Here is a 95,989-nt window from a genome sequence, read left to right on the forward strand (position 1 = left end):
ATCCCGGGTTGGTCGGCGCACTGGATGGTCAGACGGCCGATGTCGCGCGGCATCGGCGGGGTCTCGACGCCGCCTGTCGGGGCGAGCGCGGCAAGCGGAGCATCGGCGAACGCCGGCTGTTCGGGCACCATCGGTGGGCGTACTCCTCGGTAGATATGTGTGAATCCCACGCTAACGGGTTTTGCGGCGCCCTCCGCACGCGCGGCGGGCCACCAGGGTCAGCCCGAGACCGCCCACAGCGCGACCGCGCTGGCCGCCGCCACGTTGAGGGAGTCGATGCCGTGGGCCATCGGGATGCTCACCACCGCGTCGGCGTGCGCGAGCGCCTCGGGGGTGAGGCCCTCTCCTTCGGCTCCGAGCACGAGGGCGAGCTTGGCCGGGCGCACGTCGGATCGGGCGTAGTCGCGAAGCGAGACCGCATCGTCGCTCAGGGCGAGCGCCGCGATCTCGAACCCGGCTTCGCGGAGGGTGGCGCCCAGCTCGGGCCACTCACCGGTGCGCGTCCACGGAACCTGCAGCACCGTGCCCATGCTCACGCGGATGGCTCGTCGGTAGAACGGGTCCGAGCATCGCGGCGTCACGAGTACCGCATCGGCGCCGATCGCCGCCACCGAACGGAAGATGGCGCCGACGTTGGTCGGGTCTGCCACGTTCTCGAGCACGACGACCAGCCGAGCGCCCGCCAGCAACTCTTCGACCGACAGCAGTGCGGGCCTGTTCATCGACGCGACGATGCCGCGGTGCAGAATGTAACCGGTCAGCTCGGCAAGCAGCTCACCCGGCCCCACGAACACCGGGGTCGTGGCTGCGTGCGGGCCGAGCGCGGTCAGCGCGTCGTCAGCCGAGCCCCCGAGAGCGAGCACCGAGCGGGGCGTGTGTCCCGCGCGTACGGCGCGCTCGAGAACGAGCGCCGATTCGGCGAGGTAGAGACCGTGTTCGCTGCCCTGCGCCTTCCGCAACGCGACATCCGTCTGGTGGGAGTAGTCGGTCAGTCGAGGGTCACTGAGTTCGGTGATCTCGACCAGGTTCGACGAGAAGCCCGTGCTCACGCCTCGTCGACCGACGTCGAGCTCACCAGGTCGGCACCCGCATGACCGAGTTCCGCAAGCGCAGCCGCGCTCGACCCCGCATCGACGCCCGCAACGAGGTCCGTCAGAATTCGCACCTTGCGGCCGTGTTCGATGGCGTCGAGGGCCGAGGCCCGCACGCAGTAGTCGGTCGCGATCCCCGCAACGTCGATCTCCGTCACTCCGTGCTCGTCGAGCAGCTCGTGCACCGTGCCGCCCTCCTCGGTCGTGCCCTCGTAGATGGAGTAGGCCGGCTCGCCCTGGCCCTTTCGAACGTGAAAGGTGATGGCGTCAGCGGTCAGCGCATCGTGGTACTCGGCCCCGGGGGTACCGGCGACGCAGTGCGCGGGCCACGTGGCCACGAAGTCGGGAGCCGCGTCCGTCGCGAAGTGCCCCCCGTTGTCGTTGTCGGGGTCGTGCCAGTCGCGAGAGGCGATCACGAAGTCATAGGCGTCTGGATGCTCGGAGAGCAGCCGCGAGATGCCCGCCGCCACGGCGCCACCCCCTTCGACGCCGAGCGCACCGCCCTCGGTGAAGTCGTTCTGCACGTCGATGATGAACAGGGCCTTGCTCACGATCAGCTCCTCGAATGGTCAGGCAGCAGGCTTCGACCGAGACCCGCTGGCGAACGAGACAATTCTACGTCTGGCCGCCCGGAGCGCCGCCGCTGGATGCGCCGTCGGCAGATAGGTCAGCGCCAGACGAGCCGCCACCAGATGGGTCACTCAATTGTTCGAGAGCGCGTTGCCACAGTTGTACACGCCGACCGTCAGCGCATCGAGCGCCTCCCTGCCCGAACCCAGCTGGCTGTTCAGCGCGAAGAACGCGAAGGTGAGAACGCTGCCGTCCGCGGCGTGGATGACCCCGGCGAGCGTGTTGGCGGAATCGATCGATCCCGTCTTCGCGAACACCCTGCCGTTCACGACAGAGTTCGCACCGGTGAACCGGTACGACAGCGTGCCGGTCTGATCGGCGATGGGCAGGCCGTCGAGCAGCACCCCCAGGCTGCCGTCGCGAGCGTTCACTCTGTCGAGAAGCGCGGTGATGAACTCGGCAGAGACAGCGTCGTCGTCGCTGAGACCCGATCCGTCGACGATCACCAAGCCTGCAGCATCGAGCCCGTACGCCTCCGAGAGCGCCGCCGGAATGGCGGCCTGCAGCGAGGTGAACGACGAACCGGCACCCCGCTTGATCGCGGTCAGTCGCGCGAGCATCTCGGCCTCGGTGTTGTCGGAACGCAGCACGGCCTCCTGCACCATCGTCGACACCGGGGCGGACTGCACCGCTCCGAGGGAGGCGGCCCCGGCAGGTGCAGCGCCCTCGCCGAGGCGAGCGCCGACTGCGACCGAACCGAGAGCCGCCTTGAAGGCCTGGCCGGCGCGGGCGACGGGGTCGTCGCTCCGCGGCGACGTGTCGGCCGAGGGGTTCGACCGGTCACCGTCGACCATCAGTGCGGTCACCTCGGCGGTGGAGCCCTCGGTCTGCTCCACGCGATCCCACGAGGGCTGCCAGGTGTCGCCGGTGAACAGCGAGGAGTCGAGAGTGATCGTCGAGATGGCGCTGCCCGCCGTTGCGGGGTCGGCTGCCCACGCCGCCTTCACCTGGTCCGCCAACTCCAGCATCGACGCACTGTCGTTGTAGATGTTCGAGGTGCCGCTGGCGAGGGTGACATCGCCCCCGCCGACCAGAACCACCTCACCGCCCTGTTCGCCCTTCAGCACGGTTGTCGTGACCCGGTAGTCCGGCCCGAGCACCGTGAGCGCAGCGGCGGAGGTGAGCACCTTCATCACGCTCGCGGTCCGTGAGAACGTGTCGCCGTCGCGGTCGAACAGGATGCTGCCGCTGGCGGCGTCGCGGATGGTGCCCTGGAACGTTCCGAGCCCGGCCGCCGAGGCGAGAGCGTCGACCGAGCACGTGCGCACGATCGTCGGCGCCGCCGCGGTTGTCGGTTGCGGGCGCCGCTGGGGCACCGGCACCGTGGAGGTCGCCCGGGGAGTCGGGGCGGTGGCGGAGGCAGCCACGACGGGCGTGGTCTCGTTCTGCGCGGCAGCGAAGGCTGCACCGCCGGCGAGGGAACCGCCGGCGAGGAGGGCGAACAACGCCCAGCCACCGTTGAGCCGCAGCCGGCGGTGCCGCGAGCGGCTGTTCTGCGGTGCGGAGTGGCCGGGCATCCGCACAATGTACCAGCCGCCACTCCGCACCAGCCGTCACTCGCTACCAGCCGTCACTCCACGAGCGGAGGGCGGCGCCGGCGCGACAGCGATCTCGGCCCACCCCACGACGGTGCGGGGCGGGTTCCGGGCCGCGGCTACTCGCCGGGGTAGCTGAGCCCGATCTGGCGGCGAACCTCATCGAGCACACCCATGATCGCAACACTCTCGCTGAGGGGAAGGATCGCACTTTCGCGCTCACCCGCCGCAACGACCCGCTCGAGCTCCCACGCCTGGTACTGCATGCCGCGACCGACCACCTCAGAGGCGTACTCCTCGAGCACACCTCCGTCTGAGCCGATGACACGGAACGACGTCGGTGCGTACCACGTGCGGTCGATCTCGACGCGGGCCTCCGTGCCGATCACCGTCGCGGTCACGGGCCCAGCGGCATCCAGCGCGGAGTGCAGCACGGCCTGCCGACCACCCTCGTGCTCGAAGATGATCGCCGTCTGGCGGTCGACGCCGGTCGCGATACGACTGGCACTCGCCATGACCCGGGTCGGCAGACCGAGCATGTCGACGGCGAACGAGACGGGGTAGATGCCGAGGTCGAGAAGCGCGCCGCCACCGAGTTCCGGCGCGTTGATACGGTGCGACGGATCGCTCGGCAGCAGCTGGTTGTGATCGGCGAGCACCGTGCGCACGTCGCCGAGCATTCCAGCGGCAATGAGCTCGCGGATGCGCACCATGTGCGGCAAGAACCGCGTCCACATGGCCTCGAGCACCACGACACCGGCTGCCGCGGCCGCGTCGGCGATGGCCCGGGCCTGCTTCTCGTTCACGGTGAACGACTTCTCGACGAGCACGTGCTTGCCGCCCTGAATCGCGAGGAGCGCATTCTCCTCGTGGAACGGATGCGGCGTGGCCACGTAGATCACGTCGACGTCAGGGTCGGCGGCCAGCTGCTCGTAGCTGCCGTGGGCGGTCGGGCCGCCGAAGCGCGCCGCGAAGGCGTCGGCCGACTCCTGGCTCCGCGAGCCGACCGCCACCAGCTCGAGGCCGTTCTCGACCAGATCCGAAGCGAATGAGGCGGCAATGCCGCCCGTTCCGAGAATTCCCCAGCGCAGCCCGTCGGTCATTGCGTACTCCTTCATCGTCGGTGACAGTACAGAAAGAAAAAGAAGGCCCGGTTTCCCGGGCCTTCTGTCATGGGGCCGCCTATCAGAATCGAACTGATGACCTATTCATTACGAGTGAATCGCTCTACCGACTGAGCTAAGGCGGCCTGGCCGATGGTAGCCACCGGCACAGCAAGCAATCTTATAGGAGTGTTTGCAGGTCGCGAAACGACCGCGTCAGCAGAGTCGACATCGATTGGGCCTCCGAGCTCTCCGCCCAGGTCGCCCACGCGTGCCGCATTGCGGCGATCGACACCAGGGCGATCAGCCGCGCGCGTTCGTGAAGAGCAGTTTGATCAGGGTTTTCGTTCCGAGCCGCGGTGGTCGCGGCATCCAGAGCCAGGCGCTCAGCGACGACCGAGGTGAGCTCGATCTCGAACTCGCGCAGGCTGGTAATTCGCTGCACGAGAAGATGCGGATAGTCCCGGATGACCAGCTTGCGCAGGTGGTGCATCTCGAAATCCTGGCTGACGGTGTCGGCGATCGACCGCATGATGTCGAGCAGCCCGTCGAGAAGAGGAGCGTTGGGCCCGGCGGAAATGAACGCCTCTACTTCGGCGGGCGGCAGGGTGAACGGCGATTCGCCGAGAACGGCCGCCTCTTTCGACGAGAAGTAGTTGAAGAACGTTCGCGGCGAGATGTCGGCGCGTCGACTGATCTCGTCGACGGTGACATTGTCGAGACCCTTGTCGCGGCTCAGCTCGAGCACAGCCGACTGGATGCTGCGGCTCGTCGCTATGCGTTTGCGCTCGCGGAGCCCCATTCCGGCAGCGACCGGGCCCGAGCGCGACGCTCCACCCGCTTCAGCAGAGGTGCTCCCGGCTATGCTCACACCATCAATTATTGCAGACCGCGCAAGAATTCGGGCTCTTCAGTCATTCTCTCCCTAATCTCACGTTGTGCACTTCGGGTCGGAACTCGGTGCGTCACCCGTGAGAAAGTACGTGTCGACGAGGTCGTGCACGCAGCTCGACGTGCCGTAGGCCGTGTGGCCCTCGCCTTCGTAGGTGATGAGCTGCGAGCCAGTGAGCTGCTTCGAGACCGCCACAGCGTCTTCGTAAGGAGTGGCCGGGTCGTCGGTCGTTCCGACGACGAGGATGGTCGGAGCACCGGCGTCGCTCACCGGGCCGGGCGTGCGGGTTGCCGGCACCGGCCAGTTCGCGCAGCCGATGTCTCCGTAAGTCCACCACGGGCCGAAGGTCGGGGCCGCTGCGATGAGCGCGTCGTTCTGCTTCTGGATCGTCGCCTCATCGGTCACGGCCGGGTAGTCGAGACAGTTGATCGCCGTGAAGGCCTCCGTCTGGTTGTTCTGGTAGGTGCCGTCGGAGTTGCGACCGTTGTAGGCATCCGCCAGCTGGAAGGCGAGCGTGGCATCGCCGGTCTTCACCTGCGCGATCATCTGCGAGAGGTACGACCAGCTGCTTTCGGTGTAGAGCGGGTAGAAGATCGCCGTGAGAAGACTTGCCGAGCCGAGCTTGCGGCCGTCGGAGGCGGTGATCGGGTTGCTGTCCACCGCTTTGAGGAGTGTCTGCACCTGCTTGGTCGCGTTCTCGACGGAGCCGGAGAAGGGGCAGTTCGAACCGCTGAGGCAGTTCGTGAGGTACGCCTTCAGCGCACCCTCGAAGCCCTTCGCCTGCCCGATGCTCGAGTCGAAACCGGTCGAGGTCGGGTCGACGACGCCGTCGATGGTCATGCGGCGCACCTTCTCGGGGAACAGCGTCGCGTACTCGCTGCCGATGAAGGTGCCGTAGGAGTACCCGAGATAGTTCAGGCCGGTGTCGCCGACGGCCGCGCGCAGCACGTCGAGGTCGCGCACCGTGCTCTCGGTGTCGATGTGGCCGAGCAGGGCTCCGGTCTTGGCCGCGCAGTCGTCGCCGAAACTCTTCGCGACGGCGGTGGCCCCGGCCAACCACTCGTCAGACCCGCGCTTGCCGGGAACGATGTCGTAGAGGTAGGCGTCCATCTGGGCGGGCGTGACGCAGTCGACAGCGGAGGACTGCCCGACACCACGAGGATCGAAGCCCACGATGTCGTACTGCTGCTGAACGGAAGGATCGACGGCGAAATCGACGCTGTCCTTCACGAAGTCGAGTGCGGAGACTCCGGGGCCTCCGGGGTTCACGAAGAGGGTGCCCTGGCGGGTGCCGCTCTTCGCCGGCTGCTTGATGAGCGCGAGGGAGATGGGCTCACCTGTCGGGTCGCTCCAGTCGAGCGGCACCTGTGCCTTGGTGCATTCGAACCCGCCGCCGCAGTCTGACCAGGCGAGGGTCTGGCCGTAGAACGGCTGCAGGTCGGCCTCCACCTGTTCGCCCGTCGGAGTCGACTGGCCGGCTGCCGCTCCCGTGGAGCCACCGTCGGTCGACGCGTTGGGGAACCACGTCGTGCAGCCGGAGAGGAGGAGCACGGCCGCAGCGGTCACCGCTGTGACAGCGGCGAAGCGCGAGCGGGAGCGCGACGAACGGATACGGCCAACCCGACCGGATCGGTGCGACGGTACAGGTTCGGTCACGGCAGGGCCTTTCGTGGTGCGGAACCGGGCAGTGCCACGGTGATGAGCATCGCCTCGAGGGCGAGAGCGGGTGCCACGTTCGCGGCTATGCGTCGGCGGGCGTCGGCGATCGCATCCATTACGGCCAGCGTGTCGGCCGGCTCGCCCGCTGCGGCGAGCGCGTCGAGTTTCGGTCGGATGGCGGCGTTGATCGGCTCGAGCCGAGCATCCAGTTGCAACAGCAGCACGTCGCGGTAGAGCGACAGCAGGTCGACGAGAATGCGGTCGATGCCGTCGCGGAGGCTGCGCGTCGAGCGCCGCTTCTGGTCTTCTTCGAGCGCCTTGACCTGCGAACGCAACCCTGCCGGCACGGCCTGGCCGGGTTCGACCCCAAGCGTGCGGAGGGTGCTCTCGCGCTCCTCGGCGTCTCTCTCCTCGGTGATCGCGGAGGCATCGTCTTTGGCGAGGTCGAGCAGGCGAGCGGCGGCCATGACGGCCTCGGGCACGCTCCGGATGCCGAGAGCCACCGCCAGCGTCTCGTCACGGCGCGCACGCGCCTCTGCATTGGTGGCCAGCCGGTGCGCCATGCCGATGTGGCTCTGCGCCTCCCTCGCGGCACGGTGCGCCGTCTCGGCGTCGACGCCGTCGCGCCGTTCGAGGAGTTCGGCGACATCGTTCGTGCTCGGAACCCGCAGCCGCACCGAACGCACCCGGGAGCGGATCGTCGGCAGGAGGTCGGCCTCACTCGGCGCGCAGAGAATCCACACGGTGCGCTCGGGCGGCTCCTCGAGCGCCTTGAGCAGCACGTTCGACGTGCGCTCGACCATGCGGTCGGCGTCTTCGATGATCATGACGCGGTAGCGCGACACGGAGGGCGAGAACTGCGAGCTCGAGACGAGCGCCCGCACCTCTTCTATCGAGATGATGACCCTGTCGGTGCTGAGTACGGCGAGATCGGGGTGGGTTCGGGCGGCGACCTGGCGGCAGTCGCGGCAGTGGCCGCATCCACCCTCCCGGCAGAGCAGTGCTGAGGCGAAGGCGTACGCCAGGTTCGAGCGGCCGGAACCGGGCGGGCCGGTGATGAGCCACGAGTGCGTCATGGCTCCCCCGACGTTGCCCGCGGCATCCCTGAAGACGTCGATCGCCTCGGGTTGCCCGGTCAGCTCCTGCCACACGCTCATGTCGTCAAACCTACCTGCCGCCACTGACAACGAGCGGGGCGAGACGTTCGCGGATCTGCGCAGAAATGACGTCGGGAGGGAGTGCCCCGTCGACGACGAGAAAGCGTTCGGAATCATCCGCTGCAATCGCCAGGAACGAGGCGCGAACACGGGTATGGAAGTCGCTCTTCTCCGCCTCCAGCCTGTCGAATCGTTTCTCCGCGCGGTCGAGCCGTTCGCGGGCGTGAGCTTCATCGAGATCGATCAGAATGGTCAGATCGGGCCGCAGACCTTCGGTGGCCCACTCGGAGAGCCTCCTGATCTCGCCGCCGTCGAGCACGCGACCGGCACCCTGATAGGCGACCGACGAGTCGATGTAGCGATCCTGGATGACCACCTCACCGCGCTCGAGCGCCGGGCGCACCTTGGTGGCGATGTGTTGGGCCCTGTCGGCGGCGTAGAGCAGCGCCTCGGCGCGATCGCTGATCTGACCCCGGCTGTGCAGCACGATCTCCCGCACCTCCAGGCCGAACTCGGTACCGCCCGGCTCGCGGGTGCGCACGATCGTGCGGCCCGATGCCGCCAACCAGTCGGCGAGCAGTGCCGCCTGCGTCGATTTGCCCGCGCCGTCGCCCCCTTCGATGGTCACGAACAGGCCACGGGGGGTAGCGCTCTCTGTCACTTCTTCGGAGCAGCCTTTCGAGCGGGCGCCTTTCGCGCGGTTCCCGCCGCCGCGCGCTTCGTCGTGGTGCGCGGCTTGGCCGGACCCTTGGCGCGCTTGTCGGCGAGCAGCTGCACGGCGCGGTCGTAGTCGATCTCCTCGATCGACTCGGCCTTCGGAATCGTGGCATTGGTCACGCCATCTGTCACGTAGGCGCCGAACCGGCCGTCTTTGATCTTGATCGCCTTGCCGCTCTCGGGGTCGGGCTCGTCGAACTCCTTCAAGGCACTGGATGCTCGCCGGGCACCGTATTTGGGCTGGGCGAAGAGCTCGATCGCGCCGGGCAGGTCGATCTCGAAGATGAGGTCTTCGTTGTCGAGCGAGCGGGTGTCGGTGCCCTTCTTGAGGTACGGGCCGAACTTGCCGTTCTGCGCGGTGATCGGCTCGGAGGTCTCGGGGTCGTCGCCCACGGTGCGCGGCAGAGCGAGCAGGCGGAGGGCCGTGTCGATGTCGATCGAGGCCAGGTCCATCGACTTGAAGAGCGAAGCGGTACGGGGCTTGACCGCCGCGGACTTCGCGGGCGCCTTCTTCGCGGCCGGCTTCTTGGCAGGGGCCTTCTTCGCGGTGGACTTCGCGCCAGTCGAGCCTGCGGAGCCGGATTCGGCCGGGGGCTCGACGAGCAGTGCCGCAGCCGCGAGAAGGGCAGCTGCCGCCTCGGCCTCCTGCTCGGCCGTGAGCTCTGGGTCGACCTCGGTCACGTAGGGGCCGAACCGGCCATCTTTCGCGACCACGTTCTTGCCGTTCTCGGGGTTCACCCCGATGACGCGGTCGACGACGACGGGGGCGTTGATGAGTTCTTCGGCCTTGCCGAGCGTCAACTCGTCGGGTGCGAGCTCCGGCGGGATGTTCACCCGGCGCGGAGTCTTCACCTCGCCGGTCGCGAGGTCGACCTCGTCGCCCTCCGACACTTCGAGATAGGGGCCGTACTTGCCGATGCGCAGCGTGATCTCGTCGGAGAGCGGGATCGAGTTGATCGCCTTGGCGTCGATGTCGCCGAGGTTGTCGATCACGTCTCGGAGGCCGCGGTGGCCGTCGTTGCCGAAGTAGAACCCGTTCAGCCAGTCGACGCGGTCTTCTTCGCCGCCCGCGATCTTGTCGAGGTCGGATTCCAGTTCGGCGGTGAACTCGTAGTTCACCAGCTCGGAGAAGAACTCCTCGAGCAGGCGGATGACCGAGAACGCGATCCAGTTGGGAACGAGGGCCTGGCCCCGGGGCGTCACGTAGCCGCGGTCGATGATGGTGGAGATGATCGACGCGTAGGTCGAGGGGCGACCGATGCCGAGCTCGTCGAGCGTCTTCACAAGGCTGGCCTCCGTGTAGCGCGGGGGTGGGCTGGTCTCGTGGCCGGCGGCCTCCACCTCGAGGGCGCGGAGGTTCTGGCCCTTCGTCAGCGGGGGGAGTTTGGCCTCTGTGGGCTCGTTGCTGGCGTTCCGCTCTTCGTCCTGGCTCTCCTCGTAGGCGAGCATGAAACCGCGGAAGGTGATGACGGTGCCGCTGGCCGAGAACTCGGCGACGGTGCTGTCGGTCAGCCCCTCGACGGCGGTCGGGCCGGCAATGATCGTGACGGATGCCGTGGAGCCCTTGGCATCTGCCATCTGCGAGGCGACGGTGCGCTTCCAGATGAGTTCGTAGAGACGGAAGTCGTTGCCACGGAGGGTCGATGAGAGCTGCGACGGGGTGCGGAAGGTCTCACCGGCGGGGCGGATCGCCTCGTGCGCCTCCTGGGCGTTCTTTCCCTTGCCCGAGTACAGCCGCGGCTTGTCGGGAACCGTCTCGGCACCGTACAGCGCCGTGGCCTGGGTGCGGGCGGCGTTCAGCGCCTGCTGCGAGAGCGACGGGGAGTCGGTTCGCATATAGGTGATGTAGCCGTTCTCGTAGAGCGACTGGGCGACGCTCATCGTCTGCCGCGCGGAGAACCGGAGCTTTCGCGCCGCCTCCTGCTGCAGCGTCGACGTCGTGAAGGGTGCGGCAGGGCGCCGGGTGTACGGCTTCGACTCGACATTCGAGACCTGGATGCCGACGGTCGGGTCTTTCAGAGCGGCTGCCAGCGACTGGGCCTGGGCCTCGCTCAACAGGCTGGCCTTGCTCTTCAGCTGGCCCGACTCGTCGAAGTCGCGGCCGGTGGCAATTCGTTCGCCGTTGACACGCACCAGCCGGGCGCCGAACGACTGCGCATCCGCACCGGCGGTCGCCGCGTCGGCGAGCGTTGCGTTCAGGTCCCAGTAGCTCGCGGCCGTGAACGCGAGGCGCTCGCGTTCACGCTCCACCACGAGACGGGTGGCGGCGGACTGCACACGGCCGGCCGAGAGACCCGGGCCGACCTTTCGCCAGAGCACCGGCGACACCTCATAGCCGTAGAGCCTGTCGAGGATGCGCCGCGTCTCCTGCGCATCGACCAGGGCCTCGTCGATGTCGCGGGTGTTGTCGCGAGCGTGCTCGATCGCCTCCTTGGTGATCTCGTGGAACACCATGCGGCGAACAGGAACTTTCGGCTTCAGCACTTCGAGCAGGTGCCACGCGATGGCCTCACCCTCGCGGTCTTCATCAGTTGCAAGGTAGAGCTCGTCGGCGTTCGCCAGGGCCTTCTTCAGTTCGGCGACCGTCTTCTTCTTCTCCGCGGAGACCACATAGTACGGAGCGAAGCCGTTCTCGACGTCGACAGAGAACTTGCCGAGGGAGCCCTTCTTCAATTCCGGCGGGAGATTCTTCGGCTCGACGAGGTCGCGGATGTGACCGACCGAGGCCTGCACCTCGTAGCCGTCGCCCAGGTACTGGGCGATGGACTTCACTTTGGTCGGTGACTCGACGATCACGAGTTTTCTCGGGCCTGACACGGGCGCTCCCTGAACACTGGAATATGGATTGCTGAACGCTGCTGAACCGGCTCGACTGAGCAGGAGCGGCGCGACCGACGGACGCACTGGCCCGTCAGGCACACCATACACACCATCCGATGGCGTTTACCTAATTCCGCCGTGGGCTTACGTCGCTGCGAGTAAGCCCTCCGCCTCTTGCGGCGCGGCGCATTCGGAGCAGGATGGAGGCTGTAACTCAATGGAGAGGAGTAGGCACTCGTGTCTGTCACCCAAATAGGAACCTATACAGCGAAGCTCGTCGACGGGCCGTTGGAGGGTAAGACCATCAGCACGGACTTCACGGCGGGAGGTGAGGCCCAGCCGAGGATCATGATCCCCACGGACACGCCCTCGAAGCAGTACCTCTATATCCGCGGTCGCGGAATCGAGTTCGGCGAGGGCAGCGACGCCGATCGCCGCCCTCGCGCCGTCGAATACCGCTTCGTGCAGGCCGTCTTCGAATAGCGGGCATCTCGTTTCACCGGGGCCGGGTCTGCAGTCACTGCGGGCCCGGCCCCGCTCGTGCCGCCACCGTCACGTCGACACCCAGAACGACCCGGTGCGCCTGCACGGAGACGATGGCATCGGCCACGTCGCAGTCGGCCAGCTCGACGCCGTTCCCCGCGGCGACCCGAGCTGCCGCCAGGCAGGGATAGCCGCCCAGGAATCCCGCGGCGACGTCTGCCCCGGCCAGCGCGGCCGCCTCGGCGGCGCCCTGGAGTTGGTGCCGCGCCGACAACGCCGTGACGAGAGTCATCAGCAGCGCCGCCATCATCAGCAGGGCGGCGATGACGGCGATCGCCAGCACCGATCCCGAGCCGGTGTCGTCACGGAACGGCCTCATCACGCGGGACAGTCGCACCCCCCGCGCCGTCATCGCCCGTCTCCCAGGGAGCAGGACCGGGCGCTGGCCTCCAGCCCTCCGGCGTCGAGACCGCCCAGCCGGATCGGCGCCGACACGGTCGCGCAGACCAGGTCGCCTTCACGCGCGGTCGAGAGGCGGTGGGTGCCGACAAGGCGGTTCACCAGTCCGTCGGCAGCTGAGGGGTCGCCGCGCGCGTTCGTTCGCGCGGCGACGGATGCGGCATCCGCGACCCGCAGGTGAAGGGCACCAGCCTGCAGGGACGAGATCGCCAGCACGAGCACGAGGAGAACGGCGGGGAGGCCGGCGGCGAATTCGGCTGTGACGGTTCCACGATCATCCTGCACCGCGCGGACGATCCGGATCCCGTGGCCGGCCATCAGACGCCTGCCGTCAGTGCTGTGCGGATGATCTGGGTGAGCAGGGCCTTCACTTCGTCGCCGTGGAGGATCGCAACGAGGAGCCCCGCGAAGCCGACGGCGGCCATCGTGGCGATGGCATACTCCGCTGTCGCCGATCCACGGTCGTCACGAAGAGCCACCTTGAGACGGCGCAGGGTGCCGGAGGCATCTCGGCGTGGGAGAGAGTGATGCAGGAGGTGGTCTTTCATCGGGTGTTTCCTTTGCTTCGGGGCGGATGGTGGCTGGCGGGTCTCGTCGCTGGGTCAATCGTGGAGCGGTTCGGGTGGGTGCCGACGAAGACAGCGGCGATCGGTGGAGTTCTGCTACCAGGAGGCGAATGTGGAGGAGATGACGGCAAGCAGCAGGGGTGCGACGCCGAGGAGCATGAAGGCGGGGAGTACGCAGAGCCCGAGCGGCAGCATCAGGCGGATCGAGAGTGCCGCCGCGACCTTCTGACCGGCTGCCTGGGCTTCGCGGCGAAGCTGGCGGCCCTCGCTTCGGAGAAGCTCGGCAGCCGGCACGCCCGCCCGGTGGGAGAGCTCGACGATCGCGTCGATGACGGTCATGCTGTCGGGTTCGCCGAGATCGAAGTCGAGCAGAGTGTTCTCGGTAAGGCGGCGAGCGCTCGCCAGGGACACTCCCCCGCCCATGGCCACCGCCATGAGTTCGACGCCGAGGCCGGTGGTGACGGCAGCGGGAGTCGCTGCACGGACGAGACGGCGGTTCCAGAGTCGCGCCAGAAGAAGGAGTGCTGAGCCCGCCACCAGGCAGGCGAACCCCGGCACGGTGGCCGAGAGAGTGTGCAGCGTGTCGAAGCCGAGAAGCGCGCCGAAGCCGAGCGCGACCACAGGCAGCGCCGTCATGAGCCGCGTCGTCGCAATGGGCGCCGCAAGTGCGACATCGACAGTTCGCTGGGTGTGGCCGATGTCGCGCAGCGACCCCGCCATGTCGCGGAGGCAGGGCGCGTTCGGTGCGCCGGATTCGTCCGCAACGTGCCAGGCTGCGGCCACGGCGCGCCAGGCCGAGGCCGTGCGGGCGTCGGCAGCGCGGCTCGCGACGGCTATTGCGGCATCGGCAGGCGCTCCGAGGCTGATGGCGCGCGCAATCGTCTCGACGATGTGGGCGTGACGACGGGCGGCAGCGCTGAGCCGCCCGCCACGCGCGACGCGTTCTCCCGACGGGAGGTAGCTCCACGCGCTCTGCGGGGCCACTCCCGCTTCGAGCAGCACAGCCAGCCGCTGAACGATTGCGGCCACGGCATCGACCTGCGCGCCTCCGCTCGGAGTTTGACGCGTCTGTTCACGCATGGCGCCCTCCGGTCGGTGAGGCCGCGGTTGTCGCGACGGCCCCGGGGGCGGTGGCGACGGTGGCGCCGATGGCGCCCGCGACGTGAGACGGAGGTGGATCGACTCGGAGGCCGTCCCGAGGAGGGCCGTTCCGCAAAGGTTCCACTTCAAGGCGGCCCCTAGTGTCGAGAGCGAGGGCGCCGAGCTCGGCGAGGTAACGCTGGGAGCCGCGGCGCTCGAGGTGGAGCACGAGGCCGATCGCGCTCACGGCCTGGCTGGCCAGGGCCTCGGGAGCGAGCCCGGCCAGAGCCCCGAGGGCCTCGAGGCGGGTGGGCACGTCGGCGAGCGAGTTCGCGTGGAGCGTGCCCGCGCCGCCGTCGTGGCCCGTGTTGAGGGCGGAGAGCAGTTCGCGGATCTCGGCTCCGCGGCACTCGCCGAGCACGAGGCGGTCGGGGCGCATCCGGAGGGCTTCGCGCAGCAGGCGGTCGAGAGTGATGCCCCCCGCCCCTTCGAGGTTCGGCTGGCGCGCTTCGAGAGAGACGAAGTGCGGATGATCCACCTGCAGTTCGGCGACGTCTTCGATGGCGACGAGGCGTTCGTCGGGAGCCGCGGAGGAGAGGAGCGCCGAGAGAAAAGTGGTCTTCCCGGAGCCGCCCGCGCCGGTGATCAAAAGATTCGAGCGTTCACAGACTGCGCGCTCCACGATGGCGCGCAGGTCGATTCGCAGGCGAGATGAGCTGGGCGGAGCGTCGCCGGGAGGTGTGAAAAACCCCGCTCGCGAGAGGTCGTCGAGGTGCAGGACGCCCGGCCGGGGAATGCGGAGGGAGATGAGCGTGCCGCGCGGAGAGACCGGCGGCAGCACGGCGTGCAGCCGCATCCCGTCGTTCAGGCGCACATCGACGCAGGGGGACGCTTCGTCGATGTGGCGGCCGCCGAGGGCGACGAGACGCACGGCCAGGTCCCGGAGTTCGGGTTCGCCCGGGCACGCCCAGGAGCGCTCGCGCACGAGGCCCGATCCGCGGTCGACCCAGAGCGCGTCTGCGCCGTTGACGAAGATGTCGGTGACGCCGGGCTCCCGCGCGAACCGTTCGAGCGGGCCCAGCCCGGTCGTGTTGCGGGATGGCGGTGCATCGGAGGCCGAGCGCGCCGAACTCGCACGCGCCAGGTAAGCACGCGCGGCGTCAGACGACGGCGCATCGTCGTATCCGCGCGTCGAGCTCGGGCGCGCCACGTACGGTAGCGCCGCCACGCGCCACGGCGCGGGCGAGGGTGGCGCCCCGACAGGCGGCGGCCCAAGCCGGGGAGGCGGCGTGGGCGAAGGCACCGCAGAGGGCGATGCGCCAGCCAACCGACGCCGGGAGGGCTGCAGCGGGGGCGGAGGCGCGGCGGAGGGCGGCGTGGCGGACGGCGACATGGCGGGGGGCGACGTGGCGGAGCGACGACGCAGGGAGGGCGGCGGAAGCGGAAGCGCGGGCGGAGGTGCCGCGCACGACGGCGCGTCGGCGAGACGACGCGGGTAGGGCGGCGGCGGCACAGGCGCCGCAGCACTCCGCCCCACGCCACTCCCCCGCCGCGGGGCGGCCACGTACCGTTCACTGATCGCTGTCATGCGGCGAGCCTAGGAACGCACGCAGAGCCCGCCGACGCCGGCGATCACATCTGTGGAGAGATTCCGCGATCCCCACGTGGGGAGGAGAAGATCGAGCAACAAATGGCGCGTTAAATGAAGGGGGCGGCACCTATTGGGGGAAAAGGTGCCGCCGTAGCAGCGCACGATTGGGGGGAATCGGGATTGCGCTGCATCCAAGCCATAATCGACTTGGTAGTGAAGAGTTTACCTGAGCGAAACATGCCCGCAAACCGTTTCAGACGATTCCCAGCATGAACTCGCGCGAAGCATCCGGGCCACCCGATTCGGGTCCAGAATCGAACAGAACCACGCACACGGCACGACGGAGCAAAGGAGCACCATGACCAACGGCATCGACAACCTGCTGCACGAAACGCGACGTTTCGAACCGACCGAGGAGTTCCGCGCGCAGGCGGTCGCCGGCCCCGAACTCTACGAACGGGCATCCGAAGACCGCCCCGCCTTCTGGGGCGAGCAGGCCCGCGAGCTGCTGCACTGGCACAAACCGTTCACCAAGACGCTCGACTGGTCGAACGCGCCGTTCGCGAGCTGGTTCGAAGACGGCCAGCTGAATGTCGCCTACAACTGCCTCGATCGCCACGTCGAGGAAGGCAACGGCGACCGCATTGCTCTCAATTGGGAGGGCGAGCCCGGCGACAGCCGAACGTTCACGTACGCCGAGCTCACCGCCGAGGTGAAGAAGGCGGCCAACGTGCTCGAGAAGCTGGGCATCGGCGAGGGCGACCGCGTGGCCATCTACCTCCCCATGGTTCCCGAGGCGGTCATCTCGATGCTGGCCGTCGCCCGCATCGGCGCCGTGCACTCCGTCGTCTTTGGCGGGTTCAGCGCCGAGAGCCTGCGCGCCCGCATCGACGACGCGGCCGCCCGCCTCGTCATCACCGCCGACGGTGGCTGGCGAAAGGGCAAGGTCTCCGCCCTGAAACCGGCGGTCGACGCTGCGCTGGCTCTGGATGGCGCCGTGACCGGCGCGGGCGGCACCGGCACGGGCGGCACCAGCACCACCAGTACCACCGGCACCAGCACCACCAGCACCGTCGAGCACGTGCTCGTCGTCAGACGCGGCAACAACGACGTCGACTGGCACGACGACCGCGACCTCTGGTGGCACGACGAGATGGCGACGGTCGACGCCGAGCACGAAGCGCAGCCGTTCCCCGCAGAGAATCCCCTGTTCATCCTCTACACCAGCGGAACCACCGGCAAGCCGAAAGGCATTCTGCACACGAGCGGCGGCTACCTCACCCAGGCCGCCTTCACCCACCGCAACGTCTTCGACCTGCACCCCGAGACCGATGTCTACTGGTCGACCGCCGACGTCGGCTGGATCACCGGCCACACCTACGTCGTCTACGGCCCGCTCGCGAACGGCGCCACGCAGGTGATCTACGAGGGCACGCCAGACGCTCCGCATGCGGGTCGGTGGTGGGAGATCATCCAGAAATACAAGGTGAGCATCCTCTACGCGGCGCCGACGGCCATCCGCACCTTCATGAAGCTGGGTCGCCAGATACCTGACGCCTTCGACCTGTCGAGCCTGCGCCTGTTGGGGTCGGTCGGCGAGCCGATCAACCCCGAGGCGTGGATCTGGTACCGCGACGTGATCGGCCGGGGCACGACCCCCGTCGTCGACACCTGGTGGCAGACCGAGACGGGCGCGATCATGGTGTCGGCCCTGCCCGGCGTCACGACGCTGAAGCCGGGGTCGGCGCAGGTCGCGCTGCCGGGTGTGAACATCGAGGTTCTGGATGACGCGGGCACCCCCGTGGGCAAGAACGCCGGAGGGCTGCTTGTCGTCTCCGAGCCGTGGCCCTCGATGCTGCGCGGAATCTGGGGTGACCCCGACCGCTTCGTCGAGACCTACTGGAGCACGTTCCCCGGCAAGTACTTCGCGGGCGACGGGGCACGGCTCGACCGGGACGGCGACATCTGGCTGCTCGGCCGGGTCGACGATGTGATGAACGTGTCGGGGCATCGCCTGTCGACCGCCGAGATCGAGTCGTCGCTGGTGTCGCATCCGCGGGTCGCAGAAGCCGCGGTGGTGGGCGCGGCCGACGAGACCACAGGCCAGGCGGTCGTGGCGTTCGTGATCGTGCGCGTCGACCAGGCGGGCGACCTGCGGGAGGAGGCCGACGCTCTCGCGGCCGAGCTCCGGAGCCACGTGTCGAACCAGATCGGCGCGATCGCGCGCCCGAAGCAGGTGTTCATCGTCGCGGAGCTGCCGAAGACCCGTTCAGGCAAGATCATGCGGCGGCTGCTGCGCGACCTGGCGGAGGGCCGCGAGATCGGCGACACGACGACGCTGGCCGACACGCAGGTGATGAACATCATCAGCACCAACATCCGCGCCTGACCCGCGCCGCCCGCTGCCCAGCGCGCTGTCACCGGTCGGCCCGCCGCCGCGGCCGGTGCGGCTGCCCGCTCACGGTGCGCGGCGTGGGCAGGCGGGGGCCGCCGCCGCGCGCGGGCGCGGGCGCTACGCGAACGCGACGATGAGCTCCACCTCGACGGGCGAGTCGAGCGGCAGCACCGCGACGCCGACCGCCGAGCGCGCGTGCACGCCCGCCTCGCCGAAGACGTCGACCAGGAACTCCGAGGCGCCGTTGATGACGCCCGGCTGCCCGGTGAAGCCCGGGTCGGAGGCCACGAAGCCCGTCACCTTCACGACGCGTGTGACCCGATCCAGCGACCCGAGCACGCTCTGCACCGCCGCCAGCGCGTTGATCGCCGACAGCTGCGCGAACTCCTTCGCCTCAGACGGTGACACGAGCCCCTCGCCCTCGCCGACCTTGCCGGTCGCGGGCAGCAGCCCGTCGACGAACGGCAGCTGGCCGGCGGTGAAGACCAAGTCGCCGTGGATGGTCGCCGGCACATAGGCGCCGGCCGGGGCAGAGACCGCCGGGATGCTGATCCCGAGTTCGGCCAGCCGCGCCGCCACAGCGCCGCCCGCCGCCACAGCGCCGCCGGCCCCCACAGCGCCGCCCGAGGCCGTGCTCATCGGGCGCCCGTCTCGTCTTGCCCGGGCGCGGCCGGCACGCCGGTGCCGTCGGGGCCGGATGCCGCACCCTCGTTCCACGAACCGTTCGCCGCAGCTGCCGAGGCCGCCGCCGCAGCCGGCTCCGAGCCCTGCAGCGGGCGCTTCAGGTACGCCACAATGCCGCCCTGCTCATTCGTCACGATCTGCACGAGCTCCCACCCGTCGGAGCCCCAGTTGTTCAGAATCGCCGCTGTGTTGTGGATCATCAGCGGGGTGGTCACGTACTCCCATGCGGTCACGGGCTCTCCTTAGGCTCTTTTTTCAGGTTGGTGCCTTAGGCTTCGGTCTATGTCTGCCCCAAAACGTAAGGTTAGCGGCGCGGTCGGAGCCATCCTTGGCCTTGTGGGCATGAGCGCAATCGCTGGCGTGCTCGTCACGGCCATGGTCACTCCGGCTCTCGCCGTCACCGGTCTTGCTGCCAACAACTCTATCGGCGTGTTCGAGAATCTCCCGAGCTACATCAAGCCGGATGCCCTCGCCCAGACCTCCAGTGTCTACGGCAAGAACGAAGACGGCTCGAACGTGCTGCTCGCCTCGTTCTACGAGCAGAACCGCCAGACGGTCGGCTGGAACGACATCTCGCAGTTCGCGAAAGACGCCCTGGTTTCGACAGAAGACCCGCGTTTCTACGTGCACGGAGGGGTCGACGTGCAGTCGACGTTCCGTGCGCTCGTCGGCAACGTCGTCTCCGGCGGCATCAGCTCCGGCGCCTCCACGATCTCGCAGCAGTACGTGAAGAACATCCTCGTCCAGCGCGCCGAGGCGATCGACGATCCGACGCAGGAGGCTGCGGCCTACGCAGAGGCCACCGCGCAGACGACCGACCGCAAGCTGAAGGAGGCCAAGCTCGCGATCGGGCTCGAGAAGGAGTACAGCAAAGACGACATCCTTCTCGGCTACATGAACATCGCGCTCTTCGGTGGGCGGGTGTACGGCATCCAGGCCGCGTCGGAGTACTACTTCGGCATCCCCGCCAGCCAGCTCTCGCTGCCCCAGGCCGCGAGCCTGATCGCGATCGTCAACGAGCCCGAGGCCCTCCGCATCGACCTCGACGAGGAGCACACCGCCGCGAACAAGGCTCGCCGCGACAAAGACGTTCTCGCCTCGATGCTGAAAGAGCACACGATCACGCAGGCGCAGTTCGACGAGGCCGTGGCCACCCCGGTCACTCCGAACATCACCGAACCGTCGACCGGTTGCCAGACGGCCGTTCACGGGGCCGGGTTCTTCTGCGACTACGTCAAGAAGATCATCGAGCAGGATCCGACCTTCGGCGACACGGCCGACGCGCGCGACAAGAACCTCGCGACCGGCGGGTACCAGATCTACACCACCCTCGACATGAAGCTGCAGACGCAGGCCGACGAGACGGTGAAGTACTACGCGCCCTACGACGCGTCGAACCTCGACCTCGGCGCCGTACTCGTCACCGTCGAACCCGGCACCGGCCGCGTGACCTCGATGGCGCAGAACAAGAACTTCAGCGAAGAGCCCGACGCCCCCGCCGACTCCACGAGCGTCAACTACTCGACCGACGCTGCCTACGGCGGATCGACCGGCTTCCAGGTCGGCTCGACCTACAAGCTGTTCACGCTCATCGCGTGGCTGCAGTCCGGTCGCTCGCTGGGTGACATCGTGAACGGGTCGAACGGCCAGTCGTACAACCTCGCCAACTTCAAGAACACCTGCGGCGGTGCCAGCGGCGGAACCTACAAGCCGGGCAACGACGCGGGTGAGGCCGGCGGTCGCGCCTCCGTTCTCAACCAGTTCGAAGAGTCCGTCAACAACGCCTTCATCACCATGCAGCAGTCGCTCGACCAGTGCGCGATCAGGGATGTCGCGACCTCCCTCGGAGTGCACCGCGCCAACGACGCCCCCCTCGACACCTACGTCGCTGCCGGTCTCGGAACGAACGAGATCGCCCCGCTGACCATGGCCGCCGCCTACGCCGGCGTCATCAACAAGGGCCTCTACTGCAGCCCCGTCGCCATCGACAGCATCACCGATGCCAACGGCGCCCCCGTTGCGGTGCCGCAGGCGAACTGCACCCAGGCCATCGACCCGGCGATCGCCCAGGCTGCCGCGTACGCCATGCAGGGCGTGATCCAGTCCGGCACAGCGACACCGGCCAACCCGAGCGACGGCACGCCTCATGCCGGCAAGACGGGCACCACCGACAACGAAGAGAGCATCTGGCTCGTCGGCGGCACCACGAAGCTCGTCACCGCTTCGTGGACCGGCAACGTCACCGGCCACGTCTCGATCCGGCACACCTCGATCTACGGCCCCGGCAGTGGCCCCGTCAACAGCGGGTACACCCGGCTCTACATGTGGCGGGACTTCTACAAGCAGACGGGCGACTCCTACGGCGGCGACTCGTTCCCCGTGCCGCCTCGCAACCTGAGCGCGGGCCAGTCGGTGAAGGTGCCCGACGTCACCGGCCTTTCGATCGACGCCGCCATCTCGAAGCTCGAGAACGCCGGGTTCGAAGCGAACGACGCCGGCGAGCAGGATTCGAACAGGACCGCCGGCCAGGTCTCGTCGACCGATCCCGCAGCCGGGACGAGCGCAACCAAGGGCGCCGACATCGACGTCTTCACAAGCAACGGCAAGCTGAAATCGCTGCCCGATGTGACGGGCAAGATACCCATCGACTCGGTCAACACGCTGAAGGGGCAGGGGTGGAACGTAACGCAGCAAGTGAGCCCCGACGCGGGCTGCAAGAAGAACAGTGTCGTCAGCCAGACACCCGAAACCGGTGATTACAACCAGTCCACGACGCCGGTCACCCTGGTGATATGCCAGTAAAGTCGTCGATGGCCGCCACCGCGGCCGTCGGCGCCGGCCTCGGCCTCGGCGCGCTCGCCTGGGGCACGCTGGTCGAGCGGAAGCTCTTCACCCTGCGACGCGTGACGGTTCCGATTCTGGCTCCGGATGCCCGTCCGATCCGGGTACTGCACATCTCCGACCTGCACATCGCGCCGTTCCAGCACCGCAAGCAGCGCTGGGTGCAGCGCCTCGCACGGCTGAAGCCCGACCTCATCGTGGACACGGGAGACAACCTCGGTCACCGTGACGCGTACGACTTCCTCCGTGACACCCTCGAGCCGTTCCGCGGCGTCCCCGGCGTCTATGTGAACGGGTCGAACGACTACTGGGCACCGTCGTTCCGCAACCCGCTCCGTTACTTCATGGGCCCGTCGAAGAACGCCGATGCCGCGGAGCGCCTCGACCTCGACCGCGAGCACGCGATCTTCGACTCCCTCGGCTGGGTCGACCTCGACAACAGAGCGTCGTCGTTCGACGTGAACGGAACCACCATCGAGTTCTTCGGAGTCGACGACCCGCACCGCAGCTACGACCGGCTCGAGCGCACCACCAGCGCGATCGACAGCCTGCGCGAGGGCGACGACGGTGAGCACGGTGACGACGGCGCCCGGGTCACACAGGGCTCGCGCACCGGCTCCGGCGCCCGCCGCACTGCGGCCGCAGCATCCCGGAGCACACTGAGCGTCGGTGTCGCCCACGCTCCGTACCAACGCATCCTGAACTCCTTCGTGACGCTCGGCGCCCAGCTGATCTTCGCCGGCCACACCCACGGCGGCCAGGTCTGCGTGCCGGGGTACGGCGCCCTCGTCACCAACTGCGACATCCCCCGCCGCCAGGTGAAGGGCCTCAGCACGTGGCGCCGCGGTGCGCGCACGGCGTTCCTGAACGTCTCGGCCGGGCTCGGCACCTCGATCTTCGCACCCGTGCGGTTTGCCTGCCTGCCCGAGGCGACCCTGCTGACGCTGGTTCCGGCGACCGAGGCCTGACAGCCTTCTCAGGCGCGGTCGCAGAGGGCCGAAAAGTCGGCTATTCTAGACAAGTTGTTCGAGCCGGTTCGCGCTGGCGAAGACCACGATCGGGGTATGGCGCAGCTTGGTAGCGCGCGTCGTTCGGGACGACGAGGTCGCAGGTTCAAATCCTGTTACCCCGACACAAAACACGAAGAGGGCCGGCACACGCTGGCCCTCTTCGTGTTTCAACCGGCCTCACCGGGAGGACAGCTGGCCGTCGCTCTCCTCCAGGTAGCAGCGCCCGCAGAGCGCCTCGTAGGTGACCTCGTCGCCGTCGATGGCCACCTGGTCGCCGTCGAAGACGAACCGGCCGTTGACGAGGCGGGGGTTGAAGATCGCCTTGCGACCGCACCGGCAGATGGTCTTCAGCTCTTCGAGGCTGTGCGCGACCTCGAGCAGTCGCCCGCTGCCCGGGAAGGCCGCGGTCAGGAAGTCGGTGCGGATTCCGTAGGCCAGCACCGGCACATCGTCGATCAGGGCGATGCGCAGGGCGTCGTCGACCTGCTCAGCTGTCAGGAACTGGGCCTCGTCGATCAGCAGGCAGCTCACGTCGCCCGCGCTCGCGCCGAACCCGTCACCGAGCAGGTCGCCTGTCTGGTCTGTGGATGCCCGCACAGCCTCCCGCTCGGTGAGGAAGACGTCGCGCAGGCCCTGGTCGGGGCCGACCAGGAAGTCGACGTCGCGCACCACTCCGAGCCGGGAGACGATCGAACGGTCACCCTTCGTGTCGGTGGAGGGTTTCGCGATCAGCACGCGGTGCCCGCGCTCCTCATAGTTGTAGGCGGCCTGCAGCAGCGCCGTGCTCTTGCCGCTGTTCATCGCCCCGTACCGAAAATAGAGTTTTGCCACCAGACAACCTTAGGTGCTCTCAGAACAGGGTCGGCGAGCCCGGCACTGCGTTCACCGGCGGGCGCGCAGGGCGGGGCGCTCGCCCGACAGGGGTGAAGAGCCGCTGGTCGTCCATCTGGGGCAGCAGGCCCAGCGCACTCGACGCCACCCCGCCGGTTGCCGGGTCTGCCACGCCCTGACGCAGCCCGTGCTTCGCGAGCAACGGCCGGATGCGCCGGCCGAGCCACGCGCGGTACTCCTTCGGTGCATACGACGACGACCCCGGGTACATCGCGCGATACGACTCGACCTGCTCTGGATGCTCGCGCTCCAGCCACTGCATGAACCACGGCTTGATCCCCGGCTTCAGGTAGAGAACCGAGTGCAGCACGCTCGTCGCGCCCGCCTCCTTCACCCGCGCCAGCGCGTCGTCGAGGTGAGTCGTGGTGTCGGTCAGGTACGGCAGGATCGGCATCAGGAACACGGAGCACTCGAGCCCGGCATCCCGCACGGCCCGAACCGTCGCGAGCCGCGCCTTCGCGGTCGGTGTGCCCGGCTCGACGCTCTGCTGCAGGTCGTCGTCGTAGATCGCGATCGACATGCCGATGTCGACCTTCACCCGCTTCGACGCCTCGACGAGCAGGGGCAGGTCACGGCGCAGCAGCGTGCCCTTCGTCAGGATCGAGAACGGCGTGCCCGAGTCGGCCAGCGCCTCGATGATGCCGGGCATCAGCGCATAACGCCCTTCGGCCCGCTGGTACGGATCGGTGTTCGTGCCGAGCGCGACCGGGTGGTGGGCCCACGACGGCTTGGCGAGCTCCTTCGCCAGAACCTCGGCCACGTTCACCTTCACCACGATCTGGCTGTCGAAGTCGAGCCCCGAATCGAGGTCGAGGTAGGTGTGCGTCGGCCGCGCGAAGCAGTAGACGCAGGCGTGACTGCACCCGCGGTAGGGGTTGATGGTGTAGCTGAACGGCATGGTGCTCTGGGTCGGTACGTGGTTCAGTGCGGACTTGGCCAGCACCTCGTGGAAGGTGATCCCTGCGAACTCCGGCGACTTCACCGACCGCACCAGGGAACTCAGCTGGGCGAGCCCGGGCAGCGCCGAGGTGCTCTCGGTGTCGAGTCGCTGCCCGTTCCATCTCATGTCGACATTCGAACATATCTCCGAACAGGATGCAAACAGACGGCGCTCAGGTTCTGACCGGGCAGGGGCCAGTAGCATATGAGCTTCGGAGCACTCCGGCCGGCGACGGCACGCAGAAGGGGAAGATGGACGAGAAGCCCAGGTTCTCCCGCCGCACCCTGCTGAAGGCCGCGGCGATCGCCGTTCCGGTCGCCGGCATCGCCATCGCCGTGCCGACGGCTCTCACCCGGCGGCCCGACGTCGCCATGTGGTGGACGAGCCTCAGCCAGAACGGCTCCAGCTCGCGCGCCAGCCTGAACGTGCGCATCCCCGCCGGGGTGCCGTCGGCGGCGGGCGCCTCCATCTTCGTGAATGCGGCGTCGTTCCCGGTCTATGCCGTGAAGTCGGTCACCGCGAACGACCCGTGGCGCCCGTTCTTCGCGAAAGACGCGCCCTTCCAGCTGCTGACCGCCGACCGCACGGCTGAGGAACGCACCGCGCTGGTGGTCGTCGACTTCGTGCGGATGAGTTCCGACGAGTCGGCCGGAACCGTGCGCGCAACGTGCAACGGTGCCGACGGGAACCTGCTGGCCGAAGCGTCGCTGAACCTCGCCCAGCCCCTCTTCACGAGGTTTTCGTAGCGTCTTCCGCGTGAACGGTCACCGTCACCGCACCGAGCGCGGGGAGCGACCCGGCGGCCTGGTCGATCGGGATGTCGAGCTGCTTGTCGAACCGCAGCCGCCGGATGCTCACGTCGATCGCCCGCACCGGGGCGGACAACTGTGCTCCGGTGGGCACAGCCGCGACGTCGACCAGCTCGACAGACGACACCGAACTGCCCGGCGGAAGCGACAGAACGTCGGCCTGCGACTCGGCGGCCAGAACGGTCACGCGACTGACCGTGATGTCGCTGATCGTGGGGGCGAAGCCCTGCACCCGGCCGGCCGTGCCGATGATGGCCGCCTTCGACGTCGTACCCGTTCGCGAGCCGGAACCGGCCCCGGAGTTCTCGCCCGTGCCAGACCCGGCATCGGTGTCGCGCGAGAGGGTGACATTGTTCACACTCACCCGCGAGAAGTTCGACTCTGCGCCGATGACCCAGGCCGCAGGGCCGGCGTAGCCGTCGAGGTAGATGTCGGCGAGCTCCCCCGCCGCGGGTTCTGCTGTGACGTACTTCGTCGAGCCGAACTGCAGCACGCCGGCGGGCCCGCCGGTGACCGACGCGGTGGTCGTGCGCGTGTTCGTGAAGTTCGACACATAGACCCGGCTGAGGCGTGAGCCGTCACCCGCCTGAAGGCGCACGGGGTTGATCCCGACATCCACCGTCACGTTCGAGATGTAGATGTCGGAGACGTTCCGATCCTCGGCGCTCAGCCCGTTCGTGTACGCGGTCGTGTTGCCGCCGGTGTTCTTGGCGAAGATCGAGAAGCAGTCGTCGCCCGTGCGACCGCGCACCGAGTCGATGTGGATGTCGCGGCAGCCCGGCCCGATGTCGATACCGTCCTGGTTGGTGGTCGTGGCATCCTGCGCCAGCTCGATGTCGCTCCAGTGCGCGCCCCGCACCCCATACTGCATCGCGGCCATCTTGTACATCGGCCCGAGCGTCACGCCGGAGACGGTCAGTCCGGTGACGTTCTGGAACAGGAGGCCCTGCCCGCGGCCCCCTGACTGGCTGAGCGGGTTGCCGTTGAAGCGGGCCAGGCCGGTTCCCACAATGCGAAGGTTCGAGTTGCCGGTGCCGCCCGCGATCTGGTCGGAGTTCCGCAGCATGTTGTCGTTCGCGCCGTCGACGAGCCTGATACCGGCATCGTTCAGGGTGAGCGTCGTGTCCGACGACATGATGATCGCCTCGTCGATGAAGTAGCGGCCGCTCAGCACCACTTCGCCCGATTCAGCCAGTGCCTTGTTGATGGCGGCGACATCGGTCGCGCCGGTCGTGTCGCCCGAGGGTGCAACGTGTCTCGTCATGGCTCGAGTCAATCACGCCGACGGGGCGGGCGGCTGAAGGGGAGCCTAAACGAAACCAAGCGCCCCCTGCGGTGAGGGGTGTCGACCGCAGAGAACGCTTGGTTCCTCGATTGTGCAGCTCGTCGAATTCCATCGCAGTTGGAAGCCGACGTGTGCTCCACGCTATGAGTTCGGAGTGCCCGCCGACCCGGATTGGTCAGAAGCCGAACTTTCTCCGACTTTCTTTCGGCGGGCCGAGACCAGCAGGATGACCACCACTGCGACGACAGCGAGCAGCACGATGCCGCCAGCCACGGCGAGGATCAGCCAACCCGCCAGCCCGTCCCCCGCACTCGTCGTCGCCGAGGGCGCCGCGCCGAGTGCCGTGGCACCCGGCCGCCCGCAGTCGGGCGCCGATGCGCTGCCGGCAGACGCCGCGGTACCCGCCGCGGGCGCGTACTCGAAGGTGAGGGAATTGCTCACCGGGTGTCCGTCGCTCGACACGATCTGCCAGCTCACGGTGTACGAACCCGGCCCGCCGAGCGCGACGGGCGCACTGACCGTGTGGCTCAGGATGCTCGTGCAGCCGGTCTCGAAGTGCGTCGTAGCGGCATCCGGCCCCGTCACCTCCACGATCGACGACGAGCCGTCGCCGGAGAGGTCGAGCACGAGGTCGTTGAACGTCAGGCTCACCTCTGCCGGAGGTGCGGTGACCGTCGCGCCCGCCGCCGGCGAACTGCTGACGAGGTAGTCGTGCGCCGAAGCGCTGCTGACCGGCAGCAGGGCGAGCAGCGCGGCGACCGCCAGAACTCCGGCCGCCGCTGCGACTCTACGCACGGGAGCCTCCACGCGGGCGCCGGGTCAGAGCGACGACGGCGACGACCAGCGCGATGGCTGCCAGTACGAGCGAGGCGATGGCGACCATGACCGGAACCGTGGTGTCTGCCGCCGCGACGACTCCGCTGCCCTGGGTCACGGCCGAACCGTCACCGCCCGATGCGGGGCCGGCCGAGACGCTGGCCCCGCCCGTCGAGGGTGTCGCAGCCCCGTCGGAGGGGGGTGCGTCGTCGATGTAGAGCACCGGCGCCGGGTTCTCGGGCTCTGCGCCCGAGGCGGCCGGGGCATCCGCCCAGTCGACGACCGATCCGTCGGAATACGTCTGGTGCGCCGGCAGCAGAATGTGGCCGGTGTCGGGGATGGGGCCGGCCGAAACGGAGAACAGCTGGAATTCACCCGGCGCGATGCCGGCAGAGGCGCCGCCGGTCGGCGCATCCGCCGTCCAGATTACCTTCGTCGGGGCCTCGGTGACCGTTCCGTCGTCGGTCGTGACCGGTGTGGCGAGCGTGCTCGACATGACCTCGACCGACCAGCCGGGAACGGGCTGGTACGAGACACTGCCGAACGGGGTGTCGGTCGGCAGATCGACTTCGAGCTTCACCGTGCTCGCGGTTGCGCTCTCTGTGGGCACCTTGAAGGTGAGGGTGGCATAGCTGCCGGCCGCCGCCTGGTCGGGGTTGACCCGAACGTGGGCGCTTGCGGCCAGCGGGGCGCCGAGAGCGAGTGCTGCTGCTAGCGCCGATACCGTTGCGGCGCGCGCCATCGTCTTCGTGTTCATCTGTGGAATCCTTCTCCGGGCATGTGCCCGGCGCATGTGTGTGGTGTCAGATCGGAGAACACACACATGCAGGCGGGCCGCGGTGCCGCAGCCTGCCCAGGAAGACGCCGAGATCACGCGGATGATCGGGCTCGGCCACGATGGTGCTGCGGTCGGGTCGGAGCACCGGACGGGGCTCGACGAACAGCGAACGCACCAGTCGGCGGAATCGGAGGCCGCCGAGGCGGACCAGCCCCCACAGCGCACTCTCGCCGCGGCGGAGGGCCACGATGGTGACGAGGGCGGCCACGAGGTGGGCGATCCACATGCTCGAGCAGAGCTGCGCTGCCGCAGCGGTGAGCAGGGCAGCGCCCGCATCGAAGCCGGTTCCGCCGGCCGAGGCCGCAGCCGACCCGGAGCCCGCGATGACCAGCACAGACCCGTGGTGACCCATGGTGCTCATCGTCAGCTCTCCCCCACCGGCCGGCGCCGCGCCGACGGTGAAGAGCGCGTGCAGCATGACCTGGCTGGCGACCACGGAGACAGCGAGCCGCACGAGCGACAGGGTTCGGCCGGCCAGGGCCGTGCAGACGAGCGCAGAGAAGGCCAGGGCCAGCGCCAGCCCCACACCGCCGGGGGCACCTCCACCGGCTGCGGCGTGCGACAGAGCCGCGGCGAAGACGGCGATGCACGCAGCGGTCAGCCCACGGAGGGCGCGAGCTGACCGGGTATTCACGCCTTCAGTCTATTTGCGGCCGCGACGGCGGCGAGCCGGAGCAGTCTCTGCTTCTTCGTCGACCGGACCTGCGCCGTAGTAGCCGTACTTCTCGTTGTGGTAGGAGTCGGGGCCCTTGTTCGGCAGCATCGTCAGAACCACACCGACGACCTTGCTGTCGATGCTGGTCAGCGAGTTGAGCGCCCGCGCCAGCTCGGTGCGCTTCACCTTGCCGGAACCGGCGACGACGATCGCGCCCGCCGTCATGCTGCTGATGATCGCACCGTCGGTGACGGGCAGCAGGGGCGGCGCGTCGATGATGACGTAGTCGACCTGATCGTTCAGGGCGCTCAACAGGTTCTGCATCGCGTCTGAACCGAGCAGCTCGCTCGGGTTCGGGGGCACTCGACCGGCCGGCAGCACGTAGAGCTCACGGTTGCCCCAGCGCTGTAGAACGTCGACCAGCGGCACGGAACCGATCAGCACATCGGTGAGACCGACGGCCCCTTCGAGCCCCATGTAGTCGGCCAGTTTGGGCTTCCTGAGGTCACCGTCGATGATGACGACCCGCACGCCCGTCTCGGCAAGCGCCAGAGAGAGGTTCGCTGCGGTCGTGCTCTTGCCCTCACCCGCGATCGACGAGGTGACGACGAAGCAGTGGTTGTCCGAGCCTGCGCTCACGAAGCGCAGGTTGGTGCGAAGCGCCCGGAAGGCCTCCGCACGCGGGTTGCGCGGGTCGCTGTGTACGAGAAGAGGATGCTTGTTCGACTCAGGGTCGAAGCTGATACCACCGAGCAGGGGCGCGTCGGTGACGCTCGAGACGTCGTGGGCGCCGTGAACGCGGGTGTCGAGTGCGGTTCGGAGGAACGCGGCACCCAGACCGAAGACGAGACCGACCAGCAGGCCGAGCACGATGTTCAACGGCACGTTCGGGCTCGACGGGCTGGTGGGAACCAGCGCGGGGTCGACGACCTGCACCTTGACGAGGCTGTCGCCGCCACCGGCCGGCTTCTCGAGATCGTTGACGACGGCCTCGGAGAAGCTCTGCGCGGTGGCGTTGGCGAGGTTCGCGGCCGTCTGCGGGTCGGAGTCGGTGGCCGTGAGCTCGATGATCACGGTTCCCGTCGGGGATTCGGCCGAGAGCTGGGAGGCGAGGCGCTTGCTCGTCGTGTCGAGGTTGAGTTCGGCGATGACCGTGTCGAGAACCGAAGCGCTGGTGATGATGCTGACGTACGACTTCACCTTGGCCTGGGCGTAGTTGTTGCCCGACGTCAGGTCACCGGCGGTCGGGGTGTCTGACACAGCGACAGAGACGTACATGGTGGTCGTCGTGCGGTACTGCGGTGTCGCCGCGATCGCCAGCGCAGCGCCGGCTCCGATGCCCAGCAGAGCGAAGACGACGATGAAGACCCATCCCTTACGGATGACGCGGAAATAACCTTCTAAAGTCATAGGCAGATGCCCTCTCGTGGTGAGGCCGACAGCTTCCCCTGACCAGCACGTGCCCGGTGCAACGCTTTACCGGCCAACAAAGCCTACGGTAGAGACACCGAGAATAGACAATTGCCAGGCTTGGCCTGTGCGAAGGTAATAGACATGTGTCGCCCATCCCCTGATCGCCGCGCCGTCTCTGCGGCAGCACTCACGATCGTCACCTGCGCGCTCGCGACGGCGCTCGTCTTCGGCGGAGCGAACCCCGCGAATGCCCTGACGTTCCCCTCCCTCACTGCGGCAGACGCCGTCACCCCGGTCATCGATGACCCGCCAGCGGAACCGGATACCGACCCTCTGCCGACGGTCGACCCGGCGCCGGCTCCCAACCCCAGCGATGAGCCGGCACCGAGCGCCGAACCGGGCCCGCCTGTCGAGCCCAGCGTCGATCCGCCGGCCCCGACGGAGGAGCCGGCGCCGGCGACCGAGGTACCTGCTCCAGCCGATCCCATTCCCGTCGAGCAGCCGAGTGAAGCGTCGGTGCCCGAGCCCGACGAATCAGGGTACGACCCTGAGGAAGTCTCCGGTGAAGAGACCGCGACGCCCGCCCCGACAGTGACTCCCGCCCCGACCCCGACCGCAGTCGTCACTGCGACCGCTGCGCCTGCCCCTGCTGTCGAACTGCCCTTCTACCCGCCGCCGTCGGCCGGAACCGCCTACGACACGTTCCCGTTGCTGCTCGCCGGGACACTCGCCGGCCTCGTGCTGCTGCTCGGTTTCGCGACATCAATTTTCACGCGGTGGCGCGTTCGCGGCCTGCGGGGCCCTGTTCGCAGCCGGGTCGCGCTCCCCAGCGATGACGCTCTGTCGAGCTTCTCATCCCGTCCAATGAACAGTGCGGCGACCAGGGCCGGGCTCGCGCTTCCCTGGAGCACGGTCGCACGGCCCGCGCGCGACACCGTCGCCTCCGGCTTCGCGCTCGGCTTACCCCGTTTGAGCGCCCGTGACGACGGCGGGTGGGCTGCCCAATTCGACGCCGGCTTCGACGTTCGCTCGAAGGTGTCCGTGACCAGAAACCGTACACCCGATTTCACGCTGCCGTTCAGCACGGAGACCGCCGCAGCTCCCGCCGCAGAAACGACCGCCCCCGGCGATCGGCGCGCCGACCTGCAGGTGTTCGACAAGCCGAAGGCAGCCCGCGAGCAGGCGGCGGCCTTCGCCGCCCGCTTCGGCCTGCCGTTCGGCAAGCGCAGCGCGGGCTCTGGCACCGGCGTCGGCAACTACGACCTCGGCCTGCCGGGAACGACCTAGAACCACCGGCGCACCGGCGCGAGCCTAGAATCCACGCCAGTCGCCCGGCGGAAAGACGATCGCGGCGACCCGGCCGACGATGTCGTTCCGACCGACCATCTTGAGACAGTCGCTGCCCGAACTGCCGCCCCGGCACGCGAAGATCGAGTCGTTCGAGTTCGACCGATGGTCGCCCAGCACGAAGTACTGCCCCTCAGGAACGGTGAGCTCGCCGAAGCACCGCTCCGACACCGGGGAGGTCGAACAGTCGAACGAGCCCGCGACGAACGGATAGTCGGCGTACACGTACGGCTCGTCGAGCGGCACCCCGTCGACGAGCACCCGGCCCTCGGCGTCGCAGCACGACACCGTCTGCCCCGGCCCCGCGATCACCCGCTTCACCAGCGTGTGGTCGAGGTTCGGGCCGATCCCGACGAGCCCGCCCACCCACCGCGCCGCGTAGACGAAGGGGTTCGAGGGGGCGGGGGTCGCCTCGCCCCAGAGGTCTGAGGCCGTGAAGACGACGATGTCGCCGTCGTGCGGGTCGCCGAAGTCCAACGACACCCGGTCGACCAGCAGCCGATCGCCGATCGAGAGGGTCTGCTGCATCGACCCCGAGGGCACGTAGTAGACCTTCACGATGAACGCCTGCACCAGCGCCAGCACGACGAAGGCGGCGAGGAGGTTGAACCAGAAGCTGCCGGTGATGCGCCGGATGCCCGTGCGGGCCGGTCGCCTGGCCGGCGGTTCTGCGGTCACGACACACCGGCCGGGCGCAGCAGGCCCGCGGAGACCAGCTCGTCGACAGCGGCCGACACGAGCTCACCCGAAGACCCGGAGGGCGCGTCACCGTGGGTCGCCACCACGGCCCCTGCAAGGTCGTCGAGCGTCGCCCCCCAGACCGCCGTCTCGAAGATGGCCGGGGCGATACCGGCCAGCACCCGAACGACCGAGTCGTTCAGCACGATCAGCGAGTCGCCGTCTCTCACGGCGTCGTCGAAGACGGCGTACAGCAGCTCGGCGGAGGCTCGGCGGGTCGCATCAGGGTCCGCCGCATCAGGCTCCACCGCATCGGGCTCCACCGCATCCGCCGCCCCACCCGCAGCACCCGCCGCCGCGAAGATCCCCGCGAACACGTCGACCAGCGTCTCCGCCTCGAGGTAGCTGACCTGCCGGAGCCCTCCGCACCGGTCGAGAATCCCCTGCAGGCGCTGCAGCGGGCGCCCGCGTTCGGCGAGGTAGCTCACCTGCGGCACCAGTTCGCCGATGGCCTCCGCCAACCCGGTGCTCCGGATGCTCGGCAGCCCCGTGCCGTCGCCCCCCGTGCGGCGGTCGAGCATCACCACGCCGACGAGCCTCAGCGGTACGGCCGGTGGCGGCAGCAGACCGAGCTCAGAGGGCGAGACCTGCCGCTTCCACCGCTCGGGCGCCGGCTGCTTCACCGAGAGCGGCTTCGCGTAGGGCAGCACGGTGAGGTCGTCGTTGACCCCGAGAGTCTCGTCGGTGACGTAGCCGAACTGCCGGCCGAGCGCGATCGACGCCGTGGTCTTGCCGCGGCCGGAGGGGCCGACGAAAGCGATCACCGCGCCCGTGCTGAGGTCGGCCACCGCTCCGGCGTGCAGCATCACGAGGTCGTTGCGGCGGGTGTCGATGGCCCGGCGGGTGAGCAGGCCCGACAGACGGTCTTCGAGTTCACCGAAGCTGTTCGCGACCAGCTCGGCACCAGCATCCGGAGCCGAAGACGGCGCCCTGAGTTCGGCCCGCACCTCGGCCCCCGGCATCGTCGGGGCGGCGGTGACGAGCCGCCCGCCGCACCACTCCCAGGCCCGCGCCACCTGCTCTGCCTCTGCATCTGTGACACCCGACAGCGAGACCGCGAACGGAACGCCGAGGCAGCTGACTTCGACGAGGTGCGTCATGCCCCCCACGCTAGCGCACACGCCCGGCGCTACGAGGAGGGCTTCGTGAGTCCCCAGCGGGGGTAGAGAACCTCGTACCCGCGGGTCAGGCCACCATCGAGCGCGACGTTGTCGTGGCTGCTGTCGGGGATCTCCGTGTAGGTCGCCGTGATGCCTGCGGCGACCGCGGCGTCGTAGGTGCGCTTCACCCCCGGGAGCGCCTCCGAGTCGTTCGCTCCCACGGCGAAGACCCCCACCGAGTCCGGATATTTCGTCTTCGACATGATGGTCTTCGGCCACACCGCCTCATAGGCGGCCTGGTCGCCGCCGAACACCCGGGAGAGCGTCGAGCGATCGTCGACGCCCTGGTACTCGTCACCCGACAGGTCGACGACGTTGCCGAACACCTCGGGGTACTTCGCGCCGAAGTAGGCCGCGCACATGCCGCCGTTCGAGAAGCCCAGAACGGTCCAGTCCTTCGGGTCGTCAGAGACCGCGAAGTGCGACTTCACCCACGGAACGACGTCTTTCATGATGTAGGTCTCGACGTTGCCCATGGAGGTGTCGAGGCACAGCGGGTCTTTCGAATCGTCGCCGAGCTGGTCGGGGTTCACGACGATCGGGCCGAGCCCGTTGTCGGCCGCCGCCATCTTGTCGAGGATGGCCTTCGGGTCGTCGAGGCCCGGGCTGCCCGGTTGGCCGTTCAGCTGGATGATCACCGGCAGTTTCGGCTTCGATGCCACCAGCCCCGCCGGCGGAACGTAGGCCAGCGCCGTGCGGGCGACGAACCCCGATGCCGAGTTCGGAATGTCGACGGTACCGAGCGAACCGGTGGCCGGCAGGTCGGCGGGAGCCTTCCACGATTCGTACAGCGGGGTGTTCGGGTCGATGCCGGGGTCGGCGGTCGACGGGGCGCCCAGGTCGAGCGGCTTCTCGTTCGTGACCCCGAGGAACGCTGCGACCGTCTTGTCGAGCCCGAACGCCGCGTTCACGCCGAGCGTTCCGGTGAGCACGAAGACGAGGATCGACACCGCGGCGATCACCTTGCGCCACCACCGGGAGAGCCACAGGTTCACCACCGCCACAGCGACAGCCGCGAAGGTCAGGATGATCCAGGTGTCGACGATCGGCGAGAGCCGCGTGCCGAAGAGATTCAGCACATTGACGGTGAGCAGGATCGTGAGGGCGCCGATCAGCGCACCCGAGACGGCACCGATGCTCGCCGTCAGCACCCAGCGCACGGTGGGCCGCCGAATGAGCAGGTAGAGCACCAGGGCGATGCTGATGCCGCTCATCGTGGCGATCAGCGGCGCGTTGACGATGTTCAGGCTCAGGATGGCGTCGCTCACTCTCCACATTATGGCCATGCCGGCTGTGCTGTAGTGCACAGCGCCCGAGCGGACAAGCCCCCCACTCCGGGAGGTGTTCCCGACTCGGGGTCGGGAGTAGCGTGGAAGGGACCCCCTTGGAGGCATACCCGAATGACGTCAGTACTGCAGTTCGGCTCGAACGAGATCGTCGTCAGCGATCCGAACGAGATCACCTACCTGAAGGAGATGATCCAGCGGATCGTCTCCGAGGGCCGCACCGAGTGGGTACCGTTCCTCTGCGAACTCGACGACGGCACCCCGCAGACCTTCGATCTGCTGGTCACACCCGGTGTTCCCATCTCGATCGTCTCCGACGTTCCCCGTGAGCTCTTCTCCGGCGACGCGGGGATCACGTCAGTATCCAGCCGTCTCGGATCAGCCGGCGCCTGAGCTCCATCTTCGTCACCGTCTCCCCGTCGAGCGAATACTTGCGGCGCACGTGGGCGATGTGCGTTCGCACCGTCTCGGCTGAGAGCCCGAACCGGGCAGCCGTCTCGGGCACGGAGGCGCCGGAACCCGACAGATAGGCGCTGACGATCTCCAGTTCCCGGAGCGTCAGGGCGGGCACCTCGGGCGTGCGGCCCTCGTCGAGCAGTTCCACCACGGAATCGGAGAGCGTCACGTCGCCCCGGGAGGCTCCGGCAACGGCGGCAGCGACGCTCTCCGAGGGATCGCTCTGCAGAACGTAGGCGTGGGCGCCCGCGGCCAGCACGCGGCGGATGGCCGGCGCGTAGGTGGTCGCACCGATCACCACGATGCCCGTGCCGTGGGGGGCGAGGGTGGCGACTTTGGCCGCGGTCGGTGTTCCGTTGCTCAGTTCGTTGTCGAGCAGCACGACGTCGGCCACGCTCTGGTCGCGGTTGTTGTAGACGTGCCACGACTTCGTCCAACCGTCGACGGACGCGCCGGGAAGCAGGGTCTTCAGCTTCACGCTGATCGCTTCGGCGAGCATCCTGCTCTCGTGCACGACATGGATGCGGATGCGACGGGGTTTTGCGGGTGCCACGCTACCTCTTCCTCCTGCCGCTGGGCCGGCCCGGGGTAGCAAAAGCATAGGACATCCATTCAGATGACCCGGAAGACCCCCGAAGGCGGCACATGTTACGATCGCGAAAACATCAAGCACGCGAGCAGGGGGCACTGTGGAGCTGTCGGCGTACCTTCGGATTCTCAGGAACCACTGGATCGGCATCATCGTCTTCATTGCGCTCGGGGCGGGCGTCGCGTCGGGCTGGTCGATCGTGCAGCCGCGCGTGTACACGGCCGATGCGAGCGGAATCCTCACCACGGGCGTGAGCACCGACCTCGGCTCCGCGCTCGTGGGTGACAACTACGCGAAGTCGCGGGTGAAGTCGTACCTCAACGTGGCCAAATCCCGGGCGGTCGCCAACTACGCGATCGACAAGCTGGGGCTCACGTCGTCGCCGGAATCGCTCATCTCGAGCATCACTGTCGTCAATCCCGAAGACACCGCCGTGCTGCAGATCTCGGCGCAGGGGTCGACGCCCACCAAGGCACGTGACCTCGCCGAGACCTGGGTCGACGGCATGACCGAGCAGGTCAATGCGCTGGAGAACGCGTCGGCAGGCGCTGCGACGGGAACGGCGGCAGCCGGCCCCTCGATCGTCACCCTGCAGACCTTGGACTCCGCCGTTCTGCCCACCTCGCCCACCTCGCCCAACACCCGGCTCGCCATTCTGATCGGCCTGCTCTTCGGCCTCGGCCTCGGCATCGCCTACGCCGTCGTCAGGCACACCCTCGACCGCCGCATCCGTTCCGTCACCGCTGTGGAGAAGGAGTTCGGGCTGCCCGTCGTCGGAACCGTGCCCTTCGACCGCAACTTCACCGACACGAACCGTCTGGTCGAGCAGAGCTCCACGTCGAACTACGTCGGCCGGCGCACCGACGACGACGCCGTCTCCGAGGCGATGCGCGAGCTCCGCACCAACCTGCAGTTCATGAACGTCGACAACCCGCCCCGCATCATCGTCGTCACGAGTTCTCTCGCCGGTGACGGCAAGTCGACCATCACGGCCAACCTCGCCACCACCATCGCCGCCTCCGGCCAGCGCGTCGTCGTCGTCGACGGCGACCTCCGCCGACCCACCGTGGCCAAGTCGTTCGACCTCCTCCCCGGCGTGGGCCTCACCGACGTGCTGGTCGGCCGGGCCGAGATCGAAGACGTGCTGCAGCCCTGGGGAGACTCCGGGCGGCTCGCCGTGATGGGAGCGGGCGTCATTCCGCCGAACCCCAGCGAACTGCTCGGGTCGATGGCGATGCAGTCACTCCTGAACGAACTCGCCCGCGACGCCATCGTGCTGATCGACGCTCCGCCGCTCATCCCCGTCACCGACGCCGCCATTCTGACCGCCCGCACCGACGGGGCCCTCATCGTGGCCTCTGTGGGCAAGACCTCGATCGACGCCCTCGGCAAGTCGTTGCAGAACATCGCGAAGGTGAACGGGCGGGCTCTCGGGGTGATTCTGAACCGGGTGCCGCGCAAGGGATCGAGCAGCGGCTACTACGGGTACCAGTACAAGGGCGACTACTACTCCTCTGAGGCCAACGCCGAGGGCACCGCCGCCCCGCACGTCGTTCCGGAGTACGCCGACGTGCCCCGGGAGAAGGCGCGCCGCGCGGTACGGGCCGAGCGCGTGGTCACCGAGCCGGAGGTCGCCGAGGCGCCGGTCGCCCCGACGACTCCGCTCCGCTGAGCGCGAGCCGGCCATGAGCGAGACGACAACCCCCGGCAGTCCGGGCACGCGGGGCGCCGACCCCGCGGCGTTCGGCATCGTCATGGTGTGCGAGGGCAACATCTGCCGCTCGCCGCTCGCCGAACAGTTGATGCGTTCCCGCCTCGGCGAGGCGGGCCTGTACGCGGCGGTCACCGTCTCCAGCGGCGGGCTGGGCGCCCTCGTGGGCTCCGCGATGGATGCGACGGCGGCCGAGCAGTCCCGCCGGTACCGCGGGCGCCCCGACGACTTCCGCGCACGCCAGCTGCGGTCGGCGATCGTGAACCCGGCAGACCTCGTTCTGACCATGACCCGTGCCCAGCGCGACGACGTCGTGCAGCGCTACCCGCGCATCCTGCAGCGCACCTTCACCCTGGTCGAGTTCGCGAAGCTGCTGGCCCTCGACGCCGTCGACCTGCCGGAATCGAACAGCGACTTCGCTTCCGTCGCCGCCCAGCTCGCCGCATCGGGCCTTCCGGAGCGAGCGCCGGAGATCGCCGGCATGCTCCGCGATCGCACGCGGAGCTACGCGCGACTGCGGAGCCGCGCCCGCCTGCAGGCCGACGACGACATCGCCGACCCGTACCGCCGGGACCCGCAGGTTCACGAGGCCGTCGCGCAGAAGATCAGCCTGGCCACGGCGCAGATCGTGCACAACTTCGCGGGCTGGGCTGTCGACTCCGAGGGCAGCGATCGCCTGCGAGCATGAGCGCCCCGCACCCGGCATCCGCCCAGCTGCTCAGCACCAGAGACGCTGTCGACCTCGCATCGGCCTGGCTCTGCCATCGGGCGCGCGTGGCCGGAATCCGTGCGCTGCTCGTCAAGGGGCCGGTCGCCGCGCACCTCGGATTGCGCAGGGAGAGGGTCTCGGCCGACGCCGACATCCTCGTCGAGCCGGGCAGGGTCGCGGAGTTCGTCGACGCTCTCGCACCGTTCGGCTGGCACGAGCGCCCGCAGGGTACCGTGCCGCAGCTCGTCGAGGCGCACTCGGTGTCGCTGATCAACGACGACTGGCCGATCGACCTCGATGTGCACGCGTTCTGGCCGGGCTTTCTCGCCGACAGCGGGCAGGTCTTCGACACTCTCTGGAACAGCCGCATCCACTCGACGCTCGCGGGTGCTGAAGTGACGGCCCCGAGCGCCGAGAGCATGGCCCTCATTCTGGCGCTGCACTCCCTGCGCCGCCCCCTCGGCAGGGACAGCTCACGGGTCGACGATCTGGCGGCCCTCTCCGCGGCGACCCGGCGGGTCGTTCCGGTCGCCACGGGAGAGACCCTGCTGCGGCGCGCACGCGAGCTCGGCGCGACCCAGACGGCGGCTCCCTTCCTAAGGATGCTCGGGGTGGCGGTTGCCGCCGATCCGGCTCCGAGCCGCGAACTGCAGCTCTGGCGGCTGAAGGCCGAGACCCGCGGCAATGTCAGCGCCTGGCTGATGGAGGCGCGACGCGCGCGCGGCATCGAACGGGTGCGAGTGGTGCAACGGGCGGTGCTGCCGGGTTCGGCCGAACTGCGTCGGCTGCACCCCGACCTCCCGCCGGGCATCCGGGGCCTCGTTCTCGGCTGGACGGGTCGATGGCGTTCTGGCCTCGGGGAGCTGCCCCGCACGGTGCGCGCCCTTCGGAGCGCGCGGGTGGAACGCCCGTGACCCGGCCGCTCGGGGATCGAACGACGGTGCGACGCCGCGAGAACGTCGCCGAACTCGAGTCTGCAGACGGCGTCGTCGTTCTGGCGATGGATGCGCCCCACTGCACACCGTTCCGGCTCACCGGTGGCGGCATGCTGGTTTGGCGGCACCTGACGGCAGACCGGCGGGAGGCTCGCACGGTCGTCGCCGAGGTCGCCTCAGAGTCCGACTCAGACGCCTCGGAGATCGAGCCTTCCGTACTGCTCTTCCTCGCCGAACTCGTCGACCTCGAACTGGTCGAGGCCCACGAGCGGGCGGACTGAGCGGCTGGACTGAGCGCGCGGACTGAGGCGGTCAGCTGGCGATGTTGAGCACCTTCGCGGTGGCCTGGATCTCCTTCTTGGCCTTCGCCGGGGAGGTGTTCAGCTGCGTACCGAGCGACGGGATCATCTTCTTCAGCTGGGGCACCCAGCCGGCGTACTCCGCCGGGAAGCAGCGCTCGATGAGGTCGAGCATGATCGGAACAGCGGTCGACGCACCCGGTGACGCCCCGAGCAGACCCGCGATGCTGCCGTCTGCCGCGGTGATGACCTCGGTGCCGAACTGCAGCACGCCGCCCTTCTTGGCGTCTTTCTTCATGACCTGCACCCGCTGGCCGGCCGTGATGAGGTACCAGTCCTTCGGGTCTGCGGTGGGCATGAACTCCTTCAGCGCCTCCATCTTCTTGGCGCGGCTGGCGAACACCTCGCCGATGAGGTACTTCATCAGGTCGAGGTTGTCGCGGGCGACAGCCAGCATCGGCCCGATGTTGTGCAAACGGATCGAGCGGGGCAGGTCGAGCCAGGAGCCCGACTTCAGGAACTTCGGACTGAACCCGGCGTAGGGGCCGAAGAGCAGCGAGCCCTCCCCGTCGACGACGCGCTTGTCGAGGTGCGGAACCGACATGGGCGGTGCGCCGACCGAGGCCTTGCCGTAGACCTTGGCCTGGTGCTCCCGCACGACGGCCGGGTTGTCGGTGCGGAGGAACTCACCGCTGATGGGGAAGCCGCCGAACCCCTTGATCTCGGGGATGCCGGCCTTCTGCAGCAGGTTCAGGGCGCCGCCACCGGCGCCGACGAACACGAAGCGGGCGTTCACGATCGACGGCGTACCGCCGACGAGGTGCTTCATCGACACCTTCCAGGTGCCGTCTTTCTGCTTCTTGAGCCCGGTGACCTTGTGCTCGGTGTTCAGCGTCGCGCCGTTCTTCGTGATGAAGTCGAAGAGCTGCTTGGTGAGCGAACCGAAGTCGACGTCGGTGCCGGCCGGCACGCGGGTCGCGGCGATCTTCTCGCCTTTGGTGCGGTCGCGCATCAGCAGCGGCGACCAGCCGTAGATGACCCGGGGGTCGTCACTGTACTCGATACCGGCGAAGAGCGGCTCGTGCAGCAGGGCCTCGTAGCGCTTCCGCAGGTACTCCACATTGTCGTCGCCCTTGACGAAGGTCATGTGCGGCGTCGGGTTGATGAACGTCTCGGGGTCGTCGATGACGCCCTGCTCGATCAGGAACGACCAGAGCTGCCGGCTCACCTGGAACTGCTCGTTGATGGCCACGGCCTTCGACGTCTCGACAGACCCGTCGGCGGCCTGCGGCATGTAGTTCAGCTCGCAGAGCGCTGCGTGCCCGGTGCCCGCGTTGTTCCACGGGTTCGAGCTCTCGAGAGCGACGTGCCCGAGCTTCTCGTAGACGGCGATGGTCCACTCGGGTTGCAGCAGCTTCAGCAGCGCACCCAGAGTGGCGCTCATGATGCCGCCACCGATCAGTACGACGTCAACGGGTTTCGGGGAGTCAGTCACCCTCCCAGCTTATTACGGCTAGGGGCGGCCGAGCCCCTGGTAGGTCCACCCGGCGTCGCGCCAGTCCGAGGGCACCAGGCAGTTGCGACCGTCGATGACGTAGGGGCGCGCCACGAGGCCGGCGACCCGCGCCGGGTCGAGCTCGCGGAACACCTTCCACTCGGTCACGACGACCACCGCGTCGGCTCCGGTCAGGGCCTCGTCGATGTCGGTCGTGAAGTCGAGCTGGGGGTGGGTGCGCTTCGCGTTGGCGATCGCCTCGGGGTCGGTGGCGATGACCTCGGCGCCCAGCCCCTTGAGGCGGGCCGCGACATCCAGTGCCGGGGAATCGCGGATGTCGTCGGAATCGGGCTTGAAGGCCAGGCCGAGCACGGCGACCTTCTTGCCGAAGATCTGGCCGTCGAACGACTCGACGACGAGGTCGACGACCTTCTGGCGGCGACGCAGGTTGATCGAGTCGACCTCTTTGAGGAAGGCGACGGACTCGCCGCGGCCCAGCTCCTCTGCGCGGGCGGTGAAGGCACGGATGTCCTTCGGCAGGCAGCCGCCGCCGAAGCCGACGCCGGCGTTCAGGAACCGGCGGCCGATGCGGGCGTCGAAACCGATGGCATCCGCCAGCTGCGTGACATCTGCGCCGGTGGTCTCGGCGATCTCGGCCATGGCGTTGATGAACGAGATCTTGGTGGCGAGGAACGCGTTCGCCGAGACCTTCACCAGCTCGGCGGTCGCGTAGTCGGTGACCACGAGAGGGGTGTCGCGCGAGAGGGCGACCTCGTAGACCTCGTCGAGCGCGCTCTTGGCGACCTCGAATGCGTCGCCGCCCGGCAGCCCGTAGACCAGGCGGTCGGGGCTGATGGTGTCTTCGACGGCGAAGCCCTCACGCAGGAACTCCGGGTTCCAGGCCAGGTGCGCACCGGAGCCGGCCGCCACCTTCTCGGCGAGGCGGGCGGCGGTGCCGACCGGCACGGTCGACTTGCCCGCGACGAGGTCGCCGTCAGAGAGGTAGGGGATGAGCGAATCGATCGCTGCGTCGACGTAGGTCAGGTCGGCGGCGTTCTCGCCCTTGCGCTGCGGGGTGCCGACCGCGACGAAATGCACCTTCGCGCCGACGACATCGGCCATGTCGGTCGAGAACGACAGACGCCCGGAGGCGATGCCGCTCGCGAGAATCTCGGGAAGACCGGGCTCGAAGAAGGGAGCTTCACCGGCGGCCAGTGTGGCCACCTTGTTCGGGTCGACATCGATGCCGACGACCTCGTGCCCCAACTCGGCCATCGCAGCCGCGTGGACTGCCCCGAGGTAGCCACAGCCGATTACCGATAATTTCATTCGTCTCCTTCAAGCGAGCCCGCCAGCAGAATCACCTCCCACTGGGCGAATCATTTCTACCAGTAATGTGTTTCGATTTTATGAACCGGGACCTGCACCCCCGTTCGGGGGTCTTGCGTGATAAATCCGAAACGTTGATAGGTCACAATGGGTCGTGAGACGCATATGTCTTACTGGATGGGGTGTAAAACGTGGCAGGTGTGATTGTGCACGAGTGGCTGGAGCCGCTCGGCGGAGCAGAGAAGGTCATGGAGGAAATCGCCGCTCTGTACCCCGACTCCCCGATCCGATGCCTCTGGAACGATGCGCCGCAGCGCTTCGAGTCCAGTCGGGTGACCGAGACCTGGCTGGCACGCACGCCGCTTCGCCGCCACAAGGCTCTCGCCCTGCCGATCATGCCCGAAGTCTGGCGCCATCTGGGTTCGAGCGACGCGGAGTGGATCCTGTCGAGTTCGCATCTCTTCGCACACCACGCACGCTTCTCGGGGCCGGCGCGGAATGCACCGAAGTACGTCTACGCCTACACTCCGGCCCGCTACATCTGGGAACCCGATGCCGATGTACGCGGCAACTCCTTCGGTGCGCGCGCAGTGTCGCGCCCTCTCCGCGCACTCGACAGACGGAGGGCTCAGGAGCCGAAGTCGATCGCGGCGATCAGCGAATTCGTGCGCGAGCGCATCAAGCGGGACTGGGGCCGCGACAGTATCGTCATCTATCCGCCGGTCGACATCGCCGCCTTCGCCGACGACGCACCGGGCGAACTGACGGAGGGTGAGCAGCAGATTCTCGACAGCCTGCCCGACACCTTCGTCATGGGTGCGTCGCGGTTCATCCCGTACAAGCGGCTCGATCTCGTGATCCAGCTGGGCGTCGCCGCCGACGTGCATGTGGTGCTCGCGGGAAACGGGCCCTCGATGGGCGAGCTCCGCGCCCTGGCCGATCAGCACCCGGGGCAGGTCACCTTCGTCGATCGTCCCTCGCTCGCGCTGCTCCGCGAGCTCTACCGGCGTGCGCTCGTGTACGTCTTCCCACCCATCGAAGACTTCGGCATCATGCCGGTCGAGGCGATGGCAACGGGAACTCCCGTGATCGCCCGCAGCTTCGGCGGCGCAGCCGAGACTGTCGTCGACGGCGTGACGGGAGCCCTCTTGCCGAACTTCACGGAGACAGAGATGCGTGAAGCCGTTGACCGGGTGGCCTCGATCGACCCCGCCGCCTGCAAGGCACAGGCCGACCAGTTCACCAGAGCCGCTTTCCACAAAGGAATGACCGACTGGGTGGGCTCGTGAGTCGACAGCTCCGCATTCTGCACGTCGATCACACTTCTTCGGTGGGCGGCGCCGAGTTCGCCCTGTTCCGGATGCTCCAGCCGAGCCCCCCGTGGGAAGCAACGTTGTTCGTGCCGACCGGGGCAGGGCTTGGTCTGTATGCTCCGCTGGCGACCTCTCCGTCTGTGTGCGTGCGGAAGGTCGGCCCACCCCAGCTCAGCGGAGCGAGCACCGGCTCGGGAATCCGGTCGACACTGACCTTCGCTCTGAGAGCACTTGGTCAGTCCCTCGCCATTCGGCTGAGTCCCGAATTCCGGGCGGCCGACGTCGTGCACACCAACACCTCGCGGGCGGCCGTCTACTCCGCCGTCGCCTCGCTGCTCTCCCGCAAGAAGCTCGTAGTTCACCTCCGCGACCTCGTGAACGCCGAGAGCCTCGGCGGCATCGGGTTCCGCCTCTTCACCCGCGTCGCACTGCGGCGGGCAGACGGGGTCATCGCCAACTCGCGGGCGACGCTGGAGTCGGCGCTGCCGTACCTCCGGGCATCCGTCGACCGCGCCGTGATCGCGAGCGCAGCCGGCATCTCGGTGTCGACTGCACCGACCGAGGCAGAGCCCGAACTCCGCCGTATCGGCATGGTCGCCCGGCTCGACCCGTGGAAGGGGCAGGATCTGCTGGTCCGCGCCTTCGCCGACGCCTTTCCCACCGGCGACGTGCGGCTCGAGCTGGCCGGCAGCGCCGCCTTCGGCAACGAGTTCTACGAAGAAGAACTGCGGGCCCTGGTCGTCGAACTCGGCATCGCCGACCGGGTCGACTTTCTCGGCCACGTCGACGACGTCGCCGGCCTCATCGCCTCGTGGCAGGTCTGCCTGCACACCGCGATGCGCCCCGAACCCCTCGGCCAGAACGTTCTGCAGTACCTGGCCAGCGGCCGCGCCACCATCGCCGTGAACGCCGGAGGGCCCGCCGAGTGGATCACCCCGGGCGAGAACGGCCTGCTCTTCGAGATGGGCAGCAGGGAGGGGCTCGCGGATGCCCTCCGCACCGTCGCGGGCGACGCCGACCTGCGCGCCCGCCTCGGCGACGCCGCGCGCCAGACCCCCGGCCTGCTCTCCGACGCCGGGATCACGACGGAGCACGCGCAGTTCTTCGCCCGCGTGGCCGGAGCGCGCTCGCACCCCGCCGCCTCCACCGCCCGCCCCGACGCCTCAGGGCCCCGCATCTGCTTCGTCGCCGCCCCGCTCACCGCCCGCAGCGGCGTCTACCGTTCCTCCCGGGAGATCGTCGCCGAGGGCCGCCGGCAGGGCCACGACTGGTCGCTGCTGCTCGGCGTCGCCGCCTCCGCCTCGGGCTCGGCCCCGGCATCCGACGCCGACGAACCGTGGATCTCGGAGATCGAGGTGAACCCGGCCGGCCTCAAGGGCCCGCTGGAGCTCCGTGCCCTGTTCGCGACGCACCCCCTGGTGGCCGACAGCGACCTCGTGGTGAGCCTCATCCCGCAGAGCGACATGGCGATGGCGCAGACCTCGAAGCCGTGGGTGGCCTACATCCGTGGTCTGCCGTGGCCGGCCGCCGGCGAGTCGGGCACCGGCAAGACGCTCGTCTGGAAGACCCTCGAACGCACCGCCCTCCGACGGGCGGCCGCCGTCTGGGTCACCACCGACGTGCTGGCCGCCGATGTCGGGCTCGGTTCCCGCGCGCAGCTCGTGCCCGCGGGCATCCAGCCCCTCCCCCGGCTCTGGGATGGCCGCGGCGAGCGCCGCACGGCCGTCTGGGCGGCCCGTTACGACCAGGACAAGAACCCGTCGCTGTTCCTGGCCGCCCTGGCCGGCACCGACCTGCAGGGCGTCATGTACGGCAGCGGCCGCCTGCGCGACCAGCTGGCCGCTGAGGCCCCCGCCAACGTCTCCGTCGACGGCTGGACCACGCCCGACGCCCTCTGGGAGGGCGCCCTCGCCTACGTCGGCACCTCCCACCGGGAGGCCTTCGGCCGCAGCGCCGTCGAGGCCGCGATGAGCGGCATCCCGCTCGTGCTCGCCGACACCTTCGGCGCGGCTCCCCTGCTCATCACCGACCCCGACCTGCGCCGGCGCTTCATGCTGCCGACCTCAGACACCGCCGCCTGGACCCGGGCGCTCGTCGACCTCGCCGCCGACGAAGCGCTGCGGATGCGCCTCAGCGACCACGTCTACGGCAACGCCCAGCGCCTCACGATGGCCGCCTCCGTGGCTGCGATCGCGGGTGCTGCCGCCCGCGCCGTGCGCGGGCCCTCGGGGACGCAGCGGTGAGCTCGGCCACGACGCCGGTGGTCAAGCGAGGGTTCCGGAGCGATATCCAGGGTCTCCGCGCTGTCGCGGTCACGCTGGTCGTGCTCTATCACGCGCAGGTCTCAGTGGTCTCCGGAGGGTACATCGGGGTCGACGTGTTCTTCGTCGTGTCCGGTTTCCTCATCACCAGCCACCTCGTCGCGCCGCTTTTCCGCGGGGAGCGCATCCGGTTCGGGGAGTTCTATGCACGGCGCGCCCGCCGCATCCTCCCGGCGTCGCTCGTCGTACTCGTTCTGACAGCCGTCGCCGGAGCGATCTTCCTCCCGCCGCTCGACGTTCGCGGCATGTTCAACGACGCCATCGCGACGGCACTGTACGCGCCGAACATCCTGTTCGCCGTGCAGGGCACGAACTACCTCTCCGAGAGCACGCCGTCGCTCTTCCAGCACTACTGGTCGCTCGGAGTGGAGGAGCAGTTCTACCTCGTCTGGCCGGCTCTGATCGCACTGGCCTTCTTTATCGTTCGAAAGTCGCGACGGAGCCTGTTCATCGTTCTGGTCGCGATCGTGGTGCTCTCCTTCGCCGCCTGCCTCGTGCTGACCGTACGCTCGCAGCCGCTCGCCTTCTTCCTGCTGCCGACCAGGGCCTGGGAGCTCGGCGTCGGAGGTATCATCGGCTTCGCGTCGGTGAGCGGCCGCCTCACTCTGAAACCGGTCGTGGGCGCCGTGCTCTCCTGGGCCGGGCTCGCCATCATCGTCAGCGCGGCCTTCGTCTTCGACTCGGACACCCTCTACCCGGGCTTCAATGCGGCGGTCCCCGTTCTGGGCGCGGCGCTGCTGCTGATCGGCGGAGAGTCGCGAACCCCCTCCGGCGCCGTGTGGCTGCTGAAGGTCCGCCCATTCCAGTGGCTCGGCCTGATCTCGTACTCCCTCTACCTCGTCCACTGGCCGCTGCTCGTGCTGCCCCAGGAGGCCGTCGGAGTCGGAATTGAGCTACCGGTCTGGATATTCTGGCTTCTCGGAACTCTCTCTGTGCCTCTGGCTTGGCTGCTCTACAGGTTCGTGGAAGACCCAGTGCGCAAGCTGCCAGCACTGACACGACGCCCGGCCAGAGCGACACTCATCGTGACGGTGATTGCCTCGCTCGTCATCGTCGGGGGTTCATTCGCTGGGCAACGGGCAACCAACCTCATTCCGCTGTACACCGACACAGCAGTTGCCGTTGCCGCTCCCTCCGCGCCACCCGTGGCGACGACCTTTGTGCCACGGAACCTCGCCCCGGGACTTCGCCAGGCGGCGGGTGACAACCCCATCATCTACAGCGACGGCTGTCATCTCGACGAGACGCAGACCGAGGTGCAGAACTGTGTGTTCGGCGACACGCAATCGTCGAGAACGATCGCCCTCTTCGGCGACTCCCACGCCGCCCAATGGTTTCCCGCGCTCGACAGCTGGGCAACCGAGAATGACTTTCGCCTCATGACGTACACCAAGTCATCCTGCCCGTCAGTGGACATCCGGCTTGTGAATCAGGGCAATGAATATATCGCCTGCCAAAAGTGGCGCGAGAGCGTCGTCGCTGAGCTGAAGGCGAATCCTCCCGCCCTCGTCGTGCTTTCCAATTACGCCCGCGCAACCGTCGCAGATCGCTCTCGCTCCTTCGCCGACCAATGGACAGCGGGTCTGGCATCAGTGGCGGGCGAACTCGCCGGTTCCAGTGCGGTGACGATGGTGGCGGACACTCCTTCCTTCCCCGACACACCGGCTGTCTGCCTCTCCACCCATCTTTCGGACGCGGACGGGTGTGATGCCGAGCCGGCCGTGGTCTTGAATTCCACGCTCGCCGACGAGGAGAAGGCGGCTCTCGTAGACGTCGGCGCCACGGTCGTCGATATGACGCCGTATCTCTGCAGCACGACCGTCTGCCCAGTCATCGATGGAAATCTCCTGATGTATCGTGACAATCATCACTTGACCGCCACGTTTTCCGCGGCGCTCGCAGACGCGCTGGGTGCCCGCATTCTGCTCGCGTCTCCAGCTCTGTTGATGAACTGATCGACCGAAAGCCAAAGGGAGGGCGTTCATGCTCATCGTCATCATCGCCGTTGGGTTCATAGCCTTTATTGCTGTTCTCCTGACGAAAAGATCGACGGCGCTGGTGGTTGCTGTCACGGCAGGAGCGATCTCGGCCGTGTTGGTTCCGTCATTCGGTCCCGCTCCAGATCTCAAAGCGGCAGCTCTCGTCGTGACGATCGTGCCACTGACACTAGCGATTCTCCGGAACGGGTCAGCACTTCTGCGCCAGAGGCTCCAGCTTCCCCTGATCTTGTACTTCATCTACTCCTCCATCATGGCCACCGTGAACGCCTCTGGGCCTGCGACAGTACTCGCGCTCGCCACTGGGCTTTCGCTTCTCCTTCTCGTGCTCTGCAACAACCTCATCACCGATCAGAAGATCGCTATGCTGGCCAGGTTGATGGTGGTCGTAGTTGTGTTCCAGTTCTTCCTGGGCTTCAACGAGGCGGTCCTGGGCAATCCCGCGTTGTGGCCTAGGCCCGACGGCAGTGACCGGATTCTCTCGCGCGTCAACCATTTCGCCGAGTTCCTTCCCGGCCGCGTTCTCGGCTCGACGGCAGGCCCCATTCCTTACGGCACTCTCGCAGCGATCGGCCTGATGGCATCTCTGTGGATAGCGGTCGAACAGCGAAAGCGGGTCTACTGGTTTGCCGTGGTTGCTGCAGCCGGAGCCCTCCTCTTTTCGGGGACCCGCAGCGCTCTGTTGGCGGTCATTCTCGCTATCATTGCCTGGATTCTGGTGCGTTCTCGGGTCTCCCGCCCACTCATCGTCTTGTTCGGCGTTCTTGGCGCATTCATCTTTGCGGCTTCGGTGAATGTCGTGGCGCTCTTCGGCTTCTCTGACTTCGCTGACAGCACGAGCTACGTGCACCGCTCGGGAGTGATCGGTTCTGTGGGCTCCCTCCTGACACAACAACCCATGTTCAATGTTCTTTTCGGGAACGGCGCGCTGGCAAACACGCTGTTGACGAACGGCGTCATCGGTTCCGCCGACAGTGTGCCGGTATATGACAACCAGTTCGTACGAGAGATCGCGGTTTCGGGAATTTTGGGGTTCGGTCTTCTCGTGATCGCCATCGTCGTCGGCTTGAAGCGGGGGGACATGCTCTCTCGTCTCTGCCTCGGCATCCTCGTGTTGATGTTCTTCTCCTTCGACGCGTTGACGTGGAGAGCCGTTGCGATCGTCTTCGCCATGGTTTGCTCGGGTCCCGTCGGGGGTACCAGACTCACGAAGTCCAGCCTCGCAGAGCCAGAACAGGTTGAGTTACCGGGCTCCTCTCCACCCCCCACGCGAGGATCAGGGAGAGGAACCGAGTCGGTTTCTACGCGAGCATCGGCTCGCCCCCGGCACTGACACCGCCACAGAGCGCCCGATTGGGGGACCCTCAATGGCGGACTCTTGAATTTGGTGGACGGTATTGATACCGTGCCCCTAAATTGGGGGGTACTGCAGCTCTTCCGCAGTCACGCCCTCAAGAGGGTCAAATGATTCGGAGATGCTCGTGAATACCAGAAAAGCGTTCAAGCAGCAGGTCAGCCGGCGGGGGTTTCTCCTTTCGGGGGCCACACTCGGTCTCGGTGCTTCCTTGAGTCTTAATTCCGTCTTCGCCGGAGCGGAGAGCGCAGTAGCCGCAACGACGGTCAACTCAGCGGTGATCAAGGCTAGCGCTGTCTATGTGAATTTTCAGACCAGGGTAGCCTCGAGCTACGGTGTCTCGAAGACCATCGGTACGCTTGTATCGGGCGATGGTCTCATGTCGCCCGGCGGCACCAACATGATGGGGCCGTTTCTCCCCTTCCACGCCGGCGACCCTGCCACGAATACCGTCCCCATCGGGCTGGAATGGCACGGTTCATCAGTGCCCAAGACCCTCGTTTCGTATACCGGCGATTCCATCAGGTACACCGGCAAGACCACGGCTTCCACGCAGTATCTCGGCGGGGTCAGAACGCAGACAGGAGTCGTGGCCCCTGGGCAGAGCGTGCTTCTGTCCTTCAACGCGGATTTTGTCTCCCTTACGGGCGACCCGAATGCCAGCATCCTCGTGCAGCTTCTTCGAAGCGACGGCACGACCCTGTACCAGCGTGCCTACAATGCCCAGGAGGAGGCGGGCATGCGGTGTATTGTGCGGCTCGTGGCCCCGCCCGGTGGAACAGAGAAGTACCGCATCGTCTTCATGGCGCTTGCGGGCAGTGCGGCCGCGAACCAGTCGGCCACCATCGACATCTCAAACATCTCGGTCATTGCTGAACCAGCGGTTCCACGCATCGGCATTCGGTACGCAGCACCGAAGTATTCGCGTACGACCGTGCCCGTGAAGAACCTGTTGGTGAAGCCTGCGGTGGCCGCAGGCGAGTATTACCTCCTTGTTCGAACCGACGAGTTCGGCTGGGCGTCCGAAAGCGTCATGGTCTCGTCTACGGCCACTCAGATCGACGTCAAAACGGTCCTGGGTGCGACGGCAGACGTAACGGTACGCGAGTTGCTGTTCATCGCGCGATCGCGCTGGACGTCGGGATGGATGAGCAGCTTGTCGCCCACGGCATGGACGCCGCTGCTCTTCATGAACATCAACAACACGGCCGGTCAGTCACGCGTCGAGTCTCCCAACCGCATCGGGCGGGCAACCGGACTCGTCACGACGTCGTCGGGTCCCGCTCCGGAGGATGACAACGCCTACCCGCTCGCCACGCTTGACGCTCCCCCTATCGAATCTGCCGCATTCGATTCAAACCGTCTCTCGTACCTATCCTTCACAACGGACAAGGGTGTGTATATCGGCGAGTTACCTTCTGAGCCTGTGCCGTCTCGGTCGGAGATCGGCTTCCGCAAATCAGTCGGCTTCGGACAGCACGTTTGGACGGCGTTCTCAGTACGTGCGATGACGACTCTCTCAGACAGTTCGGCTGCGAGGAAGGCGCTTCTGATGCAATTCCGGTACGTGAGAAACAAGACAGGAGACTCTAGTCAGCTTGGGCCCGACCTCGCTTTCGAGCAGCTGACGAACAATCGCTTCGTGCTTCACTATCGGACCGATAACGGCGTGCCGGTGCTGGCCGGAAAGAGCACGCCGGCCGGAATCACCACCGTCGAACTGGGGCCGTGGCCATATGTTCCCGGCGAGTGGCACAGAGTGGTTCTTCACACCGTATTCTCCGACACGGGGGGTGGATACCTCGGTTTCTGGCTTGATGGTACGCAGATCATCGACAAACCTGTCGCGATGGGCTATCGCAGGAATATCGCCCCCAAGCTGCGCATCGGCTCCTACAAGTTCTCTGACTTCCCCAGTCAGGTCGAATTCCAGAACATCGAGACGGGTACGCGCGACCTCACCTCCCGCATCACCCGCCCGCTTCCCGTCTGACCGCCGACCCCTACGGGGCTGCCGCCGGCGATGGTGTGGAATTTGACAGCGCATCTGTCGGCAGGGTCGCCAAGGACTGGGCGAAGAACTTGTCGAGAGTCGCAGAGAAGGTCGCTGTGAGATGGTTACCGTCCCTCCACATCAGAAGTCCGTCCATCACTGCAGGACAAAGATCGCCCGGGCAGATCGCGGGCGTGAGATCCAGAAGTGTCGAGCCCGGCGCAAGAGCGACTGCCCTCACTTCGGCACCGTTCTCGCGGAGCGTGTCCTTCTTTGAAAACATGCAGGATGAAAGAGTCGTCGTGTTCTTCGCGACACAATCAGGGATGAGAGTGTCGGGGCGCGGGGAATCGCGAATGGAGATGACGGGAATACCCGCATCCAGAAGCGGCTTCCAGGCGGTGGCAAAACCGGCAGCCAGGCGGTCGCGCGCCTCTTCATTGTCCGATGTGCCGAAACCCGCCACGATGTAACGAGCTGTACCGACATAGACCGCATCCGGGTGATCTGCAAGAAGCTGGGCAGTGACCTTTGCCCCCCACTCAGTACACGAGTCGTAGGGGCCCTTGTCCAACACAACCGTGGCGGTCGAGAACGGGCAGGACGCCTTGGTGTAGGTCGTGAGTGTTCCGGAAGCCTGCGCAACAGCCTTCGCCAGACCCGGGGAGAACGCAGCGGCGTGAGAATCTCCCACCAGCGCGATGTTCGGCCCTGCGTCGCCGCCTTTCACGGCGCAGCCTCTGACTGTCGTCGACTCACTGTCCTGAAGGCAGGCGTTGCGCGGCAAGTCCGTCGACGCGGCCACAGGGGTGGGATCGATGCTCGAGAAAGAATTCACGGCGAGGTCCATAGACGGATTATCGAAAAGCAACTCCGCACCACGCTCAACCGCGGGCGGCGCGTCCGTCGCGACTGGTTTCACAACGGTGGCAGCAGAGTTCTCCTCTAGAGGAGGAACGAAAGGCACCGCGATAATAATGAGGAGCGCTGCGACAATCGAAGCAAGTGAGGTCATCAAACCGAGTTTCAGGGGGGCGCCGTCCGATGCGTAGCTCGACTTGGACCAGTTGAGGAAGGGCGTCTCCACGAAGCGATAGCTCAGCCACGCCGGAATCACGGAGAAGGCACCGACAGCGAGGGCGAGAGGGAGGCTCAGCGTGCCGAACACGGCTGCTGCCAGCACCAGCATCGGCCAATGCCACAGGTACAACGAGTAGGAAATGGTTCCGATCCAGACCATCGGGCGCAAGCTGAGGACGACGGCCGGGCCGCGGTTGCCCGCGATCGGTCCGGCCCAGATGATCGCCGCAGTACCGAGAGTCGGTGCGAGCGCCGCATACCCCGGGAACGGCGTCGCCGTTGTGTAGAGCAGAGCCGATCCGAGGACGGCAACAACCCCGAGCCAGCCGACGATCGCTGCAAAGATTCTGGGTGCGACAGAGAGATGCCCGTGAAAGATCGCTAGACCGGCGCCGATGGCCAATTCCCAGACGCGTGTCGTTGTGACGAAGTAGGCCGGCCCCGGATCAGTAGAAGTGAGGTAGATCGACCACCCGAGAGACGGCACCGCGACAACAACGAAGGCGATGGCCAACAATTTTGCGCGAGATGCCGCCCGCCGTTTGGCGAGGAACAACACAATGATGAGCAAGAGAGGCCAGAACAGGTAGAACTGTTCCTCGACGGACAACGTCCAATAGTGCTGCAGCGGGCTGGGTGCCTGATCCCGGGCAAGGTAGTCGACGGAACTCCCTGCCAGCACCCAGTTCATGACGTAGAAGGAGCTCGCGACAGCGTCGCGACCCACTGCCACCCACCGAGTCATGGGGAGAACGAGAAGAGTGAGTCCCAGGACGGAGACAAGGGCCACCGTTGCGGCGGGCAGAATGCGAGCCGCTCGCCGGGTGTAGAACTCCTTGAGCGAGATTCGCCCCTTGCGTTCGTGCTCCTTAAGCAAGCTGCCGGTGATCAAGAACCCCGAAATGACGAAAAATACGTCGACGCCTACGAAGCCGCCGACGAGCGGCTGGAAACCGACGTGGTAGAACAAAACGAGGAGTACCGCAACCGCGCGGATTCCCTGGATGTCAAACCGCTTCGGAACCTCGGTCCTCAGCCGGCTTCCCGACCGTTCCGAACGAGGTTGTGCGCTTGCCATCGAAGACTCCCCAAGTCATGTACGGGCCACCCTGCCCGCAAGACCCAGACTAGCCGAGTTGCAGCCGGCGCTCAGCGCCGCGCGCGCTTGGGCAGCAGGCTCACACCGTCGGCCACGAGCGACTTCCACACCCGGCGGTGCACGACGCGCATCACGAGCGCGAAGACCGCGAAGAAGATGACGGCGCCGACCACGATGCGCACGATCGGCAGCATCGGCACCAGGTAGAGCAGGGCGTACGGGATGATCGCCCAGAGCGACGCGTGGAAGGCCGGTGCGATCGCTCCCAGCTGGCTGCGGTAGCCCATTCCGACGAGCTTCTTCTGCAGGTGGAAGATCACCGGCGTGAGCAGGATGCCGGCGATCGTGTAGCCCACGGCCACACCGACGATGCCCCACGGCAGCCCGGCGATCATCCCGGCTATCTGCACGATCGCTGCGGCGATGTTGAACCTGAGGTGGATGTCGGAACGGTTCAGGCCGAGCAGCACGGGCGCATTCACGGCCGTGACGGCTTGCCGCGCGCCCGTCACCGAGAGCACCTGCAGAACGAGCACTGCCGGCAGCCAGGACGCCCCGAGGAAGAACCCGATCGTGTCCTCGGCCGAGACACCGATGAAGGCCATCAGGGGGAAGGCGATGAAACTGATGCCGCGGGTGCTGCGGAGGATCAGCCGCGACACCTCGGCGTGGTTGTCGCGCACCCGCGAGATGGCGGGGAAGAGCACGCGGGTGACGACCTGGCCCACCATCTGGATCGGCGTCAGCAGCACCTTGTACGCGAGAGAGTAGTAGCCGAGTTGCTGCGAGCCGAAGAACTTGCCCACCAGCACGTTGTCGATGTTGCGCGAGGCGAAGGCGATCAGGTTGCCGATGAAGACGCGCGTGCCGAAGCCGATGGAATCGCCGAGGGCACGCATCCGCAGGTTCGGCAGGGGCGGGCGGGCCGCGACGTACAGGATGATCGCCGCGAGCAGGTCGCTGGCCACCAGTTGCACGACGATGGCCCAGTAGCCGAAGCCGAGCAGTGCGGCGAGAATGCCGAGCACGCCGCCCAGAACCGCGGATCCGACATCCGAGTAGGCGATCGACTTGAAGTTGAGCGTGCGCATCAGCAGCATGCGCGGCACGATGGCGATCGACTTCAGAATGAGCCCGAGCGCCAGCACGGGCAGCACAGAGACGAGCTCAGGCGTGTTGAGGAAGCTCGCCACCGGCCCGGCGAGCGGAACAGTGACGAGGATGAAGACCACGGCGAGGCCGAGGTTCACGGTCGCGGCAGCACCAGCCGTGTCGCGGGTGATCTTCTTCTGGCTGATCAGGGCGGCCGTGAGCCCCTGGTCGAGCAGCAGCGTGGTGAGCGCGATGTAGACGTTCGCCTGCGCCACGATGCCGTACGCCGTCGGGCCGAGCAGACGGGCCAGGATGACCGAGGCGACCAGGATGATGCCCTGCCGCCCCACCAGCGCGATCGCGTTCCAGCGCACGCTGGTCGAGCCGGATCCGCCCGGAGCGTCGTCGTAGGAGTAGTCGGTGGCCGATCCCGGCGCCCGGCTCACGGCCTGGTACCCCCGGCGAGCGATCGGGCGAACGATTCGGCGGGCACGCTGGCCGACCTGCGCAGTTCGAGCAGTGCGTCGTCGGGGAGCACGGCGAGCGACGGGTCGGCGGCCAGCATCTCGATGCGGCTCTCGAGCCACTCGGGTGAGGCGTCTTCGATCTTCACCACGAAGTCGCCGAGCCCGATCGAGCGGAACAGTTCGAGGGTCTTGAACTCGTAGGCGATCGCGATCACCGGCCGTTTGGCGAGCAGCGCGAGGATCGCGAGGTGCATGCGCGTCGAGACGACCAGTTCACTCGCCAGCAGTTCGTCGACGAGTTCGAGCGGCCGGTGGAATCCCGTGTTCACATCGACGGGCGTGCCGGCGAAGATGCGGGCGGCCTCTTCGGAGTCGTCGTAGGAGTACGAGGGCACGCCCTGGCACGTCGAGAGGGCCGACACACTGAAGCCGAGCGACGACAGCCGGTTCGCACCGGCGCGCATCATGGCCTCGTAGCCCGCGGTCGTGTCGAGCTCGCCGTCGACCCCGCGTGACCACTCGCGCACGCTCAGAATGGCGCGCTTCGCACCCTGTTCTCGAGCGGGATGCCCGGGGGCCTCCGGCACCGCGAGGGCGAAGACCGAGTCGGAGACGACCTCGCGCGGAAGCTCCTTCATCCCGAGCCGGTTCCAGGAAGCGGCCGAACGCTCGTCGCGGAAGTAGACCTCGTCGATCAGCTCGGAGGCCTGGCGGATCGCGACCTCCGACCGCTCGCGGGTGAACGGGCCGAGCGACTGGGTCCAGAGCACGATGCGCTTGCCGTACGACTTCGCCAGCCGGAACTCGAGCACGCGCGGCGAGAAGTTGTAGTGGTCGACGAGGTAGGTGCCGCCGCTGGAGATGATCACCTCGCAGGTGCGGAGCTCGCGGAGGCTCGTGCTGAAGCGACTCGACCGTACCAACGGCAGGTTCAGCGCGCGCATGAGCAGCGGGTTGCGGTCGATGACGCGGCGAACGAGAGCGTGGCGCACCCGCTGCAGCACGTTGCGCAGGCGGGCGGGTTCGCGCGGGGGCGAGACCGTGAGCTGCTGGAAGATCTTCCAGTTGGGGTAGAGCTTCGAGGTGACGGCCGCGTTCGAGTCGAAGGCGATCACGGTCAGGCTCTCGCCCGGCAGGGCTGCCGCCAGGGCATCGCCGATGGCCTCGAAGATCGCGGCATCGCCGGTGTTCGACAGAACTGCATTGGTGACGCCGATTTTCACGTCTGCTCCACTTTCATTGGGTCGGGGTTCACCGCGCGGAGTCGTACAACGACTCCAGTTTCTGGGTCTGTTTCACCAGATCGAAGTTCGAGGCGACATGGGCGGCCGCTGCCAGCCCCAGCGCCCTGGCCGCCACTTCGTCGCCGAGCAGGTGGTCGAGCGACGCCGCGAGGCCATCGACATCGTGCTCCGCGACGAGTATTCCCACTGTATCGGTCGACACCGCCTCGGGAATGCCCGAGTGCCGGGTGGAGACGACGGCGGTGCCGAGCGACATCGCCTCGACGAGCGCGATGGGCAGGCCTTCCCTGTCACCGTTCGCCGCAGTCACGCTGGGCAGGGCGAAGATGCGCGATGCGCCGATCTCGCGGCGGACGGCCTCCTCCGACTGGCGGCCGAGGAACACGACGCGGTCGGTGAGGCCGAGCGTCGCGACCTGCGCGACGAGCGACTCCATCAGCGGCCCGTCGCCGATGATGCGGAGGGTCGCGTCTGAATGCTTTCCGGCCACCGCGGCGAACGCCGAGATGAGGTCGGCCGTGCCCTTCTTTTCCACGAGGCGGGCGACATGGATGATCTGCGGCGGCCTCGGCCACGGCGCGACGGCGAACAGCTCGGTGTCGACCCCGATGTAGTGCGTCAGCAGCTTGTTCTCCGGCAGCCCCAGCGCGAGCGCGCTCTGGCGGATCTGGTCGGAGACGCAGATCAGCAGCTCGGCGTGCGTGCCGAGGCTCAGCCGCCGCAGGGCGTAGTTGACCGCCATCGGGCGACGTGTCGCGATGAGCGCCTGCTTCGAGACGGTGACGTCCCGCCCGTGCAGGGTGACCACGAGCGGCACCTTCGCACTCTTCACTGCCCCCACCGCGTAGAGGCCGTCGGGGCCGAAGTGAGCGTGCACGATGTCGAGGTTCTGCTCGGCGACCAGGCGGTTCAGCGCGCGGGAGGTGCCGGTCATCCCGTACAGCGCATCGCCGACGGTGCCCACGCGGGAGGAGAGCGCGACGGCGTCGACCCCCTCCGGCCGGTCGGTGATGGCGCGACGGGCGATGAAGGTCGGCGAGTACCGCGAGAGCGCGCCGGCCTGGGCGCGGATGAACGTCTCGGAGGGTACGAACAGGTTGTGCCGGAAGATGCCTGCGCGAGCCACCACTAGTAGGCGCCCTCCGAGGCAAGAACGGCCCTCGCCGTCTTCCACAGAATGAGCAGGTCGCCCGTCATCGACCAGTTCTCGACGTAGTACAGGTCGAGACGAACCGAATCCTCCCACGAGAGGTCGGAGCGGCCGCTGACCTGCCAGAGGCCCGTGATGCCGGGCTTCACGAGGAAGCGGCGGTGCACGTGGGTCTCGTACTGCTCGACCTCGCGCTGGATCGGCGGGCGCGGGCCCACGATCGACATGCTGCCGCCGAAGACGTTGAACAGCTGCGGGAGTTCATCGATGCTGTAGCGCCGCAGGAACTTGCCGATCGGCGTCACGCGGGGGTCGTTGGCCATCTTGAAAAGGATCGTGTTGCCCTCGGTGCGTTCGGCGCTCTCGAGTCCGGCGAGCCGGGCTTCGGCATCGACGACCATCGAGCGGAACTTCAGCATGTTGAAGCGCGAACCGTTCAAACCGATGCGCTCCTGCTTGAAGAACACGTCGCCGGGGGTGCTGAGGCGCACCCCGATCGCGACCACCACGAGAAGGGGCGACAGGATCAGGATGAGGATCGACGAGAGCACGATGTCGGTGGCGCGCTTGGCGAACCGCTTGCCGCCCGCGTAGCGCGGCGTCTCCACATGGATGAGCGGCAGGCCTGCGACAGGCCGGGTGTGGATGCGCGGACCACCGATGTCGGTGAGCGACGGCGCCACCACGAGGTGCTGCCGGCCGGGCTCGAGGCTCCAGCTCAGCTCACGGATCTTCTCGGGCGCCAGTTCGTCGCTCGAGGTGATGACCACCGTGTCAGCGCCGCAGGTGAGCATGGCGGCCTTCAGGTGGTCGATGTTGCCGAACACCGGAATGTCGGTGTCGGGCAGGTACCCCGCGACCAGCCCGCTCGGCACGCAGGCGCCGACGACTCGGTAGCCGGCTTGGGGCTGGCGGGCCAGTTCCCGGGCGATGTGCGAGGCGCTGGCGCTCGAACCGACCAACAGCACGCGCGAGCTGTAGAGCCCCGCTTTGCGCTGCAGGCTGAGCCAGCGACGCCACACGCTCCGCGAGAGCACGAGCAGGATGAGGCCGAGCGGCAGCGAGACGATGATGTACCCGCGGGCGAGGTCGACCTGGGTCAGGAAGGCAACGATGGCCACGAGGCCGAAGAGGCGGAGCGTGGCATCCGCGATCTGCTTGTACTCGGCAGAACCGGTGCCGACGATGCGGTACTCACGGGTGCCGTAGATGCTGAGCGCCAGCATCCAGGCGGCGATCAGCACGAGCGAGACGAGGGTGTAGCTGAGGACGAGGTTGGTGGTGCCGGCGACGGCGGGCTTCACGAGGTTCGCACCGAACCACAGGAACTGGGTACCGAAGACAGCCACGACCACGACCACCAGGTCGTTCAGAATCAGCCTCGACGCATAGACCACCCGCCAGTCGCGGCTCGTCCGTTTCGTCCCGCCTTCTGCCTTCATCTCGTTCTGTGTCAAGATCGGCACTTCTTCTTGGATCATGCTCCCCCACAGACTGCGCGGAACCGTGCTGCGGCTCACGCTCATCCTCGGAATCAAATGTATAACACTGCCCCGCGGTAGCCAGCCTATTGTGAAGGCGTCAACTCTTTGGCGGGTTCGACGACCTCGCCTTTCGTTCTGCGTCGCTTTCGATCGTTCGAACCTGGCTCGTCGAACTCCTCGCCGTACCCGTACCCGTAGCCATAGCCATAGCCATAGCGGCCGTACCCGTACGAGTCGGGCCCCTTGGTCGGCAGCATCGTCATGACCACGCCCGCGATGCCCGAGCCGACGTTCGTCAGGGCCGAGATGGCGCCTTTCAGCTGGCCGCGATGCACCCGACCCGCGCCCACCATCACCAGGGCACCGCCCGTGTGCTTGGCCAGGATGGCGGCGTCGGTGACGGGCAGCAGAGGCGGGGCGTCGAAGAGCACCAGGTCGAATTCCGCCTCGAGTTGCTCGATGAGCGCGATCATCGCATTGGAGCCCAACAGTTCGCTCGGGTTCGGCGGGATACGGCCGGCCGGGAGCACGTAGAGGTCGTGGGTGCCCCAGCGCTGAACGACATCGGCCATCTCGACCCGGCCGACGAGAACGTCGGTGAGGCCTGCACCCCCCTCGAGCCCGAGGTACTCGGCGAGCTTCGGCTTTCGCAGGTCGGCGTCGATGATGATGGTCTTCGTTCCAGCGGAGGCGGTGACGATCGCCAGGTTCGCCGACGACGTGCTCTTGCCCTCCCCGGGAATGGAGGAGGTGATGACGTAGCTCTTCGGCCGGTCGAGCGCCACGAGGAACTGGAGGTTCGTGCGGAGGGTTCGGAACGACTCGGCGCGCGGGCTCCGCGGGTCATCCTGAACCACCAGCGGGCGCTCGACGGTCTTCGGGTCGAACGCGATACCGCCGAGGATGGGGGCTGTCGTCACCGCTTCGACGTCGCGCTCATTCCGCACTTTCGTGTCGAGCGTCTGGCGCAGCACAGCGATGGCCACGCCCAGGATCAGACCGATCAACGCACTGATGAGGATGTTGACGCGGGTGTTGGGTGACGACGGCGCTGCGGGCACCAGGGCTTGCTGCAGCACCGTGATCTTCACGGGGCTCGAGCCGGCCGCATCGACGGGCACGATCGAGCTGACCGTCTTCTCGAAGCTCGAGGCGATGGCGTTCGCGATGTCGGCGGCGCGCTGCCCGGAGACGTCGCTGACGGCGATGTCGACGACGACGGTGCCTGTCGTGGTGCTGGCCGTGACATGACTCGCCAGCTCCTGGGCCGAGACAGGCAGGTTCAACTCTGCGATGACGGGCTGGAGCACGATGGGGGTCGTCACGACATCGGTATAGCTCTTGACCTGGTTCTGGGTGAACGAACTGCCCTGGCTGAGTTCGCTGACGGTGCCGGCCGACTGCACGGAGACGAAGACCTTGCTCGACGCGACATACATGGGGGTGGTGAGCAGCGAGACGACGGAACCGATCGCCACTCCCGACAGCACCAGAGCCAGGATGATGATCCATCCCTTTCGGAGAACACGGAGATAGTCGCGAAGTTCCACGCGCACAGCCTTTCCCATTTGTAACCCGAACGGGTCACCCACCACGACCCTATGATGACACAGTGACGAGTCAGAACAGTCTCTGACAGGTTTCCGTCACGTTACGGTCGGCCTTCGCAGGCTAGACGCAAAAGCAACCCCTGACCGGGCACTCGGTTTTCAGGAGCGGGCGGCCAGCGAGAGGATGTGCACCACGGCGCCGACGGCCGGAACGAGTTGAGCGACCGAGAGCGCATAGGTCTCGTCGTCGCGGCGGTACGGGTCGACGACGTCGTCCTCGTCGGGGCTGGCGGGCGGGTCGGACTGCCCGCGGCGCGAGGCGGTGAGGGCGACGGCGGCCTTCAGCTTGTCGCGCGTCGTGGCCTCACGACCGGCGACCGCACTGATCTCCTCGTCGGAGATCTGGCCCGCCAGCCGGGCGAACTCGCGCAGCGTGAAGGTGACAGACACCTTTCTCGGCATCATCTCGACGATCGCGCGCCGATGCGAGCGGGCCATCGCGAAGAGCAGGTCGGCGCCGGCCACGTACGGCTCGATCATGTACCGGGCCCGGTGCGCCGAGAGGTCGACGTCGAACTGGCCGCCGATCTGCAGGATCTGGTCGGTCACCTGGTCTCCGTCACGCGCGATGATGCCTGCGCTCGACAGGTCGACGTCGCCGATCTCGCGCAGCCGCTCCCGCAGCAGGCCCTCGGCCAGCGGGGAACGGCAGATGTTGCCCGAGCACACGGTCATTATCGAGAAAGTCGTCATTATGGTGCCTCACTGTCTGGCGGTCACGGGCTGGGGGGGTGCCGGGCTGGGGGGTGCCGGGGGTGCTGTCTGGCGGTCAGCCTCTGAAGGGTCACTGCCTGGAGTGGTGACGACGACAAGCCTACGGTTCAGAAGACGAAGCGGATCGTGAGCGACTGCTCCGCGGTCTCTGCGTCGACCCGCTGGAAGGCGAGCTGCATCAGCCCGACGAAGGGCGATGCACCCGCCCCGGGGTTGCTGCGACCGTCGCTGAAGACGGCGCCGAGTTCCCCGGTCATCCGCACGCCCACCCTGTCGAACGACAGTGACAGCGCCCGTGCCCCGGGGCCCGCATCGCCCGCGAAGTGCAGGAGAACGGTACGGAGGGCGGTGCGCTGCTCGTCGGTCAACGACAGCGCGACGGCGTGGGGGTCGCTGTAGCGGCCGACCAGCCGTTCGAGGGGTTCGATTGCGAGACTCGACTCGAGCGTCGCCCTCAGGCTTCGGGCGAGCTCGGCTGCGCGCTCCCTGTCGGCGTCGGTCAGGCTGTCACGGGCTTTCACCTCGCGGAAGAAAGGAAGCACCTCCCGCCGCAACGACTCGGTGTCGGTCCCCAGGAACTCCTCGATGGCGCGCCGACGGTCCCGAAGATCGCGGTGTTCCCGCGCCTCGGCTGCACGCTGCCGGTCAGCCCTCAGCCCGGCGATCAGCGACGACGAGAAGATCGCCGCTCCCCCGCCGAGCGCGACGACGAGAACCCCCGACATCGTGAGGGAGGTGAGCAGCTCCGAGCGCAGGGAACCGAAGTGCACCAGGGTCGTCGCGGCCACGACGATCGTCGCGACGAGGGTGCGCAACACGATCTCGCCCGGGGGGCGGTACGACCCCGAGACCATCAGAACGAGGGCGACGGCGATCGGACCCCAGTCGTTCCGCACGTCGGTGTCGGTTCCCGACTGGCCGATCGATTCGAGGATGCACGCAATGAGCACGAGGGCGTACGAGATGCCGTACGCCGCCCGGGTGACTCGTCGCCGGTACGGGTCGGCTGCCCTGATCAACAGGGCGAAGGCGGCGACCAGTGCGGCGAGGCCCAGGGCGACCAGCGCGAAGGAGGAGGTCTCGCTGCCGTTCAGTACGGTCAGCGCGCCGGCGACCACCACCGCGACGACGGAGACGGCGACCACGAAGATGCGCGCAGTGATCCCGCTCAGGGGATCGATCTCCTGCGCGGTGCTCCCGGTCATCGTCACCGCCCCACCGGACACTCGGAGCGGGGCACGCTCAGCAGAAGAGCCGTGCCGCTGCCGGGAGCCGACCAGACGAGGATCGTGCCGTGCACGGCCTCGACGCGACGGCGCACGGCCTCGCTGACGTCGGCGCTGTGCGTACCGGGCAGCCGGGGGTCGAAACCCCGGCCCGCGTCGGAGACGATGATGTTGACGCTGCCGGCACCGGCCGCAACCGACACCTCGGCCGACGTCACACCGGAGTGCCTCCGCACAGTGGCGAGCCCGCGGCCGACCACGTAGACGACCTCGCGCAGCACCGGCGCCTCCAGCTCGCGGAGGAGGGCAGGGTCACCGCTCACACTCACGCGGAGGCCCGCCTCCCTGGCCGACCGGATGACCGTGCCGAGGCCGGAGCTCCGCAGTGCCTCCGCTCCCGCCTGGCTCCTGACCATCACGTCGTCGACCAGCAGGCCGGGATGGGCGAGAGAGGCGATGTCCTTCACCAGGAAGGCCCTGTGGTCTTCGAGCAGACGGCCGGGAGCAGACACCGCGAGCGCCTGCAGGTCGTTCAGAACGGTGTCGTGCAGGGCGGCAGAGGCCTCGGCGGCGATGCGGCCGCGTTCACTGATGCGCTCCTCGACCTCCGCCGCCACCTGCATGGTGCGAACGCCACGGGTCGCGCGCGCCCTGCCGTACCAGAGCGTGGCGAGCAGGAGAACGATGCCGAGCCACGTGACGATCGACGGAATGTCGAAGGCGAACACGAGCCCGTGGATGCGTGTGCCGAACTGCACGGCCAGTGAGGCGACGACGAAACCGACGGTCGACCGGGCGATGCTGGCCGGCAGGGAGCGGCCCGCGATTCCCACCACGGTGATGGCGATCTTCGGCATGGTGAAGATTGCGGCATCCGACCGCCACCCGTCGCCGACGCCCGCCGAGATCTGCAGGGTGAACAGGAAGATGCCGGCGCCGGCGACGAGCATCAGGCCGAAGACGAGCCACGGGTTCGACGCCAGGAGCGCCCAGGCCACGGCCAGCCCTGCGATGGCCAGCCCCGCGATCGCGAGGGCGACGTCGGCCTGGGGGATCTCGAGGCCGAAACCGATCACGAGCAGGAAGGTGGCGGCGAGAAAGACGCTGCTCACCCAGATCGCGGCCCGACCCAGGGCGCGAGAGGTCGAGACACCCTCAACATCGGTGGGCAGAACGAGAGACATCGGTTCCCTTCGGCACCCCGGCCTACCCCCGAACAGGGCTGGAGACGCACGCACTCATATTAGGGCACGCACCCCGGCGATAGGGTTGGCGGGTGCCTACCCTCCGCTCCCGTGAGATCGCCGTCATCGTGCGGCTGCAGCAGACCCGGCTGGGTCGCATTCTGGTCGCCCCCTCCCGCGTGCTCAGCTTCTTCGGGGAGAATGCCGCCGGCTGGCTCGTGCTGGGAATCATCGGCGCCCTGGTCGACCACGATCGCTGGGCGACCTGGCTGCTCAGCGTCGCCGCCGTGGCGGTGGCCCAGGTTCTCTCGTCGGCCGTCAAGCAGGTCATCAGAAGGCCCCGGCCGGGCGTCGCGGCCTCGGCCGACGGTGTCTACGCGCTCAAGGCCGCCGGCGGGTACCCGAGGGGAACCGACGGGCCCGTCGCCGTCTATGCGCACGCCGCCAGCCGCCTGAGCTTCCCGAGCTCGCATTCGGCATCGACCATGGCGGCGGTGATCGTCTACACCGCCTTCTTCCCGGCGCTCTGGCCGCTCGCTCTCATCGTGGTTCTGGCGATGGGCCTGAGCCGGGTGGTGCTCGGGATGCACTTTCCCACCGATGTGCTCGCGGGCTACGCCCTCGGCCTGCTCGTGGGTGTGCCTGCGGTTCTGCTGCTGCACTGAACCCGCCAAGCGGTCAGGGCAGCGCGACGTCGATGTTCTGCAGCGCCCTCGCCTGCCGCCGGGTGAGCGGAACGGCGTCGGGCAGCACCGGCGCAACCTGCACCTCGTGCGACGGCACGACCTCCGCCAGCCACCCGGCGAGCGTCGACACAGCGGCGTCGATCTGCCGGGCCACCTTCGCGTGGGTGGCGGCAGACTTGCGGTAGGGATCGGCGATGTCGAGCTCCGATTCGCGGCGCGGCGGCGGCATCGCGCTCCGCCGACTGAGCAGGTACTCGAGCTGTTCGGCCGGCGCACGCCTCTCCCCCGCCGAGTCGACCGGGTTGTGTTCGACGAGCCGGGCCAACTCGAGAAGCGTCACCGACTTTTTGGAGGCGACCGGCAGCATCCGTGCAGCCGACGCCCGCTGCTCGAGCGTCATGGTGACGACGAGGTCGGCCGCGCGGAGGTCGGCGGGCGTGAGCCGTTCGGAGTGATGACCCGAGGGGTCGCCGCCGTGCGAGACGGACTGGCGCGCAGAGAGGGCATCCATCTCGAGGCCGCCCCGGGCGTGCGTTCCGCGACTCGTCGCCCTGACGACGTCGCCGGTGACGCCCACCGACTCCAGGCCGGCGGCGAGCAGCTGGGCTGCGAGGGGCGAGCGACAGATGTTCCCCGTACAGATGAACAGGATGTTCAGCGGGGAAGAAGGCGTCATGTAGAGATTATGGCCCTTCGCGCCGCACGTACGCTGGGGGTGTATGCCGGGAGCGTGCCGCTGTAGAGCTCGGCCGATTCGACGCCCAGGTGCACGTCGCTCCACCGGCTCTCGCGTACCGCCAGCGCCTCTGCAGAGAAGCGTTCGGCCAGGCCCTCTTCGCTCAACAGTCGTTCGACCGAGTCGATCGCCTCCCGCACCGATTCGACGAGAAAGCCGGTGCGCTCGTCGTCGACGATGTCGACGTTGCCGACGATGTTCGACGCCACCACGGGAATGCCCATGGACTGCGCCTCCATGACGGCCAGCGGCATCCCCTCCCACAGGGTGAGGAACAGCAGGATGTCGATGCGGGCCAGCTGCGCCATGGCGGCCGGGTAGCTGAGCCAGCCGGTCTTCTCGACGCCGGCGTCGTCGAGATCGGCGGCGAACTCGTCGGTCTCGCCGTCGCCGATCCAGAGGAATCGCGCGCGACCGCGAAAGTGCCGGGCGACCTCCGCGAACTTCCACGGGGCCTTCTGGTAGGCGATGCGGCCGACCATCGCGACGATGGGCAGCCCGTCGGCCGGCCTCTGCTCGCGGTGCGGCAGAGCATCCAGCGCCACGCCGTTCGAGACGACGAAGCAGTGCGCCATCTTCAGCACGCGCGTGGCCACCTCGGCCTCGGAGGGGCTGACCAGAACGAGCTGGGAGGGGCCGTGCCGGCCGAGAACGCTCTCGATCACCCGGTACACCTGGCGCACGGGAGGTGAGTAGTCGGTGCGGAGGAACGAGAAGCCGTGCGGGGAGTAGAACGAGGCCGGCTTGCGGCGGCGGCCGGTCAGGGCGAGGCGGCCGAAGGCGCCGCCCACCGAGGAGTGGAAGTGGATGATGTCGGCACTCGTCGCGATCTCACCGCGCACCTTCGACATGATCCAGATCGCGTGCGCCAGCATCGACGTGTCGCCGGCCGGGGCCTCGACCAGGGTGACGCCGGTGCCGAAGATGCCCGCCAGCTCGGCTGTCGCGGGCGTGTCATCGCGGCGGGTGAAGTAGAGAGTGACCCGCATCTGCTGCTCGACCTGGCGGAGGGTGAGTCGGGCGAGCGAGGTGACCACCCCACCGCCGAGGCTCTCGGTGACATGCGCGACCGAGAGAGGTGAGCCGGTGGCTGCTTCCCGATTGAGTTGCATGGTCATGTGGCACGCTCCCTGTCAGTAGATCGACAATCGCGCTGCGACCGGCACCCCCCGGGTACGACAATTACGGGCAGCCTAGGGAGGGCACGAGGGGGCAATTTCGGGTCTCGCCCTAATGAGTTAAGGACTCAGGATGATTCACCGAGGCGGCGCAGAAGGTGCGTAATACTGAGACAAATCCGAGGGGTGTGAGGGAGGCGGAGAAGTGCAGCTTGAAGACGTTCTGAGGGTTTTCCAGCGATCCTGGCTGCTGATCGCCGGGCTCACCATTCTCGGTCTGCTCGCCGCCGGGGCCGCCCTGGCGGTCACGACGCCGCAGTACCAGTCGACCTCCCGGCTCTTCGTGTCGACGCAGGCCAGAGACAGCGCCTCCGACCTGCTGCAGGGCAGCACCTACACGCAGTCCCGCATGATCTCCTACTCGCACCTCGTGGTGCAGCCGGTGGTGCTCGACCCGGTCATCTCCTCGCTCGGGCTGGCGCTCACCTCCGACCAGCTGGCCGGTCACGTCACGGCGAACGTGATCACCGACAGCCTCATCCTCGAGGTGACGGTGTCGGAGGCGTCGCCCCAGCAGGCCGCAGACATCGCGAACGCCGTCGCCGCCCAGCTCGTCTCCACCATCACGACGCAGATCGAAGACCCGGGCGACGGCACCAAGCCGCTGATCGCCGTCAGCATCATCGCCAACGCCAGCCCGGCAGCGAACCCCACGACCCCGGTCTCCTGGCTCTACCTCGTGGTGGGCGGGGTCGGCGGCCTGCTGCTCGCGATCGGTCTCGCCTTTCTGATCTCGGGCTTCGACAACCGGGTGCGCAGCGTCGACGATGTGAAGCGGCTCACCGACCTGCCGATCCTCGGGCACTTCCCGCGGCAGGCGAAGGTGCGCGACCGCCCGCTGCTCTTCGCCGACGACATGATGAGCCAGCGCGCCGAGTCGTTCCGGGCGCTCCGCACGAACCTGCAGTACTTCGACCTGGCGGTGAACCACCAGGTTCTGCTGTTCACCTCCTCGATCCCGGGTGAAGGCAAGACGACGACGTCGCTGAACCTCGCGATCGCCCTCGCCCAGACCGGCAAGAAGGTGCTCTACATCGAGTGCGACCTGCGGCGGCCCAAGTCGGCGAAGTACCTCAACGTCGAGGGCGCCGTCGGCCTCTCCGACGTTCTGGTCTCGCGCGCCGAACTCGCTGACGTGCTGCAGCCGGGCGCTCTCCCCAGCCTCGCCATCCTGCCGGCCGGCGCCCTGCCGCCGAACCCGAGCGAACTGCTCGGCTCCGAGCAGTTCGAGACCCTCGTCACGGCGATGCGCCACGAGTACGACTACCTGATCCTCGACGCTCCCCCGCTGCTGGCCGTGACCGATGCCGCCATCCTCAGCCGGGTCAGCGACGGCGTCATCGTGGTGGTCGGCACGGCCCAGGTGAAGAAGCAGCAGCTCGAGACGAGCTTCGAGATCCTCTCGCAGGTGGATGCCCGGGTGCTCGGCATCGCCGCGAACTTCCTCCCGCGGCGGGGCGTCGACGCCTACTCGTACTACACCTACGGGTACGGCAGTGTCATGCCCGATCGCGCGGGCGCCGAGGCGGAGGCGGCGCTGCACCTCGGCGCACAGCCGGGGCAGGTCGCCCACGAGCAGCCCCACAGCCGCTCCCACCGACGCCTGCCCGCCCTGGTCGAGCTCGACACGATCGCCGAGGCCACGCCGACCGCCGAACCCGCCGGTGACGACGTGTGGAAGCGGGTCCGCACCCCGTCACGACGATGAACGTCGCAGCCAAATGGCAGCAGCTCGGGGTGGCCGCGTACAACATCGTGCTGACCTTCGTGCCGTCGCACACCGTGCGCCTCGGTGCCCTGCGGCTCTGGGGGGCATCCATCGGTGAAGGCAGCACCGTGTCGCGCGGCACGACCGTCTTCGACATCGGCCGCATCGTGATCGGGCGGGACTGCTCCATCGGGTTCCGCTGCCTGCTCGACGCCCGGGGAACGATCACGCTCGGCGACAACGTCGTGCTGGCCAGCGACACGCAGATCATCACCGGCACGCACATCATCGACTCCGACACCTTCGACGCCGAGTTCTCCCCCGTCGTCATCGACTCGTTCGCCTGGGTCGCCTCGCGCTGCACCATCCTCCCCGGGGTGAGCATCGGGCGCGGCGCCGTCGTGGGCGCCTGCTCGCTGGTGCGCTCCGACGTGGCGGCGATGGATGTCGCAGCCGGTGTACCGGCGACCAAGCGCGGCGAGCGCTCCTCCTCGCTGGCCTACTCGGCGAAGTTCCGGCGCCTGTTCTACTAGTGGAAGGCTCGGCCGTGCAGCACACCCCCCTGTTCGACCTGTCGACGGCGACCCTCGTCTATGTGGCGCCGCGCACCGGCACGAACGGTGTCAGCGACTACGCCGACGACATCCTCCGTTTCGCCCGCGAGCGCCTGGCGCGGGTCGTCGAGGTGCGGCACGGCGGCTCCTCGGCAGACGGCGTGGCCGACGTGCTGCGCGGCCGCGGGGAGATCAGGCGGGCCGTTGCCGAGGCAGAGGGCCCGGTCATCCTGCACACCGAGCAGAGCGGCGGCGTGCTGCTGCCGTTCTGGGGCCTGATCGGCGCCCGGGCGAGCGTTCGGAGCGCCACCGTGCACGACGCGCCGCTCAGCGTCTGGCTGCCCTTCCGCACGAAGCTCGTCAGCCGCAACCGGTATGTGCAGCACGGGCTGCACTACCCGATCCTGCCGATTCTCGAACGGTTCGAGCGCCGGGCCATGCGCGACGTGCTGCTGTTCGCCCTCACCCGTTCGGGCGCGCGCGCCACCGAGCGGGTTCTCGCGCACGACTCGGTGCGGCAGAGCTTTCTGCCGGTACCCGACCGGCCCCAGTTGCCGCCGCTCTCGAAGCGACCGCTCGCTGTCGGCCTGTTCGGCTACGTCTACCGGGGCAAGGGCTTCGACCGGCTCGTCGAACTGCGCGAGGCGATCGACGACCGCATCGAGATCAGGGTGGCCGGGCGCGGCACCGAGTCGCTGCCAGCCGTGCCCGGAGTGACAATCCTCGGCGCTGTCGAGGGGCCCGAAGAAGATGCGTTCTTCGCGAGCATCAGGGCGATGATCGTGCCGTACGGCAAACGGAGCTCGTACGGGCCCGAGACCCACGTGGCATCCAGTGCCATCACCCGCGCGCTGGCTTACCAGACCCCGGTCGTCGCCACGCGCTACCCCGGGCTCGACGACGAAGCCCTCGTCTTCGAGACCGTGGCCGAACTGGCCGAAGCGGTCACCGCGCTGCTCGGCGACGACGTCGCGCTCGACACCGAGGCCGAGCGCGTCGAGGCGCTGCGGCGCCGGCTCACGACGGAGAACGCCTTCGAGCGCTACGCCGAGGAGTGGCAGCGCGCCCTCGCCGGGGTGACGCGGTGACGACGGGGTACGGGTCGCCCCGGGCTGGTCTGCTCCGTCACCTCAGCGGCCTCGGTGCGGCGGGAACGTGGATGATTGCGGGCCGGGCCGCGGGCTTCGCCTGGACGCTGCTGCTGATCGCCACCCTCGGCCTCGGCGACTACGGCATCTACGCGACGGCCTGCGCGTTCGCCGCGATCATCGCCGCACCGCTCGAGAACGTCTTCGTCGTTCGGAGCGTTCGGGTCGGGCAGCACGACTACGAGCACGAGCGGTCGACCCGGCTGCTGATCGGCGTGCTGCTGGTGGTCGTGGGCGTCGTGCTCTTCCCGGCGATCCTGGTGCTGGGCTTCGCGCTCATCGTCGCGGGCTGCGAGATGGCGTTCAACGCCTACAAGAGCCTGCCGCTCCGAAACGGCCAGCCGGTGGTCGTGATGCGACTGGATGCTCTGCGGCAGTTCGCCTCGATCGCCCTCGCCGCGCTGTACCTGGTGCTCGCCGGGAGCGGTGCGTCGCTGCCGGTCGCGCTCGCGATCTACCTCGCCCCCTATGCGGTCGTGCTCGTGCTCTCGACGATCCGCGCCCGGGGCACGATGCCGGGCCTGCCGGGCGGGCTCCGCGAGAACCTCCTGCTGCTCGGCGACGCCTTCATCACCAGCCTCTACCTGCAGGGCGACATCGTTCTGCTCGGCCTGCTGGCCAGCGACGAAGCCGTCGGCGCCTACTCCGTGGCGTCGCAGATCGCGCTCGCCCTGTCGACGCTCGGCCAGCTCTACGCGCAGGGCTTCCACGTGAGCCTGCGGCAGAGCGGCGGCGACCCGGCCGCGGGGCCCCGCCCGAGGTTCGTCGTCGGTCTCGCCGGGTTCTTCACGGTCGGCACCGTGGCCGTGGCGGCCGTGCTGCTGATCACGGGCTGGCAGAGCGGGATCGGCGCGGTGCTGCTGGTGATGAGCCTGTTCGCCGGGCTCCGCACCATCGACAACGCCTGGACCACGGTTCTCTACACGCAGCATCGCGACGCCGGCAGAATCGCGAACGCCGGCATCGCGCTGGCGATCAAAGGCGCGGGCATCCTGCTGCTGGTGGCTGTGCTCGGCTGGCCGGGCGCGATCGGCGCCGCCATCGCCGCCGTCACGGCCGAGGTGTTCGTCTGCATCCAGTACACCCGGCTGGTGCACCGTGCCCTGCCGCCCGCGCAGGTGGCCCGGCTCGATGTCGCGGAGGGCCTCCGATGACGCGCACCCTGGAATTCCTGCTCGCCAAAGACCCGGTGCTCGAACGCACGGGAGACATGGCGATGGCCTCCCTCGTCATGGACCTCGCCGCCGAGGCGTACTCCGTGCGCTACATCGCCCTCTCGACGACCACCGGCACCCGCGGCGAAAACACGCTCGTCGAGAAGCCGCGGGTCTCGCTGGCCCGGCTGCTGTTCGACTCGGCACGGGCCGGGCGAAGCCTGGTGCACAGCCGGTTCACTGTGCCCGGGTTCGCCCGCGCCATCGAGCGGAGTGACGCCGACACCTTCGTCGCCGACCACTCGTACATGGCCGAACCCTTCGCGGCCTCGACCCGGGTGGGCGGCGACCTGCGGGTCAACTCCGTCGTCTCGGAGTCGTCGGTGTGGAGTTCGTCACACGGCATCGTCGGCCGGGCCCAGAAGTCTGCCATCGAGCGCGACCAGCTGCGGATCGCCCGGCTGGCCCGCTCGATCGCCACCTACGATGCCGACGAGGCCGCCGAGTACCGGGCCAGGGGCGTCGGCGCCGCGCGCTGGCTCGACGTCAGCCTCGAGCCGGCACCGCGCCGCGGGCACACCGCAGGCAGACCCCGTCTGGCCTTCGTGGGCGACCGCACGTGGAATCCGAACCAGGAGGGCTACGAGCAACTGCTGGCCTGGTGGCCGCGCATCGCCGCCGGCATTCCGGATGCAGAGCTCGTCATCATCGGCAAGCCGGCGAAGCTCCTCCCGCTGCCCGACGGCGTGCGCGACCTCGGATTCGTCGACGACCTCGATGCGGCGCTGAACGAGAGCCGCGGCATCCTCGCGCCCCTCCGCACCGGAGGGGGCGTTCGGGTGAAGATCCTCGATGCGGCCCGCCGCGGCATCCCGCTCGTCGCCACAGCAACGGCCATCGGCTCGCTGTCGGAGATGTTCTCGCTCGAACCGCACGACACCGAAGACGCGTTCGTCGAGGCCGCGCGGCAGCTGCTGCTCGACCGCGACGCGTCGCTTCGCGAAGGCGTTCGACTCTACGAGCAGAACCGCGACCGGTGGCAGGCACGCGTGCCGCACGCCGCTGTCGCAGAATGGCTCGCCTGATGCGCCGCCGGCTGCTCGTCGCCAGCGCGGTGGTGTTCGGCGCGCTCGTCATCTTCGCGACGCTCCGCATCGGGTCGTTCATCTCGATCTCGGTCGGACTGCTGGTGCTGGTCAGCCCCCTGCTGCTGCTCGCCGCTGTGCGCCGGCCGCAGCTCTACTGCTGGTTCTTCGGCATCGTGCTCGGCGCTTCGCCGTTCATCACGCTGCCGGGAACGGGTACGCAGCTCGTCTTCTTTCTCGCGATCGCCGTCCTGATCCTGGGCCTCGGCCACGCGACGGCCCGGCGCAGGGAGGGGCGTTCGTCGACGATCGCCCTCTGGATGGCGATCACCATCGCGGCCTGCTTCCTCTCGATGGTGGCCACCTTCACCGGCTTCGAATCGGTCAACCAGTGGGTGCGCTGGGCGCTCGCCTCGGTTCTCGTCTGCCTCGGCGTCTGGATGTCGCCGACCCTCCGCATCGCCGTGAGCCGCGCCTTCGTGGTGGGGTGTTCCCTCGGGGCTGTGCTGTCGATCATCCTGAGCGTCGTCGACAAGACCGGCAGCTTCGTACAGAGCCTGACCTTCGTCGGCTACGGAGGGGCCGGCAGCCCCATCGTGCGCACTGTCGAGGTGAGTGGTTCACTGGCCGTGCGGGCGACGGGTCTCTACACCGACCCGAACACGGCAGGGCTGTTCTTCGTGATGGCCCTGGGCGTGGCGGCCTTCGTCTACACGGGCGTGGCCCGCGCACTGACGATGATCGTTCTGACGATCGGCACGGCTGCGACGCTCAGCAGGTCGGCCATCCTCTCGGTGATCTTCGCGGCGCTGGTCGTGCTGCTGGTGCAGAACCAGTCCGCCATCCGCCGAATCGTGATCGGGGTGATCTTCGGGGCGGGCCTCGTCTCGCTCGCGCTCGTTCCGAGCATCTCCGGCCGACTTTCCGGCTCGTTCAGCGACTCCGACGTCGGTGCGAAAGACCGGCTGCAGGCGTACGTCAACTACCCGGGCCAGCTCGAGGGCCACTGGCTGTTCGGTCGCGGCTGGGCGCTCCGGGAGTTCACGGATTCGTACTACGGCTACCTGATCAACCACGTGGCCAACACCCCGCTGCTCGTGGTCTACCGCGGCGGCATCATCGCCGGGATCGCCTTCCTCGTGCTGCTGATCGTCGGAGTCGTCGCGTCGGTGCGGGGGCTCCGCTCGAAGAACATCGGGTTCGGAATGATGGGGGCGGTCTTCATCGGGCTGGTGCTCATCGCGTTCGAGCTCGACTTCCCGGTGGTCACCATGCCCCCGCTCGCCATGGGCTTCTCGATCCTGCTGATGAACCTCGGAGTGGCCGGGGCCGACCCCCTGCCCCCGCCCGCATCCGGGCGGTCTCTGCCGACCAGCACTGCACCGAAACGCCGGGAGGTCTACGTTCCATGAGCCAACAGCTGCTGATGCCGGCGAACAGCACCCTGCCCAAGCGTTTCGTCGGGCTCGACGGGCTGCGGGGCATCCTCGCCTTCTGCGTCGTGCTCGTGCACGCGACCGCGCAGTACAACCCGCACGTGTTGAACACTCTGCACATCGAGATCTTCGGCCAGGCCATCGTGGTGTTCTTCGTGCTGTCGGGCGTTCTCATCTACTGGCCGTTCCTGAATGCGATTCTGGATGGTCGCCCCCTCCCGTCGCTCAGAACCTATGCTCGCGCCCGCATCTTCCGTGTGTACCCGGCCTACCTCGTCGCGTTCCTGCTGGCGAACTTCGCCCTCAGCGCAGTCTTCGTGACCAATGCGATGGAGTCGATCGAGCCGGGCAACGACCACGGATCGGGCATGATCACGAACCCGTGGAGCGTGCTGGCCCACCTGACGCTGGTGCAGAACTACCTTCCGTCAGAACTGCAGACCGGCATCAGCGCGTCGTGGACCCTGACCGGCGAACTGACGTTCTACCTGCTGCTGCCGTTCTTCTGCATGGGGGCCGCGTTCGTCGCCCGCCGACTGAAGGTGCGCCCTGTCGTCGCGGCGGCCCTGCCGGGGGTCGCCCTGATCGTCATCGGTCTCGCTTCGCGCATCGTCTCGGCCGTCTGGTTCGCGGCGAGCGACATCTCGCTGCTCGACGCGCAGTGGGGGCCGACCTGGCAGGCGGTGTTCACGCGCAGCTTCTTCAGTTGGGCCGACAACTTCGGCTGGGGCATGCTCGTCGCGGTCGTGGTCTCGGTCTGGTACCGACGGGGCGGCTTTCGCTTCGGCCGACTGTCGGTGCGTGCGCTCGCCTGGCTGCTCGTGGCGGTCGGCCTGGTGACGTCGGCCATCAGCTTCGTGTACTTCTCGACCTTCATCGGGGCCTTCTTCGCCCTCTTCAGCACGGGCCTGGTGCTGCTGCTGATGATTCCGGTGCACGGCGAAGCATGGCGGGTCTCCCGCCTCATCGACAACCGGGTGCTGTTCTGGCTCGGTACCGTGTCTCTCAGCCTGTACGTCTGGCACTACCCGGTGATGGTCGTGCTCTACCGGCTGCACTGGATCGCGCCAGACACCTGGCTCGGCTGGGCCTGGAACGTGGCGCTCGTCTTCGCCGTCGGGGTGGCGGTCGCCTCGCTCAGCTACCGGTTCGTGGAGCTGCCGGCCATCCGCTCGCTGCGAAAGAAGAAGAAGCCCGCCCCGGCGCGGGAGGCCGTCAGAACTTCGTGACCGTCACTACACCGGTCGTGGCCGACCAGACGATGCGGCCCTTCACGAAGTCGTTGGCCCGGCTGCCGTCGGCGGCGTAGGCGTACTCGTCGGTCGTCGCGACCCCGAGGGCGCTGGTCCATTTGGCCAAGATGACGCCGGCGACGGAGTGAGCGCCGGTGGCCGGCGTGTAGAAGATGCGAAAGCCGCCGGTCTTGTTGAAGTTCTGGTAGTTGTTCGCGAATGGGGTGATGGGCACGAACTGGTACAGGCGCGCGAGGGTCGCGACGGCCGTCGGCGAGCTGAACCAGCCCTTCGAGGTCTGGTAGCGGCTGCCGTTCTCGCACTCCTGCACGGCTCCGCCGCCCATCGGGTACGTGACGGAGACACTGGCGCCGAGGGCGGGGTCGGCGTTGTCTTTAAAGGCCTGGCCCCGGGCGGTGAGCGGAAGACCGGATGCCTGCAGCGCCGTCACGGTGGCGAGGGACTTCTTCGGGGCGAAGGTCGAGGTGGTGACGCCCATCGTCTCGCCCCCGATGTCGGTGACGGTGAAGATGTAGAAGGGGCCCGCGTAGGAGACCTCTCCCCACGACTGCAGCGAGCTCTGCAGGAGGGCGGCCTGGCGTGTCTCGGAGACTCCGCCGGTGCCGGTCGGGGCGCCGTACTCGGTGATCCAGATCTTCTTCAGGCCGTCGCCGTTCTTGACCATGATGGCGTGCATCTCGATCATGCGCCGGGCCGCGGTGTTGTCCCAGAGGGTCGCAGAGGCGAAGCCCTGCGTGTAGTCGTAGGGGTGGAACGAGAGCGCGTCGAACCGGCCGGCAGCTCCGGCCGCGTACATCCTGGTGAGGAAGGTGATCGGGCTGAGCAGCCCGTCGCCGTCGAAGGCGGGCCCCATGACGCCGGCGAGCACGGTGGCGGCCGGGTCTGCGGCTTTGATGACCGGATAGGCCGCCCTGACGAGCTGACCGTAGAAGGTCGGGTCGGGGTCGGGTGCGAAGTACATGCGCGCGTTCGGTTCGTTCCAGATCTCGTACGCGGCGATCTTGCCCTTGTACCGTTTCGCCACGACGCCCGCGAACTTCGCGTACGTTCCGGTCGTCGCAGGTCGCATCGTGCCGCCGGCATTGCCGCCGTTCAGGGCGGCCCAGGGCGGGCAGGTCGTGATGATGCCGAGGATCGTGAGGCCGCGCGCGCGGGACTCCGCCACGGCGTAGTCGAAGATGCCCCACGTGTACGAGCCGTCGTTCGGCTGGATGAGTATCCACATGATGTCGAAGCGAACGGTGGTGCCCCCCGAGGCCACGATGGTGTCGAGGGTCTTCGCGATGTTGGCCTTCGACTCGAACAGCATCGTGGAGCCCGTCGAGTAGCCGACGGGGAAGGAGGCGACGCGGGTGACGGCGCGGACGCCCGATGGCACGGCGCCCGGGGCGTCGAGGACCGTTCCGGCACCCGCGACGGTCGGAGCCGCTGCCGCTGACGCTGCCGGCGACGGTGACGCGGCGAAGGCGGGGCTCCCTGCGGCGACCTGGGCCGCCACGGCCGCCGAACCCACCGCTGCGCCCGCGATGAGCTGCCTTCTGGACAGCTTCGATGACATTCCGGGCCCCCGTGACCGACCACCGTGGTGGCGGTCTTCAGCGCAGCGTAGCCCGTTCGGGGGGCACCTGGTCGGTGAGCACACCCGATTGGGTGAACGTCGGTGGCGCGCCCCACAGCGGCGCGTCGCGCCTGCCCGTCTCGGGCGAGGGCGGCCCTGCATCCCGCGCGCCCACCACCTCGACGACGGAGCGAGCGGTGCGTGCGGAGCGTGAACCGTACGCCGCAGAGCGCGACCGGGCTGAGCGCTTCGCGCGCCGCTCGTCGTCGGCGCGACCGATGACACGGCCGAAGATGAAGGCGGCCGTGAGGGAGACGATGACCCACCCGACGAGGCAGGCCAGAACGATGGCGACGATGAGGAGAGGTTCCATGACCGTGTCAGCTTAGCTGAGAAATACTCACTCTGTACAGTGCCGTCGGCCGGTCACCGCTGCGACCGATTCGACCATCCTCCGCCGTAGACGATCACCCCGGCCACGGGTATCAGGATGAACCAGAGCCAGCTGTACTCCCAGCCGAAGAGCCAACTCGTGATGAGGAAGAGCACGAGGGCGACGAACGGGGCGAGGGAGACGATGAGCAGGCCCGGCGAACGCCCGCCCGCCCGCGGGGCAGGATCGTCGATCGACGGGGACTTCATGGGCGTCGACGCGTCCGCTGTCGAGCCCCAGGCAGCGGGTGCCTCGGAGGGCGCGGATGCCTGTGCCGACCCCGGCACCGATGCGCCGGAGGCGTACGGGTCGGCCGGGAGGTCACGGAACAGCGGGGCGAGGTCGGAGCGCAGCACGGCCTTCCGCACGGCGGCGGTGCGTTCGTCGAACTCGGCCTCGCTCAGCCGACCGTCGCGCTGGTTCGCGTTCAGGCGGGCGACCGCCTCGTCACGCTCGGCATTCGAGAGTCGCACGTCGGGGCCGGAGGTGCCTGAGTCGGTCATGCTCCTATTGTGGCGGCTGGCGCGTTCTGCCGGTAGTCAGACGCCGAAGCCCGCTCCGCGAAGATCTCGGCGATCTGCACGGCGTTCAGCGCGGCGCCCTTCCGGAGATTGTCATTGCTGATGAACAGGGCGATACCGCGCCCGTTCGGAACACCCTCATCGCGCCGGATGCGACCCACGTAGCTCGGGTCGTTGCCGGCGGCCTGAAGCGGGGTGGGAACATCCACCAACTCGACGCCGGGGGCGCCCGAGAGCAGCTCGGTCGCCCGCTCGGGGCTCAGCGGCCGCGAGAATTCGGCGTTGATCGAGAGGGAGTGGCCCGTGAAGACAGGCACGCGCACGCAGGTACCGCTGACCAGCAGATCAGGCAGTTCGAGGATCTTGCGGCTCTCGTTGCGGAGCTTCTTCTCCTCGTCGGTCTCGTTCGAGCCGTCGTCGACGAGGTTGCCGGCGAGCGGGATGACATCGAACGCGATGGGCCTGACGTACTTCACGGGATCGGGGAACTCGACCGACCCACCATCGTGCACCAGGTCGAGCAGCCTGCCGGAGGCGACGGCTGCGACGGACTGCTCGGCGAGCTCTTCGGCGCCGGCGAGACCACTGCCCGAGACCGCCTGGTACGTGCTCACGATGAGCCGTTCGAGGCCGGCTTCGGCGTTCAGCACCTTCAGCACGGGCATCGCTGCCATCGTGGTGCAGTTCGGATTGGCTATGATGCCCTTCTTCGCCTCGTCGATCGCCTGCGGGTTGACCTCGCTCACGACCAGGGGCACCTCGGGGTCCATGCGCCAGGCGCTCGAGTTGTCGATGACCGTCACGCCGGCCGCCGCGAAGACGGGAGCAAGCGCCTTCGAACCGGTGGCGCCGGCCGAGAACAGAGCGATGTCGAGCCCGGCCGGGTCTGCCGTCGCCGAGTCTTCGACCACGATCTGCTCGCCGCGGAAGGTGAGCGTCGTTCCGGCGGAGCGCGCCGTGGCGAAGAACCGGATGCTCGCGATCGGGAAGTCGCGCTCCTCGAGCAGCTGGCGCATCACTGTGCCGACCTGCCCGGTCGCCCCGACAACGCCGATGTTCAACCCTGAAGTACCCACGACACCCATTCCCTCGGTCAGATCATCCAGTGTACCGACAGCAGAAGCGCGCTCAGCGGCCGGTGCCGCCGTGCACGACCGCCTCGTCGTCGGCGTCGAGGCCGAACGCGGTGTGCACCACGCGGAGGGCGTCGTTCACCGTGTCGGCCCGAGTCACGACCGAGATGCGGATCTCGCTCGTCGAGATCATCTCGATGTTGATGCCCGCCTCGTAGAGGGCGGTGAAGAGCTTGGCGGAGACGCCTGCGTTGGTGCGCATTCCGGCACCCACGAGGGCCAGCTTGCCGATCTGGTCGTCGTATTGCAGGCCGCGGTAGCCGACATCCTCCTGCTCGACCGTGAGCGCCGTCAGCACGGTCTGGCCGTCGGACTTCGGGAGGGTGAACGAGATGTCGGTGAGGCCCGTCGCCGCCGCCGACACGTTCTGCACGATCATGTCGATGTTGGCGCCGGTCTTCGCGACGATGTTGAAGATCTGGGCGGCCTTGCCGGGGATGTCGGGAACACCGACGACGGTGATCTTCGCTTCGCTCAGGTCGGTGGCGACTCCGGCGATGAGGGGCTCTTCCACGGGACTCTCGCTGTTCTCTCGATCGGGTGATGCTTCGTCTGGGGCGGTCGGTTCCGGCGCATTGAACACGATCGTGCCCTCGTTGTTGTTGAACGAGGAGCGCACGTGCAGGGTCACACCGTGCCGGCGTGCGTACTCGACGGCGCGGATGTAAAGCACCTTCGCGCCGTTCGCGGCGAGTTCGAGCATCTCCTCGCTCGAGATGCGGTCGATCTTCCGCGCCCGCGGAACCACGCGGGGGTCAGCGGTGAAGATGCCGTCGACGTCGGTGTAGATCTCGCAGACGTCGGCATCGAGGGCGGCGGCGAGCGCCACGGCCGTCGTGTCTGAGCCGCCACGGCCGAGGGTGGTGATGTCGCCCGTTCCGCGGTTGAATCCCTGAAAACCGGCGACGATCGCGATGGCTCCCTCGTCGAGCGCGTCGCGAACCCGACCGGGGGTCACGTCGACGATGCGGGCCTGGCCGTGCCGGGCATCCGTGATCATGCCGGCCTGGCTGCCGGTGAACGAACGCGCGTCGTGGCCCATGCTGCGGATCGACATGGCCAGCAGGGCCATCGAGATGCGCTCCCCCGCCGTGAGCAGCATGTCGAGCTCCCGGGGCGCGGGAATCGGCGTCACCTGGTGCGCGAGATCGAGCAGTTCGTCGGTGGAGTCGCCCATGGCGCTCACCGCGACGACCACGTCGTTGCCGGCCTTGCGGGTCTCGACAATGCGCTTGGCGACGCGCTTGATGCTCTCGGCGTCGGCGACGGACGAGCCGCCGTACTTCTGGACGATCAAACTCACGAAAGGGTGCTCCCGACATCACATGAAAGGCGGGTTCCCATCTTAGTCGTGCCGATTCTGGGGTCTGGTTTAATCGAGTAATGCTCAGTAATGTGGCGTCATGAAACTGCGTCGTCTTTCGAAACCGCCCGCCACGACTTCTGGAATCGGCGCCGGCGCCGGCGTCGCCGTCGGCGCAACGGCCTGCGCGGTTGTATGCGCCTGCCTGGTGACGCTGGGCAGCCCGCTGGGTGCTGCGGCGTTCCCCTCCTCGGTCACCGCGGTCGGCGGGTCGCCGGGAGCGGTCGCCGTCGACCCTGCGACGCACCGGGTCTACGCGGCCGATCCCAGCGGCGACGTCGTGTCTGTCTTCGACGGGAGCCTCGACGCCCCGACGATCGGCAGGGTCACGGTCGGAACGCATCCCGTGGCGCTGGCGCTCGACGCAGTCGCCGGCCGTGTCTACGTGGCGAATGCCGACTCGGCGACCGTGTCGGCGTTCGACGCCGACGACCCCTCCTCTCCCGCCACGAACCTCGTCTCGATCGAGAACCCCTCGGCCGTGGCCGTCGACCCGGTGAGCCACACCGTCTACGTGACGAGTTCGTCGGAGAACCGGCTGTACTGGTTCACCGACTCAGACAGCGCCGCCGGGACTCCCGTACTCCAGTGGCTGCCGGTCGGTCGCGAGCCGTCGGGCGTGGCTCTGGATGCCGTCGGCCACGTCGTGGCGGTGACGAACCAGGGCGACAACACGGTCTCGGTCGTCACGACGGCGCCTTCAGACGACACGTCGGTGCCTGCGGGGGCGGGGTCTGCTGGGTCGGGGTCGGTGGGGTCGGGGTCGGCTGGGTCGTCGACGACTCGCGTCACGACCGTCTCCGTCGGAGCGTCCCCCTGCGCCCTGGCCATCGATCCTTCCCTCCACGTCGCCGTGGTCGCGAATCTGCGCGGCGACACCGTCTCGCGGTTCGATGTGCGGGCGTCGACCCCCACCGTGTCGACCGTGGCCGTGGGCCGGGCACCGCGCTCGGTGGCGATCGATCCGACGACGCACAACGCCTTCGTGGCGAACAGCCTCGGCCTGACCGTGTCGCAGTTCGCGGTCGGAGCGGCCTCGCCCCCGGTGATGAGCCTGCCGCTCGGCAAGGCACCGCGGGGCGTCGCGGTCGACGAGAGCCGGGGCACCGTCTTCGCGACCAATCCGCTGAACGGCACCGTCAGCGGCTCGCCGCCGCTGACTCCGGCGGCTCCCACCATCGTCTCCGCGCCGCCCCGGGTCGCGACGGTCGGCGTCTGGTACAGCCACAGTGTGGAGGCGCGCGGAACTCCGGCGCCGACCCTTTCCCTTGTCGGCAGTCTGCCAGCGGGCCTCAGCTTCGACGCATCGACGGGGCAGCTCTCGGGCACTCCGACAGCGGCAGGGTCGAGCACGGTGACGGTGCGGGCGCACAATCTGGCCGGGCCCGACGCCGTCGCGACCTACACCGTGTCGGCGCTGCCGAAGATCGCGTGGTGAGGCCTGGGCTGAGCGCACGATCGAGGTGCACGCGGGATCGCTCGCGCGGGTGAGGCTGGCTGCCCGGTCGGGGCCTGCGCCCGCGGCGCACGGGTGCCGGTTCAGGGCGACGCCCGGTCAGGCGCGGGAGGGAACCGAGTCAGTGCGACGCCCGGTCAGGCGCGAGAGGGGGCCGGGTCAGGGTGACGCGAGGTCAGGCGCGGGACGAGGCCAGATCGAGCAGCGCGAGGTCGGCGCCTCGGGCCCCGATCACGCAGAGACCGACGGGGAGGGTGCCCACGCGCCCATAGGGCAGGGTGAGGGCGGACATCCCCGAGAACGAGGCGAGGCAGGTGAGACGCAGGGTGGCGCCCCGAACGCGATCGATCTCCTCCGCGGTGGCGTCCAGCGCGGGCGCGGGGCCTGCCGTCGCCGGCAAGGCAAGCGCCGAGCCCGCGGGGATGAGCGCTTCGAGGGAGGTTGTCGCGCGCGCGAGCACGGAACGGGCATCCAGAACCTGCTGCTCTGTGAGCGTGCTGGCCACCCGGAACCGTTCGGCGATCGCGGCCTCGAGCGCGCCCGGGTTCGCTTCGACGAAGGTGCGGTCCGACTGCCAGGCCTCGAACTGCTGCGCGGTGCGGAAGGCCTCGAACCACCGCTCGAGAGCATCGGGATCGATGGCCTCGGGGCCTGCGCTCTGCACGACGTCTGCTCCGGAATTGAGGCCGAGCGCCCGAACGGCTGCCCGGAAGCTGAGCTGCGACGATGCATCGGCGAGGGCGACCAGGGCCGGATCGACCACGATCCTGGTGATCGGCTCGCTGCGAGAGGCGCGGGCCGGCCCTGTCGTCAGAAGCGCGCGGGCGCCGGTCGCGAGCGTTGCGAGGTCGCGGCCGAGGAGCCCCACCGTGTCGAAGCTCGGCGCGAGCGGAACGAGACCTTCACGGGATACGGCATCGTGCGTCGTGCGGAGCCCGTACAGCCCGGTGTACGAACCGGGCACCCGGATGGACCCGGCCGTGTCGGTACCGAGCGCGAGGTCGGCGAGCCCGAGGGCGACTGCCGAGGCCGGTCCGCTCGTCGAACCCCCGGAGATGTGGCCGGGCGCCGCCGGGTTCGGCGGGGTGCCGTAGTGCACGTTGGTTCCCGCGATGGAGAAGGCCAGTTCGTCGGTCTGCGCGAGCCCGGTGATCTCCGCACCCTGGCGGAGCAGCGCCAGAACAGCGGGCGCGGTGAATCGTTCGGGCGTGCGGCCGGCGCGGAAGGCGGGGTTCCCGGCGCCGATCGTCTCGCCGGCGATGGCGAAGAGGTCTTTGACGGCGACCCGGATGCCCGCAAGGGCGCCCACGCGATCGTCACCGTCGGGGTAGGCCATCGAGGCGACGAGCGGGCGGCGGTCTTCGGGCGTCGCCCAGATGGCGCGCTCCTCGGCGGTGGTGAGCTTCAGGCCGCTGAACTGCATCCCGGGCACGGTCGACACGTGGGCGACGGTGACGGCCCACAGCCCGTCGATGCGCTGCCAGAGCTGCGTCTGGGTTCCGGTTCCGCGGTCGGCCCGAACGGATTCGGCAACGACGACCACCGCATCCTCGGCGACAGGCCGGAGGTGCACCCGCCGGAGGGACCGACGGGGCACCGGCGGCCGCGCGGCACGGAACGCCGCGATGGCGTCGTGGCCGACGAGCGCCGAGCCGGCTTCGCTCCTGATGGTCTCGAGTCCCCGGGCGAACAGCTCATCGAGTTCGGGCACATCGTTCGTCATCAGGGCCCGCTCGTACCGCCAGAACGCGGCCAGCAGCGCCGGGTCACCGAGCCACTCGGGCGCGGCCGCCGCCTCAGCTCCGGTGGCGGTGGGGGTGCTCGCGTCGGGCCCGGCACTGTTCGTCATCGCTCGCCCTTCCCCGGCTGGTCGGTCGACGGCTGACGACTGCCCTCGTCGCCCCTGACCGCCTCTGCCCACCTCGTCGCAGGGGCGGCGCCCGGGTTGGCCGACGCGTCGACGTCGGTCCGGCCATGAGCATTCCGCGAAGCCTCCTCCGGCTGTCCGTCGTGATCGTGGCGGTCGGCCGGGTGCGGGTCGTTCGCCGACGCTGCGCCTGGAGCAGCGGCATCCAGAGACGGCTCACCGGGAGACGAGCCTTTCGAAGCAGCCTCGTCGTCGACCGCCGCGGGCTTCGTGCTCGGGAACGGTCCGACCTTCTGGCCGGGAGCCGGCGGACGCCACCGCATGCTACTGCTCGACCAGCCTGCGGCCCTCGAATGCGCGCCCGAGCGTGACCTCGTCGGCGTATTCGAGGTCGCCGCCGACCGGGAGCCCGGAGGCCAGCCGGGTCACGCGGATCTCGAGAGTCGTCAGCAGCCGCGAAAGATACGTCGCGGTCGCTTCCCCCTCCAGGTTGGGGTCTGTTGCGATGATGACCTCGGCGACAGTCGCATCGGCGAGCCGCTTCATCAGCTCGCGGATGCGCAGGTTGTCGGGCCCGATACCGTCGATCGGACTGATGGCGCCGCCGAGCACGTGGTAGAGACCACGGAACTCGCGCGTGCGCTCGATCGCGACGACGTCTTTCGCCTCCTCGACCACGCAGATGACGTTCTGCGCGCGGCGCGGGTCGCGACAGATCGCGCACGTGTCCTGTTCGGAGACGTTGCCGCAGATCGAGCAGAAGTGCACCTTGTCGCGCACCTCGATGAGCACTTCGGCCAGGCGTGTCACGTCGAACGACTCGGTCTGCAGAATGTGGAACGCGATGCGCTGCGCCGATTTCGGGCCGATGCCGGGCAGGCGGCCGAGCTCGTCGATCAGCTCTTGGACGATTCCTTCATACATGGCTTAGCCCTCCCGCTCGGGCGCGCGACGCGGTGCGACCGGGCGCTCCTCGATGAAGCTCGCGCCGAGGATCTCCCGCACGACGGCCTCACCGTAGCGCTGCTTCTCACCGAACTGCGGAATGGGGCGATCGGATGCCGCCGACCGGTCGACGGGGCGCCGAACGGATGCCGCGGGCTGGGTCGGCTGCTCGCCCGAAGTCCCAGCGCCGGTGCGGCCGGGCGACGGGGCCGAGCCCGACGGAGCAATCGGATCATCGGAGGGGCCGGCAGCGACGGGGATGTCGTCGTCGGCGCCCGCCCACTGCACGGTCGGGTCGTAGTCAGGGATGGCACCCTCGGGAATGTCTTCGGGGATGTCAGACATCGGGATGTCGACGACGATCGCCCCCGCGCGCACCGGCTCGTCGCCGGGCTCAGGCGCGGAGGTGGGGATCGCAACCACCGGCCACGACGTCGTGCTGGCCGGAGCGGTTGGTGCAGCGGATCGCACGGCAGCTGCGGCACCCGCGCGAGCGCGGGATGCGGGATCTACTGCTGCGGGCGCTCGCGAGGCGGAAGGGGCGGACACGTCTGCGGCCTGCTCGGCGCGTGATGGCGCAGCAGGCTGCCCGGGGCGCGATGGGACATTCCCGCCGGCGGTCCGGGTGGTCGGCTGGGACGCGGGCGCGGCGGCGGACTGCTGGGTGTCAGGCGCGGCGGCGTTGCGCGAGGTCGCGGGCGCTGCATCGGATTGCCGGGCAGCAGGCGCGGCATCGGACCTCGGGGCACCAGGCGCGGCGTCGGACTGCGAGGATACGGGCACTGCATCGGGCTTCGCCGAAGCGGGCGCGGCAGCGGAGGGGCCGGCGGCGTCGGGCGCGGCGGCGCGACCCGCCTGCGTGGCCGCGGCCGGGTTCGTCGCATCGACGCGAGCAATGAACTTCACCCGCAGGCCCAGCACGTCGACGATCGCCTGGCGCAGATGCTCGCTGACGCCCTGCCCGGGAACCTGCTGCTGTCGGAAGTTGTCGACATCGTTCTGGCTCGGGAAGGTGAGCGTCAGAACGTCTCCGTCGAGGGCGCGCACCGAACCCGTGTAGACGACCATCCAGGCCGTGCGCTTCGCCTTCTCGACCGTTTCGAGAATCTCAGGCCAGGAGTCTTTGAGCTGCTGGAAGGTGACGGCTGTCGGTGCGGCGGGGGCGGCCGGCTCCGCCATTGCACCGTCAGGCGCCGTCGCAGCTTCCGTCGGCGCAGCCGACGCTGGTGTCGCGGGAGCCGGCCGGGAGGTGTGCGACGTGTCGGCGGGCTCACGCGGAGCCTCCTCGGCAGACACATCGGCCTGCGACGCTCCTGCCTGCGACGCTCCCGCCTGGGCGAACGAACCCGACGGCCGGTCGATACTGTAGGCGCGCTGCGGCGGCGCGGTCGACGCCGCGCCCGAAGCTGCACCGCCGAGCGCGGAAGCCCCCGAACCGGCCGAAGCCGGTGAACCCTGCGGCGCCGAGAAGGCAGCGGCCGACGTGGAAGGCGCGGCCGCAGTGACGGCTGGCATCGCCGCGGCGCCGGCCGCGACATCCGGAGCCGTCACGGCAGCGTCTGCGCCCACACCGACCCGGCGTTCGAGCCGCTCGACGCGCGCGAGCGCTCCCCGCGCCGTGTCGTCGCTCGCCGGAACCAGAACGCGCGCGATCATCAGCTCGAGGTGCAGGCGCGGCGAGGTGGCGCCGGTCATCTCGGTGAGCGCGGCATTCACGATGTCGGCGGTGCGCGAGAGCTCAGCGGAGCCGAAGAGCGCGGCCTGCTGCTGCATCTGCAGGATGTCGTCGCTCGGCATTCCGCGGAGAACTGCCGCCGCCCCCTCGGCCGACCGGGTCGCCGAGACGATGATGACGTCGCGGAGACGTTCGAGCAGGTCTTCGACGAAACGACGCGGGTCTTGGCCCGTCTGGATGACGCGGTCGACGGCCCCGAAGGCGCCCTCCGAGTCGTGGGCGCCCAGCGCGTCGATCACCTCGCCGAGCAGGGAGGCGTGCGTGTAGCCGAGCAGGGCCACGGCACGCTCGTACTCGATGCGGTTGCTCTCGGAGCCCGCGATGAGCTGGTCGAGAAGGGACAGCGTGTCGCGCGCCGACCCCCCACCCGCCCGCACGACGAGGGGCAGCACGCCGGGGGCGGCGGTGATGCCCTCGATCTCACAGAGCGCCTGCACGTATTCGAGCAGCTGGGCCGGCGGGATGAGCCGGAAGGGGTAGTGGTGCGTGCGGGACCGGATCGTGCCGATCACCTTGTCGGGCTCGGTCGTCGCGAAGATGAACTTGATGTGCTCCGGCGGCTCTTCGACGATCTTCAGCAGCGCGTTGAAACCCTGCGGCGTGACCATGTGAGCCTCGTCGAGGATGAAGATCTTGTACCGGTCGCGCGCGGGCGCGAAGACGGCGCGTTCCCGCAGGTCGCGGGCGTCGTCGACACCGTTGTGGCTCGCCGCGTCGATCTCGACGACGTCGAGGGACCCCGACCCGTCGCGCGACAGTTCGACGCAACTGGGGCAGACCCCGCAGGGCGTGTCGGTCGGGCCCTCTGCACAGTTCAGGCAGCGGGCCAGGATGCGGGCCGACGTCGTCTTGCCGCAGCCGCGCGGGCCACTGAACAGATAGGCATGGTTCACCCTGTTCGTGCGCAGGGCCGTCATCAACGGTTCGGTGACCTGGGACTGCCCGATCATCTCGCCGAACGTCTCAGGCCGGTAGCGACGATAGAGGGCTGTGACCATGGCACCAATCGTATCCGCCACCACTGACACCGCTCCCCCCGGCGACCAACCTGTGGAGAGACGTCCGCCCGAAGCGCCTTGTGCGGGGAAGGTCGCGCCCTGCGCAGAGGGCAGTGCGCAGCGGGGCAGCACCTGCGGGCCACCCTGGGGCCAACGGGTCCACCCCGAGGCCAGCGGGCCCACCCCGCGACCGCCCCCCTGCTCTGGGGGCATGCGCCCCCGTAATGCCGACGCGCCAGCCGACTCTCTCAGGTATGCCCTCTCGATCAGAAGAACCCACGATGAATCCACTTCGACACCGACGCTTTCTGCGAGCCGCGAGCGCCTTCGCGGTTGCCACGGCACTGGTGCTGGGCGCGGCAGTGCCGGCCCACGCAGAGACACCGAACGTCGTCACGACGCCCGGCGTCTCGTCGACCGATCAGATCACCGTCGACGCACCGCTGCACCGCGTCTTCGTGCTCGGCGACGATGCCGCGCATCGCGGCCAGAGGATGCTCACGATCATCGACGCCCGAACCGACACAGTTATCGGCGCACCGATCTCTCTGCCCGCCGCGGACTTCATCGCCTCCGACCACCAGACCCACCGGGTCTTCATCACCGACAGCGCGGCAGCGAAGATCACCGTTCTCGACGGCCGCACGGGCGCCGTCATCGGCAGTTCGGTGAAGCTGTCGTCGAGGCTCGCGAGCGTGGCGGTCGACCCGTTCCTCGGGCGGGTCTTCGTGATGGACACCGAGCACAACCTGTTCACCCTCGATGAGTCCGGCATCCCGATCCGCAGAATGCTGAACATCCCCGGCAGCGGCACGACCCTCGCCGTCGACTACTGGCAGGGCAAGGTCTACGTGCCGAACAACCTCCTGGGCAGCGGGGTCACGGTCGTGGATGGCCAGGAGAGCGTTGTAGTCGGCAGCATTCCGGTGGCGAAACTGACCGGCCAGATCGCAGTCGACCCGTTCGATCATGCGCTGGCGGTCTCCACTCAGTCGTCTCTGGTCGTCGTCGATACGCGCACCGACGCCGTCAGGTATACCTCCGACATGCCGGTGTCGGCCGGGCGACCGCTCGGAGTCGACATCATCAGCCACACCTTCTTCGCGAAAGCCAACGACGCGACGGTCTGGGCGTTCTACGCCGGGTCTGCCGAGCGCATGACGGCCGACGATGTGGGATCGATGGCCTCGGACTACCTTCTGCACAAGGTCTACGCCGCGCAGTGGAACCGCGGATCGGTCGCGGTACTCACAGAGTGGAAGTCAACGGCCCCCTGAACCGCCTACCCGGCCGCGGGAACCGTGGTGAGGGGAGCGTTCGCCTCCGACAGCCCCTCACCGAGCAGCCGCAGCAGTCGCGGTGAATCGAGTTTCGGAAGCACCGCCTCGATCAGCACCAGCTTGTCGGTGGTGGCGGCAGCGAGCGCCAGCGCGGCCTCGATCTCCTCCTCGGTGCGTGCCGTCACGGTCACAGCGCGATCGGCGGCACCGAAGGCAGCCGGCAGAGCGGTCCAGTTCCACGGCGTGACATCCTGGTAGACCGCATCCGGGCTCTGGATGGCCCGCTCGATCGTATATCCGCTGTTGTTCAGCAGCACGATGACGGGCGTGTGGCCGCGGTGCAGAATCGTGGCGAGCTCCTGAACGGTCAGCTGGGCCGACCCGTCGCCGATGAGCAGCACCGCGCGCTTCTCGGGCGCGGCGATGCAGACGCCGAGGGTCGCGGGCAACGTGAACCCGATCGACGACCAGACGGGCTGGCCGAGCAGGTCGCAGTCGTCGGGCAGGCGCAGGTCGATGGCTCCGAAGAAGGAGGTGCCGGCCTCGGCGATGACCGTGGTGTGGGGAGCGAGGAATCCTTGCAGGTGCCGCCAGAACGCGGCGTGCGAGAGTGGCGGGTCGAGGGCGTCGGCCGGCCGGGTCATCGCGCGGTCGCCCGGCATCGCCGAGGCTGCCGCGGGGAGGGAGATCGGCTCGAGGGCGTCGAGCCGGGCATCCTGCAGCACCTCGTCGACGATGCGTAGGGAGTCTTCGAGCTGTACGCCGAAGAAGGTCGTCTCACCGACGCGCGCCCAGGTGAGGGCGAGTTCGACGGCGCGGTCGGGGTCGAAGCCGTGCGTGAAGAAGCCGGTGAGCAGGTCGCTCATGATGGTTCCGGCGAGCACGAGCAGGGGCGCTTCATCGATGGCCCGGCGGGCGGCATCGCTCTGCGTGTGGGCGCCGAGGTAGGTGCCGACGCTGGCCGGGTGCGACTCGTCGAGAACGGCTTTAGACCCGCTCTGGCTGGCGATGTAGACGCCGGGGGCGTCGGCGAGCGAACGGATGATCGGTTCGAGGTGTCGGCGATGCACCCGCGGCCCCACCAACACCCCGACGCTCGCGGCCGAGTAGACGGCCTCGCGGAACGCCTCTGCGAACCGGTCGAGCTGGCGAGCCGCGCTGCCGAACCGTTCGAGCGGCTCGCGCAGATTCGCGGCCGGCACGCTGGCGACCGCGACATCTGCGGGCACACCGATGTAGACCGGCTTCGATTCGTTGAGTGCGGTCAGCAAAATGCGGTCGATCTCGGCGGGCGCGGTGGCGGGCTTCAGCACGACCGAAGCTGCGGTGACCTGCTCGTAGGCGCGAACGAAGTGGTCGAAGGAGCCGTCGGCGAGCGTGTGGTGCAGGAGTGCTCCCGCGGCCTGGGCGGAGGTCGAGGGCATCCCGGTGATCTGCACGACCGGCACGTCTTCGGCGAAGCTGCCGGCCACGCCGTTGATCGCACTGAGTTCGCCGACGCCGAACGTGGTGACGACGGCGCCGATTCCCCGCCGGATGCGGGCGTATCCGTCGGCGGCGTAGGCGGCGTTCAGCTCGTTGCTCGTGCCGACCCACTCGATGCCGTCGACAGTCAGCATCTCGTCGAGCAGGCTCAGGTTGAAGTCGCCGGGCAACCCGAAGAGGTGCGGGGCACCCAGCTGCGTGAGCCGGGTCGCGAGGTAGGCGCCGACGCTGATGCGGGCAGGAGCGAGGTCTGTCATGCACACGAGTAGACCCGGTAGTAGTCGATCTGCGCAAGCGATGCTAGTTTGACTGATCAGACTGCACAATCCTGTGCTCAGCTCTCAGCGAAGGATCATCACGATGCCCACCCGCTTCCCCGGCTCGAGCGACCCGCTCGACGCGACCGACCGCCGTCTTCTCCAAGCGCTCGACAGCGAACCGCGCATTCCGGTGCTGCTGCTCGCACAGAAGCTCGCGCTCGCCCGCGGAACGGTTCAGGCCCACCTTGAGCGCCTGGCACGGGGCGGGCTGCTGCGCGCCCACAGCGTGCGCATAGAGCCGGTCTCGCTGGGGTTGCCGCTCCGGGCGTTCGTCACGGCCGAAGTCGACCAGGAGACGTTCGACCAGACGATCGCCGCCCTCTCCGGCATCCGCGAGGTCATCGAATGCTCGGCTGTGGCGGGCGTCGATGACATCATCTGCCAGGTCGTCGCCCGGGATGCCGACGATCTGTACGAGGTCGGGCAGGCCATCCTGCGCTGCCCGGGCATCCGGCGCACGTCGACGTCGATCGTGCTGCGACAGCTGATGCCGTACCGCATGGCGCAGTTGCTCGGGCCTTAGGGCTCGGTTCTGGATGCCCGGGGCTCGGTTCTGGGTGCCCGTCGCCGAGCTTCTATGCTCGAACGATGCAGATCCGATCCTTCGCCGCCGCTGACACCGAAGCCGTCGTCGCACTCTGGGAGCAGTGCGGTCTCGTGCGGGCGTGGAACGACCCGCGCAAGGACATCGCCCGCAAGCTGACGGTGCAGCCCGAGCTGTTCCTCGTCGGCGTGGACGATGAGGCTGCCGACCGAGCCGACCTCGACGGTTCATCCGACGCCGAGGCCACGGTCATCGGCACGGCCATGGTCGGCTACGACGGCCACCGCGGCTGGATCAACTACCTCGCGGTCTCCCCCGACCACCGTGGACGGGGCTACGGCCGCGCCTTCATGGACGAAGCCGAGCGCCTGCTGATCGCCCTCGGCTGCCCGAAGCTCAACCTGCAGGTGCGCGAAGGCAACGACAGCGTGATCGCGTTCTACGAGGCCATAGGGTACGCGAACGACCGCACCGTGAGCCTCGGCAAGCGCCTCATTGCCGACTGACCGCGCCCAGCTGCACCGCGCCGCCTCGCCGGACGTACCGAACGCCTGCACCGGACGGCCGCGCCGACCGACCGCGCCTACCCGCGTCGCACGAGCCAGACCACCCCTCAGATCACCGAGAGCGACTGCCGCGCGATCTCCAGCTCCTCGTTCGTCGGAATCACCAGCACCGCTACCGCTGAGTCGTCGGTCGAGATGACGCGCGGCCCGCGCTCCGGCGAGGCATTCCGCTCGGGATCGATCCGGATGCCGAGCCGCTCGAGGCCGGCCAGCGCCCTCCCCCGCACCGCGACGCTGTTCTCCCCGACGCCCGCCGTGAAGACGATGGCGTCGACCCCGCCGAGAACCGCGATGTACGAACCGACGTAGTGCTTCAGTCGGTGCAGGTACACCTCGAGGGCGAGCGCCGCCGCGTCGTCGCCCGATTCCGCAGCCTCCACCACGTCGCGCATGTCGCCGCGGCCGCTCAGCCCGACCAACCCGCTCCGACGGTTCAGCAGGGTGTCGAGCTCGTCGAAACCGAGGCCGGCCTTGCGGTGCAGGTGGATGAGCACCGCGGGGTCGAGATCGCCCGATCGCGTGCCCATCACCAGCCCCTCCAGCGGAGTGAGCCCCATGGAGGTGTCTTTCGACCGGCCGCCGTCGACCGCGCAGGCCGACGCCCCGTTGCCGAGGTGCAGCACGATGGTCTTCAGCTCGCCAAGAGGCCTCTGCAGGAAGGCGGCCGCCGCCTCGGAGACGAACTTGTGCGACGTTCCGTGGAACCCGTAACGGCGTACCCGGTTCTTCTCCGCGAGCTCTGCATCGATGGCGTAGGTGTACGCCGAAGGAGCGAGCGTGGAGTGGAACGCCGTATCGAACACCGCGACGTGCGGCACGTCGGGGAACGCCTTCTGCGCCGCCGTGATGCCGTCGAGGTTCGCCGGGTTGTGGAGGGGTGCCAGGTCAGAGAGATCTTCGATGTTGATCTTCACCAGGTCGGTCACGACCGTCGGCTCGAAGAAGCGTTTGCCGCCGTGCACCACCCGGTGGCCGACGACCACAGGCGGGTTCTCGGCCAGCGACGGCCCGTGCTGCTCGAAGGCATCGATCATCACCCGGAACGCCGCCGAGTGGTCGGCGACGGGCTCCTCGTTCCGGAATGTCTCTTCGTCGCCCTCAGCCGACACGGAGTGCTTGACCGACCCGGCCTGCTCGCCGATGCGCTCGATGAGCCCGTTCGCGAGCACCGTCTCGCCCTCCATCTCGAGCAACTGGTACTTCAGCGACGACGACCCGCTGTTGATGACCAGAACGGCGCTCACAGGGCCACCCCCGCCGCAGCCGGTACGATCTCGACGTCGGTCGCCGCCTGGATGGCCGTGATGGCGATGGTGTTGACGATGTCCTGCACCAGTGCTCCTCGGGAGAGGTCGTTGATCGGCTTGTTGAGACCCTGCAGCACGGGGCCGACAGCGACGGCCCCCGCGCTCCGCTGAACGGCCTTGTACGTGTTGTTGCCCGTGTTGAGGTCAGGGAAGATGAAGACGGTCGCACGCCCGGCGACATCGGACTCCGGCATCTTCGCCGCCGCGACGGCCGCATCCGCAGCCGCGTCGTACTGGATCGGGCCCTCGACCAGCAGGTCGGGTCGACGCGTGCGCACGAAGGCGGTCGCCTCGCGCACCTTCTCGACGTCGGCCCCCGAACCCGAGACGCCGGTGGAGTACGACAGCATCGCGACGCGCGGGTCGATGCCGAACTGCACCGCCGTCTCCGACGACGAGATGGCGATGTCGGCCAGCTGGGTGGAGGTCGGGTCGGGGATCACCGCGCAGTCCCCATAGACCAGCACCCGGTCGGCGAGCGCCATGAGGAACACACTCGAGACGACAGAGACCTCCGGGCGCGTCTTGATGATCTCGAACGCCGGGCGGATGGTGTGGGCCGTCGTATGGGCGGCCCCGGAGACCATGCCGTCGGCGAGCCCGAGGTGCACCATCATCGTGCCGAAGTACGACACGTCGGCCACCGTGTCCCTCGCCATGTCGAGGGTGATGCCCCGGTGTGCCCGGATGCTCGCGTACTGTTCCGCGAACCGCTCGCGCAGTTCCGGGTCGAACGGGCTGACGATCACCGCGTCGTCGAGACTGATACCGAGCGACGTTGCCCGCGAGCGGATCTCCTCCGCCTCGCCGAGGATCGTGAGCCGCGCGATGCCCCGCGTCAGCACGGTCGCCGCCGCACGGAGTACCCGATCATCCGTGCCCTCGGGCAGCACGATGTGCTTCTGGGCGGCACGCGCGCGGTCGATGAGGCCGTACTCGAACATCAGTGGAGTGACGACCGGAGACGAGCTGACGTCGAGCAGGTCGAGCAGCCTCGCCCCGTCGACATACTGCTCGAAGAGCGCGAGCGCACTGTCGTACTTGCGCTGCGAGTCCGCTGCGAGCCGCCCCCTGGTCGAGGTGATGCGAACGGCCGTGTCGTAGGTACCGAGCGGAGTCGTGATGATCGGCAGCGACGGTTCGAGGCCGTCGATGAGGCGCTCGATGGGCTCGGGCAGCTCGAAACCACCGTTCAGGATGATTCCCGAGAGGCTCGGGAACGTCGCCGAGGCGTTCGCCATCAGAGCGGCCAGCAGCACCTCTGTGCGGTCGGCCGGGATGACGACCACGGCGCCCTCCATCAGCCTCGGCAGCACGTTCACCATCGACATGCCGGCGACGACCACCCCGAGCGCCTCGCGCCCGAGCAGGCGAGGGTCGCCCTTGATCATGGTGCCGCCCGTCGACTCGACGAGGTTGGCCATGCTCGGCGCCACCAGTAGCCGGTCTTCGGGTATGGACCAGATCGGGATGCGCGCACGCGTCGCGTCGACCGGCGCCGGCAGGGCGTGCCCGATGGCGGCGTCGGAGGCGGCCCGGGCGATGGCGTCGCGGATCTTCTCGAGGTTCTCGGGGTCGCTGCGGTTGGCGACGATGCCGAGCAGGGAGGCGTGGGCCGCCTTCAACTCGACCAGGGCGAGCTCGGTGATCTGCCGCATGTCGTCGGGGCTCCGCGCCTCCGAATGGCCGAGCGTCTCTGTCGACCCCTGGCCTGCGCGGCCGCCGAGCACCAACAGAACCGGTGCACCGAGGTTCGCGGCGACGCGGGCATTGAAGGAGAGCTCGCTGGGGCTGCCCACGTCGGTGTAGTCAGAGCCGAGGATGACGACGGAGTCGCACCGCCGTTCGACCGCCTTGTAGCGCTCGACGATGCGCGAGAGCGCCGCATCGGCGTCAGCGTGAACCTCTTCGTAGGAGACACCGATGGCATCGTCGTAGTCGAGCTCGATGCCGTCGTGCGCGAGGAGCATCTCGAGAACGTAGTCGCGCTCGCTGACCGAACGGGCGATGGGGCGGAACACCCCGACCCTGCCGACGTTCCGACCGAGGATGTCGAGCACGCCGAGCGCGATCGTGGACTTGCCCGAGTGACCCTCGGCGGAGGTGATGTAGATACTGCGAGCCACGGTTCTCCTTGCGGTGACGGCCGCCCGGTCATCCGGAGCAGCCGAATCCAGCCTAGGGAGACCCGCCTGAGTGCGCACCCCCTGTGAACTGATCGTCAGCAGTCTGTCGGCTGTGGAGGAGAAGAGGCGTCCGAGGTGGCGCACCACAAAAGAAAAGACCCCCCGCGCACCCGCCAGAGCCCGGTTACCCTTGCTGCATTTCTGCCCTGGGGGAGTTGGCCTGGATGGCGCCACGCGGGGAGCCGTCACCCAGTTTAGACGACGCCGGCGGGGAATGCGAAGCTCGCCCGTTCCGCACACCGTGGAGTTGGCATGAACACGGAGGGTGGCGTTGGATGGAGGCATGAGAATCGCAATCGCCGGCGGCCACGGAGCTATCGCCCTCCACCTCGAAACCCTCCTGTCGGGCCAGGGCCATGATGCCGTGGCGATCATCCGCAACCCCGACCAGGCGGGCGATGTGCTGGCGGCCGGCGGCATCCCGGTCGTCATCGACCTCGAGAAGGTGGATGCCGAGACCCTCGCCCGCGACCTGCAGGGCATTGACGCTGTGGTCTTCGCCGCGGGTGCTGGCCCGAACTCGACGGCGGAACGCAAGTACACCGTCGACCGCGACGGAGCGATCCTGCTCGCCGACGCCGCGGAACTCGCGGGGATCGGCCGGTACGTTCTCATCTCCTCGATGGGCGCCGACGACTTCGACCCGGACTCCGACGAGGTGTTCCAGGTCTATCTGAAGGCGAAGTCGGAGGCCGACGCGAGCGTGCGCGGGCGTCAGCTGGACTGGACGATCATCCGCCCCGGCGGCCTGACCGACGACGCACCCACAGGCGAGGTCACTCTCGCCGAGAGCACCGGGCGCGGCACGATTCCCCGGTCGGATGTCGCGGCTCTCGTCGCGGCGGCGATCGTCGATGGCATCGCGATCGGCGCCCAGTTCGAGGCGATCTCGGGTGACACGCCGATTCCCGATGCTCTGGCCGCGGTGCGGTACTGAGCACCGGGCGGTAATGCCGTAGGATTCTCTTTGGCCGTTTCTGCACCCAGGGAACGGTTCGCCAGGAGGATTCGCCTAGTGGCCTATGGCGCACGCTTGGAAAGCGTGTTGAGTGAAAGCTCTCGGGGGTTCGAATCCCCCATCCTCCGCACCAGCTGCGCGGCAGCATAGAGTCAAATCCTCGCAACGCGAAAACGCCGACCCGCATCACCTGCGGGTCGGCGTTTTCGTCTGTGGTCGAAAGGCGGGAGATTCAGCCCAGCTCGTTCTCGGTGATGGTGTCGGAGTGGAGGGCTATCCACACCTCGGCGGAGTGCCTGTCGGCGGCGGTGTGCAGCTCCTTGCCGGTCAGACTCTCGACGATGAACGGGCGATCGCCGTGCCCGTTCTCCTGGCGGATGTTCGCCACGTGCACGTCGCCGACCCAGATCTCTTCTGCTTCTTTTCCGATGTATTCAGCCATGGCCTCACGCTACCGGGTTCCGCTGCGCGCCGGGGGCCGCCGGACTTACTTGCCCGACCGCCCGAGTTGCGCCGAGCGTCGCCGCGCCGTGAATGCGGCAGCCGCCCCGCCCACGGCGAGCATCCCCGCGAACCCGGCGAGCGCTGCAGCCGGCAATCCGGTCTCGGCGAGGCTGCCGCCCGACCCTGAACCCGACCCGCCCGAACCCGACC

83 protein-coding genes, 3 tRNA genes and 1 other RNA gene (1 of these 87 running past the window's edge) are annotated in these 95,989 nt (G+C 68.2%); 31 read left to right on the forward strand and 56 right to left on the reverse strand.

All coding sequences use genetic code 11. The features are described 5' to 3' along the window. The 11 genes from purU to topA form a co-directional block, all read right to left on the reverse strand. Positions 1 to 53 carry the beginning of a formyltetrahydrofolate deformylase gene (purU, locus tag C5B96_RS09470; protein ID WP_199176614.1) on the reverse strand. The gene continues 805 nt to the left of window position 1, outside the view, so 53 of the gene's 858 nt are visible here — the first part of the coding sequence; its start codon is at positions 51 to 53; the stop codon falls past the left edge of the window. A 165-nt stretch (positions 54 to 218) separates the two neighbouring features. Further along, the gene (locus tag C5B96_RS09475; protein WP_104245119.1) at positions 219 to 1,049 is read right to left on the reverse strand and encodes an RNA methyltransferase; all 831 of its coding nucleotides are present in this window, start codon (positions 1,047 to 1,049) and stop codon (positions 219 to 221) included. Further along, on the reverse strand, positions 1,046 to 1,642 hold the full coding sequence (locus C5B96_RS09480) for an isochorismatase family protein (protein WP_104245120.1): 597 nt from the start codon (positions 1,640 to 1,642) through the stop codon (positions 1,046 to 1,048). Before C5B96_RS09480 ends, C5B96_RS09475 begins: the two co-directional genes overlap by 4 nt. 150 nt (positions 1,643 to 1,792) lie before the next feature. Next, positions 1,793 to 3,238, reverse strand: a complete 1,446-nt coding sequence (locus tag C5B96_RS09485) for a D-alanyl-D-alanine carboxypeptidase/D-alanyl-D-alanine-endopeptidase (RefSeq protein WP_233189106.1) — start codon at positions 3,236 to 3,238, stop codon at positions 1,793 to 1,795. Between the two features lie 137 nt (positions 3,239 to 3,375). Then, on the reverse strand, positions 3,376 to 4,359 hold the full coding sequence (locus C5B96_RS09490; protein WP_104245121.1) for a Gfo/Idh/MocA family protein: 984 nt from the start codon (positions 4,357 to 4,359) through the stop codon (positions 3,376 to 3,378). Positions 4,360 to 4,429: 70 nt separating this feature from the next. Beyond that, positions 4,430 to 4,505 (reverse strand) — tRNA-Thr (locus C5B96_RS09495). Positions 4,506 to 4,540: 35 nt separating this feature from the next. Further along, positions 4,541 to 5,230, reverse strand: coding sequence for a TetR/AcrR family transcriptional regulator (locus C5B96_RS09500; RefSeq protein ID WP_146078137.1), 690 nt, complete (start codon positions 5,228 to 5,230; stop codon positions 4,541 to 4,543). A gap of 60 nt (positions 5,231 to 5,290) precedes the next feature. After that, entirely contained in the window at positions 5,291 to 6,907 is a 1,617-nt protein-coding gene (locus C5B96_RS09505; protein ID WP_104245123.1) for an alpha/beta hydrolase, read from the reverse strand. Next, positions 6,904 to 8,067, reverse strand: coding sequence for a DNA polymerase III subunit delta' (locus C5B96_RS09510; protein WP_104245124.1), 1,164 nt, complete (start codon positions 8,065 to 8,067; stop codon positions 6,904 to 6,906). Before C5B96_RS09510 ends, C5B96_RS09505 begins: the two co-directional genes overlap by 4 nt. A gap of 10 nt (positions 8,068 to 8,077) precedes the next feature. Next, entirely contained in the window at positions 8,078 to 8,728 is a 651-nt protein-coding gene (gene tmk / locus C5B96_RS09515; RefSeq protein ID WP_104245125.1) for a dTMP kinase, read from the reverse strand. After that, positions 8,725 to 11,601, reverse strand: a complete 2,877-nt coding sequence (gene topA, locus C5B96_RS09520; RefSeq protein ID WP_104245126.1) for a type I DNA topoisomerase — start codon at positions 11,599 to 11,601, stop codon at positions 8,725 to 8,727. The genes tmk and topA overlap by 4 nt, the downstream gene beginning before the upstream one ends. A gap of 240 nt (positions 11,602 to 11,841) precedes the next feature. Here topA and C5B96_RS09525 point away from each other — a divergent pair, with 240 nt between their 5' ends. Further along, positions 11,842 to 12,087, forward strand: a complete 246-nt coding sequence (locus C5B96_RS09525; protein ID WP_104245127.1) for a hypothetical protein — start codon at positions 11,842 to 11,844, stop codon at positions 12,085 to 12,087. Between the two features lie 34 nt (positions 12,088 to 12,121). On the opposite strand, the gene C5B96_RS09530 is transcribed toward C5B96_RS09525, so the two are convergent. From C5B96_RS09530 to C5B96_RS09550, 5 genes are all read right to left on the reverse strand, one after another. Next, positions 12,122 to 12,466, reverse strand: a complete 345-nt coding sequence (locus C5B96_RS09530; RefSeq protein ID WP_104245128.1) for an Rv3654c family TadE-like protein — start codon at positions 12,464 to 12,466, stop codon at positions 12,122 to 12,124. A gap of 29 nt (positions 12,467 to 12,495) precedes the next feature. Next, on the reverse strand, positions 12,496 to 12,864 hold the full coding sequence (locus tag C5B96_RS09535) for a TadE family type IV pilus minor pilin (protein ID WP_104245129.1): 369 nt from the start codon (positions 12,862 to 12,864) through the stop codon (positions 12,496 to 12,498). After that, complete coding sequence (locus tag C5B96_RS09540) at positions 12,864 to 13,094, reverse strand: DUF4244 domain-containing protein (RefSeq protein ID WP_104245130.1); 231 nt, start codon at positions 13,092 to 13,094, stop codon at positions 12,864 to 12,866. Before C5B96_RS09540 ends, C5B96_RS09535 begins: the two co-directional genes overlap by 1 nt. Positions 13,095 to 13,208: 114 nt before the next feature. Next, on the reverse strand, positions 13,209 to 14,192 hold the full coding sequence (locus tag C5B96_RS09545) for a hypothetical protein (RefSeq protein WP_104245131.1): 984 nt from the start codon (positions 14,190 to 14,192) through the stop codon (positions 13,209 to 13,211). After that, complete coding sequence (locus tag C5B96_RS09550; RefSeq protein WP_304466027.1) at positions 14,185 to 15,402, reverse strand: TadA family conjugal transfer-associated ATPase; 1,218 nt, start codon at positions 15,400 to 15,402, stop codon at positions 14,185 to 14,187. The genes C5B96_RS09545 and C5B96_RS09550 overlap by 8 nt, the downstream gene beginning before the upstream one ends. A 739-nt stretch (positions 15,403 to 16,141) precedes the next feature. Between C5B96_RS09550 and C5B96_RS09555 the strand changes: the two genes are divergently transcribed. Further along, positions 16,142 to 18,172, forward strand: coding sequence for an acetate--CoA ligase (locus C5B96_RS09555; protein ID WP_104245133.1), 2,031 nt, complete (start codon positions 16,142 to 16,144; stop codon positions 18,170 to 18,172). Positions 18,173 to 18,295: 123 nt separating this feature from the next. Here C5B96_RS09555 and C5B96_RS09560 read toward each other — a convergent pair whose 3' ends face one another. Together C5B96_RS09560 and C5B96_RS17835 are read right to left on the reverse strand one after the other, a co-directional pair. Next, positions 18,296 to 18,817: a RidA family protein gene (locus tag C5B96_RS09560; RefSeq protein WP_104245134.1), complete on the reverse strand. Its 522-nt coding sequence runs from the start codon at positions 18,815 to 18,817 to the stop codon at positions 18,296 to 18,298. Beyond that, positions 18,814 to 19,095, reverse strand: coding sequence for a DUF4177 domain-containing protein (locus tag C5B96_RS17835; protein ID WP_104245135.1), 282 nt, complete (start codon positions 19,093 to 19,095; stop codon positions 18,814 to 18,816). Before C5B96_RS17835 ends, C5B96_RS09560 begins: the two co-directional genes overlap by 4 nt. A gap of 109 nt (positions 19,096 to 19,204) precedes the next feature. Here C5B96_RS17835 and C5B96_RS09570 point away from each other — a divergent pair, with 109 nt between their 5' ends. The 3 genes from C5B96_RS09570 to C5B96_RS09580 all read left to right on the forward strand — a co-directional run bounded on the left by C5B96_RS09570 (position 19,205) and on the right by C5B96_RS09580 (position 22,835). After that, the gene (locus C5B96_RS09570) at positions 19,205 to 21,664 is read left to right on the forward strand and encodes a transglycosylase domain-containing protein (RefSeq protein WP_158507155.1); all 2,460 of its coding nucleotides are present in this window, start codon (positions 19,205 to 19,207) and stop codon (positions 21,662 to 21,664) included. After that, positions 21,655 to 22,671, forward strand: a complete 1,017-nt coding sequence (locus tag C5B96_RS09575; protein ID WP_104245137.1) for a metallophosphoesterase — start codon at positions 21,655 to 21,657, stop codon at positions 22,669 to 22,671. The genes C5B96_RS09570 and C5B96_RS09575 overlap by 10 nt, the downstream gene beginning before the upstream one ends. A gap of 90 nt (positions 22,672 to 22,761) precedes the next feature. Next, positions 22,762 to 22,835: transfer RNA gene (locus C5B96_RS09580), tRNA-Pro, on the forward strand. Between the two features lie 55 nt (positions 22,836 to 22,890). Here C5B96_RS09580 and C5B96_RS09585 read toward each other — a convergent pair. Both C5B96_RS09585 and C5B96_RS09590 read right to left on the reverse strand, forming a co-directional pair. After that, entirely contained in the window at positions 22,891 to 23,544 is a 654-nt protein-coding gene (locus C5B96_RS09585) for a thymidine kinase (protein ID WP_104245138.1), read from the reverse strand. A gap of 19 nt (positions 23,545 to 23,563) precedes the next feature. Beyond that, on the reverse strand, positions 23,564 to 24,670 hold the full coding sequence (locus C5B96_RS09590) for an Rv2578c family radical SAM protein (RefSeq protein ID WP_104245139.1): 1,107 nt from the start codon (positions 24,668 to 24,670) through the stop codon (positions 23,564 to 23,566). Positions 24,671 to 24,795: 125 nt separating this feature from the next. On the opposite strand from C5B96_RS09590, the gene C5B96_RS09595 reads away from it, so the two are divergent. Further along, on the forward strand, positions 24,796 to 25,290 hold the full coding sequence (locus C5B96_RS09595; RefSeq protein ID WP_104245140.1) for a hypothetical protein: 495 nt from the start codon (positions 24,796 to 24,798) through the stop codon (positions 25,288 to 25,290). Here C5B96_RS09595 and C5B96_RS09600 read toward each other — a convergent pair. The 5 genes from C5B96_RS09600 to C5B96_RS09620 all read right to left on the reverse strand — a co-directional run bounded on the left by C5B96_RS09600 (position 25,274) and on the right by C5B96_RS09620 (position 30,357). Beyond that, on the reverse strand, positions 25,274 to 26,617 hold the full coding sequence (locus C5B96_RS09600) for a glycosyl hydrolase family 28 protein (protein ID WP_104245141.1): 1,344 nt from the start codon (positions 26,615 to 26,617) through the stop codon (positions 25,274 to 25,276). The two genes, C5B96_RS09595 and C5B96_RS09600, sit on opposite strands and share 17 nt — an antisense overlap. A 162-nt stretch (positions 26,618 to 26,779) precedes the next feature. Beyond that, the gene (locus C5B96_RS09605) at positions 26,780 to 27,433 is read right to left on the reverse strand and encodes a copper resistance CopC family protein (protein ID WP_104245142.1); all 654 of its coding nucleotides are present in this window, start codon (positions 27,431 to 27,433) and stop codon (positions 26,780 to 26,782) included. Beyond that, positions 27,426 to 28,211, reverse strand: a complete 786-nt coding sequence (locus C5B96_RS09610) for a YcnI family protein (protein WP_104245143.1) — start codon at positions 28,209 to 28,211, stop codon at positions 27,426 to 27,428. The genes C5B96_RS09605 and C5B96_RS09610 overlap by 8 nt, the downstream gene beginning before the upstream one ends. A 46-nt stretch (positions 28,212 to 28,257) precedes the next feature. After that, positions 28,258 to 28,926, reverse strand: a complete 669-nt coding sequence (locus tag C5B96_RS09615) for a hypothetical protein (protein ID WP_104245144.1) — start codon at positions 28,924 to 28,926, stop codon at positions 28,258 to 28,260. 9 nt (positions 28,927 to 28,935) lie between these two features. Next, positions 28,936 to 30,357 (reverse strand): polysaccharide biosynthesis tyrosine autokinase, encoded by a 1,422-nt coding sequence (locus tag C5B96_RS09620; RefSeq protein ID WP_104245145.1) that lies wholly within the window; start codon positions 30,355 to 30,357, stop codon positions 28,936 to 28,938. 144 nt (positions 30,358 to 30,501) lie between these two features. Here C5B96_RS09620 and C5B96_RS09625 point away from each other — a divergent pair, with 144 nt between their 5' ends. Beyond that, positions 30,502 to 31,647, forward strand: coding sequence for a hypothetical protein (locus tag C5B96_RS09625; protein ID WP_104245146.1), 1,146 nt, complete (start codon positions 30,502 to 30,504; stop codon positions 31,645 to 31,647). 24 nt (positions 31,648 to 31,671) lie between these two features. On the opposite strand, the gene lepB is transcribed toward C5B96_RS09625, so the two are convergent. Genes lepB through C5B96_RS09640 form a run of 3 tightly spaced genes read right to left on the reverse strand, consistent with a single transcriptional unit; the run spans position 31,672 to position 34,873 of the window. Further along, a complete protein-coding gene (lepB, locus tag C5B96_RS09630; RefSeq protein WP_104245147.1) occupies positions 31,672 to 32,385 on the reverse strand; it encodes a signal peptidase I in 714 nt (237 codons plus the stop codon). After that, positions 32,382 to 33,545, reverse strand: a complete 1,164-nt coding sequence (locus tag C5B96_RS09635; RefSeq protein ID WP_146078138.1) for a hypothetical protein — start codon at positions 33,543 to 33,545, stop codon at positions 32,382 to 32,384. The genes lepB and C5B96_RS09635 overlap by 4 nt, the downstream gene beginning before the upstream one ends. Positions 33,546 to 33,574: 29 nt before the next feature. After that, on the reverse strand, positions 33,575 to 34,873 hold the full coding sequence (locus C5B96_RS09640; protein ID WP_158507156.1) for an esterase family protein: 1,299 nt from the start codon (positions 34,871 to 34,873) through the stop codon (positions 33,575 to 33,577). A 132-nt stretch (positions 34,874 to 35,005) separates the two neighbouring features. Between C5B96_RS09640 and C5B96_RS09645 the strand changes: the two genes are divergently transcribed. Beyond that, positions 35,006 to 35,284, forward strand: a complete 279-nt coding sequence (locus tag C5B96_RS09645) for a hypothetical protein (RefSeq protein ID WP_104245150.1) — start codon at positions 35,006 to 35,008, stop codon at positions 35,282 to 35,284. On the opposite strand, the gene C5B96_RS09650 is transcribed toward C5B96_RS09645, so the two are convergent. Then, positions 35,244 to 35,900, reverse strand: coding sequence for a response regulator transcription factor (locus C5B96_RS09650; RefSeq protein ID WP_146078139.1), 657 nt, complete (start codon positions 35,898 to 35,900; stop codon positions 35,244 to 35,246). The genes C5B96_RS09645 and C5B96_RS09650 overlap by 41 nt on opposite strands. A gap of 136 nt (positions 35,901 to 36,036) precedes the next feature. Between C5B96_RS09650 and C5B96_RS09655 the strand changes: the two genes are divergently transcribed. The 4 genes from C5B96_RS09655 to C5B96_RS09670 are packed head-to-tail and all read left to right on the forward strand — an operon-like array spanning position 36,037 to position 39,572. After that, on the forward strand, positions 36,037 to 37,608 hold the full coding sequence (locus C5B96_RS09655; RefSeq protein ID WP_104245152.1) for a polysaccharide biosynthesis tyrosine autokinase: 1,572 nt from the start codon (positions 36,037 to 36,039) through the stop codon (positions 37,606 to 37,608). Positions 37,609 to 37,621: 13 nt separating this feature from the next. Then, positions 37,622 to 38,335, forward strand: a complete 714-nt coding sequence (locus C5B96_RS09660; protein WP_104245153.1) for a hypothetical protein — start codon at positions 37,622 to 37,624, stop codon at positions 38,333 to 38,335. Then, complete coding sequence (locus C5B96_RS09665; RefSeq protein ID WP_104245154.1) at positions 38,332 to 39,270, forward strand: nucleotidyltransferase family protein; 939 nt, start codon at positions 38,332 to 38,334, stop codon at positions 39,268 to 39,270. The genes C5B96_RS09660 and C5B96_RS09665 overlap by 4 nt, the downstream gene beginning before the upstream one ends. Then, entirely contained in the window at positions 39,267 to 39,572 is a 306-nt protein-coding gene (locus tag C5B96_RS09670; protein ID WP_104245155.1) for a PqqD family peptide modification chaperone, read from the forward strand. The genes C5B96_RS09665 and C5B96_RS09670 overlap by 4 nt, the downstream gene beginning before the upstream one ends. Before the next feature lie 31 nt (positions 39,573 to 39,603). On the opposite strand, the gene C5B96_RS09675 is transcribed toward C5B96_RS09670, so the two are convergent. Together C5B96_RS09675 and C5B96_RS09680 are read right to left on the reverse strand one after the other, a co-directional pair. Further along, positions 39,604 to 41,085 carry a malate:quinone oxidoreductase gene (locus tag C5B96_RS09675; protein ID WP_104245156.1) on the reverse strand — a complete coding sequence of 494 codons (1,482 nt, stop codon included), beginning with the start codon at positions 41,083 to 41,085 and terminating at the stop codon, positions 39,604 to 39,606. An 18-nt stretch (positions 41,086 to 41,103) separates the two neighbouring features. Then, positions 41,104 to 42,414 (reverse strand): UDP-glucose/GDP-mannose dehydrogenase family protein, encoded by a 1,311-nt coding sequence (locus C5B96_RS09680; protein ID WP_104245157.1) that lies wholly within the window; start codon positions 42,412 to 42,414, stop codon positions 41,104 to 41,106. Positions 42,415 to 42,605: 191 nt separating this feature from the next. Between C5B96_RS09680 and C5B96_RS09685 the strand changes: the two genes are divergently transcribed. The 5 genes from C5B96_RS09685 to C5B96_RS09705 all read left to right on the forward strand — a co-directional run bounded on the left by C5B96_RS09685 (position 42,606) and on the right by C5B96_RS09705 (position 51,392). Beyond that, a complete protein-coding gene (locus C5B96_RS09685) occupies positions 42,606 to 43,703 on the forward strand; it encodes a glycosyltransferase (protein WP_146078140.1) in 1,098 nt (365 codons plus the stop codon). A gap of 41 nt (positions 43,704 to 43,744) precedes the next feature. After that, positions 43,745 to 45,970: a glycosyltransferase gene (locus C5B96_RS09690; RefSeq protein ID WP_104245159.1), complete on the forward strand. Its 2,226-nt coding sequence runs from the start codon at positions 43,745 to 43,747 to the stop codon at positions 45,968 to 45,970. A 17-nt stretch (positions 45,971 to 45,987) separates the two neighbouring features. Further along, a complete protein-coding gene (locus C5B96_RS09695; RefSeq protein ID WP_233189110.1) occupies positions 45,988 to 48,003 on the forward strand; it encodes an acyltransferase family protein in 2,016 nt (671 codons plus the stop codon). A 28-nt stretch (positions 48,004 to 48,031) separates the two neighbouring features. Next, positions 48,032 to 49,378 carry a hypothetical protein gene (locus tag C5B96_RS09700; protein ID WP_104245161.1) on the forward strand — a complete coding sequence of 449 codons (1,347 nt, stop codon included), beginning with the start codon at positions 48,032 to 48,034 and terminating at the stop codon, positions 49,376 to 49,378. Between the two features lie 142 nt (positions 49,379 to 49,520). Beyond that, entirely contained in the window at positions 49,521 to 51,392 is a 1,872-nt protein-coding gene (locus C5B96_RS09705) for a heparin lyase I family protein (protein WP_104245162.1), read from the forward strand. 10 nt (positions 51,393 to 51,402) lie between these two features. Here C5B96_RS09705 and C5B96_RS09710 read toward each other — a convergent pair whose 3' ends face one another. The 9 genes from C5B96_RS09710 to C5B96_RS09750 form a co-directional block, all read right to left on the reverse strand. Beyond that, complete coding sequence (locus C5B96_RS09710; protein WP_104245163.1) at positions 51,403 to 53,550, reverse strand: acyltransferase family protein; 2,148 nt, start codon at positions 53,548 to 53,550, stop codon at positions 51,403 to 51,405. Positions 53,551 to 53,621: 71 nt separating this feature from the next. Next, positions 53,622 to 55,109: a lipopolysaccharide biosynthesis protein gene (locus tag C5B96_RS09715; RefSeq protein ID WP_158507157.1), complete on the reverse strand. Its 1,488-nt coding sequence runs from the start codon at positions 55,107 to 55,109 to the stop codon at positions 53,622 to 53,624. Then, entirely contained in the window at positions 55,106 to 56,353 is a 1,248-nt protein-coding gene (locus C5B96_RS09720; RefSeq protein WP_104245165.1) for a polysaccharide pyruvyl transferase family protein, read from the reverse strand. The genes C5B96_RS09715 and C5B96_RS09720 overlap by 4 nt, the downstream gene beginning before the upstream one ends. Positions 56,354 to 56,381: 28 nt before the next feature. Further along, entirely contained in the window at positions 56,382 to 57,503 is a 1,122-nt protein-coding gene (locus C5B96_RS09725; RefSeq protein WP_158507158.1) for a glycosyltransferase, read from the reverse strand. Beyond that, positions 57,503 to 58,981, reverse strand: coding sequence for a sugar transferase (locus tag C5B96_RS09730; protein WP_369826461.1), 1,479 nt, complete (start codon positions 58,979 to 58,981; stop codon positions 57,503 to 57,505). Before C5B96_RS09730 ends, C5B96_RS09725 begins: the two co-directional genes overlap by 1 nt. A 110-nt stretch (positions 58,982 to 59,091) precedes the next feature. Beyond that, complete coding sequence (locus tag C5B96_RS09735) at positions 59,092 to 60,558, reverse strand: polysaccharide biosynthesis tyrosine autokinase (protein ID WP_104245168.1); 1,467 nt, start codon at positions 60,556 to 60,558, stop codon at positions 59,092 to 59,094. 159 nt (positions 60,559 to 60,717) lie between these two features. Continuing rightward, on the reverse strand, positions 60,718 to 61,311 hold the full coding sequence (locus C5B96_RS09740; RefSeq protein WP_104245169.1) for a low molecular weight phosphatase family protein: 594 nt from the start codon (positions 61,309 to 61,311) through the stop codon (positions 60,718 to 60,720). A gap of 128 nt (positions 61,312 to 61,439) precedes the next feature. Further along, positions 61,440 to 62,537, reverse strand: coding sequence for a hypothetical protein (locus C5B96_RS09745; protein ID WP_104245170.1), 1,098 nt, complete (start codon positions 62,535 to 62,537; stop codon positions 61,440 to 61,442). A 2-nt stretch (positions 62,538 to 62,539) separates the two neighbouring features. Further along, complete coding sequence (locus C5B96_RS09750) at positions 62,540 to 63,742, reverse strand: sensor histidine kinase (protein ID WP_104245171.1); 1,203 nt, start codon at positions 63,740 to 63,742, stop codon at positions 62,540 to 62,542. Positions 63,743 to 63,834: 92 nt separating this feature from the next. Here C5B96_RS09750 and C5B96_RS09755 point away from each other — a divergent pair, with 92 nt between their 5' ends. Next, positions 63,835 to 64,407 carry a phosphatase PAP2 family protein gene (locus tag C5B96_RS09755; RefSeq protein ID WP_104245172.1) on the forward strand — a complete coding sequence of 191 codons (573 nt, stop codon included), beginning with the start codon at positions 63,835 to 63,837 and terminating at the stop codon, positions 64,405 to 64,407. A 13-nt stretch (positions 64,408 to 64,420) separates the two neighbouring features. Here the strand turns inward: C5B96_RS09755 and C5B96_RS09760 are convergent, their stop codons facing one another. Together C5B96_RS09760 and C5B96_RS09765 are read right to left on the reverse strand one after the other, a co-directional pair. Continuing rightward, the gene (locus tag C5B96_RS09760) at positions 64,421 to 65,104 is read right to left on the reverse strand and encodes a hypothetical protein (RefSeq protein ID WP_104245173.1); all 684 of its coding nucleotides are present in this window, start codon (positions 65,102 to 65,104) and stop codon (positions 64,421 to 64,423) included. Continuing rightward, entirely contained in the window at positions 65,101 to 66,282 is a 1,182-nt protein-coding gene (locus C5B96_RS09765; protein WP_104245174.1) for a glycosyltransferase, read from the reverse strand. The genes C5B96_RS09760 and C5B96_RS09765 overlap by 4 nt, the downstream gene beginning before the upstream one ends. Before the next feature lie 205 nt (positions 66,283 to 66,487). On the opposite strand from C5B96_RS09765, the gene C5B96_RS09770 reads away from it, so the two are divergent. From C5B96_RS09770 to C5B96_RS09800, 7 genes are read left to right on the forward strand one after another with little or no spacing between them, the layout of a single operon-like run. Beyond that, entirely contained in the window at positions 66,488 to 68,050 is a 1,563-nt protein-coding gene (locus tag C5B96_RS09770) for a polysaccharide biosynthesis tyrosine autokinase (RefSeq protein WP_104245175.1), read from the forward strand. Beyond that, the gene (locus C5B96_RS09775; protein ID WP_146078142.1) at positions 68,047 to 68,583 is read left to right on the forward strand and encodes a DapH/DapD/GlmU-related protein; all 537 of its coding nucleotides are present in this window, start codon (positions 68,047 to 68,049) and stop codon (positions 68,581 to 68,583) included. The genes C5B96_RS09770 and C5B96_RS09775 overlap by 4 nt, the downstream gene beginning before the upstream one ends. Positions 68,584 to 68,597: 14 nt before the next feature. Further along, a complete protein-coding gene (locus tag C5B96_RS09780; protein ID WP_146078143.1) occupies positions 68,598 to 69,692 on the forward strand; it encodes a glycosyltransferase in 1,095 nt (364 codons plus the stop codon). Next, positions 69,689 to 70,906 carry a hypothetical protein gene (locus C5B96_RS09785; protein ID WP_104245178.1) on the forward strand — a complete coding sequence of 406 codons (1,218 nt, stop codon included), beginning with the start codon at positions 69,689 to 69,691 and terminating at the stop codon, positions 70,904 to 70,906. The genes C5B96_RS09780 and C5B96_RS09785 overlap by 4 nt, the downstream gene beginning before the upstream one ends. Further along, entirely contained in the window at positions 70,903 to 71,991 is a 1,089-nt protein-coding gene (locus C5B96_RS09790) for a glycosyltransferase family 4 protein (RefSeq protein WP_104245179.1), read from the forward strand. Before C5B96_RS09785 ends, C5B96_RS09790 begins: the two co-directional genes overlap by 4 nt. Next, positions 71,991 to 73,403, forward strand: coding sequence for a hypothetical protein (locus C5B96_RS09795; protein ID WP_104245180.1), 1,413 nt, complete (start codon positions 71,991 to 71,993; stop codon positions 73,401 to 73,403). Before C5B96_RS09790 ends, C5B96_RS09795 begins: the two co-directional genes overlap by 1 nt. Then, on the forward strand, positions 73,400 to 74,656 hold the full coding sequence (locus tag C5B96_RS09800) for an acyltransferase (RefSeq protein ID WP_104245181.1): 1,257 nt from the start codon (positions 73,400 to 73,402) through the stop codon (positions 74,654 to 74,656). The genes C5B96_RS09795 and C5B96_RS09800 overlap by 4 nt, the downstream gene beginning before the upstream one ends. Here the strand turns inward: C5B96_RS09800 and C5B96_RS09805 are convergent. The 5 genes from C5B96_RS09805 to C5B96_RS09820 are packed head-to-tail and all read right to left on the reverse strand — an operon-like array spanning position 74,643 to position 79,628. Further along, the gene (locus C5B96_RS09805; protein ID WP_158507159.1) at positions 74,643 to 76,238 is read right to left on the reverse strand and encodes a cellulase family glycosylhydrolase; all 1,596 of its coding nucleotides are present in this window, start codon (positions 76,236 to 76,238) and stop codon (positions 74,643 to 74,645) included. The genes C5B96_RS09800 and C5B96_RS09805 overlap by 14 nt on opposite strands. A 37-nt stretch (positions 76,239 to 76,275) precedes the next feature. Next, entirely contained in the window at positions 76,276 to 76,611 is a 336-nt protein-coding gene (locus C5B96_RS17375; RefSeq protein ID WP_158507160.1) for a hypothetical protein, read from the reverse strand. Positions 76,612 to 76,664: 53 nt separating this feature from the next. Continuing rightward, on the reverse strand, positions 76,665 to 77,174 hold the full coding sequence (locus C5B96_RS09810) for a DUF1707 domain-containing protein (protein ID WP_104245183.1): 510 nt from the start codon (positions 77,172 to 77,174) through the stop codon (positions 76,665 to 76,667). Continuing rightward, a complete protein-coding gene (locus C5B96_RS09815; protein ID WP_104245184.1) occupies positions 77,171 to 78,277 on the reverse strand; it encodes an aspartate-semialdehyde dehydrogenase in 1,107 nt (368 codons plus the stop codon). The genes C5B96_RS09810 and C5B96_RS09815 overlap by 4 nt, the downstream gene beginning before the upstream one ends. 43 nt (positions 78,278 to 78,320) lie before the next feature. Continuing rightward, positions 78,321 to 79,628, reverse strand: a complete 1,308-nt coding sequence (locus C5B96_RS09820; RefSeq protein ID WP_104245185.1) for an aspartate kinase — start codon at positions 79,626 to 79,628, stop codon at positions 78,321 to 78,323. Positions 79,629 to 79,728: 100 nt separating this feature from the next. Between C5B96_RS09820 and C5B96_RS09825 the strand changes: the two genes are divergently transcribed. Next, on the forward strand, positions 79,729 to 81,126 hold the full coding sequence (locus C5B96_RS09825; protein WP_146078144.1) for a putative Ig domain-containing protein: 1,398 nt from the start codon (positions 79,729 to 79,731) through the stop codon (positions 81,124 to 81,126). A gap of 193 nt (positions 81,127 to 81,319) precedes the next feature. On the opposite strand, the gene C5B96_RS09830 is transcribed toward C5B96_RS09825, so the two are convergent. The 4 genes from C5B96_RS09830 to C5B96_RS09845 are packed head-to-tail and all read right to left on the reverse strand — an operon-like array spanning position 81,320 to position 86,689. Beyond that, positions 81,320 to 82,993: an AtzH-like domain-containing protein gene (locus C5B96_RS09830; protein ID WP_104245187.1), complete on the reverse strand. Its 1,674-nt coding sequence runs from the start codon at positions 82,991 to 82,993 to the stop codon at positions 81,320 to 81,322. Further along, entirely contained in the window at positions 82,990 to 83,334 is a 345-nt protein-coding gene (locus tag C5B96_RS09835; RefSeq protein WP_104245188.1) for a hypothetical protein, read from the reverse strand. The genes C5B96_RS09830 and C5B96_RS09835 overlap by 4 nt, the downstream gene beginning before the upstream one ends. Position 83,335: 1 nt before the next feature. Continuing rightward, positions 83,336 to 83,935: a recombination mediator RecR gene (gene recR / locus C5B96_RS09840; RefSeq protein ID WP_104245189.1), complete on the reverse strand. Its 600-nt coding sequence runs from the start codon at positions 83,933 to 83,935 to the stop codon at positions 83,336 to 83,338. 3 nt (positions 83,936 to 83,938) lie between these two features. Next, positions 83,939 to 86,689, reverse strand: coding sequence for a DNA polymerase III subunit gamma and tau (locus tag C5B96_RS09845; RefSeq protein WP_104245190.1), 2,751 nt, complete (start codon positions 86,687 to 86,689; stop codon positions 83,939 to 83,941). Positions 86,690 to 86,970: 281 nt separating this feature from the next. Here C5B96_RS09845 and C5B96_RS09850 point away from each other — a divergent pair, with 281 nt between their 5' ends. After that, a complete protein-coding gene (locus C5B96_RS09850) occupies positions 86,971 to 87,966 on the forward strand; it encodes a YncE family protein (RefSeq protein WP_104245191.1) in 996 nt (331 codons plus the stop codon). A 5-nt stretch (positions 87,967 to 87,971) separates the two neighbouring features. On the opposite strand, the gene C5B96_RS09855 is transcribed toward C5B96_RS09850, so the two are convergent. Beyond that, positions 87,972 to 89,711 (reverse strand): alpha-keto acid decarboxylase family protein, encoded by a 1,740-nt coding sequence (locus C5B96_RS09855; protein ID WP_104245192.1) that lies wholly within the window; start codon positions 89,709 to 89,711, stop codon positions 87,972 to 87,974. Positions 89,712 to 89,814: 103 nt separating this feature from the next. Here C5B96_RS09855 and C5B96_RS09860 point away from each other — a divergent pair, with 103 nt between their 5' ends. Together C5B96_RS09860 and C5B96_RS09865 are read left to right on the forward strand one after the other, a co-directional pair. Then, complete coding sequence (locus tag C5B96_RS09860) at positions 89,815 to 90,297, forward strand: Lrp/AsnC family transcriptional regulator (protein ID WP_104245193.1); 483 nt, start codon at positions 89,815 to 89,817, stop codon at positions 90,295 to 90,297. Between the two features lie 65 nt (positions 90,298 to 90,362). Beyond that, positions 90,363 to 90,824 carry a GNAT family acetyltransferase gene (locus C5B96_RS09865; RefSeq protein WP_104245194.1) on the forward strand — a complete coding sequence of 154 codons (462 nt, stop codon included), beginning with the start codon at positions 90,363 to 90,365 and terminating at the stop codon, positions 90,822 to 90,824. Between the two features lie 107 nt (positions 90,825 to 90,931). Here the strand turns inward: C5B96_RS09865 and C5B96_RS09870 are convergent, their stop codons facing one another. The 3 genes from C5B96_RS09870 to ffs all read right to left on the reverse strand — a co-directional run bounded on the left by C5B96_RS09870 (position 90,932) and on the right by ffs (position 94,564). Continuing rightward, entirely contained in the window at positions 90,932 to 92,128 is a 1,197-nt protein-coding gene (locus tag C5B96_RS09870; protein WP_104245195.1) for an acetate/propionate family kinase, read from the reverse strand. Continuing rightward, on the reverse strand, positions 92,125 to 94,317 hold the full coding sequence (gene pta, locus C5B96_RS09875; RefSeq protein ID WP_104245196.1) for a phosphate acetyltransferase: 2,193 nt from the start codon (positions 94,315 to 94,317) through the stop codon (positions 92,125 to 92,127). Before pta ends, C5B96_RS09870 begins: the two co-directional genes overlap by 4 nt. 150 nt (positions 94,318 to 94,467) lie before the next feature. Further along, an RNA gene (ffs, locus tag C5B96_RS09880) (signal recognition particle sRNA small type) lies at positions 94,468 to 94,564 on the reverse strand. Between the two features lie 96 nt (positions 94,565 to 94,660). Here ffs and C5B96_RS09885 point away from each other — a divergent pair. After that, positions 94,661 to 95,314, forward strand: coding sequence for an SDR family oxidoreductase (locus C5B96_RS09885; RefSeq protein WP_104245197.1), 654 nt, complete (start codon positions 94,661 to 94,663; stop codon positions 95,312 to 95,314). Between the two features lie 64 nt (positions 95,315 to 95,378). Further along, positions 95,379 to 95,463: transfer RNA gene (locus C5B96_RS09890), tRNA-Ser, on the forward strand. A 104-nt stretch (positions 95,464 to 95,567) separates the two neighbouring features. Here C5B96_RS09890 and C5B96_RS09895 read toward each other — a convergent pair. Beyond that, a complete protein-coding gene (locus tag C5B96_RS09895) occupies positions 95,568 to 95,777 on the reverse strand; it encodes a hypothetical protein (protein ID WP_104245198.1) in 210 nt (69 codons plus the stop codon). Positions 95,778 to 95,989: the final 212 nt, after the last annotated feature.

It is taken from the genome of Subtercola sp. Z020, from assembly GCF_002931235.1.
Classification (GTDB): Bacteria; Actinomycetota; Actinomycetes; order Actinomycetales; family Microbacteriaceae; genus Subtercola.

What these genes read in the sequence shown, in the direction of transcription:
- C5B96_RS09485 (WP_233189106.1), bottom strand. Translation starts at nt 3,238, where the DNA reads ATGCCCGGCCACTCCGCACCGCAGAACAGCCGCTCGCGGCACCGCCGG.
- C5B96_RS09490 (WP_104245121.1), bottom strand. Translation starts at nt 4,359, where the DNA reads ATGACCGACGGGCTGCGCTGGGGAATTCTCGGAACGGGCGGCATTGCC.
- C5B96_RS09510 (WP_104245124.1), bottom strand. Translation starts at nt 8,067, where the DNA reads ATGAGCGTGTGGCAGGAGCTGACCGGGCAACCCGAGGCGATCGACGTC.
- C5B96_RS09530 (WP_104245128.1), bottom strand. Translation starts at nt 12,466, where the DNA reads ATGAGGCCGTTCCGTGACGACACCGGCTCGGGATCGGTGCTGGCGATC.
- C5B96_RS09535 (WP_104245129.1), bottom strand. Translation starts at nt 12,864, where the DNA reads ATGGCCGGCCACGGGATCCGGATCGTCCGCGCGGTGCAGGATGATCGT.
- C5B96_RS09540 (WP_104245130.1), bottom strand. Translation starts at nt 13,094, where the DNA reads ATGAAAGACCACCTCCTGCATCACTCTCTCCCACGCCGAGATGCCTCC.
- C5B96_RS09545 (WP_104245131.1), bottom strand. Translation starts at nt 14,192, where the DNA reads ATGCGTGAACAGACGCGTCAAACTCCGAGCGGAGGCGCGCAGGTCGAT.
- C5B96_RS09555 (WP_104245133.1), top strand. Translation starts at nt 16,142, where the DNA reads ATGACCAACGGCATCGACAACCTGCTGCACGAAACGCGACGTTTCGAA.
- C5B96_RS09560 (WP_104245134.1), bottom strand. Translation starts at nt 18,817, where the DNA reads ATGAGCACGGCCTCGGGCGGCGCTGTGGGGGCCGGCGGCGCTGTGGCG.
- C5B96_RS09570 (WP_158507155.1), top strand. Translation starts at nt 19,205, where the DNA reads ATGAGCGCAATCGCTGGCGTGCTCGTCACGGCCATGGTCACTCCGGCT.
- C5B96_RS09575 (WP_104245137.1), top strand. Translation starts at nt 21,655, where the DNA reads ATGCCAGTAAAGTCGTCGATGGCCGCCACCGCGGCCGTCGGCGCCGGC.
- C5B96_RS09590 (WP_104245139.1), bottom strand. Translation starts at nt 24,670, where the DNA reads ATGAGATGGAACGGGCAGCGACTCGACACCGAGAGCACCTCGGCGCTG.
- C5B96_RS09595 (WP_104245140.1), top strand. Translation starts at nt 24,796, where the DNA reads ATGGACGAGAAGCCCAGGTTCTCCCGCCGCACCCTGCTGAAGGCCGCG.
- C5B96_RS09600 (WP_104245141.1), bottom strand. Translation starts at nt 26,617, where the DNA reads ATGACGAGACACGTTGCACCCTCGGGCGACACGACCGGCGCGACCGAT.
- C5B96_RS09610 (WP_104245143.1), bottom strand. Translation starts at nt 28,211, where the DNA reads ATGAACACGAAGACGATGGCGCGCGCCGCAACGGTATCGGCGCTAGCA.
- C5B96_RS09620 (WP_104245145.1), bottom strand. Translation starts at nt 30,357, where the DNA reads ATGACTTTAGAAGGTTATTTCCGCGTCATCCGTAAGGGATGGGTCTTC.
- C5B96_RS09625 (WP_104245146.1), top strand. Translation starts at nt 30,502, where the DNA reads ATGTGTCGCCCATCCCCTGATCGCCGCGCCGTCTCTGCGGCAGCACTC.
- C5B96_RS09635 (WP_146078138.1), bottom strand. Translation starts at nt 33,545, where the DNA reads ATGACGCACCTCGTCGAAGTCAGCTGCCTCGGCGTTCCGTTCGCGGTC.
- C5B96_RS09645 (WP_104245150.1), top strand. Translation starts at nt 35,006, where the DNA reads ATGACGTCAGTACTGCAGTTCGGCTCGAACGAGATCGTCGTCAGCGAT.
- C5B96_RS09660 (WP_104245153.1), top strand. Translation starts at nt 37,622, where the DNA reads ATGAGCGAGACGACAACCCCCGGCAGTCCGGGCACGCGGGGCGCCGAC.
- C5B96_RS09665 (WP_104245154.1), top strand. Translation starts at nt 38,332, where the DNA reads ATGAGCGCCCCGCACCCGGCATCCGCCCAGCTGCTCAGCACCAGAGAC.
- C5B96_RS09680 (WP_104245157.1), bottom strand. Translation starts at nt 42,414, where the DNA reads ATGAAATTATCGGTAATCGGCTGTGGCTACCTCGGGGCAGTCCACGCG.
- C5B96_RS09700 (WP_104245161.1), top strand. Translation starts at nt 48,032, where the DNA reads ATGCTCATCGTCATCATCGCCGTTGGGTTCATAGCCTTTATTGCTGTT.
- C5B96_RS09705 (WP_104245162.1), top strand. Translation starts at nt 49,521, where the DNA reads ATGCTCGTGAATACCAGAAAAGCGTTCAAGCAGCAGGTCAGCCGGCGG.
- C5B96_RS09710 (WP_104245163.1), bottom strand. Translation starts at nt 53,550, where the DNA reads ATGGCAAGCGCACAACCTCGTTCGGAACGGTCGGGAAGCCGGCTGAGG.
- C5B96_RS09740 (WP_104245169.1), bottom strand. Translation starts at nt 61,311, where the DNA reads ATGACGACTTTCTCGATAATGACCGTGTGCTCGGGCAACATCTGCCGT.
- C5B96_RS09745 (WP_104245170.1), bottom strand. Translation starts at nt 62,537, where the DNA reads ATGACCGGGAGCACCGCGCAGGAGATCGATCCCCTGAGCGGGATCACT.
- C5B96_RS09750 (WP_104245171.1), bottom strand. Translation starts at nt 63,742, where the DNA reads ATGTCTCTCGTTCTGCCCACCGATGTTGAGGGTGTCTCGACCTCTCGC.
- C5B96_RS09760 (WP_104245173.1), bottom strand. Translation starts at nt 65,104, where the DNA reads ATGACGCCTTCTTCCCCGCTGAACATCCTGTTCATCTGTACGGGGAAC.
- C5B96_RS09765 (WP_104245174.1), bottom strand. Translation starts at nt 66,282, where the DNA reads ATGACCATGCAACTCAATCGGGAAGCAGCCACCGGCTCACCTCTCTCG.
- C5B96_RS09775 (WP_146078142.1), top strand. Translation starts at nt 68,047, where the DNA reads ATGAACGTCGCAGCCAAATGGCAGCAGCTCGGGGTGGCCGCGTACAAC.
- C5B96_RS09790 (WP_104245179.1), top strand. Translation starts at nt 70,903, where the DNA reads ATGACGCGCACCCTGGAATTCCTGCTCGCCAAAGACCCGGTGCTCGAA.
- C5B96_RS09795 (WP_104245180.1), top strand. Translation starts at nt 71,991, where the DNA reads ATGCGCCGCCGGCTGCTCGTCGCCAGCGCGGTGGTGTTCGGCGCGCTC.
- C5B96_RS09800 (WP_104245181.1), top strand. Translation starts at nt 73,400, where the DNA reads ATGAGCCAACAGCTGCTGATGCCGGCGAACAGCACCCTGCCCAAGCGT.
- C5B96_RS09805 (WP_158507159.1), bottom strand. Translation starts at nt 76,238, where the DNA reads ATGTCATCGAAGCTGTCCAGAAGGCAGCTCATCGCGGGCGCAGCGGTG.
- C5B96_RS17375 (WP_158507160.1), bottom strand. Translation starts at nt 76,611, where the DNA reads ATGGAACCTCTCCTCATCGTCGCCATCGTTCTGGCCTGCCTCGTCGGG.
- C5B96_RS09810 (WP_104245183.1), bottom strand. Translation starts at nt 77,174, where the DNA reads ATGACCGACTCAGGCACCTCCGGCCCCGACGTGCGACTCTCGAATGCC.
- C5B96_RS09815 (WP_104245184.1), bottom strand. Translation starts at nt 78,277, where the DNA reads ATGGGTGTCGTGGGTACTTCAGGGTTGAACATCGGCGTTGTCGGGGCG.
- C5B96_RS09825 (WP_146078144.1), top strand. Translation starts at nt 79,729, where the DNA reads ATGAAACTGCGTCGTCTTTCGAAACCGCCCGCCACGACTTCTGGAATC.
- C5B96_RS09830 (WP_104245187.1), bottom strand. Translation starts at nt 82,993, where the DNA reads ATGACGAACAGTGCCGGGCCCGACGCGAGCACCCCCACCGCCACCGGA.
- C5B96_RS09835 (WP_104245188.1), bottom strand. Translation starts at nt 83,334, where the DNA reads ATGCGGTGGCGTCCGCCGGCTCCCGGCCAGAAGGTCGGACCGTTCCCG.
- recR (WP_104245189.1), bottom strand. Translation starts at nt 83,935, where the DNA reads ATGTATGAAGGAATCGTCCAAGAGCTGATCGACGAGCTCGGCCGCCTG.
- C5B96_RS09845 (WP_104245190.1), bottom strand. Translation starts at nt 86,689, where the DNA reads ATGGTCACAGCCCTCTATCGTCGCTACCGGCCTGAGACGTTCGGCGAG.
- C5B96_RS09850 (WP_104245191.1), top strand. Translation starts at nt 86,971, where the DNA reads ATGAATCCACTTCGACACCGACGCTTTCTGCGAGCCGCGAGCGCCTTC.
- C5B96_RS09855 (WP_104245192.1), bottom strand. Translation starts at nt 89,711, where the DNA reads ATGACAGACCTCGCTCCTGCCCGCATCAGCGTCGGCGCCTACCTCGCG.
- C5B96_RS09860 (WP_104245193.1), top strand. Translation starts at nt 89,815, where the DNA reads ATGCCCACCCGCTTCCCCGGCTCGAGCGACCCGCTCGACGCGACCGAC.
- C5B96_RS09865 (WP_104245194.1), top strand. Translation starts at nt 90,363, where the DNA reads ATGCAGATCCGATCCTTCGCCGCCGCTGACACCGAAGCCGTCGTCGCA.
- C5B96_RS09885 (WP_104245197.1), top strand. Translation starts at nt 94,661, where the DNA reads ATGAGAATCGCAATCGCCGGCGGCCACGGAGCTATCGCCCTCCACCTC.
- C5B96_RS09895 (WP_104245198.1), bottom strand. Translation starts at nt 95,777, where the DNA reads ATGGCTGAATACATCGGAAAAGAAGCAGAAGAGATCTGGGTCGGCGAC.